The following is a 90273-nucleotide window of genomic DNA, read 5'->3' as shown; positions in this document are numbered from 1 at the left end:
CCGGTGCATCAGGCCGTCGCCGTTGGGTGAGGTGTGGGCGTCGGTGGCGACGGCCATCGATGTACCGGCACGGCCCCGACGGCGCGTACCCGGCTGCGGGTGAGAGATCCAGCCCCTCCGGCGTTTGAGGAGCGGGGGGCCGGGGGCGGAGCCCCTGGTGACGGGTCGGGTAGGGGCGGAGGGGGCGAGGAAAGGCTGGGGCCTCGGGCCGGCGGGGCGGACCGGGTCAGCCGGTTGCCGTCAGGGCGTGGGTCGCCGCGTCCGTGCGGGCCTGGCTCCTGGCGCGGCGGGCCGGGCCCCGCCAGCCGCAGGTGCAACGGGCCAGGCAGAAGGGACCTTGTTCGACCGTGGTCGTCCGGTGTCCGGGGAGAGGGTCCGCCTCGTCCAGGTGCTCCACACCCACAACGTTACCCAAGCCCGGTGAACGGACCCCTCCCGCGTGACCGGGCGTCCCCACCGGTCGTTAACGCGAACGACGGGATGGCCCGGGACGGACCGGCTGGGGGTCGGCGGACGATGGTGGCGCAGCAGCAGGAACGGGCGGCGGTCCTGGTCGCGTTCGTCGCGGCGGGGCTGATGGTCTGCGGCACCGGATGCTCGGGCGGCGGGGCGGCCGCGCAGGACGTGCGCAGCGGTCCGGGGGCCACGGAGACCCTGCGCCGGGCGGTGGCCGCCCTGGAGCGGGCCGGCAGCGCCAAGGCGAGCACGTCCATGGAGATGGCCACCGGCGGGACCCGGGTCACCATCCGCGGGCAGGGCGTGTACGACTTCAGGAAGCAGACCGGGCGTCTGAAGGTGCTGCTGCCGCAGGACCCCGCGGGAGCGGCCGAGCACCGCCCGATCACCGAACTCCTCGTCCCCGGCGCCCTGTTCATGAAGAACCGGGGAGCCGGGGTGCCCGCCGACAAATGGGTGCGCGTGGCGACGGCCGGTCTCACGGACGGCAACCTGGTCACGGGCGGGGCCACCGACCCGTACGCGGCGGCCGAACTGCTGCGCGGCGCGCGGTCGGTGACGTACGTGGGCAGGACCGAGGTCGCCGGGATCCCCGTACGCCACTACCGCGGGACCGCCGACCTCGGCACCGCGGCGCGGGACGCCTCCGCGGGGCAGCGGCCGGCGCTGACGGCGGCGGCCAAGGGGTTCGCCACCGCCGAGGTGCCCTTCGACGCCTATCTCGACGACCAGGGGCGGCTGCGCAAGGTCCGGCACCGGTTCAGCTTCGTCAACGGGCAGAGCCGGGGCACCGTCGCGGTCGCCTCGACACTCCTGCTGTACGACTTCGGCAGCCCCGCCGTCGTACGGCTGCCGGACGCCTCGGACATCTACGCCGGGAAGATCGCGGAGTAGTGGGTTCCGGCGCGCGGGGCAAGAGCATCCGGAGCCGTAGCTTCAGAGGAGGGCCGGAAATGGCCCTTCCGTGCCATGCGCGGTCCGTAGGCCGCTCCCTACTCTAGGAAGTCGGTGACGGCAGGAAGAGGTGATGCGCGTGGCTCCGCTCGGCGGTACGGCAGTTCAGGACCACGTGGCCCTCGCCGAGATCGACCTGTGCGGCGAGCTGATCATCGCGGCCTCGGCGGCGCACGAGGACCGGCTCAGTCTGGAGAGCATCGACGCGGTGCTGAAAGTGGCCGAAGAACGCGCTCCCGGGCGGCTGCGGGCGGAGGACTAGTCCATTTCGGCCCCGTCCCGGTGTCCGGGGAGCGCGCGTCGCGGATGTCACATGCGTCGTATCTCTCACGGTTTCGCGCGGATCGCACGGTTCGCGTGACGTTCGCGGCCGTCGCGTGGTTCAGGTGCGCAGGAGGCGGCCGATCGCCTTGGTGGCCTCCTCGACCTTCGCGTCGATCTCGGCGCCGCCCTTGAGGGCCGCGTCCGCCACGCAGTGGCGCAGGTGCTCCTCCAGGAGCTGGAGGGCGAAGGACTGGAGCGCCTTGGTCGAGGCGGACACCTGCGTGAGTATGTCGATGCAGTAGACGTCCTCGTCAACCATGCGCTGGAGCCCGCGGATCTGGCCCTCGATCCGGCGCAGCCGCTTGAGGTGCTCGTCCTTCTGCTGGTGGTAGCCGTGGATGCCGCGGTCGTGGTCGGTCACGATCTCCTGCGCGTCGCCGGAGGGCGCCGTCGCGCCGGCCTCGGTGGTCGTCATCGCGTCCTCCTGCTGGATCGGATCGGCGATCCTGTCTGAAACGCCACTTACATATACCCCTGGTGGGTATATCGTACCGAACTTTGCTGGGTAAGGACCCCTTGCCCGGCGCCGGTGACGGACCCCGTGCCGATCACTGTGCCTGATGGGCGACACTGGGTGGCGGCCCCTTAGCCGTGGCCGGATGATGCACCTAGCATCAGCCTGACCGAATCGAAGCACCCCGAGGACCCCAACGTGCGTTTTCGTCTGACCCCCAGGGAGACGAGCTTCTACGACATGTTCTCCGCATCCGCGGACAACATCGTCACGGGCTCGAAGCTCCTGATGGAACTGCTCGGGGCGGACGCTTCCGCTCGGGCCGAGATCGCAGAGCGTATGCGGGCCGCGGAACACGCCGGTGACGACGCGACACACGCGATCTTCCATCAGCTGAACTCCTCCTTCATCACGCCCTTCGACCGCGAGGACATCTACAACCTCGCCTCGTCCCTCGACGACATCATGGACTTCATGGAGGAGGCCGTCGATCTGGTCGTCCTCTACAACGTCGAGGAACTCCCCAAGGGCGTCGAGCAGCAGATCGAGGTGCTGGCGCGGGCGGCGGAGCTGACCGCGGAGGCCATGCCCAACCTGCGGACCATGGACAACCTCACGGAGTACTGGATCGAGGTCAACCGGCTGGAGAACCAGGCCGACCAGATCCACCGCAAGCTGCTGGCCCACCTGTTCAACGGCAAGTACGACGCCATCGAGGTGCTGAAGCTCAAGCAGATCGTGGACGTTCTGGAGGAAGCGGCCGACGCGTTCGAGCACGTGGCGAACACGGTGGAGACCATCGCCGTCAAGGAGTCCTGACCCGTTCATGGACACCTTCGCTTTGATCGTGACCATCGGGGTCGCGCTCGGATTCACGTACACGAACGGCTTTCACGACTCGGCGAACGCCATCGCCACCTCGGTGTCCACGCGTGCCCTGACGCCGCGGGCCGCGCTCGCCATGGCCGCGGTGATGAACCTCGCCGGCGCGTTCCTCGGCAGCGGGGTCGCCAAGACCGTCAGTGAGGGGCTGATCCAGACGCCCGAGGGCTCGAAGGGGATGGGCATCCTCTTCGCGGCCCTCATCGGCGCGATCACCTGGAACCTGGTCACCTGGTACTTCGGTCTGCCGTCCTCGTCCTCGCACGCCCTGTTCGGCGGCATGGTCGGGGCGGCCCTGGCCGGCGGCACGACGGTCTACTGGAGCGGGCTGGTCGACAAGGTCATCATCCCGATGTTCCTGTCGCCGGTCGTCGGTCTGCTCGTCGGCTATCTCGTGATGGCCCTGATCATGTGGCTGTTCCGGCGGTCCAACCCGCACAAGACCAAGCGCGGTTTCCGGATCGCGCAGACGGTGTCCGCGGCCGGCATGGCGCTCGGGCACGGTCTCCAGGACGCCCAGAAGACGATGGGTGTCGTGGTGATGGCGCTGGTCATCGCCGGCGAGCAGGGGGCGAACGACCCGATCCCGGTCTGGGTGAAGATCGTCTGCGCGTCGATGCTGTCGCTGGGTACGTACGCGGGCGGCTGGCGCATCATGCGGACGCTCGGCCGGAAGATCATTGAGCTCGACCCGCCGCAGGGGTTCGCGGCGGAGACGACCGGTGCGTCGATCATGTTCACCACGGCGTACCTGTTCAAGGCGCCGATCTCCACGACCCATGTCATCACCTCGGCGATCATGGGTGTCGGGGCCACGAAGCGGTTGAACGCCGTGCGGTGGGGCGTCGCCAAGAACATCGTCCTCGGCTGGTTCATCACCATGCCGGCGGCCGCGATCGTGGCCGCCGCCAGCTTCTGGGTCGTGAACCTCGCGTTCCTCTAGGAGCGGGCGCTCTCACTGAGCCTGATCGTCAAGGGCCGGTCCTTCGGGGCCGGCCCTCGGTGTTTCCCACCCCCCCCGGGGAACACGAACGGGCCCGGCCCCCGGGGAACGGGAACGGGCCCACCCCCGAGGATCGCGAACGGGCCCGCCCCCCGGGGAACGCGAACGGGCCCGCCCCCGGGAGCCAGGGGCGGGCCCTTCTCGTCCTCGCGGTGGCACCGCCATGCAGCACCGCGAGGGGTTTCGGGAGGCGGTCCGGTCAGCCGAAGCGACCGGAGATGTAGTCCTCCGTGGCCTGGACGGACGGGTTGGAGAAGATCCGCTCCGTGTCGTCGATCTCGATGAGGCGGCCGGGCTGGCCCACCGCGGACAGGTTGAAGAACGCCGTGCGGTCGGAGACGCGGGCGGCCTGCTGCATGTTGTGCGTCACGATGACGATCGTGAAGCGCTCCTTCAGCTCACCGATCAGGTCCTCGATGGCGAGGGTGGAGATCGGGTCGAGGGCCGAGCAGGGCTCGTCCATGAGGAGGACCTGCGGCTCGACCGCGATCGCCCGCGCGATGCACAGACGCTGCTGCTGACCGCCGGACAGGCCGGACCCGGGCTTGTTCAGCCGGTCCTTGACCTCGTTCCAGAGGTTCGCGCCCTTGAGGGACCGCTCCACGATGTCGCTGAGCTCGGACTTCTTGTAGCTGCCGTTGAGCTTCAGGCCCGCCGCCACGTTGTCGAAGATCGACATGGTGGGGAAGGGGTTGGGGCGCTGGAAGACCATGCCGATGGTGCGGCGCACGGCCACGGGGTCTATGCCGTTGCCGTACAGGTCCTCGTCGTCGAGGAGCACCTTGCCCTCGACGCGGCCACCGGGGGTGACCTCGTGCATGCGGTTCAGGGTGCGCAGGAAGGTCGACTTGCCGCAGCCGGAGGGGCCGATGAAGGCCGTCACCGAGCGGGGCTCGACCGTCATGGAGATGTCTTCGATCGCCTTGTGGGCGCCGTAGTAGGCGGTCAGACCGCTTACGTCGATTCGCTTGGCCATGTCAGTCACTGCTTCTTTCGGAAGGATCGGGTCGCTGATCGGCCGCGTCAGCGGCCCGTCTTGGGTGCCTTCCAGCGCGCGATGGCGCGGGCTCCCATGTTGAGGATCATGACGAACAGGATGAGCGCGAGTGCCGCCGCCCAGGCCCTGTCGGTGGATGCCGGGGTTCCCGCGGCGTACTGCCGGTAGATGTACAGCGGCAGCGAGGCCTGCGGGCCGTCGAACGGGTTGTTGTTGATGAAGTTCGTACCCCACACCAACAGCAGCACGGGAGCGGTCTCACCGGTGATACGGGCGACCGCGAGCATCACACCCGTGGTGATACCGCCGATGGACGTCGGCAGGACCACCTTGAGGATGGTGCGCCACTTCGGGATGCCGAGGGCGAGGGAGGCCTCGCGCAGCTCGTTCGGGACGAGCTTGAGCATCTCCTCGGTGGAGCGGACCACCACGGGCATCATCAGGATCGACAGGGCCATCGCGCCGGCGAAGCCGGAGTAGCCCATGCCCAGGATCAGGATCCAGAAGCTGAGGACGAACAGACCGGCGACGATCGACGGGACACCCGTCATGACGTCGACGAAGAAGGTGACCGCCTTGGCGAGCTTGCCGCGGCCGTACTCGACGAGGTAGATCGCGGTGAGCACGCCGATCGGCACGGCGATGAGCGAGGCGATGCCGACCTGTTCCAGGGTGCCGATGATCGCGTGGTAGATGCCGCCACCGGTCTCGGTGTCGGCGACCACACCCATGGAGTGGCTCAGGAAGTAGACGTCGAAGACCTTGATGCCGCGCTTGAGGGTCTCCCAGATCAGGGAGACCAGCGGCACCACGGCGACGATGAAGCAGACCCAGACCAGGCTGGTGGCGACGCGGTCCTTGGCCTGGCGGCGGCCCTCGACGCGCGTGGCGATCACGTACGTACCGAGGACGAAGACGACCGCGGCGATCAGACCCCACTGGATCTTGCTGTCCAGGCCGGCGGCGAAGGAGATCCCCAGCCCGACCGCGATGGATCCCGCGGCGATGGCCCAGGAGGACCACTTCGGGAGGCTGCCGCCGCGCAGGCTGCTGGCGTGCTTGCGGGTGACGGGTGCGTTGCTCATGCGTTGGCCCCCGAGTACTCCTTGCGGCGGTTGATGATCATGCGCGCCGCGCCGTTGACCAGCAGGGTGATCACGAAGAGGACGAGACCCGAGGCGATCAGGGCGTCCTGGCCGAACACGGTGGCCTCGTTGAACTTGGCCGCGATGTTCTGGGCGAAGGTGCCGCCGCCGGGATCGAGCAGGCTGGCCTGGATGTCGAAGGTCGGGGAGAGCACGGTGGCGACGGCCATCGTCTCGCCGAGCGCGCGGCCGAGGCCGAGCATCGAGGCGGAGATCACGCCGGAGCGGCCGAAGGGCAGCACCGACATGCGGATGACCTCCCAGCGTGTGGCGCCGAGGGCCAGTGCGGCTTCCTGGTGCATCTGGGGTGCCTGGCGGAAGACCTCACGGCTCACGTTGGTGATGATCGGAAGGACCATGATCGCGAGCAGGATGCCGACCGTGAGCATGGAGCGCGGCGCGCCCTGCTGCCAGCTGAAGATGCCCGTCCAGCCGAGGTAGGTGTTGAGCCAGCCGAACAGCCCGTTCATGTGCGGGACCAGGACGATGGCGCCCCAGAGGCCGTACACGATGGAGGGGACGGCGGCGAGCAGGTCGATCACGTACGCGATGGGCCCGCCGAGCTTGCGCGGGGCGTAGTGCGTGATGAACAGGGCGATGCCGACCGCGACCGGGACCGCGAGGGCCATGGCGATGATCGCGGAGACCACCGTGCCGAAGGCCAGCACCGCGATGCCGAAGACCGGCGGGGTGAGGCCGGTGTTCCACTCGAACGTGGTGAGGAAGTTGCCGTGGTTCTTGCTGAGCGCGAGCGAGGCGCGGTAGGTGAGGAAGACCGCGATGGCGGCCATGATCACCAGGAGGAGGATGCCGGAACCGCGGGAGAGCGCGAGGAAGATGCGGTCTCCGGGGCGGGTGGCACCGCGGGCGGCGCGCTTGCCGGCGGCCGACGATCGTGGGCTGGGGGGAGGTGCTTCAGCGTTCTGTGTCGATATGTCCATCATGAGTCTCCGGTCTGCGGAGCCGGATCGAGTCGCGGCTCCAGGCGGCGGTGCACCGGACGGTGCGGCCCGCCTCGGCGAGGCGGGCCGCACACTCGGGTCAGCTCAGGTTCGAGACGACGGAGCGGACCTTGGTGATGATCTCGTCGGGGATCGGCGCGTACTGGGCGGCGGTCAGCTGCTTCTGGCCGTCCTCGCTCGCGGTGTAGGTGAGGAAGGCCTTCGTCGCGGCCAGCGTGTCGGCCTTGTTGCCCTTCTCGCAGAGGATCTCGTAGGTGACCAGCGTCAGCGGGTAGGCGCCGTCGGCGGTCGGCTTGTAGTTCAGCTGGAGGGCCAGGTCGTTGCCGGTGCCGACGACCTTGGCGGTGGAGATGGCCTTGGTGGCGTTCTCGACGGTGGCGGCGGCCGGGGTGGCGGCGGCGGTCTTGAGGGACGCGGCCTTGATGCTGCCCGTGGCATAGGAGAGCTCGAAGTACGAGATCGCGCCGGGGGTCTGGTTCACCTGCTGGGCGAGACCGGCGGAACCCTGGGCGGACTGGCCGCCCTTCGCCTGCCAGGCCTTGCCGCCGGAGTACTTCCAGTCCGACGGGGCGGTGGCGATGAGGTACTTGGTGAAGTTGTCCGTGGTGCCGGACTCGTCCGAGCGGTGGAACGCCTGGATCTTGGTGGAGGGAAGCTTCGCGGTGGGGTTCAGCGCCTTGATGGCCGCGTCGTTCCACGTCGTGATCTTGCCGTCGAAGATCTTGGCGAGCGTGGCGGAGTCCAGGACCAGGTTGTCGACGCCCGGGACGTTGTAGCCGATCGCGATGGGACCGCCGACCATGGGCAGGTCGACCGCGTTGTTGTTGTTGCAGACCTTCTTCGCGGCCGTGGCCTCTTCGGGCTTGAGCGGCGAGTCCGAACCGGCGAACGCGGTCTGGCCCTGGGTGAACGCGGTGACGCCCGCGCCCGAACCGGTCGGGTTGTAGTTGATCTGGACGTCCTTGCAGGCGGCCGTGAAGGACTTCGTCCAGGCGTCGATCGCGTTCTTCTGCGCGGAGGAGCCCGAGGCCTGCAGCTGGCCCTTGGCGTTGTCACACTTGATGGAGCTGGTGTTGCTGGCCGAGGCCGAGCTGCCGCCACCGCTGGACTTGCCGGTGTCGTCAGAACCGCACGCCGTGAGGGCCAGGGCGCCGGAGACGGCGAGAGCACCGAGGGTGAGGGCCCGCCGGTTCATGCGCTGAAGCTTCACTTCGGGAGTTCCTTCCAGGAGCCGCCGTCAGGTGGCGGCGTGCGATGTCTGTGTACTGCGGTCCGTAGCGAGGTGGAGGGTTCGCCCCGAGGCGTCCTTCGCACCGCGTAAGGCCGAAATTAAGCAGATCAGGTGAAGGCGCCGAAGGCCGTAAGTGAACGGGGGGTGAACCCCTGACGGCGGTGCGGTGAGGTCACGGAACGCTCACGTCGAGGACACGGGTATGTCCCGGCAGAGGGGTCCGGAAGGGAAACTCCAGGTAATCGAACGGGTGAGTACCAGGTGGACGATGCCCGCGTTCCCGTCATAGCTCATTCGCCCCGATTTCCTCATGAGCAACAGCGAAGGGTGCGGTCACTACGGTGCGTGTCCGTCCGCGGCGCACCGGGGACCGCTTTTCGCGCATGACGGGGCGCCGCGCCGGATGCCCGGGGGCGGCGCCCTTCCCTCCAGGGGAACACGTCAGGCCGGTCGCAGCGCGTCCAGCAGCGCGTCGACCAGGTCGCGGTCGCGGGGCTGGGTCAGCCGGTGGCGTGCGGCGGTGGGGGAGAGCCAGAGCACGCGGTCGACCTCGTCGTTCGGGGCGAACCGGCCGGCGGCCGCCTCGGCTGCCCAGTAGCGGACCTCCTTGGGGCGTCCGGCGACGTCGTAGTGGAGCGTGGGAAGGACGGCGCCGGGGACGGCGTCGTAACCCGTCTCCTCCCCGACCTCGCGCAGCGCGCCGGTCAGGAACCCCTCGCCGCGTTTCAGCTTGCCCTTCGGGTGCGACCAGTCGTCGTACTTGGGCCGGTGGACGAGACAGATCTCCAGCTCGGCGTCGACCGGGGAGCGGCGCCACAGGACGCAGCCCGCCGCGTGGATGGTGTCGTCGGCCATGGGGCCTCCCTCAGGGGGTGCGTACGGCTTCCTTCTGCCAGGCCTGCTGGAAGGCGAACCGGGCCGCCTCCACCTCGTGCCGCTGGTCGGCGTGCAGCACACCGAGCGCGTACGCCGTCGCCGGCGCGATGCGCGGGGTGCGTGCCGCGGACGCCGCGGCGGAGGCCGCCTCCGCCGCGTCCCGGTGCCGGTTGAGGGCCGTGCCCGCGCCGAGCAGCCGTACGTCGACGGGGCACTCCCCGCGGTGCAGCACCTCGTGGGCGTAGCGGTGCAGCCGCAGCAGCAGCCGGACCTGGTGCCAGGGCGCGTCCTGCGGCTGGGGAGCGGTGTCGGCGGAGAGGCCGTGCACCAGGGCCTCGGCGTTGTAGGGGCGGCCGGCGATCACCAGCGGCAGCGCGGTGACGGCGTCGGCGAGCCGGTCCTTCGCGGCGGCGGCCAGCGGACGCAGATCGGCGCCGTCCGCGGCCGGGGCCAGCGGGACCTCGCTGGCGAGGACGGCGACGCTGTCGGCGACGGCGTGGAAGCGGGAGGAGCCGAGCGCCTGGAGGGCCGCAGAGTGGGCGCGGGTGCGGGCGAGCGTCAGCTGGCGGTCGAGGAGCGCGCCCGCCTTCGCGGCGCCGACGGTCAGACTGCCCGCCTTGGGGGCGGGGCCCGGGGACCGTCCGCTCTGGCCGGGCAGGGCGGCCGTGCCGGACAGCCGGTTCAGGGCGCCGATCAGCCGTTCCAGGCGTGCCGCGTAGGCGTGTTCGCGCGCCAGCGTGCCCGAGAGCCAGGCCAGTTCGGGCCGCATCCCCTCCGACCAGTCCGCGTCGAGGAGCGGCCGGAAGGTGTGCAGGCTGCCGCTGATGCGGCGGGCGGAGTGGCGCAGGGAGCGCGCCGCGTCGCCGGACTCCCCTCCTCCGTTCGCCGCGCCGCCGGTCTCCCGGTGCTGGCGCAGCGAGCGGAGAAACTCCGTGGCCTGGGCCCGCAGATAGCCCGCGAGGGCGTCACCGATCGGGATGTCCTCCTCGTCGAGGGGGGCCGTCCCGGCCACGGAGCCGGTGGGGGGATCAAGGTGCTGCTGTGCCACGCCGGCGCCTCCGGGCGTCTATGAGCATCTCCTGGACGTTCCGCAGGGGCTGTCCCTCCGCGTCGGTCGCGTGGCGGATCCACTCGCCGTCGGGGCCGAGGTGCCAGGAGGCCGTGGTGTCGGACATGCCGGTCTCCAGCAGCCGGTTGAGGGCTGCGCGGTGAGCCGGGTCGGTGACCCTGACCAGGGCCTCGATCCGCCGGTCGAGGTTGCGGTGCATCATGTCGGCGCTGCCGATCCACACCTCGGGCTCGCCTCCGTTGCCGAAGGTGAAGACCCGGGAGTGCTCCAGGAAGCGGCCGAGGACGGAGCGGACCCGTATGTTGTCGGACAGGCCCGTGACGCCGGGACGGACGGCGCATATGCCGCGCACCCACACGTCGACGGGCACGCCGGCCTGCGAAGCGCGGTACAGGGAGTCGATGAGCGCCTCGTCCACCATCGAGTTGACCTTGATGCGGACGAAGGCGGGACGCCCGGCCTTGTGGTGCTGGACTTCCTTGTTGATCCGCGCGATCAGTCCGTCGCGCAGCGACTTGGGCGCGACGAGCAGACGGCGGTAGGTCTCGCGGCGCGAGTAGCCCGAGAGCCGGTTGAAGAGGTCGGAGAGGTCCGCGCCGACCTGGGGGTCGGCGGTGAGCAGTCCGAGGTCCTCGTACAGCCGGGCGGTCTTCGGGTGGTAGTTGCCGGTGCCGACGTGGGAGTAGCGGCGCAGGGTCTCGCCCTCCTGCCGGACCACGAGCGACAGCTTGCAGTGGGTCTTGAGGCCGACGAGGCCGTACACGACGTGGCAGCCGGCCTCTTCGAGCTTGCGGGCCCACTTGATGTTCGCCTGCTCGTCGAAGCGGGCCTTGATCTCGACCAGGACGAGGACCTGCTTGCCGGACTCGGCCGCGTCTATCAGCGCGTCCACGATCGGGGAGTCGCCGGAGGTGCGGTAGAGCGTCTGCTTGATGGCGAGCACGTCGGGGTCGGCCGCGGCCTGCTCCAGGAAGGCCTGCACCGAGGTGGAGAAGGAGTCGTACGGGTGGTGCAGCAGGACGTCGCGCTCGCGCAGGGCGGCGAAGATGTCGGGCGGGGACGCCGACTCGACCTCCGCCAGGTCGCGGTGGGTGCCCGCGATGAACTTGGGGTACTTCAGCTCGGGCCGGTCCAGGGCGCCGATGCCGAAGAGGCCGGTGAGGTCCAGGGGACCCGGCAGCGGGTACACCTCGGCCTCAGAGATCTTCAGTTCGCGCACGAGGAGGTCCAGGACGTAGCGGTCGATGGACTCCTCGACCTCCAGGCGCACCGGCGGGCCGAAGCGGCGCCGCATGAGCTCCTTCTCCAGGGCCTGGAGCAGGTTCTCGGCGTCGTCCTCCTCGACCTCCAGGTCCTCGTTGCGGGTGAGGCGGAAGGTGTGGTGCTCCAGGACCTCCATCCCGGGGAAGAGCTCCTCCAGGTGGGCCGCTATCACGTCCTCGATGGGGACGTAGCGGTTCGGGGAGGCCTCCAGGAAGCGGGAGAGCAGCGGCGGGACCTTGACGCGCGCGAAGTGGCGGTGGCCGCTGACCGGGTTCCGCACGACGACGGCGAGGTTCAGGGACAGGCCCGAGATGTACGGGAAGGGGTGCGCGGGGTCGACCGCCAGCGGGGTCAGGACCGGGAAGATCTGGTGCCGGAAGAGAGTGAACAGGCGGGCCTGCTCCTTCTCGGTCAGCTCGCTCCAGCGGACGAGGTGGATGCCCTCCTCCGCGAGCGCGGGGGCGACGTCCTCCTGGTAGCAGGCCGCGTGCCGGGCCATGAGTTCCCGGGAGCGGGCCCAGATCATCTCCAGGACCTCGCGGGGCTGGAGGCCGGAGGCGGACTTGGTGGCCACGCCGGTGGCGATGCGGCGCTTGAGTCCGGCCACCCGGACCATGAAGAACTCGTCCAGGTTGCTGGCGAAGATCGCCAGGAAGTTGGCGCGCTCCAGGAGGGGCGTGTTCGGGTCCTCCGCGAGCTCCAGGACGCGCTCGTTGAACGCCAGCCAGCTGCGCTCGCGGTCCAGGAAGCGGCCTTGCGGCAGCATGATCCCGTCCTGCCCGGCGTCCTCGTACTCGTCGAGGTCGGCGTCGAGATCGGGCTCCAGATCGGACACGTTCGCCGCGACGGTGTGCGGACGGTGGGCGGCGATGGAGCCGACCGAGGGCTGCGGGTGCTGCACGGGTGCCTGGGCGCTTCGCTGGTTCATGGACCTATTCTTCCGTGCCGAGGGCGAGACCGGCGCGTCGGAGAGGGCGGGCACCAGCGCGCTGATGCGGAACTTTCCGTTCCGTTCGGCGGGCGTACGCTGACTCCGCGTGGACGGTGCGGACTCGTTCTCCGGCGGGGGAGAAGGCTCGGGCACGGCGGGCTGCATTGCTCGAGCGTCGCAAGGTCACCTGAATCGATGGTTACGGCGACATGACGTGCGGGATATCGGGGGGAGGCTCCCGGACGTCCTTGCGTCCGGGAACCGTGGACACACCCGCCCGCGCCGCACCGCGCGCCCTGCCGGTGCTACCGAGGGTCACCCGTGGCGGCGACGCAGCAGCGCGAAGGCGGCCGCGGTCGCGATGCCCGCGACGGCCAGCAGCAGACCGCTCTCCACGAGCTGGAGGGGCCAGAAATGGGACTCCGGCTGGTAGACGGCCCAGATGCCGGACCGGCCGTCGGCGCTCGGCCGTGCCCCGCGTTCGAGCACCAGGGCACCGTGCGGGACGTCGAGGGCGGCCTGCCCGGTGACTTTCACGGCGGGCCACAGGTTCATCCGGAAGGCGTCCAGCACGGCGTGCAGGACGTACGCGGCGGCGAGGGCCGCGGCCGCGGCGGGCAGGGCCCTGCGCAGGACCAGGCCCGCGAGCGCGCCCAGGGCCAGCCCGGCCAGGGCGTACGCGACGGCTGCCGGGCCGGTGGAGACGAAGACGTTCGTGTTGAACCAGCCGTCGGCCGGCTCGCCGTTCCCGGCGCGGCGGGTCCAGCCGGCGAGCAGGACCATCAGCGCGGTGCCCGCGGCGAGCGGGACCGCGGGGACGGCGAGCCGGGTGGCGAGCCAGCGTGCCGGGGTGACGGACTGCGTCCACTCCAGCCGCGCCGTGCCGCTCTCCAGCTCGCGGCCGGTCAGCGCGGCTCCCGCCCAGAGCGCGACCGCGTACATCAGATAGGTGACGCCCCCGGAGACCAGGTCGAGACCGTAGGTGTGGACCCGGTCCGCGGCGGTCTCCTTCGTGAACCCGCAGTCCGCGGAGAGGACGCCCGAGGGGCCGCAGTCGCCGGCGGCCGCGCGGGCCTCGGGGCCGATGGCGTGCATCCAGATCAGGCCCGCCGCGGCGAGGAGCACGGCGGCGCCCCACGCGTACAGGGCCGTACGGTGCAGCCGCAGCACGCTCCAGGTCAGGCCGGACGGACGGTACGGGCGCCGCGGGGCCGCGCCGGACGTGGGGTGCGGGGTGGTCAGGGTGCTCATGACGTCGCCCTTCGCCTCAGGACGCCGAAGGCGGCGGCGACCAGGATCGCGGTGGCGGCGAGCATCACTCCGGTCTCCAGGAGCTGGCGGGGCCAGTAGTCGGGGGAGGGGAGGTACTCGCGGGTGAAGCCGACGATCTGGTGCCGGGCCAGACAGGGGCGGCTGAGTTCGCAGCCCGGGTCGGGGATCCTCGTACCGGCCGCGGTGATCGCGCGGCTGTGGGCGGACAGGTCGGGCTGCTGATGACTGCCCTGGAAGGGCCAGGAGTTCGCGCGGAACGTGATGACGGCGCCCTGCACGAGTCCGGCGACGGCGAGAGCGGGCAGGGTGCGCCGCAGTGCGAGACCCGCGAACGCGCCGACGGCCAGACCGAGGAGCGGCGCGGCGACCGTGGCCGGGCCGATGGAGAAGTACACGGCCCGCGGTCCGATGCCGGCCAGCAGGAGGTTGCCGTGGGCGGTCCACAGCATCCGGTACAGCACGACCAGCAGGCCCGTGCCGGCGGTGACGAGCAGCGCGGGCACCGCGAGTCGGGCGGCGAGCCAGCGGGCCGGGGTGACGGACTGGGTCCAGGCGAGCCGGGCGGTGCCGTTCTCCAGTTCGCGGGCGGTCAGCGAGCCGGCCGCGAAGACGGCGACGCCGAACGAGGCGAGGTCCAGGAGGGAAGAGGGGTCGTAGAAGAGGTCGTTGTAGACGCCCGAGAACGTGGAGCCGGTGATGCCGGAGGTCCAGGCGTCGCGTTGCACACCCGCGTAGCCGTAGGCGTCGAGCAGGTGCTGCGTGTGGGCGGCGCCGGGGCCGTACAGCCACAGCAGCAGTGCGGCGGTGAGCACGACGAAGCCGGTCCAGATCCACAGCGCGGTGCGGTGCAGCCGCAGGACCGTCCAGACCAGGCCGCGCGGTACGGGCAGGCCGCGGCTCGCGGTGGCCTTCGTGGCGGTGGCGCTCATCGGGTCACCGCCGCGGGGGCCGTGGTCGTGCCGGGGGTGAGCAGGGCGGGGGCTTCGGGGGAGCGCAGATGGGCGAGGACGAGTTCCTCCACGGAGGGGGGTGCGGCGTCCCAGCGGTCGTCCACCGGGCCGTCGTTGCGTATGAGCGCCGTGAGCCCGCGGCCCGCGGTGCGGGACTCGACGACGAGGTGCGGGGCGAGGTCGGCGGGGGTGCCCCGGCCGGTCACGAGGGTGTGCGCGAGGAGCAGGTCGTCCAGGCCGCCGCCGAGCCGGACGCGGCCGTTCCCCAGGAGCAGCAGGTGGTCGCAGGCGTCGGCCAGTTCGGTGACGATGTGCGAGGACACCAGGACCGTGGTCCCGCGCTCGGCGGCGTCGGCCATCAGGGTGCCGAGGAGTTCGTGGCGGGCCAGCGGGTCCAGGTCGGCCATCGGTTCGTCCAGCAGCATCAGCTCGGGCCTCTTGCCGAGCGCGAGGGCGAGGGCCACGCGGGTGCGCTGGCCGCCGGACAGCTTGCGGACCTTGGTGCCGGGGTCGAGCGAGCCCTGTTCCACGATCGCGGCGGCGTGCGCGGCGTCCCAGCGGGCCGGGTTGAGCTCGGCGCCCAGCCGCAGGGTCTCGGCGATCGTGAGCTGGGGGTGCAGCGGCTTGTCCTGTGCCAGGTAGGCGATGCGTTCGCGGGCCTCGGCGGGGTCGGTGCCGAGCACGGTGAGGGTGCCGGCGGTGGGGCGCAGCAGTCCGGCGGCGGTCGCCAGCAGCGTCGACTTGCCCGCGCCGTTGGGGCCGACGAGGGCGCTGACGCGCCCGGCCGGGAGGCGGAAGGAGCAGTCGTCCAGGGCCGCGGCGGAGCGCCGGCCGTGGCGCACGGTCAGACCGCGCGCCTCGACGGCGACGGTGGATCGGGTGGTGCCGGTGGAACTCACTGGTCCCCCTTCGGGAAATGTGCGTCCAGTACGGAGGCGAACAGCGCGGCCACGTCCTCGTGGTCGAGGCCGGCGGCGCGGGCGCTGCGGGCCCAGGCGTCGAGCTCCTCGCGCAGGGGCGAGTCGGCCGGGGCGGCGCCGAGGGTCTTGCGGACGAAGGTGCCGAGTCCCCGCCTGGCCTCGACGAGTCCCTCGCGCTCCAGTTCGCGGTAGGCCTTCAGGACGGTGTTGGGATTGATCGCGGTGGCTTCGACGACCTCGCGGGCCGTGGGGAGCCGGTCGCCCGGTTCGAGGAGGCCGAGCCGGAGCGCCTGCTTGGTCTGCTGGACGATCTGCATGTAGGTGGCGACGCCACTGCGCCGGTCGATGCGGTACACGACCACTCGGACAACCACCCTTTCACTAATTGAGTAGTGAAAGGGTGGTGCAAGATCGTGGCCGCCGTCAAGCCGGTTGCCCGCGCCGGGGGTTGCCCGGGCGGCGGAACAGGCCGCCCACCAGGCACGGGACGGCGTCAGGAAATTTCTCGCGGATCCGTGAACCGATCGGCGGGGCTCGTCCGATGAGGGGATGTGAGGGAAACGAGAAGCGACGGAGAGCTGCTGCGGGCCATCGCGGCGGACGGGGACCGTCGCGCCTTCGAAGAGCTGTACCGGCGGTACGCGCCATGGCTGACCGCGCGGCTGCGCGGCCGGTGCGCCGACGCCGGGGTCGTCGACGACGTCGTCCAGGAGACCTTCCTCTCGGTCTGGCGCGGCACCGCCCGCTACCGCGAGGAGGGCGACCCGGCCGGCTGGCTGTGGCGCATCGGCTCACGCCGCCTCGTCGACACGCTGCGCGGCGACGGAGCGCGCGGCCGGCTGCGCAGCGCGCTGGCCAGGCTCCGGCACCGCGACGAGGCCTCGGCCGAGGAACGCGTGCTGGCGGGCGTCGAACACGGCGACCTGGCGGGCGCGCTGACCAGGCTCTCGCCCGAACTCCGGGCGGTGCTCCAGGCCACGGTGATCGACGGACTCACCACCAGGGAAGCGGCCGTCCTGCTCGGCATTCCGCCGGGCACGGTCAAGACGCGGGCACTGCGTGCGCGCAGGCAGTTGCGGGAGGCGTTGGCATGAGCGACGACCGTCACGGAAGCGATGGCGACGAGATGAGCGGTGACAGCCGTACGGCCTGGCACGTCCCGGAAGAGGACATCCTGGCCTACACACGGGGCGAGTTGGCGGCACCCCGCCTGTGGTCGGCCGACACCCACCTCGCCGCCTGCGCGCGGTGCCGCGGGACGCTGGCCGAAGTCGGCGACCCGGTCGCCCTGGACGCGGCCTGGGAGCGGCTCGACGCCGAACTCGACGCCCCGCGGCCGGGTCCGGTCGAGTGGCTGCTCGTCCGCCTCGGCGTCGCCGACCACACCGCACGGCTGCTGGCCGCCGTACCCGCCCTGCGCCGCTCCTGGCTGGGCGCGATCGTCGCCCTCCTGGTCATGTCCGTGGTCGCGGGCGACGCGGTGCGTGCCGGGGCCACCCCCACCCTCTTCCTCGCCCTCGCACCGCTGCTGCCGCTCGCCGGGGTCGCCGTGTCCTACGGCCCCGGGATCGACCCCACCTACGAGCTGGCGGTGGTATCGCCCCTGCACGGCTTCCGGCTCCTGATGATCCGTACGGTCGCGGTCCTGACCGTGTGCCTCGGCTTCAGCGGCCTCGCCACCCTCGCCCTCCCCGCCTACGGACTGCACGCCCTGGCCTGGCTGCTGCCCGCGCTCGCCCTCACCGCGACCGGCCTCGCGCTCTCCTCCCGGCTCGGGCCCGTCCTCGCCCCCTCGCTCGTCGGCGGCGGCTGGGTCGCCCTGCTGGCCGTGGCCCGGGCGACCACGGAGCCCGACGGCACCCTGGCCCCCTTCACCGCGGCCGGACAGGGCGTCGCCGGGGCCGTCGCGGCCCTGGCCGCCGTACTCCTTTATCTCGCACGGGACCGGTTCGACGCCTCGAACCTCCCCTTCACCGACCTCACCGACAGGAACGCAGCATGATCCCCACCGTCTCCGCCTCCGGCCTGACGCTCCGCTACGGCGGCACGCGCGCCCTCGACGACGTCTCCCTGCGCCTGGGCCGAGGAGTCACCGGACTCCTCGGCCCCAACGGCGCCGGAAAGACGACCCTGTTGCGGGTCCTCGCCACCGCCGTGCCCGCCGACCAGGGTGCCTTCACCGTCCTCGGCAACGACCCCGGCAGTGCCGCCGGACGTCTGGCGGTACGGCGCGACCTGGGCTACCTCCCGCAGACCCCGGGATTCCACCAGGACTTCTCGGCCTTCGAGTTCGTCGACTACGTGGCGATCCTCAAGGAACTCACCGACCGCACCGCCCGGCACCGCGAGGTCCGCCGCGTGCTGGAGTCCGTCGGCCTGTCCGACGTCCGGGGCAAGCGCATCAAGCGGCTCTCCGGCGGTATGCGCCAGCGGGTCGCGCTGGCCGCCGCGCTCGTCGGCGACCCCGGCTTCCTCGTCCTCGACGAACCCACCGTCGGCCTCGACCCCGAACAGCGCATGCGCTTCCGGGAACTGATCGCCCAGGCGGGAGAAGGCCGCACCGTCCTGCTCTCCACCCACCAGACCGAGGACGTGGCGATGCTCTGCCACCGCGTGATCGTCATGGACGGCGGCCGCATCCGCTTCGAGGGCACCCCCGCGGAGCTGACCGAGCGCGCGGCCGGCCGGGTGTGGAGCAGCACGGAACGCGACCCGTCCGCCCGGGCCGGCTGGCGCACGGGCAGCGGCTCCTTCCGCAACGTCGGCGACCCGCCCGAGGGCGCCGACCTTCTCGAACCGACCCTGGAGGACGGCTACTTGCTCACCCTCGACACCCAGGCCGCGGAGGTGGCGGCATGAGCGCCCCCACCGGCACCATCACGCAGGCGGCCCCCACGGGGGTGGAGCCGCCCGCACCCCGCCCCGAGTCCCGCACGGCGGCGGTCCTCGCCCTCGCCCGGTTCGAGGCACGCGACCTGCTGCTCCAGATCCCGGTCCTCGCCTTCCTCGCCCTGTACGTCGGCTACGTCGCCTGGCAGCTGTTCACCACGGGTGACGGGACGGGCGACTTCCCGGTCCTCCAGGACGTCGACCGGGCCACCCAGGCGACCTCCATGCTCCCCGCCGTCGCCGTGTTCATCTGCGTCAACCGCGCCGTGCTGCGGTCCCGACGGCACTCCACCGAAGAGCACTTCGACATCCTGCCCATGGAGCACTGGCGGCGTACGGTGGCGCACGCGCTGTCCGTCCTGCCCTGCGCCGCACTCGTCGCGCTCGTCGTCGGCGGCCAGTACATCTGGGCCGCGCTTCGGCCCGGCGCCGTCGGTCACGGCTCCCCCGCCGAACTCGTCGTGGGCCCGCTGGTCGTCCTGCTGGCCGGCGTCCTGGGCGTGCTGCTCGCCCGGGTGATACCGGTCGGCTTCCTCGCGCCGCCCTTCGTGGTCGGCGTGTTCGTCGTCACCAGCCTGGTCTCCGCGCTCACCCAGGGAACGCACTGGGTCCGCTGGCTCGGACCGGTCGTCGAGGACATGGGTGCGGACCCCTTCCCCTCCGAGCTGCTGGGCCGCCCGGCCGCCTGGCACGCGCTGTACCTGACGGGTCTCGCGGTCGCGCTGCTGTGTGCCGCCGTGCTGGTGAGCGGCGGCCGGTCGCGACTGGTCACGTCGGCGACCGTGCTCGCCGTCGCCGCGACGGCCGTCGGCGTGGCCGGGCAGTCCCCCGGCGAGCCTGCCTCCCTGATCGCGGCCCGTGACAAGGCGTCCGTGAGCCCGCAGCAGGTGCAGACCTGCGTACGGCACGGACGGTCCACGTACTGCGCCTTCCCGGAGTGGGAAGGCCGCACCGCCGACTGGGCCGCATCCGTCGACCGCATCCAGTCCCGCGCGGGCGGTTCCGCCGGAGGCGAGCGGCTGACCGTGCGCCAGCGGATCGACGCCCGCTACGGCCTCCAGAGCGATGCCGCGATCCCCCCGTCCGCCACCCCGGGAACGGTGACCGTGGGCACGCGCTGGGGCGGCAACCGTCTCCCCGAGTTCGCGGTCGGCGTCGCCTCGGTCCTGGTCGCGGGCGACGAGAAGACCGCGGGCCAGATGTGCGACGCCCGCGTGGTGACCGTCATGTGGCTCGCCCTGAGCACCCAGTCCGACCCGCTCGCCTCCCTGCGCAACGTCCGCCTCGACGACAGCATCAAGGGCCCGGCCGTGGCGCTGGCCCCCACGAGCCCCGTCTCCATGTCCGCCCAGCAGACCACCGTGGTGCGCGAACTGCTCGGACAGCCGCACTACAGCGTCGCCGCGAAGGTCAAGGCGCACTGGACGGAGCTGACGTCCCCGAAGACGTCCACGGCACGGGTGGCCGAGCTGTTCGGCGTCCCGGCCGGCGGCAAGGGAACCGCGGCCGACTCCGGGAGCGGCTCGTGCGGGGACTGACGAAGACGGGCGGAGGAACCTCCGCGGACCGCTCCGCCGAAACCGCCGGGCAGCCACCGGTTCACGCCGGGCCCCCGCCCGTCCACGCCGTGGCCCGCGCCCTGGTCCGTCCCGTCTGGCGCGCTCTGCCGCGATGGGCCCTGATCACGGGAGCCGTCGTCGGGCTGGTGCCGGCCGCCCTCTCCCGGACGGCCGACGGGACACCGGAGACCTGGCTGTGTCTGAACCTCCTGCGGGCCTCCGCCCTCGCCTTCGCGGTGGGGCTGGCGTTCGTGCTCGACGACCCGGCCCGGCACACCACGGCCACGGTGCCGGTCAGGCGCCCGGTGCGGACCGGACTGAGGCTGGCTCTGGTCGTGCCGCTCGCCGCGGCGTGCTGGACGGCGGCCCTGTTCCTCATACCCGCCAAGAGCCGGCCCCCGGAGGGCGCGGTCACCCTGGAGGCGGCCGCCGTCATGGTGCTCGCGCTGGCCTCCGCGCTCGCCGCCGTGCGGTACTCGGAGTCCGGCGAACCGGGGATCGCGATATCCGCCGGACTCGTGGGCGCGTTCCTCGCCGCCGCCCTGCTGCTGCCCACACGCTGGGAGATGTTCGTCGGACCGTCCGACCCGGACTGGAACGACTCGCACCGGCGCTGGGCGGGCGTGCTGGTCACGGCCGTGCTGGCGGGAGCCCTCCTGCTGGCCGAACCCCTGCGGCGGCGCCGGACGGCCTTCCTCGCCCAGCGCTGACTCCGGCTCGCCGGGCGGTGCCCGAGCCCCGGGTGCTCAGGACCGGGACCGTGTCCCGACCACCCGGGACCTTGAGCCGAACGCCCGGGACCACGTCCCGGTGGCTCAGGACTCCGTCCGGTACATCAGGTCCGTCTCGTGGGTGACGAAGCCCAGCCGCTCGTAGACCGTGACCGCCGCCTTGTTGTCGGCGTCGACGTAGAGCATCGCCGTGGGCAGGGCCTGCGCGGCGAGATGGCGCAGTCCGATCGTGGTCAGCGCCTTGCCGAGGCCGCCGCCCTGGGCGCCGGGGCGCACACCGAGGACGTACACCTCGCCCAGGCCCTCCTCGGCGTGCACCTTGGTCCAGTGGAAGCCGACGAGTTCGTCGCCGCGGAAGGCGAGGAAGAAGCCGGCCGGGTCGAACCACGGCTCGGCGGTCCGGTCGTCCAGGTCGCGCTGGGTCAGCGAGCCCTGCTCGGGGTGGTGGGCGAAGGCGGCGGCGTTCACGGCGAGCCAGGCGGCGTCGTCCTCGCCCGGTACGAAGGTGCGGACGGTCACGCCCTCCGGCAGCTTCGGCTCGGGCAGGTCCAGTGTCTCCAACGGGCGCCGCATCTGGCGCAGTTCGCGGAAGAGGGTGAGGCCCAGGACCTGGGCGAGGTGCCGGGCGGCGGAGTGGCCGCCGTGTGCCCAGACCCGCAGCCGCTTCCCGGACTCGTTGAGCATCGCCGAGCCGAGCGCCCGCCCGTGACCGTGCCCCCGGTGCGAGGGATGGACGACCAGTTCGGCGGCCGGGGCCTCGACCGGGTCGGTGTCCTCCAGCTGTGCGTAGCCGACCAGTTCGTCGCCGACGGTCAGCAGGAGGTGCCGGACGCCCTCACGGCCTCCGCCCTTCAGCTGGAGCCGTCCCTGCTCGGACACGGCCTGCTGACCATCGGCCCGAGCGGCTTCCGCGAGCAGCCGGAGCACGTCCTCGGCCTGGTCCGGGGAGAGCACGGAGAAGGCCTCGATGGAGCGGGAGAGGGCGAAGGGTGCCACGTCGTCGCTGGTCATGCATACGAGGGTACGGCTCGGCGGTGGAGGGACAAGGAGTTGGGCGCCGCGGACACGGGTCGTGGCGGGGCCGGGGGCGCAGGCCGGTGGTACGCCGGCGGGGTCCAGGGACCTGGCCGCCGGCTCCCGGTGACCTGCCCGTCGGTTCCCGGTGCGCTGATGGCAATCACTCCGTAACGCCGAACCCCCTTTCGCGCTACGCGCGTTGAATCTAAAGTGCGTGCAAAGCCGCGGCTGATCGTCCGCTCGCGCGCACGGTTCGCGGCACACAGGGCACGCACCACCCGCCCGGCTCACGCACGGCACACCGTTTCGGCCTCTCACCGTTCTCCAGGGGGAACCATGCCGCCCACGATCCGGTCCAGACGCAGTCATCGCCTCCTCGCGGCCGCCGCCGGGCTCGCCACCGTCGGGGCGCTGGCCGCCGCGATCCCGGCGAGCGCGCACCAGGACAGGGGGACGCCGTCGCACCACCACGGCAGCGGCCGTTACCAGGACGTCCAGTTGCTGTCCTTCAACGACCTGCACGGCAATCTGGAGCCGCCGACCGGTTCCTCGGGCCGGGTCACGGAGCTCCAGGCGGACGGCACGACGAAGAACGTCGACGCGGGCGGTGTCGAGTACCTGGCCACGCATCTGCGCGACGCCCGCAAGGGGCACAAGTACTCGATCACGGCGGCCGCCGGTGACATGGTCGGCGCCTCCCCGCTGATCTCCGGCCTCTTCCACGACGAACCGACGATCGAGGCGCTCAACGGCCTCGACCTGGACGTCACTTCGGTCGGCAACCACGAGTTCGACGAGGGTGCCAAGGAGCTGGCCCGGCTCCAGAAGGGCGGCTGCCACCCCACGGACGGCTGCTACGGCGGCAAGAAGTTCACCGGCGCCGACTTCCCCTACCTCGCCGCGAACGCGACCGACGAGAAGACCGGCAAGCCGATCCTCAAGCCCTACTGGGTCTGGAAGAAGAACGGCGTCAAGATCGGCTTCATCGGCGTCACGCTGGAGGGCACGCCGAACATCGTGTCCGCCGAGGGCGTCAAGGGCCTGAAGTTCGGCGACGAGGTCGAGACGATCAACAAGTACGCCAAGGAGCTCCAGCGCCAGGGCGTGAAGTCGATCGTGGCGCTGATCCACGAGGGCGGCGCGCCCGCGTCGACGGCGTACAACTACGACTGCGACAGCCCCGGCGCCGGTGACGGCATCTCCGGACCGATCGTCGACATCGCCAAGAACGTCACCCCGGCCGTGGACGCGCTGATCACCGGTCACACCCACCAGGCGTACGCGTGCACCATCCCCGACCCGGCGGGCCGGCCCCGCATGGTCACCTCGGCCTCCTCCTTCGGCCGGCTGTACACGGACACCACGCTGACGTACGACCGCTGGACCGGTGACATCGCCCGTACGACGGTGAAGTCCGCGAACCACGTGGTCACCCGCGATGTCGCCAAGGCCGCCGACATGACGTCGCTGATCACCAAGTGGAAGGCGCTCTCCGCGCCGGTCGCCTCGCGTCCCCTCGGCTACATCGCGGGCGACATCAACAACACCGGCACCGAGTCCCAGGCCGGTGACCTGATCGCCGACGCCCAGCTCGCCTACGCCAAGTCGGTCGACCCGGAGGCCGACCTCGCGGTGATGAACCCGGGCGGGATCCGCGCCGGGCTCACCTACGCGTCGAGCGGCGGTGAGGGCGACGGCGTCGTGACCTACGGGGAGGCGTACACGGTCCAGCCGTTCGCCAACACCGTCAACCTGGTCGACCTCACCGGCGCACAGGTGATCACCGCGCTCCAGCAGCAGGTCAGCGGGGCCAACGAGGCCTCCCCGAAGATCCTCCAGATCTCCAGGGGGCTGACCTACACCCTCGACCTGACCAAGTCCGGCGCGGCGCGTGTCGTCGCCGGCTCGGTGAAGCTGAACGGCACGGCGGTCGACCCGGCCGCCACCTACCGCGTCGCGATGAACTCCTTCCTCGCGGGCGGCGGCGACGGCTTCGCCGAGCTCGGCAAGGGCACCAACGTCCGGGTCGGCGAGGACGACCTCGCCGCTCTGGGCGCCTATCTGACGGCCAACTCCTCGGCCACGACGCCGTACCCGGTCCCGGCGGCGGACCGGATCACGATCGTCCAGTAACCGGCCCGCACAGCGGACGGCAGCGAGCCCCCACCCGTGCCGGGTGGGGGCTCGCTCATGACCGGGGGTCGGTCAGAGGGTGTCGGGCGGGGGTGTCGGAGCGCCCGGGAGCCGTACGGCCGCGATCGTGCCGCCGCCCTCCGCGGGACTCAGCGTCACCTCGCCGCCGCACTGCTGGACCGTGCGGGCCACGATGGACAGGCCGAGGCCCGAGCCGGGCAGGGCCCGCGCGTCCGGGGAACGCCAGAAGCGGTCGAAGACGTGGGGGAGTTCGTCGACGGGGATGCCGGGGCCGTGGTCGCGCACGGTCAGCTCGCCGTCCTTGAGCCGGACGTCGACCGCACCGCCCGGGGGGCTGAACTTCACCGCGTTGTCGAGGATGTTCACGATGGCCCGCTCCAGCGCGGAGGGCTCCGCCCGGACGAACCAGGGTTCCAGACCGGAGGTGATCGTCAGCTCCGGGCCGCGCAGCCGGGCCCTGCGCAGGGCCGCTTCCACGGTGTCCTGGAGCGCCACGACCTCCACCCGGTCGGCGGTGTGCCCGGCGTCCGACCGCGACAGCGTCTGGAGGTCGCCGATCAGTGCCGCCAGCTCGGTCATCTGGGCCTTCACCGAGGCGAGCAGCGCCTTGCGGTCCGCCGGGGGGATCGGACGGCCGATCTCCTCGCTCCGGGTGAGGAGTTCGATGTTCGTGCGCAGGGAGGTGAGCGGCGTGCGGAGCTCGTGGCCGGCGTCGGCGATCAGCTGCTGCTGCAGCTCGCGCGAGCTCGCCAGGGAGGCGGTCATCGAGTTGAAGGAGCGGGAGAGGCGGGCGATCTCGTCGTCGCTGTCCTCGTCCACGGGGATGCGGATGGTCAGGTCCTCGGTGCGGGCGACGTGTTCCACGGCGTCGGTGAGCTTGTCCACAGGACGAAGCCCGGCCCGCGCGACCCAGAGCCCGGCCGCACCGGCGCCAACGACTCCGATGCCGCCGACGAGCAGGAGGACGAGGGCGAGGTCGTTGAGGGTCTTCTGGGTGTCCTGAAGCGACACGCCGACTGTGAGCGCCACGTCCGGGTAGAGCTGGGCGCCGGGGCCGAACCCCATCACAAGGGGTGAGGTCAGGACCCGTACGTCGTTGCCATGGGAATCAGTGGTGTTGTGGAACGTCGGCGTGCTCTGATCGGGGTTCGCGGCGATACTCGCGTCCCGCGGCGTGGTCTTCACGACACCGGCGGAGTCGCTGAACACGCATGAAGCGCCGTTCGGCTTGACCACCTGCACGTAGTAGTCCCTGGGGCGCATGGCATCGGAGGATCCGGCCACGTTCTTCGGGCAGGACGCGAGCAACGCCGTGATCTGAGGCTCGGTCAACCTGAAATGTGCGTCACCAAGCTGAGCGTCGACCTGGTCGTACAACTTCCCCTGGACGATGAACCAGCACGTCACCGAGACCGCCGCCACCGCGAACGCCACCGCCGCCGCGACCAGCAGGGCCAGGCGGGAGCGCAGGGGCAGGGACCTGAAGCCGCGCATCACTCCGCGCCGCCGGACCGCAGCACGTACCCCACGCCCCGCACCGTGTGGACCAGGCGCGGTTCGCCGCCCGCCTCCGTCTTGCGGCGCAGGTACATGACGTAGACGTCGAGGGAGTTCGACGACGGCTCGAAGTCGAAGCCCCAGACGGCCTTCAGGATCTGTTCGCGGGTGAGGACCTGGCGCGGGTGGGCCAGGAACATCTCCAGCAGGGTGAACTCGGTGCGGGTGAGCTCCACCGGCCGCCCCGCACGGGTGACCTCGCGCGTCGACAGGTCCATGCGCAGGTCGCCGAAGGTCAGCGCGTCGTCCTCGACCACCGCGCCCGCGGAGGCCGCGTACGAGCTGCGCCGCAGCAACGCGCGGATACGGGCGAAGAGTTCGTCGAGCTCGAACGGCTTGACGAGGTAGTCGTCCGCCCCCGCGTCCAGCCCGGTGACCCGGTCGCCGACCGTGTCCCGGGCCGTCAGCATCAGGATCGGCGTGGTGGTGCCCGCGCCGCGCATCCGGCGGGCCGCGGTGAGGCCGTCCATCCGGGGCATCTGGATGTCGAGGACGACCAGGTCGGGCTGGTAGGCCGTCGCCTTCTCCAGGGCGTCCGCGCCGTCGACCGCGACCTCGGTGTCGTACCCCTCGAAGGCGAGGCTGCGCTTGAGTGCGTCGCGCACGGCCGGCTCGTCGTCGACGATCAGGATGCGCTGGGTGTCACGGTCGCCTTCGGCGGAGCTCATGGGTGTCGGGTTCCTCGGGTGGGATGGGCGTGATCGGGTGCTTTCAGCCTCGCACGTTCGCGGCTGCGCCGGTGGGGATCAGCCGCGTGCGGTACGGCGTCGGCCGGAGGTCCGGTGCTGCTTGGGCCGGGAGACGGCGGGCGCCAGTTCGGGGGCGCGCCCGGCGGGTGCGTGCAGCTCGCGGGCGACGGCCAGGGCGAGGCCGAGTCCGGCCGCGCCCGCGGCGGTCGTGGTGTGCGGTACGCGCTTGATCATCATGGCGACCTCCGGGGTCAGCTGTCGGAACCGCCGGCCCGCAGCGTTGCCAGGTCGGACTTGACGGTGTTGATCGGGATGGCGAAGCCGAGGCCCACGCTGCCCGCGCTCGACGAGGAGGACGAGGAGTCCGAAGCGGCGGAGTACATCGCGGAGTTGATGCCGACGATGTTGCCGTTCATGTCGATGAGGGCGCCGCCGGAGTTGCCCGGGTTGAGCGAGGCGTCGGTCTGGAGGGCCTTGTACGTCGTGGTGGAGGAGCCGGTGTCGCCGTTGAACTGCCGGCCGCCGAACTCGAACGGCCACTGGCCGTTGCCGCCGCCCTGTTGCTGCTGGCCCTGGCTCTCGTCGGTGGAGACGGTCACGTCACGGTCGAGGGCGGAGACGATGCCGCTGGTGACGGTGCCGGTCAGGCCCTCGGGGGAGCCGATCGCGACGACCTGGTCGCCGACCTGGACGCCGTCGGAGTTGCCGAGCGTCGCCGGCTTCAGACCGGACGGGGCGTTGTCCAGCTTGATCAGCGCCAGGTCCTTCTTGCTGTCGGTGCCGACGACCTTCGCGGTGTACGACTTGCCGTCGCTCAGCTGGACCTTGATCTCGGAGGCGCCCGAGACGACGTGGTTGTTGGTGATGATCTCCCCGCCGGTCGTGATGATCACGCCCGAGCCGGTGGACGAGCCCGCGTTCGAGGTCGCGCCGATCTCCACGATGCTCGGGCTGACCGCCTTGGCGACGCCCGCGACCGTGCCGCGCTGGCTGGTGGGCACCACGTTCGCGCTGGTGCTGCTGCTCGCGGCGACGGTGTCGTTGCCGGTCAGCTCCTGGAAGGCGTACGCCGTGCCGCCGCCGATCGCCGCGGCGACGATCGCCACCGCGGCGAGCAGCGCGAACGGGCCCTTGGCGCGCCGCCTGCCGGCCGGGGCCTGGGCGGGGGCGGAGGGCGGTCCGGCCTGGCCGGGGGCCACCGTCGCGAAGGCCGCGGTGGAGCCGGCCCGGTCGTCGGGGCCGGGCTCGGGGTAACCGGCGTAGGGACCGGCGGTGTGTCCGCCGCCCCCGCCGCTGCCGCCCTGGCCGGCACCCGGCCACACGGTCGTGCCGGGCTCGACGTGGACCGGCCCCGACGGGTCGTACGCCGGCGGCGGGGGCCACTCGGGGTTCACGGGGGAAGAGGGCTGCGACTGCTGCTCCGGGTACGCGGACCCGTGGTGGTCGCCCTGGGGGTACTCGCCGTTGCGGCGGAAGCTGTCGGTCATGAAAAAAGACTGTCCCCCGATCATGAGAGCTCCCTGAGTGGCCCCTGAGAAGCCCGACAGAACCTCGTATGCCCGATATAAAGACGCTTTCTGTGAACCGGCCCGGAGAACCCTGCGGACCTCATGAGAACGGCCTGTGAGCCGCGCCGCGGCGGCGACGCGGGTCCCGCCGCCGCGTATCCGGCAAGGGCGCCGCGCGGGCTTCCGTCCCGCTCCGGCGAACGGCGGGTTGCGCTCGGGTGATGTCCCGGAACGGCGGGGACGAACACTCTCCCGACCCCGGTGCGGGCCGTGTCCGGAGCGATCCGTGGGGCCTACGATTCCCGGGCCGGAGGGGGGCTCCGCGGTTACGCCCGATGTCGACGCGCGCTCGCCGTCGACCGTCGGGCCGGTGCGTCGTACGCCCTTCTCGGGCCTCTGACGAGCAGCAGCACGCACCCACACCAGGAGTCCTGAGTGATACCTGCCCTGCGCGACCGCTGGAGACGCCACGCCACGGCGTTGCCGACGGCCGCTCTCGCGCTGGCGCTGACCTGCGCCCTCGCGGCACAGCCCGCCTCCGCGGCCGGTGACCCGGCCGGACTGCCCGACGCGAGCGTCGCCCTGTCCACGGCGGCGCCCGCGCCGACCGCCTCCGACAAGGAGCTGCGCCACCGCGTCGTCGAGGCCGCCAGGACCCGGGCGACCGCGGACACGGCACCCAAGAAGACGCCGTTCATCATCGGCGGCACCGAGACGACGATCTCCTCCGCGCCGTGGATGGTCCAGCTCTCCTACTTCGACAGCGCGGCGGGGACCGGCTACTTCTGCGGCGGTACCCTCGTCGCCCCGAACAAGGTCCTGACGGCGGCCCACTGCGTCGCCGGTCTGGACTGGGCGGACAACGGCGCGGTCGTCGCCGGCGCCACCGGTCTGCTGGACAGCACCAACGGCACCGTCGCGGGCGTCTACCGCCAGTGGAACCACCCGCACTTCAACAGCTCGACCCTCCAGAACGACATCGCGGTCCTCACCCTGGACCGTCCGCTGGAGCAGCAGTGGGCCAAGCTGGTGTCCGCGGGCGACAGCGCCTCGTACAAGGCCGGCAACTCCGCGACCGTCTACGGCTGGGGTCTGACCTCGGGCGCCGCGGGCGCCGACCTGTCGGCGAACCTGCGCAAGGTCACCCTGCCGCTGGTCTCGGACGCGACCTGCAACAGCGCGATGAACTCGGTCCTCCACGAGGACGATTTCGTCGAGGGCTCGATGTTCTGCGCGGGCACGCCCGCGACCGGCACGGACCAGGGCACCAAGAGCCCCTGCAACGGTGACTCCGGCGGCCCGGTGATGTTCGGCGGAAAGATCATCGGCCTCGTCTCCTGGGGCGTCTCCGGCTGCACCGCCCAGGGCGCCTACCCGGTGTTCACCAAGGTGTCCTCGTACACCTGGGCGGCCCAGCCCCGTATCGACGACGCGGACCTGACCTTCGACGGCCGTGCCGACCTGCTGGAGCGCACGCCGTCCGGCGGGCTGTTCGAGCAGGACAGCAAGGGCACCTCGCTGTCCGCCCGCGCCTACCAGGGCAACAACTGGCAGAACGCGAGCTGGGTCCTCCAGGCCGATCTGGACCGGGACTTCTACCAGGACCTGATCATGCGGGACAAGGGTGACGGCAAGCTCTACCGCAGCTACATGAACCACGCCTCGGGCCAGTTCGAGTGGATGCAGATCAGCTCGGTGTGGGGCGGCTACAAGTCGTACGCCGTCCCCGGCGACCTGACCGGTGACGCCCGCCCCGACCTGGTCGCGGTGGACGCGGACGGTTCGGTCTACCTCTACCCGGGCAAGGGCACCGGCCAGTTCTACGGCCGCGTCAAGATCGTCGACAGGGCGTGGAAGAACGTCAGGATCTTCGGTCACGGCGACCTGTCAGGCGACGGCCGCGCCGACCTGCTGGTCCGCAACAGCTCCGGCGTCCTGTACCTCTACCGGGGCACGCAGGTCGAGAAGACCCCGTTCTCCGCGCGGGTCCAGGCGCGTACGGGCTGGAACTTCACCTCGTACGTGGCCAACGGCGACGTGACCGGTGACGGCATCGCCGACGTGATCACCCGTGACTCGGGCGGCACGCTCTGGCTCTACCCGGGCACCGGCAAGGCCTCCAGCAGCCTCTTCGGCACCCGCAAGAGCCTGGGCACCGGCTTCAACCAGTACAACCTGCTGTTCTAGGTCTCGCGGGACCTGGTGCGGCACGCGGTGCGGCGCACGGCACAGAGAGATCCCCGCGTCCCCTCAGGGGCGCGGGGATCTCCCTTGTCCGCAAGGTGAGGAGGGCGCGTGGGGCGGCGGTGCCGGGCGGGGGCTACGCGCAGCCGCAGGACTGGCGCACGACCAGGCGCGAGGGGAACAGCTTCAGCCGCTCGCGGCGGGAGCCGGGGACCCGCAGACCGTCGTCCAGGACGAGGTCGACGGCCGCGCGGGCCATCGCCGAGCGGTCCGATGCGATCGTTGTCAGAGGAGGGTCGGTCAGGGCCGCTTCCTTGACGTCGTCGAACCCCGCGACGGCCAGCTGCTGCGGCACGTCGATGCGCAGCTCGCGCGCCGCGCGCAGGACGCCGATCGCCTGGTCGTCGGTGGAGCAGAAGATGGCCGGCGGCCGGTGCGGTCCGGCGAGCAGTTCGAGGCCGACCTTGTAGGCGTCGTAGCGGTTGTACGGGGCCTCGAAGAGGCGTCCCTCGGTCGGCTTGCCCGCCTCCTGCATGGCGCGGCGCCAGCCCTCGACGTGGTCGGAGACGGGGTCGCCGACGGCGGGCGTCTCGGCCGTGCCGCCGAGACAGGCCACGTACTCGTAGCCGTGCTCCAGAAGGTGCCGGGTGGCGAGCTGGGCGCCCCCTATGTCGTCGGTGACCACGGCGACGTCGTCGATCGCCTCGGGGCGCTCGTGCAGCAGCACCACGCGGGCGTCCCAGGCGTCGATCTCGGCGGCCGCGTGGTCGTTCAGCGCGTGGCTGACCAGGATCAGCCCGGAGACCCGCATGCCGAGGAAGGCCCGCAGATAGTGGACCTCGCGCTCCGCGATGTAGTCGGAGTTGCCGACCAGGACCATCTTCCCGCGCTCGGCGGCGGCCTGTTCGACGGCGTGCGCCATCTCCCCGAAGAAGGGCTGGCGCGCGTCCGGCACGATCAGGCCTATGAGCTCCGTCCGCCGCGAGGCCATGGCCTGGGCGACCCGGTCGGGCCGGTACCCCAGCTCCTTGATCGCGGCGAGGACGCGCTCGCGCGTGGCCGGGGCGACCGGCCGGGGTCCGTTGTTGATGACATAACTGACGACGGCGGTGGAAGTACCCGCCAGCCGCGCCACATCATCCCTAGTCACCTTGGCCACGCGCGGAGTCTACGCGGATGGACCTACCTCTGGGCAGGGCGTACGGCAGCTTCCTGGGGCTGCGCGGCGGCCTGCGTGGGAGCGATCCCGTCCGTGTGCGCCGTCTCGTCCGCATCATCCGGCTTTGGCTGGGCCGCCTTGGCCTTGGCGGTGTCCGCGGCGCGCTCCACCTTCTCCGGGGTAACGAATCGGTAACCCACGTTCCGCACGGTTCCGATCAGCGACTCGTGCTCGGGGCCGAGCTTCGCGCGCAGCCGCCGTACGTGGACGTCGACCGTCCGGGTGCCGCCGAAGTAGTCGTAGCCCCAGACCTCCTGGAGCAGCTGGGCGCGCGTGAAGACGCGGCCCGGGTGCTGCGCGAGGTACTTCAGGAGCTCGAACTCCTTGAAGGTGAGGTCGAGGACCCGGCCCTTGAGCTTGGCGCTGTAGGTCGCCTCGTCGACCGAGAGGTCGCCGTTGCGGATCTCCATGGGGGAGTCGTCGTTGACGATCTGCTGGCGGCCCATCGCGAGTCTGAGGCGCGCCTCGACCTCGGCGGGACCCGCCGTGTCGAGCAGGACGTCGTCGATGCCCCAGTCGGCCGTGACGGCCGCGAGGCCGCCCTCGGTCACGACGAGGACGAGCGGACAGCCGGGTCCCGTGGAGCGCAGCAGCTGACACAGGCTGCGGACCTGCGGGAGGTCACGCCGTCCGTCGATGAGGATGACGTCGGCACCGGGGGTGTCGACGAGTGCCGGCCCTTCCGCCGGAGCCACGCGCACGTTGTGCAGCAGCAGGCCGAGAGCGGGAAGCACCTCCGTCGACGGCTGAAGGGCGTTGGTCAGGAGCAGAAGAGAACTCATCGTGACTCACCCGCTCGGGTCGTCCTGCCTTCGTGCACGGTTCGCTCGCCCATAACGTCTGGTTCCTCCTCGGTCCCTGCGAGGACGTTTGCGGCACTGCTCTGTACGTGCGGTTCCCGTGCGCCGGGGGAGCCGCCGCGCCCTCCCAAGAGCTGTACACCTGCGGTTTCCCGTTTCGTATACAACGCTTTTGAAAGCACAAAAGGACCCGGGGGCTACTCTGCCCGAGTCCTCATGCCCAGCAGAATAGCCCACATGAGCCCTGGTACGGCAGGTCACGTGACGCGATCCTCCAAGAGTCCACGCCTTGAGACGGCGCCGGACGCCCCTGTGCGGACGTTTCTGCGTACCGCCGACGGGGTGACGATCGAGGCGGCCCACGACCCCGGAACGGAGTCGTCCGGTGACCTTGCGTTCATCGTCGCACACGGATTCACCGGCGATCTGGACCGTCCGGCCGTCCGCCGCACGGCCGCCGTCCTCGCCCGCCGCGGGGCGGTGGTCACCTTCTCCTTCCGCGGCCACGGCCGCTCGGGCGGCCGCTCCACGGTCGGTGACCGCGAGGTCCTCGATCTGGCGGCCGCGGTCGCCTGGGCGCGGGAACTCGGGCACACCCGGATCGTGACCGTCGGTTTCTCGATGGGCGGCTCCGTGGTGCTGCGGCACGCGGCGCTGTACGGGAAGAAGGAGCGGGGACCCCTCCCGGGTGAACCGGTGTCCGGCGGGGAGCGCGAGGAGCGCGCGCGGGCGCGTACGGACGCGGTGGTCTCGGTGAGCGCGCCGGCCCGCTGGTACTACCGGGGTACGGCCCCGATGCGGCGGGTGCACTGGCTGGTGACCCGTCCTGGCGGCCGGATCGTGAGCCGGGTCGGGCTGCGGACCCGTATCCACCCCCGTGACTGGGACCCGGTGCCGGCGTCCCCGGTCGAGTGCGTCCCGGACATCACGCCGACACCGCTCCTCGTCGTCCACGGCGACCGCGACGGCTATTTCCCGCTCGACCACCCGCGCATGCTGGCCGAGGCCTCCGGCGGCCACGCCGAGCTGTGGCTGGAGCACGGCATGGGCCACGCCGAGAACGCCGCCACCGACGCCCTCCTCACCCGCATCGGGGACTGGGCCGCCACCCACCCGGGCTAGCCTGGCCCGGTTCACGCAAACAGGTGCGCGGACACCACACACCAGCACACACAGATCTCCGATTGAGGAACGAGATGGCAAAGGGCACGGTGCGTTACTGGGCCGCCGCCAAGGCCGCTGCAGGCGTCGGCGACGAGCCGTACGACGCCGGCACGCTCGCCGAGGCACTCGACGCGGCACGTGAACGACACCCCGGCGAATTCGTCCGCGTCCTGCGGCGATGCTCGTTCCTGATCGACGGTGATCCCGTGGGGACCCGCGGGCATGAGACGGTACGGCTGGCCGAGGGCGGCACGGTCGAGGTGCTCCCGCCGTTCGCAGGAGGGTGAGCGAGACGATGAGCAACCAGCCGTACGAGGGTCGCCGCGAGGCGTACGACCCGTATCAGCAGCCGCAGGCGCACCAGGAGCCCCCGCAGGGGGCCGACTGGCCGCCGCAGCAGCACACCCAGCAGTGGGAGGGCCGGACCTGGGAGACGCAGGCGCAGGCGCCGGTCCAGGAGGCCGACCCCTCGTATCTGCCTCCCCAGGGCTACCAGACCTACAGCGAGCCCCAGGGCTACGGCGGCGCCGTCGGAGCGGCCCTGCCGCCCGAGGCCCCGGCGGGAGCCTGGAACCCGGCTCCGGGCGCCGGGAGCCCGGCGCGTGACGGCGGCACCCTGCCCGAGGGCGCGGACGGGGCCGACGTCGCCTACGGGCCCGCCACGGTCACCGGCCAGAGCCGCCTCACCGACGCGCAGCGCGCCCGGGCCGAGGGGCGCTCGCCGATCATCGAGCCCGGCATCCAGCCGGCCGCGCTGACGGCGCTGCTCGCGCTGCTCCTCTCCGGGACGGCGGCGATCGGCCAGTACGCCCTCGTCGTCCCGCTCGTCCTGCTCCAGGCCGTCACCGCGGCGGGCTGGTTCCGGCTCAACGGGATGTGGCCCGCCCGGCAGGGCATCGCGCTGGCGTTCCTGGGCGCGGTGACCTCCGACGTGGCGCTGCTCGTGGCCGGCCGGGAGAACGCGCCCGCCGCGATCCTCGGCACCCTCGGCGTGTGGGTCCTGCTGACCCTCGTGCTCCAGCTGCGCAGCCACGCCGACCCGGACACCCGGATGTACGGCCTGATGGCGACCGTCGTCTCCGCGGCACTGGCGATCATCGCGACCGGGCATCTGGCGGCCGAGCCGGACGCCGTCACGGTGGGCACGGCCGCGGTCGCCGCGGCGATCCTGGTCCGCGCGCTGCCGCTGCCCACGGCGGCCTCGGTGGCCGTGGCGCTGCTCGCCGCCGCCGGTGCCGGCCTCGCGGTCGGCGGGATGACGGACCTGGGCACGCAGGGCGCCCTCCTCGGGCTCGGCGCGGGTGTCTGCGCGCTGATCGGGCACCGGGTGGCGAGCTACGACTACCCGTCCCGCTTCGTCCACTTCACCGCGGGCGTGGCGCTGCCGCTGGCCGCCGCCGCTCCCGCGGTCTACCTGCTGGGCCGCGCGCTGGGCTGACCTGCGGGTCCCGGCGCCCTGACCGGTCCTTCCGGCCGCAACGAATCGTCACAGCTGATCGACAACTCCCTTGAAGGGCCCCCGAATCGGGGGCCCTTCGGGGTTAGGCTCGCCTTCGGTGGCCACTCGGCCGTCCAGACGGGGCCGTCCCACGTGAGGGAACAACGAGCATGCGCGCACTGCGAATATCCCTGATCCTGCTGGTGGTTCTCGGCGGACTGTTCGTGCTCGCCGACCGGGTGGCGGTCGGGTTCGCGGAGGACGAGGCGGCGGGCCGGATCAAGAGCACCGAGGGCCTCGCCTCCACCCCCGACGTGTCGATCGGGGGCTTCCCGTTCCTCACCCAGGTCGTCGCCGGGGAGTTCGACGACGTGAAGATCGGCATCAAGGACTACGAGGCACCGACGGGCGGCACCGGCTCCTCGGCCGCCACCATCCGCATCGACGACCTCACCGCCGAGATGCACGGCGTCGCCTTCAGCGGCGACTACAGCTCGGCCACCGCGGGCAGTGCCACCGGCACCGCGTCGATCTCGTACGCCGAGCTGCTCAAGGCCGCCAGGTCCGGTCCCACGGAGGTGGCGCCCGGGGTCAAGGCCCAGGTCATCGGCCTTTCCGACGGCGGCAACTGCAAGATCAAGGTCACCGTCTCCGGGACCGTCCTCGGCGCGAAGCTGCCCGAGCCGGTGTCGGTGCTCAGTTCCGTGACCGTCTCCGGCGACACCGTGCGGGTGCACGCGGATTCCCTGCCCAAGCTGGGCGTCCAGCTCGCCGAGGGCCGGATCCGCTCGATCACCGACTTCCAGCAGAAGATCGAGAAGCTGCCGGGCGGTGTCCGGCTGGACAAGGTCCAGGCGGCTCCCGGCGGCGTCGAGATCTCGGTGAAGGGTTCGGACGTCCGGCTGGTCGGGTAGGCGGGTGAGCGGGCCGGTACGCAGGCCTCGGTTCGCGGGCCTGGGGTTCGCGGGCCTCGGTTCGCGGGCGCCTCGGCCTCGGGTGTCCGGGCGGACGCACCCGGCCGGAGAGCGGCTCCGGGGCGATGGTCCGGGGCGGCGGGCAGGCCCTGCCAGGGGCGACTGTCCGAAAGGCGAGACGGCCCTGTCCGTACCGCAGATGGGCCGCGGGGATCGGTGCCCGGCTCCGGGCCCGGAATCCGTGCGGGGACAGCTTTCGCACCCCTCTGATATCACCATGCGGACGATCGCGTCTCATCATGCGACACGCCGGTGACATGCCCGCCTGTCCGTCCCTACGATCGGACCCATGAAGCGACAGGCGGATCTCACGAAGCGGCGGGCAGTAGACCTGTGCCGCGTCGCCGCCATGCTCTGTCGCACCTTCTGAGCGGAAGCGTTCCCGCCTTCCGCGAGCCGGGCCCCTGGACCTCTCTTGTCCGGGCCACGATTGCGCCGCGCAAGGCCTCACCGGCCCGCACCGCACCGCGCACCTCTCCACACCGCACCACCCCGCCGCAACTGCCCCGGAGGAGAACGAGCATGAGCCGCAGCGACGTCCTGGTAGACGCCGATTGGGTCCAGGACCACCTGGACGACCCGAACGTGGCGGTCGTCGAGGTCGACGAGGACACGTCGGCGTACGAGAAGAACCACATCAAGAACGCCATCCGGATCGACTGGACCAAGGACCTCCAGGACCCGGTCCGCCGTGACTTCATCGACCAGGAGGGCTTCGAGAAGCTCCTCTCGTCGAAGGGCATCGCCAACGACACGCTGGTCGTCCTCTACGGCGGCAACAACAACTGGTTCGCGTCCTACGCCTACTGGTACTTCAAGCTCTACGGCCACGAGAACGTGAAGCTGCTCGACGGCGGCCGCAAGAAGTGGGAGCTCGACTCCCGCGACCTGGTCGACGGCTCGCAGATCCCCGAGCGCGCGGCCACCGCGTACAAGGCCAAGGCCCAGGACACCTCCATCCGCGCCTTCCGCGACGACGTCGTCGCCGCGATCGGTTCGCAGAACCTGGTCGACGTCCGGTCGCCCGACGAGTTCAGCGGCAAGCTGCTCGCCCCGGCGCACCTGCCGCAGGAGCAGTCGCAGCGTCCGGGCCACGTCCCGAGCGCCCGCAACATCCCGTGGTCCAAGAACGCCAACGACGACGGCACGTTCAAGTCGGACGACGAGCTCAAGGAGCTCTACGCCGCCGAGCAGGTCGACCTCGCCAAGGACACGATCGCGTACTGCCGCATCGGTGAGCGTTCCGCGCTCACCTGGTTCGTGCTGCACGAGCTCCTCGGTGTGCAGAACGTCAAGAACTACGACGGCTCCTGGACCGAGTACGGCTCCCTGGTCGGCGTGCCGATCGAGCTCGGCGCCAACAAGTAACCCCCAAGGCCTGAAGGACGGAATCGAAATATGTGTGGAGCGAAGGCCGGCGGCCCCGACGCCTCGACGATCAAGCCCGGTGAGACCACGATCCAGGGTCAGGTGACCCGCGACGGCGAGCCGGTGACGGGCTACGTCCGTCTGCTGGACTCGACCGGCGAGTTCACGGCGGAGGTCCCCACCTCCGCGACGGGCCAGTTCCGCTTCTACGCGGCCGAGGGCACCTGGACCGTCCGCGCGCTGGTCCCCGGTGGCACCGCCGACCGCACGGTCGTCGCCCAGACCGGTGGCCTCGCCGAGGTCGCGATCGCCGTCTGAACGGCGGACCGCCGTCCCTGACGGCGGTCGACGGAACGGCCGAAGGGCCGCACCCCCGGGGGTTGGACGCTTACCGGATCGGGGTGCGGCCCTTCGGCTCGCCCGCACCGCCGTCGGCACTGCGCCGGACGGGTTGTCCGGGCCTACGCTGGTGGTATGTACGCGCGCAGGCGGCATCTGTATTTCGCCATGATGGGGACGTGCATCGTGCTGTTCGTCCTCGCGTGGGCGGTCGTACGGCTCTGGTCGGTTCCCGCGGCCGTCGCCATGTGCGTGGTCGCCATGCTGATCCCGCCGGTCGCCGCGATGGTGGCCAACCGCCGGGGGCCCGAGGACCGCTGGTGGGACGACCCTTCCGGGGACCCGAAGTCCGACGAGTGGTGGGACGAGCTGGACGGCAAGAAACGGCGGCAGCCGTGAACCGGCGGCAGCGGTAGGAGCGGAAAAGGCGTCTATGTCGCGTACGAGGTTGTCCACCGTGGTGCTCGACGCGCCCGACGCCCACGAACTCGCCGGCTTCTACCAGAGGCTGCTCGGGTACGAGGTGCGCGCCGAGGAACCCGACTGGGTGCTCATCGGCCCACCGTTCGGCGGGATCGCGCTCGCCTTCGAGACGGAGCCGCTCTACACACCGCCCGTGTGGCCGGCCGGTCCGGGCGACCAGCGGATGATGCTCCATCTGGACATCGAGGTCGACAATCTGGCCGAGGAGACGGCCTACGCCGTCGAGCAGGGCGCCCGGCTCGCCGAGAACCAGCCCCAGGACGACGTACGGGTGCTGTTCGACCCTGCGGGCCACCCCTTCTGCCTCTGGGTGGACACCCGCACCCGGCGCAGACGAGGTCAGTAGACCAGCGCCTGCGTCCCGTCCGTCATCGCCTCCTGCACGAACACCTGCGCCCCCGCGATCCGTACGCCCTTGAGGACGTCCTTCTCGGTGATGTCCCGCCGGGCCGCGCACTGGGTGCACAGGGTGACGCTCCCGGCCGCCAGGACCGAGTCGATCAGATCGGGCAGCGGTGCCGCGTGCGGCAGCTCGAACTCGGCGGCGCGGCCCGGCAGGGCGAACCAGGAGGACTCACCGGTCAGCCAGAGGGAGACCTCCACCCCGCTGGCCACGGCCACCGCGGCGACGGTGAACGCCTGTGAGCAGCGCTCCGGGGCGTCGGCCCCCGCCGTCACCTTGATCACGAGCTTGTTCGCCATGGCCGTCATGGTAGTCCGAATCGTGATCAACGTCCGGACAACCCCGTGTGTAGGCCATGGGTCTCCTGTGCGCGGATACGGAATCCGTGCTTCACCATCTGTGGGGGGACGTCTTGGTAGGACCCGAAGGATCCGAAAAACCGGAAAGACCGAGCGTGTCCGACGACACGGCGATTGTCGGCCCCGGTACGACGGCGGACGCGCCGTCAGAAACCGTGCCCCGTAGGCGCGGTCGTACGACCCTGCTCATCGCCACGGCCGCCGTGCTCGGCCTCGTCGCCGGCACCTGCACCGGATTCCTGGTCCAGGCCCGTCGCGCGCCCACGAAGCTGCCCTCGCTGTCGCAGCCGGTGGTGGCCCTGGCCAAGGGCCCCGGTCCCGAACCGCTGTCCGCCGCCCAGGACCACCGGGTGAAGACGGACGGCGACCTGCGCAAACTCCTGATCGCCCGCCCGAAGGGCACGAAGGCGCCGGACTGGGCGCCGGAGAACGACGGCTGGCTGACGCTGGCGGCCTACGCGGACTCGCTGCGGAACGCGGACCATGAGTTTCCGAGCCTGATCAAGTCGGAGTTCCGCCGGGCGGCCGGGGTGAGCTGGACCGAGAGCAGCACCTCCAGTGTCCAGGTCCGGCTGGTGCAGTACCGCCAGGAGGAGTACCTCGGCGCCGCGGGCCGTGCGGGCAGGTGGGACGTGCGGGGAACGCGGAGCTGGCCCGTCCCCGGTGCGGGCGACGGCATGGTCTACCTCTTCGGACCGGAGCGGAAGGCCGGCTATCTGCCGTTCTACAAGGCGCAGGCGGCGGCCTCGCGCGGCGACATCGCCATGGAGATCTGGATCTACGACTCCAAGCCGATCCCGAAGTCGAAGATCATGGACCTGGCCAAGCGGCAGTTGGAGCGGCTGTGAACGAGCGAACCGCGAACCCCGAGGGCGTGGAGCCGACGGAGCCCGTCGAGCCCGCTCCCGTGCCGGCCGGGTCCGACCCGGCCGCCGTGCCCGTACCCGGCAGGAAGCGCGTGCGCCGGGGCCGTGTCGCCGCGGTGGCCGGTGCCGTGGTGCTCGTCGGCGCCGTCGTCGCGGGCACCTCGTACACCGTCGTGACCGTGCGGAACGCCGACCGTGACGCGGGCGCGCCGTCGTGGAAGTTCCCGAAGGCCGCCGGCGAGCACGTCGAGAAGCCGAAACCGGCATCGCCGCTCGCCGCCCTGCTCGTTCCGTACGACGACGCACACCTGCACCGCGGCCCGGACATCGCCGGGTTCGGCGCCGATGCCGCGTTGAACGGCGGAGCGGCCACGGCCCTGACCAAGCAGTCGCTCCGCGGTCTGCCGCGTTCCCAGCGGCGGGAGATGGAGAAGCGCATCGACAAGCAGCACATCAAGGGCATCGCCATGCGCAGCTACCTCAACGCGGGTTCCACGATCGGCGACGCCGCCACCTACACCGCCGAGATCGAGCTGTCCCGGATCGAGGACAGGCAGGCCGTACGGAACATGTCCACGCTCCAGAACGAGTTCTTCGACGCCCTCGAGGTCTTCCGTTCCGGCCCGAGGATCGAGGGCCACAAGAACGCCAGGTGCTTCCTGCCGCCCACCGACAAGAAGGAGAAGCTCGACATGATGTTCTGCTCGGGCTACCAGGGTGATGTGCTGGTCAGCGCCACCGCCTTCGCGGCCAAGCCGCTGGACACCAAGAGCGTCGCGCGGCTCTTCCGCGAGCAGCTCGACCGCATCCAGGAACCGGGAGAAGCGGTATGACCGAGCAGACGACATCGGTCGAGGAAGCCGGGCCGGAATCCGGTCCGCACACGGACGTACCCCGGTCGGCCGAACCGGCGCTCGTGGTGCCTCCGTTGCCCGAGGGCCCGCCCGCCGCGGTCCCGGCGGAGGTCCAGGCGCCCGTGGTCAAGGTCAGGAAGGACCGCCGGGTGCTGCGGGCCGTCCTGCGCTGGACCGCCGCCGCCGTGGTCTTCGCGGCCGTCGGCTCGGCGGCCGCGTACGGCATCACCGGCATGGAGCGCACCGACGTACCCGGTCTGGCGACGCGGACCGACGGACGCTGGGACTACCCGACGATCGTCAGGCCGCCGCTGCCGTCCGGCAGCCCGGGGCCGTTCGCCGAGTCCAACAAGGCCGGCGCCCACTACGCCGACCTGCGCGAACTGCTGCTCCCGGCCCCCAAGGGCGCCGAGGCCGACGCGTCCCTGCGCGGCGAGGACGGCTGGCTGGACCGGAAGACCTTCCTGACGCAGTACGGGAAGACGGACCGGGAGACCGTGGACCAGGCACTGACCGACTACGGTCTGCGGCACGTCGCCGCGCGCGGCTGGACCGCCCCCGACGGCACCCGGACCCGGATCTACCTGCTCCAGTTCGGTACCGCCACCGCCGCCTACGAGCTCGTCACCGGCGAACTGGCGAACTACGACTCACCGGCCTACGCGCTGCGGGGTGCCGCCCTGACCGAACGGGACGAGCAGTTTCCCGACAAGGTGTCGGTCGACGAAGTAGTCCGCTACGCGTACACGGAGAGCAAGCCGTACGGCGCCGAGCAGGCCCGGGAGGCCTTCCTGCTGGCCGGGGACACGGTCGCCCTCGTCGTGCAGTCCCGCAAGGGCGCCGCGCCGGAGATCCCCTTCCAGCAGACGGTCGTCCTCCAGAGCCAGTTGCTCGGCTGACGCGGCCGGGCCCGCGAGGCCCACCTGGAAGAGAGGGCCGGGCCCCGGCCGCGTAAGCTGGGGCCCGGCCTTTGTGTACCTCCCCAGTCCCGGCCGCGCCGGGCGGGGACCCGTTCCGCTCACCGAGGAGCACCCCGTGGAGATCTTCTTCGAAACCCTGCTGGTCCTGGTCTGCGTCGGCGTGCTCGCCTTCGCGGGGCTGACCGTGAAGAAGCTGTACCAGGGCCAGCGCTGACCCCCACCAAGGAACTGTTCAGCTCATGATCGAGATCCCGTCGGACCTCCACAAGGACCTGGTCCCCCTTGTCTTCCTGCTCGGCGACTGGGCGGGAGTCGGCGTCCACGACTTCCCCGGCTCCGAGAAGTGCAACTTCGGGCAGGAGGTCAGCTTCACGCACGACGGGCGGGACTTCCTGGAGTACCGCTCGCACAGCTGGGTGCTCGACGAGAACGGCGAGAAGGTCCGGCCGCTGGAGACGGAGTCCGGCTTCTGGCGCGTCGACGCCGACCGCAAGGTCGAGGTCGTCATGACCCGCGACGACGGTGTCGTCGAGATCTGGTACGGCGAGATCGCCGACAAGAAGCCGCAGATCGACCTGGTCACCGACGCGGTCGCCCGCACGGCCGCCTCCGGCCCCTACAGCGGCGGAAAGCGCCTGTACGGCTATGTGAACAGCGACCTCATGTGGGTCGGCGAGAAGCAGACACCCGAGGTCGAGCTGCGCCCCTACATGTCCGGGCACCTGAAGAAGGTCGTCACCCCGGAGGACGTCGAGCGCTGGGCCAAGGCCCTGCCCGACGACATGCCGGACGACGGCATCGCCTTCTTCAAGTAGGAGACCGCCGGACGGCCCCCGGGCCGTCCGCCGTTCCCCGGCCGTCCGCCGTTCTCTGCCGTCCCGCTATTCCCCGGGGCGGCTCCCACGGGAATGGTCCTAGACTTCCAGTGTGGTGAGCACCGACTGGAAGAGCGACCTCAGGCAGCGCGGCTACCGGCTGACGCCCCAGCGCCAGCTTGTCCTCGAAGCAGTGGACACCCTGGAACACGCGACCCCCGACGACATCCTCGGTGAAGTGAGGAAGACGGCGTCGGGGGTCAACATTTCCACGGTCTACCGGACCCTGGAGCTCCTGGAGGAGCTCGGGCTGGTCAGCCACGCCCATCTGGGCCACGGGGCGCCGACCTACCACCTGGCCGACCGGCACCACCACATCCACCTCGTCTGCCGCGACTGCTCGAACGTCATCGAAGCCGACGTCTCCGTAGCCGCCGAGTTCACCGCGAAACTCCAGGAGTCCTTCGGCTTCGAGACGGAGATGAAGCACTTCGCCATCTTCGGCCGCTGCAAGGACTGCCAGGCCCTTCAGAAGTGACAGAAATAAAATCCGCCACCGCGCGGTCGTAGTGTGTATGTCCATGAAGAGCCCCCTCCTGTCCCTGCCCGGCGCCGTTCCAGCCGAAGGCGTGGACGAAGGCGTAGCCGGCCACTACGGCGACCTGTTCCGTGAGCAGCGCGCCCTCGCCGACGGCGTCGGCTTCGTGGACCTCTCGCACCGCGGTGTCCTCACCGTCACCGGCGACGACCGGCTGGCCTGGCTGCACCTGCTGCTCACCCAGCACGTCACCGACCTCCCGGCCGGACAGGCCACCGAGGCGCTGATCCTCTCCGCGAACGGCCACATCGAGCACGCGCTCTACCTCGTCGACGACGGCACGACGGTGTGGATGCACACCGAGCCCGACACCCAGGAGGCGCTGGTCGCCTACCTGGAGTCGATGAAGTTCTTCTACCGGGTCGAAGTCGCGGACCGCACCGCCGACTTCGCCGTCGTCGAGCTCCCGGCCGGTTCGATCGCCGAGCCCCCGGCGGGAGTCGTCGTCCGCGAGACGCCGTACGGCCGTGATCTCTTCCTGCCGCGCGCGGACCTGGAGTCCTTCGCCGAGAAGGCCGGACCGCCGGCCGGGCTCCTCGCCCACGAGGCCCTGCGCGTCGAGCAGCACCGGCCCCGCGTCGGCTTCGAGACCGACCACCGCACCATCCCGCACGAGCTCGGCTGGATCGGCACCGCCGTGCACCTCCAGAAGGGCTGCTACCGCGGCCAGGAGACCGTCGCCCGCGTCCAGAACCTGGGCAAGCCCCCGCGCCGCCTGGTCTTCCTCCACCTCGACGGCAGCGAGGTCGTCCTGCCCCCGCACGGCACCAAGCTGCGCGTCGCGGACGGGACACCGGACGGCCGCACGATCGGCTTCATCACCACCTCCGTGCGCCACCACGAACTCGGCCCGATCGCCCTGGCCCTGGTGAAGCGCAACGTGCCGGTCGACGCCCCGCTGATGGCGGACTCGACGGCGGCGGCCCAGGAGGTCGTGGTCGAGCCGTAGGGCTCACATCTCCAGGAGGACGGTGAACGGGCCGTCGTTCGTCAGCGAGACGCGCATCTGGGCGCCGAACCGGCCCGTGGCCACCGTGGCGCCCAGCGCGCGGAGCTGGGCGACGACCTCCTCGACGAGGGGTTCGGCCACGTCGCCGGGAGCGGCCGCGTTCCAGGTGGGACGGCGGCCCTTGCGGGCGTCCCCGTACAGCGTGAACTGGCTGATGACGAGCAGCGGCGCGTCGATGTCGGAGCAGGACCGCTCCTCGGCCAGCATCCGGACCGACCAGAGTTTGCGGGCGAGCTGGGCCGCCTTCTCCTTGGTGTCCTCGTGGGTGACCCCGACCAGGACGCACAGGCCCTCGCCGCTGATCTCGCCGACCGTCTCACCGTCCACGACGACGCTCGCGCCGTCCACTCTCTGCACCACCGCACGCATGCGGACCATGATGCCGTGTCATGGCTGCGTCGCGCCGTGCGGGCCCTTCGCGTGATTTTCCGGGGTAACCAACCCGCCATCCGGGGCCGATCGGGTCACTCGGTCACATAGCGGCCATCTGGGGTGGCACCATGCGGGGTGTTGCGGACCGGCCGTTGGGCGGACCGCGCCGGTCGAGGGGACGGTAGAGGTACATGAGCACATCGAGGACCGGGCAGCAGACCGCGGCCGTGTCACTGACCCGCACGGACGCACGGGCGGAAGCGATGACGGCCCGGCCGCCGGTGCAGCGCACCGACAGCAGCCCGCTGGCGGCCGATCCGGCCCTGACCGGCGTCGCCGTGCTCCGGCTGCCCGAGCTGCGGACGCTGCGCCGGGACGCCCAGCGGGACGAGGCCGACCTCAGTTATGTGCGGCGGCTGCTCCAGGGGCGGATCGACATCCTGCGCGCGGAGCTCGCGCGCCGTGGGGAGCGCCGGCTCTCCGGCCCGGCCGCCGGACACCTCTCGCCCCTGGAACCGGGGAAGCGCTCCGTCGTCGAGCGGCTCTCGGAGATCCTGACGGACGCGCCGGCCCGGTACCGCTCCTCGGCCCGCCACGTGACCGTGGGCACCCCGCACGGCGAGGAGTACCGCGCGCTGGCCGCCGACATGCTCGCCGAGGTGGAGCTGTCGGACCTGAACGCCCGTACGGACGACGAGCTGGGCGCGGGGCTCGGCCGTCTCGTCCGCTACGAGCAGCAGGTCTCCCGGCGACGCCAGCGGCTCCAGCGCACGGCCGACGATTGCAGCGCCGAGATCGCCCGCAGGTACCGTGAAGGGGAAGCACAAGTAGACGACCTGCTCATGTGACGTGGCGGCCCCGGCGATCCCGGGGCCGAGGGGCGCGCCGGGTTCCAGGAGGCGCGTTTCCGCTCCGCGCAGGCGGGGGTGCGGTCCGGGCCACGACCCGGCCGCCGCCTTCCGAGCGGGTCCCCGTTCCGGAAGGCCACCGCCGATGTCCGCAGCTCCCCGCACCCCCGAAGGCCCGTCCATATCCTCCGGCGCACCGGGTACACCCGGCGCCGCTCCCGCTCCCGCCGCGCTCCCCGTGCTCGCCGAGGTCGTACGCTCCGGCTTCGTCGAGGGGCATCACCGCGGCAGCCTGGTGGTGCTGGCCGCCGACGGCTCGGTCGAGCTGGCGCTCGGTTCGGTGACGTCACCTGTCTTCCCCCGCTCCTCGAACAAGCCCATGCAGGCGGCGGGCATCCTGCGCGCGGGCCTGGACCTGGCCGGGGAACGCCTCGCCCTCGCGGCCGCGAGCCACTCCGGCGAGATCTTCCACCGTGACCTGGTCCAGAAGATGCTGGTCGAGCACGGGCTGGACGCCGGACAGCTCCAGTGCCCGCCCGACCTGCCGCTGGACCCCGTCGAGGCCGAGACCTACCTCGCCTCCGGCGCCGTACGCGACCGGCTCACCATGAACTGCTCGGGCAAGCACACGGCGATGCTCGCGGTGTGCGTCCAGCGCGGCTGGCCCACCGAGTCCTACCTCGACCCCGGGCACCCCCTCCAGCAGCTGATCCACACCGTGGTCGAGGAGGCCGCGGGCGAGCCCGTCGCGGCGGTCGGCACGGACGGCTGCGGGGCGCCGCTGATGGCCATCAGCCTCACGGGTCTCGCCCGTGCGTTCCGCTCCTTCGTCCTCGCGGCGCCCGGCTCGGCCGAGCGCCGGGTGGCCGACGCCATGCGCGCCCACCCCGAGTACGTCGCCGGGACCCGCCGCCCCGACACCTGGCTGATGCGGGAGGTGCCGGGCGTCCTGTCCAAGATGGGCGCCGAGGCCGTCCAGGCCCTCGCCCTGCCCGACGGCCGCGCCCTCGCCTTCAAGATCGACGACGGCGGGGGCCGCGCCCTGGGCCCGGTCCTGGCGCGCGGTCTGTCCCTGCTGGGCGTGGACGCGCCGGTGGTGACCCGGATCGGCAGCGCACCCCTGCTGGGCGGCGCCCGCGAGGTGGGGGAGATCCGCGCGGCTTTCTGACCCGCCGCCGGGGCCGGGAAAATCCCGCGACACCCGGGCGGGGTGCGGCCTAGCGTGGCTGCATGACCCCGCACGATGCCAGCGACGCCATCGACCCGTACGCCGGTGACACGATCGGCGTACGGCCGATCACCGCCGCCGAACTCCCCGACTGGCTGCGTGCCGTCAAGACGGGGTTCCTCCAGCAGCCGGTCGTCCCGGACCAGGAGGTGGAGAACAGGGCCCCGGGCGTGATCCTGTCCAGGACCCTGGGCGCGTTCGACGGCTCGCGCTGTGTGGCGACGTTCAGGTCGTTCCCGCAGAAGCTCACCGCGGTCGGCGGGGCGGCCGTGCCCGCGGACGCGATCTCCGCCGTGACCGTCTCGCCCACGCACCGCCGCCGGGGCCTGCTCACCCGCATGATGAGGGCCGATCTGGCGGCGGCCAGGGAGCGCGGCGACGTCGTGGCGACGCTCATCGCCGCCGAGTACCCGATCTACGGCCGCTACGGCTTCGGCCCCGCCACCACGGCCACCGAGTGGACCGTCGAGGTGCCGCGCACCGGTCTCGACCCCCGCTGGGCGGGTCCGGCAGACGGCGCCCGGATCGACCTCGTGGACGCCGAGGACGTACGCAAGGCGGGCCCCGAACTGCACGAGCGGTTCCGGCGCGGCCGGCCCGGCGCCATCGACCGCGACGAGCGGTGGTGGCAGATCGCCACGGGCGCGCTGCGGTTCGGCAGTTCCTGGAAGGAACCCTTCTACGCCTCGTACCGTTCGGCGTCGGGCGAGATCGAGGGACTGGTCTCCTACACGGCGGACGACGACTGGGGCGACTCCAACCAGCCCCGGAACACGGCCGAGGTCAACTGGCTGCTCGCGGTGACCCCGGCGGCCGAGCGCGCCCTGTGGAGCTACCTCTGCTCGATCGACTGGATCACCCGGGTCACGTCAGGCCGCCGCGCTCCCGACGACCTGCTGCCCCAGTTCCTTCCGGACCCGCGCGCGGCCCGCGTCACCCGCCACACGGACTGGCTCTGGGTGCGGATCCTGGATGTCGTACGGGCCCTGGAGGCGCGGACGTACGGGGCCGAGGGGACGCTCGTGCTGGACGTGGCGGACGAGAGCGGACCGGACGGCGGCCGCTTCCGGCTCCGGGCCGCCGCGGACGGCACCGCGACCTGCGTGCCGACCTCTGAGGAAGCGGACCTGTCGCTGTCCATCGCCGATCTGGCGACCCTGTGGCTCGGGGACGAGTCCGCGGTCCGGCTGGCCGCGCTCGGCCGGGTCCGGGAACGGCAAGAGGGCGCCGCCGTTCTGGCCGACGCCCTGCTGCGGACGTCCAGGCGACCGTGGTGCCCGGACATCTTCTGAACCGCGGTCACCTGTAAGGGCGTTCTCCTTCCGTGCGGGTGGCGCTCGACTGCTGCGACTGCCGATCCGTAGCGATGCGGCTGTGTGGTGCGGGTGACACGGTGGTGCTGACTGACCGGGCTCCCGGCTCCCCTCCGGAGGGGAGCACGGTCAGCCGGACCGGCGGACGACTTGCGTCCGCTCAGCCGGACTGGGCGAGCAGCATCACGAGGATCACGGCCCCGATGCCGCTGACGGTGGTGTTCCGGGCCTTGAGCCCGACGGACAGCGCGACGAACGCGATGATGCCCATCGGCCCGTACTCCCACTGGATGAGTTGCTCGAATCCGATGGCCAGGGCGGCGACGGCGAGGGCGACGAGAGGCATGACGGTCCCTCCTTGGGACGGGGAGGCGGACCCCCGCGACGATGCGCGGCGCCAACCCTGCTAAATAACTGCCATGTTGCCTAAGTTGGTTACCAACTTACCCTTCTTGTGGTGCTGTTGGAACGACCGATAACCATCTATCGAGCAACTGCCGCAAGATGGCCTGAAGTTGTAGGGTCTAGGTCATGGACCCGGAGCATGCCGTCGTCAACGGGCGGAACAGGTCACCACGGCCGCCGAGGTCACACCGAGAGGTGGCCGACGAGCTGCGCAGCCGGATCAGGTCCGGTCAGCTGCGGGCCGGCCAGCGCATGCCGACCCAGGCCAGACTGGCCAGCGAGTTCGGCGTCGAACGCGGCGCGGTGCGCCAGGCGCTGCGCATCCTCCAGTCGGAGCACCTGCTCGTCAACGTGTCCAAGGGGAGCCCGGCGACGGTCGCGGACCATCCCGAGCTGGCGCTGACCGGGCCGCAGGCCCAGCCGCAGTCCACCATGGTGGCGCTCGCCCCGCGGATCACGGCGGCCTTCGGCGTCCCGCACGTGGAGATCGACGCGCTGTGTCTGACCGCGGTGTCGCTCACCCTCGCGATGGGCGAGGCGTTGCGCGAGATTCACGCGGGACGCATAGAACCGGCCAAGGTCGACGTCCGGGTGCTGCTTCCCAGCCGGGACATCGACCTCGCCTTTCCCGCGCCGGTCGACGGTCAGGCGGACGACCGGCTGCGGCGCCGCTGGCTGGCCCAGCGCAACGCCCAGGTGCGGGTGCTGCGGCACAACCTGCTGTCGCTGCGCACCTCGCACGGCATCGACGTGCGGGTCTCCTTCCGCGCGCTGCCGTTCACCCCGCCGGTGAAGTTGTACCTGCTCAACGGGTCGGAGGCGCTCTTCGCGTACTACACGCTCGCACGGCGGGGCGAGGAGATCGACCACGAATACCTGGAGATGTACGACGCCGAGGGGACGCGGTCGATGCTGTTCCCCTTCGGCCAGGGGGCGGGACCGAGGGACACCACGTTCGTGGAGCAGTCCCGCCTCTGGTTCGACGCGCTGTGGGGGACGATCAGTTCGGAACCGCTGATCACGAACTGAGCGCCGGACCCGCCACGAGCAGGGCCAGGACGCAGGCCCCGATGGAGCTGCACGTGGGGTTCTTCGCCTTGATCCCGATGGCGAGCAGCAGCAGGCCGACGATGCCCGTCGGCCCGTACTGCCATCGGACGAGTTGCTCGCAGCCGACGACGAAGACGGCGGAGAGGAGGGTGACGGCGGGCATGGTGGTTCCTCCTGCATCTCTTCGGTGACCTGTTCGGGCTGATCGGTGCCATGGACGGGAGAAGGGAGGCAAAACTTCCGCCATCTTGGCCAAGTTGGCAACCAACTCTGCTTAGGTTGTCCCCACTTGGTAAGTATCGATAAACAACTTTCGAGTAACTCCCCAAAGATGGGGGAGAGTTATACCGTTTGGTCGTGACTCAGGAGAACGTTGTGGCGAGTGACAGCAGCAGAAGGCTTTCGCCCCAGGAGATCGCCGACGTCCTGCGGGAGCGCATCCGCACCGGCGAACTGAAGGCGGGCGACCGTCTGCCCACCCAGGCGGAACTGGCCGACGAGTTCGGCGTCGAACGCGGCACGGTCCGCCTCGCCCTGCGCGAACTCCAGGCCGACGGCCTCCTCAGCAACGTCAGCAAGGGCAGCCCGCCGCGGATCGCGGAGGTCGCCCCCACCAGGAACGGGCCGCAGCCGACCATGGTGGGCCTCGCCCCCCGTCTCGCCGAGGCGTTCTCCGTGCCCCACGTGCGGATCGACGCGGTGTGCCTCACCTCGGAGACGCTGACGCTGGCCCTGGGCGAGCCGCTCCGCCAGATCCACGACGGCAGGGTCCGCCCGGAGCGCGTCGACGTCCGGATCCTCCTGCCCAGCCGGAAGATCAACCTGGCGTTCCCCACCTCCGTCGACGGCCACGGCGACGGCGACGACGACCCGGTCCACAAGCGCTGGCTCGACCAGCGCAACGCCCAGGGCCACGTCCTGCGCCACAACCTCCAGGCCCTGCGCGCCTCCCACGGCGTCGAGGTCCACGTCGACTTCAAGGCGCTGCCCTTCACCCCGCCGGTGAAGGTGTACCTGCTCAACGGGTCGGAGACGCTGATGGCCTACTACACGATCTTGCGGCGGGAGGAACCGACCCAGGACGACGGAGTGCTGGACATGTACGACGCCCTCGGCTCCACGTCCCTCCTGTTCTCCTTCGAGAAGCGGGCCGGCGGCCGGGACACCGCGTTCGTGGAAGAGTCCCAGAAGTGGTTCGACGCCCTCTGGGAAACCATCAGCACGGACCTGAGACTTTCCCTGTGACTTCTGATACGACGCAGAGCGACGCGGTGGCGGCACGGACGCAGAACCTGCGGGACACGATCACCCGGGCGCGCTTCGTGCTCTTCGACTTCGACGGGCCGGTGTGCCGCCTCTACGCGGGGCACGCCGCCGAGAAGGTGGCCAGGGACCTGGTCGAATGGCTCGAATGGCAGGGGATGCAAGGCCTGTTGACCCCGGAGGAACGGGAACACCCCGATCCCCTCGTGGTGCTGCACGCAGTCGACCGGCGGCGCCCGCGCAGCGACCTCGTGGCCGAACTGGAGGCGCGGTTCACCCAGCAGGAGCTCAAGGCCGTGGACAAGGCCTGGCCCACCGAGTACGCGGACGCGGTGATACGGACCTGGACGGCGGTCGGCGCCCGGCTGGCGATCACCACCAACAACTCCCCTCACACGGCCGCCCGTTACCTGGAGGGCCGTGACCTGGCCGTGTGCTTCGCCCCCCACATCTACGGCCGCACCCAGGAACTGCGCCATCTCAAGCCCGACCCGAACTGCCTCAACCGGGCCCTGAACGCCCTCGGCGCGGCCCCGGCGCAGGCGCTGATGATCGGCGACACCCCCTCGGACCTGCACGCGGCCGAGCGGGCCGGGGTCCCGTTCCTCGGCTACGCGCGTAACCCGGACAAGGAGAAGCTGCTGCGGGACGCCGGGGCCGAGCACGTGGTGACGTCCCTGGAGACCGTGCTCCGGATGCTGCGCGAGATGCCAGTCCCGATGACGCGCGCTGCCCCGGGGGACTGAACCAGGGCTCAGTCGACGCGGCGGCCGACGCTCTTTTGGGATTATGTCCGTGCATAGGTGGCGACGGAGTACCGTTCTCCCCTCTTCGGTTCTCCCCTCATCGATCATGGTTGCGAGAGAACGGTCTATGTCACCCGAATCGGCTTCCCTGGCTCTTGAGCGAGCCATTGAGTTGAGTGGCGACGTGAGCGCGGTCGAGGGACCGATTCGCGGCTACCACCACGAGACGTATGTCTGTCCTCTGCCGGGTGGGACCGGAAAGGGCGAGCGGGGCCGCTGGAAGTGCCGGGAGCCGCTACCCGGACTGCTGTGGTTCGACCGGCGCTGCTTCGCCTCCGAGGAAGAGCTGCTCGGTGCCCTGGACGGGCGGATCACCGGCATTCCCGAGCTCATCCGGGTGGGCTCCACCGGTCTTCAGCGCTTCATCGAGGGGAAGACGCTGGGCGCGCTGTACACGTCCGGGAGCGAGATCCCCTCGTCCTTCACCGACCAGATCGTCTCCCTCTTCGGGCAGTTGGCCCGGATCGGACCCGACTCCCTCGACGCGGCGCGGACGTGCACCCCGGCCGACCGCCCCCGGGAAGGCGACTCCGCCGGGTTCCTGGAACGGCTCATCCTTTTCACGGAGGAACGGGTGTACCGGCACAACATGCCGGGCTTCGAGGTCCTGTTCCGCGGCCTGGGACTGGACGCCGTCTCCTTCGCGCCGCTCAGAGAGCGGGCGTCGAGACTGACCGACCGCCCTTTCTGCCTCCTGCACGCCGATCTCCACCGCGAGAACCTCGTGGTCGACGGCGAGGAACGGCTCTGGACGATCGACTGGGAACTCGCGATGTTCGGCGACCCGCTCTACGACCTGGCCACCCACCTCTATCTGATGCGGTATCCGGCGGACCAGGAGAGCCGGCTGATCGAGCAGTGGTGCGAGGCCGTCGAGAGCGTCACCCCCGGCAGTTCGGCCGGCTGGGAGGCGGACCTGCCCAGGCTGCTCGCGTACAAGCGGGCCCAGTCCGTCTTCACCGACGTCATCCGCACGGCGCTCTCGCTCACGGAGGAGCGGACGGTCGACGAGGGCCTTCTCGTGCAGGCGGGCGACAGGCTCCAGAAGGTGCTGAGCGCCGCGACGGAACCGCTCGGGATCGAGGCGCCGACCCCGGAAAGCGTCACGGCCGCGCTCGGAAGATGGTGGTCGTATCGCCAGGCCCATGTTTACGAAAGCGGTACATGCGGCACTTCTTCCTGGGCGGCAAGGCGGCTGTCTCTCCGATGAGTCCGGATGGGTAGACCGGAACCGAGTGTCGATTGGTTGCTGTGATTCAGGACGACCGGACCGGATACGGAAAGCTGAATGACCGTGGCGCCATGCGAAGGCTTGCGCGGGACCTGACGCCCGACCTGTGCGTGATCTTCGACTTCGACGGGCCCCTCTGCCAGCTCTTCCCGGACGAGTCCTCGGCTCCGTTGGCGGAAGACCTGCGTCGGATCGTCGTCGCACGTGGCGCCGAAGAACTGCTCGTGGGGGACGCTCGTGCGTCGATCGACCCGCAGGTGGTGCTGAAGACCGTCTACCGGCAGCGCCCTCGCAGTCTCCTGGCGGCCGAGATCGAGGCGCGACTTACGGAAGGTGAGACGGCCGCGGCCGCGATCGCACCGCCCACACCCGGTGCGGATTTGCTGGTCCGCGAGTTGTCGCACCTCGGCGTGCGTGTTGCGGTGGCGACGAACAATGCGCCCGCCGCTGTCACCGCCTACTTGCGAAGAGTCGAGATCGAAGGATGCTTCGAGGGCAACATCCACGGTCGTACCGACGATCCCACCCTTCTCAAGCCCGACCCTGATTCCGTCGAGCGCGCGCTGCGGGGTCTCGGGGCCGCGGCTTACGACGCCTTGATGATCGGCGACATGCCTACGGACAGGGAAGCCGCACGCGAAGCCAAGGTGGCATTTGTCGGCTACGCCCGCGATGAGACGATGGCCGGTCCGCTCTGGGCTGCGGGTACCGAACTCGTGCTGTCTCGCATCGAGTTGTTGTCGACCATGCTTCGACCGCCTCTTTCCTGACCGCATGCGTGGCGGGCACCATGGGCATGCTCATTCCAACAAAGTTGCCAGCAGGGGGATTTGGTGACCGGAGGAAGTTCGCCGTCGCTGAGCGGCAGGATCGCAGCAGGCTGGGCGCGTGCGGAGGGGACGGTGACCAAGGCGCTGCTGCTGGTCATTTTCCTCATCGGGCTGATCGCGCAGTTCGTGAAGCCGGTGGGCGACGCCCTAGAAGGAAAGGCATACCTCGGGGGGGCCTTGCTCAGTCTCGTGGGCTATGTGCTCTACGCCGAGGTTCAGCGGCTGAATACAGCTCATGAAGTTCAGCGCGAGGAAACGGGGGCTCTGCTCGCGGTAGCCCGAAGCCTCGAAGGGGAGTTGCAGCGCCTGAGTGAAGGCGTTCGGCACCTCGACGAGGGACGTCTCTCGGGGGCACGGGAACTCGTCACTCCGGACGACTTGAAGGCCGAGTTCGAGAAGGCGCTCGAGGCTGGTGGTGACGTCCGGCTTTCGGCCATGGGGTTTACGGGGGAGACGTTCGCGCGGCCGCTCGAACGGATACTGGAGAGCATCCCTGAGAATCCGCAGCGAACACTGCTGATACGTGTTCTTGTGCCCGACTTCACGCAGTCCATCGAGGTGCCAGGGCTGGTCGGGGCGGACGGAAAGGTCACGGACGCCCCCGCATTCCGGTTGGCTCTTGTGCGGCAGGTCGAGAGTTACCAGGCGCTTCTCCAGCGGCAGGTGGTCCGGATGCGGCACAAGCGTCAGGGTGACCTTGTCGTCCAATTCCGCGCCATGCATATGTCGCCCTCGCTCAAGCTCTACCTGATCAACGACGACCAGGTCTTCGAGGGCATCTACGACAAGATCGAGCTGCGACACGGCGAGTACGACTCGGGAAGTTCGGCAGGCGAAGGGGATGAGGTGTCCGGCGGGCAGATTCTGGACCCGCAGGGATACGACTCGCTGCTGACGCGATGGCGTTGGGACGAGGGCCAGCGGTCACGGGATGTGATCGCCCGTCGTCAGAGGCTGTTCGACACGTTCTGGGATGTCGCACATGAACTGTCGGAGATCTCCGCGAGGAGCGGGGCGCGGGCTTCGTAGCACGCACCGGCGCCATGGAAGGCGACTGAGAGGGGGATTCCGGGCAGGGAACGGAGCCCCCGCGTGGTGCGTAGGCTCGTGACCATGAGTGGCACCGGTCTGCGTGAACGCAAGAAGCGACGGATGTACCAGTCCGTCTCCGACATCGCCATCGGCCTCTTCCTGGAGAAGGGGTTCGACGCCGTGTCCGTCGCCGAGGTCGCGGCCGCCGCCGAGATCTCCAAGCCGACGCTGTTCCGGTACTTCCCGTCCAAGGAGGACCTGGTCCTGCACCGCTTCGCGGACCACGAGACCGAGGCCGCGCGGGTCGTCGAGGAGGGCCGGGCCGCCGGACGGTCCCCGGTCGACGCGCTCCGCGAGCACTTCCTGGACGGTCTGCGCCGCGAGGACCCCGTCACCGGGCTCAACGAACATCCCGGCATCCTCGCCTTCCACCGGCTGCTCTACGGGACGCCGTCGCTGGTGGCGCGGATGTACGGCTACCTGGAGCGGTCCGAGGCCGCGCTCGCCGAAGCCCTCGCGGAGCCGCTCGGGGCAGGGCTCGACGCGCGGCTCGCCGCCGGACAGATCACGGCCGTACGCCGCATCCTGGCCGAGGAGAACCTGCGGCGGATCGCGGAGGGGGAGCCGGTGACGGCCGTACGCCCGGAAGCGGAGGCGGCGGCCGAGCGGGCCTTCTCGCAGCTGGCGGCCGCGTTCCCGGCACTGGCGTGAGTCACGCACGCGTTACCAAGTAAAAAACGTGACTCGGTAACGTATTCCGGTACGCTGGATGGAATGACGCCGACCGACCGCGCCCCGCACCCCGTACCGCAGACCGCCCCCCGGCCCGGCCCGGACCCGTCGCTCAGCCGCTCCCTCGCCCGCGAACGCGCCTTTCACGACGTCTGCCGCGCCGCCCTCGCCGCGATGGTCGACGGCGCCGAGGAGCACGTCGTCACCGGCGAGGACGTCTCCGCCTCCGGGGCCGACGCCGAGGTGCTCGGGTACCAGCTGCGCAGCCGGGCCAATGAGATGCGGGAACTGCCCCAGGGCCCCCTGTTCTTCGGCCGGCTGGACTTCCAGGACTCGGCCGCGGCGGCCGGCGACCACGCGGGGCAGAGCTACCACATCGGGCGGCTGCGGATCAGGGAGCACCCCGCCGCCCCGCCCCTGGTCGTCGACTGGCGCGCCCCCGTCTCGCGCGCCTTCTACCAGGCCGGCGCCCGCGACCCCCAGGGCGTCGCCGTCCGCCGCCGCTTCGGCTGGGCCCCCGGCAGCCGCGGCGACTCCGCCGACCTCACCGGACTGGAGGACGAACCCCTCGCGGCGACACCGCCCGAACCGGCCGCGCACGAAGCCCCCGGGAGCACGTCCGCCGCCCCGGCGGGCTCGATCCTCGCCGAGGAGATCGAGCGCCCCCGCGTCGGCCCCATGCGGGACATCGCCGCCACCATCCAGCCCGAACAGGACGATCTCGTACGGGCCGGCCTCGGGGCCTCGGTCTGTGTGCAGGGCGCCCCGGGCACCGGCAAGACCGCCGTCGGCCTGCACCGCGCCGCCTACCTCCTCTACACGCATCCGCAGCGCGTCCGGCGCGGCGGCCTGCTGATCCTCGGCCCGAACCGCGTCTTCCTCTCGTACATCGCGGAGGTGCTCCCCGCCCTGGGCGAGACCGGTGTGCGCCAGTCGACGATCGGGGAGGAGATCGCGTCCCGCCCGGTGACCGGCGAGGACGGTGAACGGGCCGCGGTCGTCAAGCACGACGCCCGGATGGCACGGGTGCTGCGTCGGGCGCTGTACGGGAACATCGGCCTTCCGGCCGACGGCCTCGCCGTACCGGACGGCACCTACCGCTGGCGCGTCCCCGTCGCCGTACTGCGCCGCATCGTGGACGACGTACGCGCCGAGGAACCGCCGTACGCCGTCGGGCGGGAGCGGGTGCGGACACGGGTCGTGCAGTACGTACGGGCACGGGCCGAGCTGCGGGCCGGACCGCAGACGAACGCCTGGGCGCAGCGGATCTCGCGGGCCCGGCCGGTCGGGGAGTACGTCGACGCGGTGTGGCCCCGGGTGCGCCCCGAGGAACTGCTCGCCCGGCTCCTCGGTGACGCCGGGGCGCTGGAGCGGGCGGCCGACGGGATCCTCGACGCCGACGAGCAGAGGGCGGTCCTGTGGGCGAAGCCGCCGCGTTCGTGGAAGTCGGCGCGCTGGTCGGCCGCCGATCTCGTCCTCCTCGACGAGATCGCCGGGCTGATCGAACACCCCGAGGGATACGGCCACCTGGTGATCGACGAGGCCCAGGACCTGTCGCCGATGGAGTGCCGGGCCATCGCGCGGCGGGCCTCCTTCGGGTCGCTGACCGTGCTCGGGGACCTCGCGCAGGGCACGACTCCCTGGGCGGCGCGGGAGTGGGGCGAACTCCTGGCCCATCTGGGCAGGCCGGACGCCGCCGTCGTCCCGCTGACGGCCGGGTTCCGGGTGCCGGGGGTCATCGTCGAGCTCGCCAACCGGGTGCTGGAGCGCCTGGGCGTGGACGTCCCGCCGGCCCGGTCCCTGCGCAGGGACGGCGAACTGAGGATCCGGCCGGCCGCGGACCTGCCGGCCGGGACCGTCGCCGCGGTCCGGGACGCGCTCGCGCACCAGGGGTCCATCGGCGTCATCGCCGCCGACACGGACGTCGAGGCGGTACGGGAGGCGCTCGGAGCCGCGGGGATCCCCTTCGCCGGTGCCGACGAGCCGGGCGCCCGGATCGCGGTGCTGCCCGCGAGTCTGGCCAAGGGCCTGGAGTACGACCATGTCGTGGCCGTGGAACCGGCGGCGATCGCGGAGGCCGAGGCCCGCGGCCCGCACCGCCTCTACGTCGTACTGACCCGCGCGGTGTCCCGCCTGGACGTGATCCACACCCGCCCGCTGCCCTGGTGATCCGGTGGTCGAGTGATCCGGTGGTCGAGTGATCTGGTGATCCAGTGGTCCGGTGATCCGGGAGACTCGCCGGGACGGCGGGCCGAGGCCTGCGGGAACACTTTTGCAAGCGGGTGCTTGCAAAAGTTAGCGAGGATGGGGCAAGGTGGAGACATGGCATCGCTCAACGTCGGCAACCTCGGCGAGTATCTGCGGGAACAGCGGCGCACCGCGCAACTGTCCCTGCGGCAGCTCGCCGACGCCGCCGGGGTGTCCAATCCGTATCTGAGCCAGATCGAGCGCGGGCTGCGCAAGCCGAGCGCGGAGGTGCTCCAGCAGGTCGCCAAGGCCCTGCGGATCTCCGCCGAGACGCTGTACGTGCGAGCCGGCATCCTCGACGCCGAACGGGACCGCGACGAGGTGGAGACGCGTGCCGTCATCCTCGCCGATCCCACGCTGAACGAGCGGCAGAAGCAGGTGCTGCTCCAGATCTACGAGTCCTTCCGCAAGGAGAACGGATTCGAGATCGCGCCGGCGGAGGGGACCGGCCACGGCGTCGAGGGGCCCGGCAGCGGCGAAGGCCGCGGCACCGGCGCATCAGGGACTCAGGACGGGGAAGACGCCCAGCCTTCACCGGACACCGCCGTCCGCGGCCCCCGCACGGCCGACGGCAGCGATGCCGGTCCGCAGCAGACTGCGAGTTGACCGCTGTGTCGACCGCTGTGCGGGCCAGAAAACCCTCAGCTGAAAGCGATTACGGGAGGACCATCGTCATGGCCATCACCGACGACATCCGCAAGGCCGCCACGGACCCGACCCCCCTCTACTTCCTCGCCGGCACCGCCGACCTGGCCGTCCAGCAGGCGAAGAAGGTCCCGGGCATCGTGGAGCAGATCCGCGCCGAGGCCCCGGGCCGGATCGACACCGTGAAGAACATCGACCCCAACGCCGTCCAGGAGAAGGCCACCGCCCGCGCCAAGGTGGCGCAGGAGACCCTTCAGACCAAGGTGACGGAGCTCATCAACAGCCTCGACACCGACCTGAAGAAGCTCGGTGAGTCCGCCCAGGACTTCGCCCTGCGCGGTGTCGGCGTCGCCGCCGAGTACGCGGTCAAGGCCCGCGAGACGTACGAGAAGGTCGCCGAGCACGGCGAGCAGACCGTGCGGACCTGGCGCGGCGAGGCGGCCGACGAGATCGAGGAACTCGCCATCGCCGTCGAGCCGAAGGCCGAGCCGGTCGAGGTCAAGGAAGAGGTGAAGCCGGCGGCCGCCGCCGAGGACCCCGCCTCCAAGAAGGGCCCGGCGAAGAAGGCCTCGGTGCGCAAGCCCGTCGCCAAGAAGACGACTCCGCCCGCGAAGTAGTCGCCGGGCGGACGACTCCGCGCGCCGTGCAGGCGGGTGCGGAGGCAGGATTCCGCCGTGCGCGGACGGGCCGGGCACTCTCTGAGTTCCCGGCCCGTTCTCCGGGTACGGTGGCCGTAGAGACGACTTGAACCGGGCGGTGGACATTGTGCTGATGACGGCATTCGGCGGTCTGATGTGGCTGATCTTCACGGCCATGCTCGTGCTCGCCGTGGTGGCGCTGGTGCTGGCCGCGGTCGCCCGCGAGGACGCCTACCGCGCCGCCGACAAGCAGAACAAGGTGTTCTGGCTGATCATCCTCGGCGTCACCGTGGCGGTGAACCTGCTGGTCCCGATGCTCTTCCTGCAGCTCGCGGGCCTGGTCGCCACGATCGTCTTCTTCGTCGACGTCCGCCCCGCGCTGCGCCAGGTGTCCGGCGGCGGCGGCCGGGGCCGCAGGGGCGGCAGCAGCAGCGACGGCCCGTACGGCCCGTACAACGGCGGCCGGTAGCCGTTCCGGCGGGGTGGCGGCCGGCCGTTCCGACGGGAGCGGCGGCACCCCACGGCAGGCACCCGACAGCAGGCGCCCCACGGCAGGCGCCGCACAGCAGGCGCCGCACAGCAGGCGCCGCACAGCAGGCACCGCACCCGCTCCGCGTCCGGTGACGCGGGTGACGCGTGTGACGCCTGTGTGACGGGAGCCGTCAGCGCATCCGGTCCAGCAGCAGGACCGCCACGTCGTCCGCCAGCTCGCCGCCGTTGAGTTCGCGGGCCTCGTTCACCGCCGCACGCAGCAGGTCCTCGCCCTGGAGCCCCTGCGCGAGCTGACGGCGGACCATCTCCACCATGCCGTCCAGCCCCAGGCGTTCCTTGCCCACGCCGGTGTGGCCCTCGATCAGACCGTCGGTGTAGAGCATCAGGCTCCACGCGGCGCCCAGCTCCACCTGCATGCGCGGCCAGCGCGCGTTGGGGAGCAGCCCGAGCGCCGGGCCGTTGTTGTCGTACGGCAGCAGCTCGGCGGGCCGGCCCGGACGGGCGATCAGCGGTGCCGGGTGACCGGCCAGGCAGAGCCCGGCGCGGCGGCCGTCCGGCGCGATGTCCACGGTGCACAGCGTCGCGAAGATCTCGTCGTTCTCGCGCTCGTGCTCCAGGACCTGCTGGAGCGTGGAGAGCAGCTCGTCGCCGCACAGCCCCGCGAACGTCAGCGCGCGCCAGGCGATCCGCAGTTCCACGCCGAGCGCGGCCTCGTCGGGTCCGTGCCCGCAGACGTCGCCGATCATCGCGTGCACCGTGCCGTCGGCCGTGCGCACGGTGTCGTAGAAGTCGCCGCCGAGCAGTGCGCGGGAACGGCCCGGGCGGTAGCGCGCGGCGAAGCGCAGCGAGGAGCCGTCCAGCAGCGGGGTCGGCAGCAGTCCGCGTTCCAGGCGGGCGTTCTCCTGGGCGCGGAGCTTGGACTCGGTGAGCCGCCGTTCGGCCTTGTCGGAACGTTTCCGCTCGACCGCGTACCGGATCGCCCGGCTCAGCAGCCGGCTGTCCAGCTCGTCGCGGAAGAGATAGTCCTGGGCGCCGACGCGCACCGCCTCCGTGCCGCGCTCGGCGTCGCCGGACGCGGTGAGCGCGAGGACGGCGTGGCCGGGCGCGAGCCGCAGGACGTGCTTGAGCGTCGCCAGCTCGTCCTCGCTGTCCGCCGCGCGGCCCGGCGCGGGCAGCGCGAGGTCGAGCAGGATGCAGTGGACGTCGTCGGTGAGCAGCCGCTCGGCCTCGGTGAGGTTGCGGGCGGTGCGGACCCGGACCGGCTTGCCGGCCGCGTCGAGCATCTCGGGCACGCCGAGCGAGCCCGCCGGGTCGTCCTCGATGACCAGGAGGGTCAGATGGGTGGTGCCGGTGATCGTGGTCGTGGTGCGGTCTTCCAGTGTGGTGAGGGCTTCCGGTGCGGTCCCGGCGGGGCCGCCGGTGATGTCTCCGGGTGTGCCGCCGGGTGAGAACACGGCTTGAGCCTGACCACTCTCCACGGCCGGGATCGCTCTCTGCCGCGGTACGGGTACGGGCATCGTCTGGGTTCCTTCCCTCCCCCCGAGGGCGTGGTGGGCGAAGGACCTCGACCCACCGACGGGGACCATAGCGCCCGCCGGTGCCGCAACGGAATGGCGAACGGCGCGGCGCGGGGCGAAGGGCCACCGTCATATGCCGCATCCCGTAACGCACTTGGACAGGACGCGTTTCCCCCGGGGATGACGAAGGTCACTTCCCCGGGGGCGGGGAGCCGGGGCGGCCGTGCGGTAGCTCACGTGCGGTGCGTCACGCGCGCCCGAACCCGCCCGCCACCGGCCCGGCGCGCGGGTGCCCGGGGTCCGGCCGGCGCTCTACGCGTCCGGCCGCACGACGCCCAGGATCCGCATCGAACCCGCCCCCGTGATCGTCACCGTCCGCCCCGGACGCGGGGCGTGCACGATGGCGCCGTCCCCTATGTACATCCCGACATGGCTGGCGTCGTCGAAGTAGATGATCAGGTCGCCGGGGCGCATGTCCTTGATGTCGATGTGCTTGAGCTGCTTCCACTGCTCCTGCGAGGTGCGGGGGATCGGATGCCCGGCGGCCGCCCAGGCCTGGGAGGTGAGTCCCGAGCAGTCGTACGTCTTGGGGCCCTCGGCGCCCCATTCGTACGGCTTGCCGATCTGGTCGGTCGCGTACTTCACGGCCTTCTTGCCCTGCTCGGAGGCGTCGCTCTTGATGTCGGCGAGGACGCCGGAGCTCAGCCAGGCCGACTGCGCCTGGTAGGCGGCCTCCTCCTCCAGCTTGGCAAGCCGCTCCTTCTCTTTCTTCTCCAGCCGGGACTCCAGCTTCTCGGCGTCGGAGACCCGCTGCTCGATCTTCTTCTTCGCCTCGGCCGTGGCCTCGCGGTCGGCCTCCAGCCTGCGCCACTGGGCGGAGGCGTCCTTCGCGTACTGCCGCAAGTCCTGCTGGGTGCGCGCCATCTCGTCCAGCAGGCCCTTGGTGGCGTGCTCGCCCTGGCGGACCACTCCCGCGCCGTCCAGGAACTGCTGGGGGTCGTCGCTCAGCCACAGCCGTGCCTCGGGCGGCAGCCCGCCGCCCCGGTACTGGGCGCGGGCCGCGGCGCCCGCGCGGTCCTTCAGCGTGTCCAGCCTGGCCTGGCCCTTGACGATCTGCCGGGCCAGTCCGACGATCTCGGCGGACTGCTTCCGGGCCTTCTCCTCGGCGGCGTTGTACGCGTCCGTGGCGACCGCCGCGTCGTGGTAGAGCTTGTCGAGCTTCTTGCGGACCGCTTCGAGGTCCTTGGTGCTGACGGGCGTCGAAGCCGCGACAGGGGATCTGGTCGGCGCCGGCTTCGGTTCCGGGGTCGCGTAGGCCGTCCCCGATGACGCCAGCACCACGCAGGCACATGCGCAGGCCAGGGCCATGGCCGCCGTGGTCAGGCACCGCTTGCCGGATCCCATTGCTCCGCCCCCAAACCCAAACTGATTTACCGTCAGTAACTTACGGACGACTGGGGGATCGTGCCATGTCGGCGCGCAATGCGACAGAGTTGGGCAAGAACTCCCTTCCCCTCGCATGCGAGGCAGGCAGGAACTCCCTTCCCCGCGGCCCGCTTCGGCATGACGATCTCATCCCCCGGCGTGTGTGACGTGCGACTCACCGAGATCGTTCCCCGCAGGTCACGCACCGGCCGTCTCCCGTACGCCGCCGCGACCCACCGGAGCCGTGCGCTCCGTCAGGCGCGGGGTGCCAACGCCTCCCAGCGCACCGTCACTTCGCCCTGGCGCCACCGGGAGACCCCGTCCACGACCGGCCAGTCGGCCGTCAGGTCGCGGACCGTGCGTATCCAGCGCTGTCTCGCGCCGTATGCGGCGTACGGCGCGGCGGCCGCCCAGGCGCGGTCGAAGTCGCGCAGGAAGGAGTGCACGGGCTCACCCGGCACATTGCGGTGGATGAGGGCCTTCGGCAGCCGCTCGGCCAGGTCGGACGGGCGGTCCAGGGAGCCGAGCCGGGTCGCGAACGTGACCGTGCGCGGGCCCTCGGGGCCGAGGGCGACCCAGACGTGCCGCCGGCCGATCTCGTCGCAGGTGCCCTCGACGAGCAGACCGCCCCGGGTGCCGGGGCCCGCCGGCGCGAGCCGTGCGCGAAGTCGCCGCCAGACCTCGGCGACCTGCTCCTCGTCGTACTGGCGGAGCACGTTCGCCGCCCGGATCAGCTGCGGTTGGCCCGGCACCGGCACCTCGAAGCCCCCGTGCCGGAAGGCGAGGCCCTCCCTTTCGTACGGGCGGGCCGCGGCGACCCGGGCGGGTTCGATCTCGATGCCGAAGACGTGGGTGCGGGGTGCGGCCGTGCGCAGCCGGGTCAGCAGCTCGACCGCGGTCCAGGGCGCGGCGCCGTAGCCGAGGTCGACCGCGACGGGTTCCGGTGCCCTGCGGAGTTCGGCGCCGTGCACGGCCGCGATCCAGCGGTCCATGCGGCGCAGGCGGTTGGGGTTCGTCGTCCCGCGCGTCACCGTGCCCACGGGGCGGCGGGACGCTGCGCGGGTTGTCATGCGTACGAGAGTAGGCGGCCCCGGCGTGGGCGGGTGGCCCTGTGGATATCCGGCGCCCGCCCGTGCGGCGGCCTGTGGACAACCGGGCGGGGCGGGCGGAGGAGTGGGGGAACGGGGGCGGGGAAGAGGGTGGGACGGAGTCGGCGCGGGCGGGAAGGCGGACGGGCGCACGCGCCCCACTGTCGAACGGTTGAGCGACTTCGGGTAATGATTCGGCAAAAGGGAAATGGGGCGGAGTCCTCCGGCGTTCCACCTTCCGGAGGGCGTGACACGTCCTCCGAAAGGCATGCCCGCAGCAAGGAGGATCGCCACGTGAGCCAGTACGTGAGCAGGCTCGGGCGCCGCTCCCCGGCGGCACCGTCACGGCTGAGGCTGCACCGCAGACCCCGCCGCGTGGCCATGCTCTCCGTGCACACCTCGCCCCTGCACCAGCCCGGCACGGGCGACGCGGGCGGCATGAACGTGTACATCGTCGAGCTCGCCCAGCGGCTCGCCGCGATCAACATCGAGGTCGAGATCTTCACGCGGGCCACGACCGGGGCGCTCCCGCCCGTCGTCGAACTGGCGCCCGGCGTCCTCGTCCGGCACGTCGACGCGGGCCCGTACGAGGGCCTCGCCAAGGAAGACCTCCCCGCCCAGCTGTGCGCCTTCACCCACGGGGTCATGCAGGCATGGGCCGGTCACCGCCCCGGCTACTACGACCTCGTGCACTCGCACTACTGGCTCTCCGGCCACGTCGGCTGGCTGGCCGCCGAACGCTGGGGCGCTCCCCTGGTGCACGCGATGCACACCATGGCCAAGGTCAAGAACGCGGCGCTCGCCGAGGGCGACACCCCCGAGCCCGCCGCCCGCGTCATCGGCGAGACCCAGATCGTGCGCGCCGCCGACCGCCTCATCGCGAACACCGCGGAGGAGGCCGACGAACTCGTACGCCACTACGGGGCCGACTCCGGAAGCGTCGCCGTCGTCCACCCCGGGGTCAACCTCGACCGTTTCCGGCCCGCCGACGGCCGCGCCGCCGCCCGCGCCCGCCTCGGCCTCCCCCAGGACGCCCTGATCCCCTTGTTCGCGGGCCGCATACAGCCCCTCAAGGCCCCCGACGTGCTGCTGCGCGCGGTCGCCGTCCTGCTCGACGAGCGGCCGGAGCTGCGCGGCCGGATCGTCGTCCCCGTGGTGGGCGGTCCCAGCGGCAGCGGGCTCGCCAAGCCCGAGGGGCTCCAGAAGCTGGCCGCGCGGCTGGGCATCGCCGACGTCGTACGGTTCCGGCCGCCCGTCGGGCAGGACCAGCTCGCGGACTGGTTCCGGGCCGCGTCGGTGCTGGTCATGCCCTCGTACAGCGAGTCCTTCGGACTGGTCGCCATCGAGGCCCAGGCGGCCGGCACGCCGGTGCTCGCGGCCGAGGTCGGCGGTCTGCCGGTGGCCGTACGCCACCAGGAGACCGGTTTCCTCGTCCAGGGACACCGCCCCGCCGACTACGCGCGCGTGCTGCGCGAGTTCGCCGACGACGAGACGCTCGTGCCCCGCATGGGCGCCGCGGCGGCGCGGCACGCCGAGCGCTTCGGCTGGGACACCGCCGCGGCGGCGACGGCGGACGTGTACACGGCGGCGACCCAGGACCACCGGCGCCGGCTGCGCGCCCACCACGCCTGACCCCGCGGTCCGTCCCCCGGGGCGGGCCGGGCGGTTGTCCACAGGGCGCGTCACCTGCGGCGCGGTTCACGTACGCTCGGGCCATGGCTGACGCAGCGTCGATCGTCGAGCGGGTCCTCACCGAGGCCGAGCTGGAGTGGGAGAGTCCCGGGGCGGGCTCGTACGTCGTGAAACTGCCCGGCACCCGCAAGCTCTCGACGACGGTCTCGCTGATCGTCGGCAGACACTCGCTGTCGCTGAACGCGTTCGTGATCCGCCACCCGGACGAGAACCACGAGGCGGTCCACCGCTGGCTGCTGGAGCGCAACCTCAAGCTCTACGGCGTCGCCTACGCCGTCGACTCCCTCGGGGACGTCTATCTGGCGGGCAAGCTGCCGCTCGCCGCCGTCACCCCCGAGGAGCTGGACCGGCTCCTCGGGTCCGTCCTCGAAGCCGCCGACGGCGCTTTCAACACCCTCCTGGAGCTCGGTTTCGCCTCCGCGATCCGCAAGGAGTACGCCTGGCGGGTGTCCCGCGGCGAGTCGACGCGCAACCTGGACGCGTTCGCCAACCTGACGCAGCGGCCCTCCGCCTGACCCCGGTTCCGGCGCCCGCCGCCTCCCCGAGGGCCCGGTCCCACGGGGCTCACGACCGTCCGAGCCGCCCGTACCGTCCGTCCCGCCCGTACCGTCCCGGGGTCACCCCCACCAGCCGGCGGAAGTGCCGGGTGAGATGGGACTGGTCGTAGAAGCCGGTCAGGGCCGCCACCTCGCCCGGCGGCCGTCCGTCGAGCAGCAGCCGGCGGGCCCGGTCCACGCGGCGGGACATCAGATACTGGTGCGGGGCGATCCCGAACGCGCCGCTGAACGCCCGGACCAGATGCGCGGGGTGGGCGTGCACGAGCCGCGCGGCCTCGTCGAGCGCGATCCCCTCCACGACCCGTTCGTCGAGGAGTTCGCGCAGCCGGCGGGCGAGCGGCCGGTCGGCGGGCGTCGCCTCCACGGCCGACACGGGGCGCAGCAGCCCGCGCAGCCGGTCCGCGATCAGCGTCAGCCTGCTGTCGGCCTCCAGCTCGTCCCCGGGGAGGGCGAGCGCCGTGTGCAGACGGGCCACCCGGTCCCGCAGCACGGGATCCGCCAGGTCGGGTCCGTCCACCGCGGGGCCGATGAGGTCGTCGGCCAGACGCGAACCGTCCAGATAGAGCACCCGCTTGCGGAAACCGTGCTCGGTGGCGGGCTCGCCGTTGTGCGGGATGTGCGGCGGCAGCAGGGTCACCGTGTCGCGCGGGGTGCCGTGTTCGTGCCGGTCGAGGTCGTAGCGGACGGCGCCGTCGTCGACGATCAGCAGCGTCCAGGCCTCGTGCACATGCATGGGGTACGCGTACTCGGTGTAGTGCGCGTGGAAGACCTCGACGATGCCGGGGACGCTGGGGCGCCACGCGGACGTCTCACGCTGAGGGGGCACGCAAAGAACGTACAAGACGACGGCGTACCCCGGTCGGCAGTCTCATGGCATGAGCAGCGAGTACGAGACGAGCAGCGGGTACGAACCGAGCAGCGGGTACGGGACCAGCAGCGGCGGCGGGAGCCTTCCGGACGCGGCGCCCGTCCGCTTCGACACCAAGATCACCGTCGTCCTGCGTGACGACCTGGAGCCCTGGCAGCGGCTCAATGTGACCGCCTTCCTGGTCAGCGGCCTGGGGACGGTCGTCCCCGAGGTGATCGGCGAGCCGTACGAGGACGCCGACGGGGTCGCCTACCTGCCGATGTTCCGGCAGCCGGTCCTGGTCCTGGAGGCGTCGAAGGAGACGCTGACCGCCGCCCACGCCCGGGCGCTGTCCCGGGCGCTGCCACGGTCGGTCTTCACCTCGGACCTCTTCGCCACGGGCAACGACCGGGACAACCGCGCGGCCGTACGAGCCGTGCCCACCGGGGGCCTGGACCTGGTCGGCCTCGCGGTGTACGGGCCGCGGAACGCGGTGGACAAGGTGGTGAAGGGGGCGCGGATGCATCCCTAGGGCGGGCGTCCGAGGGCGCCCGGGCCGGGGTGCCGATCCCTCAGGGCTCCGGAAGGGATCGGGGTGGCCGGGGTGTCCTGGCCCCCGGGGTCAGTAAGGGGCTGGGCGCCCGGGGTAGGTCAGGCCGGGGTCGGTCAGGCCGGGGTGGGCTCGGCGTGGGGTGTCGTGGCGGGCGCGTTCGTCGTGCCGGGTCCGGCGGTGACCCCGGCCCCGACGCCGGAGGGAACAGCGCCGCCGACGGCACCCGCCCCCTGCGACATCTCCGGTACGGACCCTCGTACCGCCTCCCGCACCGGCTCCTCCACCGGGAGCCGGCGCATCAGCAGCCCGTACCCGAGACCCGCCGCCGTGCCGACGACCGCGCACAGCCCCCAGAGCCAGGCCGCGCCGAAGCGGTCGATCACGACACCGGACATCACCGGGGCGACGAGCGAGGCGAGGGCCCAGGAGAGGGTGTACATGCCCTGGTAGCGGCCCCGGCCGTGGACCGGGGAGAGGCGCACGACGAGGCCGGTCTGCGTCGGGGCGTTGACGATCTCGGCGAGGGTCCACACGCAGACCGTGAGCGTGAAGACGCCGACCGACCCGGCGAAGGCGGTGAGCCCGAACCCGTACCCCGCGAGCAGCGACGAGACCACGAGCAGCGACTTGGGGTCCCGGTGCTCGATGAAACGGCCGACCGGGATCTGGAGCGCGACGATCATGACGCCGTTGACGGCGATCGCCGTGCCGTAGTCGGCCGGGGTGAAACCGGCCCTGCCCATGGCGACCGGCAGTCCGACGGAGCCCTGCTGGAAGACGAGCGCGACCAGGAACGACAGCCCGACCACGCTCATGAACCGTCCGTCGCGCAGCACGGTCCCGAGCCCGACAGGGGCCTCCGCCTCCTTGGCGGCCTGCACCGGCTTCGACTCCGGCAGCTTCGCGAAGACGACGAGCGCGCAGGCCAGGGTCATGCCGGCCTCGATGAGGAAGCCCGCGAGGTAACTGAACTGGGCGATGAAACCGGCGCCCATCGAGGAGACGGCGAAACCGAGGTTGATGGCCCAGTAGTTGAGCGAGAAGGCGCGGACGCGGTCCTCGGGCCGGACGATGTCGGCCATCATCGCCTGCACGGCGGGCCGGGAGGCGTTGCTGGCCATGCCGACCAGGAAGGCGACCGCGGCGATGGCCACCGGGTCGTGCATGAAGCCGAGCAGCGCGACCGAGGCGGCCGTCGACACCTGCGCCACGAGCAGCGTGGGCCGGCGGCCGAACCGGTCGGTCATCACACCGGCGGCGAGCGAGGAGATCACACCGCCGAGGCCGTGGAGTGAGGCGACCAGACCCGCGTACGAGGCGGAGTAGCCGCGGTCGAGGGTCAGGTACAGCGCCATGAAGGTGGCGACGAAGGCCCCGAGCCGGTTGATGAGGGTGCTGGTCCACAGCCACCAGAACTCGCGGGGGAGCCCTGAGACGGTCTCTCGGACGGCACGTCTCATGACGGCGGCTGGCATGGATCCCCCACGGATGTAAGCGGCTCGGGCGGTGAGCACAACTTACGAGCCGCCCCTGTGTGAGAGCCACTCAATTAACAGATGCCGTCAACTGAAGGTCTCCGAGGCGGGCGGGGGACGGCCGGACGGGGGCTCTCGTGTCCGACTGATGGCCGGAGGAGCGAGCGGTCCCGGGGTTCGATTACGCTCGGAGCCATGGCCGACGCACCGTACAAGCTGATCCTCCTCCGCCACGGCGAGAGCGAATGGAACGCGAAGAACCTGTTCACCGGATGGGTGGACGTCAACCTCAACGAGAAGGGCGAGAAGGAGGCAGTCCGCGGCGGTGAGCTCCTCAAGGACGCCGGTCTGCTGCCCGACGTCGTCCACACCTCGCTCCAGAAGCGCGCGATCCGCACGGCGCAGCTCGCGCTGGAGGCCGCCGACCGCCACTGGATCCCGGTCCACCGCAGCTGGCGCCTGAACGAGCGTCACTACGGCGCCCTCCAGGGCAAGGACAAGGCCCAGACGCTCGCCGAGTTCGGCGAGGAGCAGTTCATGCTCTGGCGCCGGTCGTACGACACCCCGCCGCCGGCGCTCGACCGCGACGCCGAGTACTCCCAGTTCGACGACGCGCGCTACGCGGCCCTGCCGCCCGAGCTGCGCCCGCAGACGGAGTGCCTCAAGGACGTCGTCGTCCGCATGCTCCCGTACTGGTTCGACGGCATCGTCCCGGACCTGCTGACCGGCCGTACGGTCCTGGTCGCGGCCCACGGCAACTCGCTGCGCGCGCTGGTCAAGCACCTCGACGGCATCTCCGACGCCGACATCGCGGGCCTGAACATCCCCACCGGCATCCCCCTCTCCTACGAGCTGGACGCCGACTTCAAGCCCCTGAACCCGGGCGGCACCTACCTCGACCCTGACGCGGCGGCGGCGGCGATCGAGGCGGTCAAGAACCAGGGCAAGAAGAAGTAGGAATAGCGATCATGCCCCTGGGCTGCGCAAATGACGCGACTCAGGGGCATTTTCATGGCCTGGGCCCTGGGTGGGCCCTCAGTGCTCCGGCTCTCGCAGCGGTCGGAGTGCCTGACCGAGAGCCTTCCGGGCCCGGTCCCGGCTGCTCGGCATGAGGTGCGCGTACACCTTCAGCGTGAGTCCCGGGTCGGAGTGGCCTAGGTACTCGCTCACGGCCTTGATGCTCTCTCCCGCGTCCAACAGCACGGACGCGTAGAAGTGCCGCAGGGCGTGCATGCCGTGCTCGCGAGCGGCGGCGTGCTCGCGGCTCTTGGCTTTCGGAATGACGCCGACCTTTGCGAGGGCAGGCTTCCAGTGGTCCTCATTCAGGGACGTTCGCCAGACGTGGCCACCGTTGGGCCCGCTGAAGATCAGCCGCTTGGTCACGGGCTGACCGTTCGCTCGCATCCAGGGCAACGTGATCTCGACGGGCGGGAAGCGCTCGATATGGGCTTTGAGGGCTTCTGCCACGGGGCCCGGCAGGGGTACGTCACGGAGCTTGCCGCCCTTGGGGGGCGCGAACACGGCCTTGCTAAGGCTCAGCTTGAGTTGCTGCACTACGTGCAGGGTGCCGCTGTCGAAATCCACCTCGTCAACGCACAGCCCGAGGATCTCGCCTTGCCTTAAGCCGCAGCCGGCGCCCACATCGACCATCGGGCGGAAGCGTTCGACCATCGCGCCCCGCATCGCGAAGACCCGGTCCGGCTGCCAGGGAACGACGCGGCGCATGCCCATTTCGGGGAGCGTCACCGTTCGTGAGTTGCACGGGTTCCGGCGGAGATAGCCGTCCTCTACAGCAGCGGAGAGGATGGCGCGCACGTTGGAGAAGATCACGCGGGCATACGCGCCGGACATGCCGGACGCTTCGAGCTGAGTCACGAACTCGCGGATGTGGCTGGGCTGGAACGATCCCAGGGGCCGCGAGCCGATGCGAGGGAAGGCGTGCAGCTTGAGTTGAGACTGCATCGACGCGCGGGTGTTGGGGTCCCCGCTCTGGCTCGCGAGCCAGCCCTCGGCAAACTCCTGAAACGACGTCCGGGAGGCGTTCGGGTCGATGTAGTCGCCACGGGCCACGTCCGCCGTGACTTTGCTCAGCCACTGTTCGGCTAGGCGCTTCTGCCCGTCGGGGAACGATTTGCCCTTGCGCTTGCCGTCGGGCGCGAAATAGCGGGCTCGATAGCGCATACCGGTCCCGTAGCGCTCGGTCTTGACTCGGATGGTCTTGCCGTCGGCGTTGGTGTCGCTCTTGTACCAGCGGTCTTGAATGCTGCCTGCCATGTGCGGCGGTGTCCTCTCGCGGCATGAAGCGGGGCCGACCGTGCGGCCGGCCCCGCTTGGGGTTGAGGTATGTCAGACCGCCACGCGGTCGGCGTTCTTGAGCTTTGCGACGTAGGCGTCGACTTCGCCCGGGTCGTAGCGGACGTGTTTGCCGATGCGGAAGCCGGGCGGTCCGGTGCGCTTCCTGCGCCACTGGTAGACGGTTTCGCGGGGTACTCCGAAGATCTCGGCGATGTCGTCGGGGGTGAGGTATCGATCTGGGAGGCCGGCGCGCAGGGTGGCGCGGGGGTCGGACTGAGCGGAACTGGTTCGGCTCATGTGGGTCCTCGGAGGCTGAGAGACGATGGCTTCGGACTTCTTGGACTCCTCGTTTGTCCGAGGCTCGGATTTCTGCGTCACTGCGTCACCAGCGTCACTTGAGGCTGTGACCTGCGGTTTTGTGTGACGCTGCGGATTGGGTCTGCGTCACCGGTGCGTCATGGGCTGCGTCACGCGGTGACGCAGGTGACGCAGGATGACGCAGAGCCGGCCGTCTGCGTCACCGCTGTTGCCGCAGGTCATCGGCCGTTTTTCGGGCCGGGTGACGCAGGTGACGCAGCGTTTTCCTACTTAGGACAAAGAGGGGCTGTCTGTAGTAGGTGGGTGCGCCTTACAGAGCGAATGCGGAGCCGCTTCGCGGCGCGACCTTGGGCGGCGTTCCGCCGAACAGCAAGAGGAGCACCCGCCACCGCGACTGGTGCTCCTCTTGCTGTTTGCGTGAGCGTCCCGGGCGCGGGTCAGAACGCTGACGTCTGCTCGTGTGGAGGCGAGGTCAGTGCGACGGTGCGGGTCATTTCGAGGTAGCGACCCGCGTTGGTGCGGCCCGAGTCGATGAGCACGCCCCGGGCCGCCAGGGTGGGCTGTAGGCGCTTGAGCCGATCCGAGAGGACTTTGCCGGTGGTCGGCCACCCCTTGGGCAGGGGACGGCAATCCTCGCCGCTGTAGAGGGTGCTGAGGCAGGAGAGCCATTGCGTGGACGTCATCTGCTGTGCCGCTCCGGGTTCGATGGTCTCGGCGTGCAGGAGGACGGTCTGTGCGAGGAGGTCACCCTCGATCACGTCGTCGTTCAGGTCGTCCAGACTCGCCCGGTACGCGGTCAGCGCCCCGAGCCCGGTTGCCGCGTCGAGCTGTGCGCAGAGGTGGGCGAAGTCCGCCATCCGCAGGTCGGTGGGGGTCTCCGCCTCCATGGCGCGGACCTTGACGGTGAGGTCCAGGAGCGAGCCGAGGACGACGGGCAGCGCTTCCGCGTAGTCGGCCCACAGTTCGGCTTCGGTGCGCCGCACCTTGGGGCGCTCCAAGCGCAGGGGCAGGAGTCGTTCGGCGAGGTCGGGGCGGATGACTCCGACGTCGATTCCGGTCAGGAGCAGGGGCCGGCGGTAGCCGACGCGGAACACGTCCCCGTCGGTGAACAGGGCCCGCTTGACGCTCTCGGCCCCGGTGACGATGCAGCACATCGCGTCGGACAGGTCCGGCGTCATGTGGGACAGGTTGTCGAGAGCGGTGATCCATCCCGCTGCAACTGCCGCGATCAGATTCTCCTCGTCCTTCGGTGCCCGGCGCAGGTCCCCGCTCATGCCCTCGATGATCCGGGTGAGCATCCGGCCCCCGGTGGACTTCCCCGCGCCCTGCGGCCCGGTGAGGAACGGCGCAGGCACGGGAACGGACGGACCGAGGCAGCCGATGAGCCACGCGATGGCCAGGCACTCGGTCTCGGCGTTGGCGAAGTTGCACAGCCGCATCAGCAGGTCGATGCCCTTGCCGTCGGTGTCCTTGGCCGGCAGGGGCAGTTCCCCGGTGAGCTGGGTCCGGCGCCAGCAGACCTCGCGCGGGTCGGGGGTGAGGATGTCCCACCCGGTGGGGTGGATGCGGACGGACTGTCCGTCGTCCCGTCCCAGGTCCAGCCACGTAGCCCCGTCGAACCCGGGGGCGACGCGGATGTGCACGGCGTGCGTGTCCTCGTACAACGCGAGTGCTTCGATCAAGTCCAACGCCTCCTTGAGTGCGGTCCCGTTGAACACGCCGACCCCGTCCCGGTACATGCCGACGATGAGTTCTTGGCGGTGGCTGCCCGTGGTGCCCTGGGAGCGCATCGGCCGGGCCACGGGGTGGCCGTTGCGCTGCGCGTAGACGGTCCCGTCGGTGGTGCGGAAGTACCGGAAGTGGCTCTGTGCGTAGTCCGCGATGATCTGACGGGCGGGGTTCTTCTCGTCCTCAGACATGGCTCAGTCCCAACGTGGTCAGGGCGTTGGTCCACGCGTCCGTGCAGTGCCGGGCCGATTCGCCCTTGGCCTGCGCCGCCGTGAACAGCCGCGCGGTGTGCACCTCGGTGAGACAGCCGCACCGCCCGTGCGTCGACAGCACCGCGAGGAAGGTCCGGTAGACGGTGGCGTGCACCGCCTCCCGGGCCCCGGTGATGCGCTGCTCCGCCATGGCGATCCCACGGTCGAGATAGGTGGGAGTGCGGTGCGGGCACGTCTCCCGTTGGCCACCCAGAGGCACTGAGGGCCCCTGTGGCGGCCTGTGGACGGTGGACGGCTCCTTTACTGCCAGGGCGCGCACAGCGCCGGGGAGAACGACCGTGGCGCCCGTGCCGGGTCCAAGCCAACGGGCGTACGCCATAAGGGACTTGATGTCGACGCCGGGCCGGACCGCGTTGACGGACGGCATGGCGCCCCGGTAGATCCAGTGCTCGCCCCGGGTCGTCGGCACGGTCCGGGTGGCGGGCAGGCTCTCGCGGGCCCACTGGATGGCAGCCTCGTCGTCCAGGTCGACCACGGTCACCCCGGCGCCGCCGGGGTGGTAGGCGAGCGTCGCAGCGCTCCGCCACGCCGGCGCCCACGCCGGGGAGCCGATGACGCCGGGGTCCGTGGCGGCGGCGGCCCAGCCGTGGCACGGCGCGAAGCAGGCGCAGGGGCCCGGGGTCCTCATGTTGGGCCGGCCGCCGCAGACGTTCTTGGCGCAGGCCGGGCAGTTCCCGAACGGCACCTTCCCCACCCTCAACGGCAGCACGGGGACGCCCTGAGTCGCGAGGCGGAGAGCGGTGCGCAGGTGCTCGCTCATGCCGCCACCCCCAACGCGGCCTGAGCGAGGAACGCGCGGCCGATGAACTCGGTGTAGGCGGGCGGGATGGCCTCGGTCAGCTCCTCCCGCACGTCCGTCCACGTGATGCCCATGGCCGCTTGCAGCTCGGGGACGGTGGGCTTGCCTCCGCCGTTGCCGTACGCGGCGACGTACGGACCGTCGTAGAACCGACCGTGCCGGTAGCCACGAACACGGCCCCGGTGCGGAACGTGCGCCGGCTGCTCGATGCTCCAGCCGCCCAACTCGAAGTTGCGGTGCCGGATCACACCTAGCCCGAACATCTCCCCACACAGGGTCAAGTCCTTGCGGATCTCCGCCCGGCCGTTGGGCTGCTCGATCACGTACGGCAACCCGGTCCGTTCGAGCAGGGCCCGGGTCGGCGCGACCAGGTCGACGTGCGTACCGCCCCAACCCTGGGACCGATTGGTGCCCACGCTCAGCGTGCACTTTGCCTGGCACGGCGGGGACGCGTGCACGAACGCGTACCGGCGGATCTCACCCGTGTCGATCAGATGGGCGAGGTACTTCAGAGCGTCGCCCCGGTGGTACGGGAAGGGGTAGTTGGGGCGATCGGCCGTGTCACAGCCGTCCACCTCGAACCCTGCCCCTTCGAGACCCTTCCCGGCGCCGCCGGCGCACGAGTACAGGTCCAGAGCGCGCGGCCGTAAGGCGAGGGCTCGCCGGATGTCGGTCAGTTGCGTCATGCTGGGTTGTCTCCAGTTCCGTCGTTGGATGCTGGCGAGCAAGGGCGACCCACTTCTTTGGCGAGACGCGGGGTCGCCCTTGGCGTTACTGCTGGTTGTCGGTCTTGGCCCACAGGCCGGTGGTGCGGCTGTGGACGGTGCGCCGGTCCTGGTGGACGGGGCCGGTGTAGTGGTGGTGGACGTCGGGCGCGGGCTTGGCGCGCTTGGCGAGCCGGGCCAGTGCGAGCACGAGGGCGGTGGGGGCACCGAACACGAGGCCGCAAACGACCGGGTCGGCGAACTGGGACACGTACATGAGCACGGCGGCGGTCAGCCCGGTGGCGGAGACGGCTGCTGCGCCGGAGAGCATGAGCACGCTGGCATCGGTGGCGCCCTGGCTCATCGGGGGCCGTCCCGGCTGAGCGACGGGCGGGGTGTCGCCGTGGGCGGGTACCGGGGTGTCGTCGCGGTAGGCGGTGGGCCGGTAGGCGTCGGCGATGATCCGGCGGGCTTCGGCGGCGGCCTGGGCCTCGCTCATCTGGGTGGCGGGGTGGACCGTGGCGGGGGTGGTGTCGGAGGACATGAGGGTTCCGTTCCGGTGGTCGGCGAACAGGCAGGGGACACCCCGAAAAGGGGCTGTGGAGGGGGTTGGGTCGGGGGTCTCACGGCCCCCTTTACCGCCCTTACCGTGCAGGTCAGGGGCCTCTACCTCCCCCGCTACCGGGGTAAAGAGCCCCCTCTACTCGGCGGCTGTCGCCGAGGGCCGCGATCCGTGATGCGCGGGGCGGCCCGGGGCGGGGTCGGGTAGAGGGGGAGGGCTTTACCTGCCGGTGCTGAGGAGGATCTCGGCGGGCACGGCGGCCTCGATGTCGCGGCGCTGGTATCCGGCTCCGTTGGCGCCGTTGATCTTGACCTGCTTGCTGGTGCGCTTGACTCCTGCCGACTCCAGTTCGGAGGCCAGGCGTTCGGCGTTGAAGTCGCCGTAGACGTCCTCGTCGAGGTTGACGAGAGCGGCGAGCAGGTCGGTGGTGAACATGCGGGGCGAGTGCCGCATGACCTCCAGGACGTCGGAGACGATGGCGGGCACGCTCACTCCTGCCGCGTCGGCGGCGGCGGTGACGTCGCCGGCCGCGTCCCCGGTGAGCTGTCCTGCTGCTTCGCGCAGGATGCGGCCCTTGCGGCACAGTGCGGCGAAGCCGGGACCGTCGAGGTAGTCGGCGCGCACGGTCACGAACGAGGCAGGGCCGGTGACCAGGACACCCACACCCTTGTGGTCCTCGGAGAGCACGGAGGCATCCGCGCCCTGAGCGGCCTTGCCCTTGCCCAGCACCATGTCGGACGACGTGCGGTCGACGACCTGCGTCGAGTAGCGGATGGTGATGATCTCCCGCAGCTTCGGCGGCACCGACTCGGCGTCGGGGCGCTGGGAGGCGAAGTTGGAGATGAACCCGGCAGCCGGACCACGGCGGGCGACGCGGCACAGGTCGTCGATGACCTGGTCACGGTCCTCGCGGGCCATCGCGGTGAAGTACTCCTGCAACTCGTCGATGGTCACGAAGATGACCGGCAGGTTGTACTTGACCATGATCTCCGGGGTCAGCTTGCCTTCCGGGCACACCGAGGCGGGCAGGTCCCGCAGCAGCGCGAACCGGCGCTCCATCTCCGCCAGCAGTTCCTTGAGCATGGCCTTGAGGGCTTCGATCGCGTCGTCCTCGGCGCCCATGATCAGTCGGTGGGCGACTGCCTTGGCGGGCATCCAGTCGGCACCGCCCTTGCCGTCGGCGATGTAGTGCCGCACGTAGGCGTCGAGCAGACCGGCGGCGGTGAGCAGGCGTTGGGAGAACGTCTTGCCCCGACGGGGCAGGCCACCGAAGAACATCGACTGCCACAGCACCGGCACGGTGACCCGGTTGCCGCGCGCGTCCTGTCCGAACGGCACCGGCTCCCAGATGGAGAACGTCTCCGCCTTCACCAGCGGCGACGGGTTCGGGGTGCCCAAGTAGGGGTCATCGTCGGCAACCCACATCGTGACGCGGCCGGCGTTGCCGCCCTTGGCCGCACGGACCCGGGACATGATGACCTGGATCTCGTCGACCCCGAGTTCCTGTGCGATCACCTCGCGCTTGGCGAGCACGTCGGAGGCGGTCTTGCCGCCGCCCCGGGGCATGTCGAAGATCACTGCCCAGCCACGGCCGTCCCGGACCGGGCCCATCGTGCAAGAAACCTTCGGCAGATCCTTCTCGTCCTTGCCGCCACCGCTTTTGAGGAGGCCGGCGGCCCGCAACGCCTCGTTGAGCTGCTGCGCGGACATGTCCACCCGCAGCGGCGGCGCCGCCTGGTCCAGCAGACGCGTCTCCTTCCCACGCCCGAGGTAGGCGAGCGGGGTCACCACAGCCGCCGCAACGCCCACTTGGAGGATCGGGGGCGCCAGGGCGATACCGATGGTGGCGGCGGTGACGGCAGCGGCGGCGGCACCGAAACGCCAGCGTCGTGTCTGCGTACGGGCGTAGTGCGCCACCTGCAACCGCGCGGCCAGGTCGACGTCCTCGGGCTTGACCTTCACCTGAGCGCGCAGGGCCTTGACGGTCGCCGTGTGGTCCTGCGCGGACAGCGTCGGCCACAGACCGGCGGCGGCCCGGTAGAAACCGCGGGTGGCCAGCAGCAGGGTTTTGATCAGGTACTTCGGGGTGCGAAAGCCGTGGTAGCGGGTGTGCCACCAGGTGAGCCGGCCGAAGGCGTGCACGTTGGCGATCACGGAGGCGCGGGACCGTGCCCACGCGGGCAGCACCGGCGCGTCCGGGGTGGCCAGCCAGTCGGCCAGCGGGTTGTCGATCCGGTCGACGGCCTCGCCCTGTATGGGCGGGTCCGGCTCGATGGGGACGGCTACGAGGATGGGCTTGTCCACGTCGACGACCCACGTCGACTGGCCGGTGCGGTGGTCGTCGAGGCGGTGAACGGTCCCCGCGACGGGGGTTTCCTCTGCTGCTTCGGACATGACGGGCGTGCTCCTGACTGCCCCAAGACGGGGCGGGAAGTTGAGGGGACCCGGGGCGGCCGTTGCCGGGCCGGCCGCCCCGGGCGGTGGCGCCGTGGTCAGCGGGGCTTGGGCACGATGTGGGGGTGGCCGTTGCGCATGTGGTCGACGCACTGCGGGCAGTCCTCGCGGGGGCCGAGGTGGCGGTGTGCGTTGCGGTCGTGGGCGTGCTGCCAGCACTGCGGGCACTGGCCGGGAGGCGTCTGCCTGCCGGGCATGCTCACCACCAGCCCGAGGACTTCTTGGCGGCGTGGGCGGCGGCGGCCTCGGTCACGGCCCGCTGTCGCTCGCTCTGCAACGCGGAGATCTCTGCGGTCAGCCGGGTCTCAGCCGACTGCCAGGCGGTTTCGATCTTCCGTTCCGCCCGGGACGGGCTGTTGCCCCGGGCGACGCGGTACGAGCCGGTGGCCAGCGCACCGAGCACGGCGCGGCGTTCGCGGCCGTCCAGCGGCCACATCTCACGCCTGCGGACCGCCTCCAGCTTGCGGCTCGTCTCCTGGATCGCCCGGTCAAGGCGACGCGTGTCGGGCTTACCCATGGTCAGACCGCCTTTCCGGCGCGCGGGGCGAGGATGAGATGGATGTCGGCGAGCTGGACCGTCGAACCCTGCGAGCGCAGCCACGTGGCGACCTCGCGGGTGACCCGCTCCCAGCAGAAAGCGGCGGGGACGGTGACGGTCCCGTGGGCGAAACCGGGGCCCTGGCCCGGCACGTTCACGTGCGCGTGCCAGGCGTATTCGATGCTGCTCGGAGCAGCGTTGGTGCTGGTCACAGCAGAACTCCAAGGAACGGTGGAGGGTCAGGCGGCGCGCTGGTCTTCGGGGTAGGCGCAGGCAACGCAGGTCCCGAGTGAGGCGGGGATGACGTATCCGGCGTCGGTGCGGCACTGCGGGCAGGTGCGGCGCGCGAGCATCGCCTTGGCGAGCGCGGCCCGCCGTCCCGGGGTCATGGGTCGGACGGGCTTGGCGCGGTCGACGCGGTAGAGGTAGGCGACCAACGGGCCGCGCCGGTAGCGCGGGCGCAGCACCTGCGCCGCGATCGGCTGTCCGCCCGGTCGCAGGCCCCGGGCCCGTAACTGCCGACGGGTGGCGAACCCGTCCGGCGCGAGCCGCCACGGGTAGGTGGGCAGGCCGTAGCGGGCGCCGTTCGGGTCGAAGCACTTGCCGAGCGAGCCGCCCATCAGACGGTGTTGGCGGCGCGCTCAGCGATCAGGGTGTCCCGCAGCATCCGGGCGTTGGCCGGCGAGGTGCGGAGCGCCTTGCGGATGCCCTCCGCCGTGATCTGCCCGTCCGACCAATCGGCCGTCGCGGTCCGTGTCTCATCGAGCAGTTGAGCAGGTGTCCGGCGAGGCTTGGGCGATCGGGCCGCATCCGGGACGCGGCCCGTGGCACCGCGCGGTCGGGTCGATTCAGCGGCCACCGGGCGCCGCTCGATCGCAGCGACCGGCGCGGGCGCCGGGGTCGGGAGCGGCTTGGCGAGCGGGGTCGACTTCAGGAAGTCGACCGTCACCGGATCGGGCATCCGCGTCAGGAAAACTGCGCCGGGCGCCGGGGTCGATACCGCGAGGTCAGCCATAGACTGATTCCTCATGGTCTCGGTGGATTCCTCCGCATTCATGCTCGGTGCGGGAATCGGGGTGAGGGTGCCGAACATCGAGGCGAGCGCGGCATCCGCACCGTCGGTGATCCGGGTGCGCTGAACGTCCAGCAGCCTCGATCCGAGCGCCACATCCCCGACCCCGACCCTGCGGGCCAGCCGCCACGACTTGCGCTCCGACCACCACTTCACGCGGCTGCTCGGATGCTGGGCGGCGCGGGCGCGATGGTAGGCGAGCGACTGCACCAGATCGGCGGTGCGGCGTTCGTTCTCCGCGTCGCGTCCGTCGGTGTGGACGACGATCCGGCGGGCGAGAAACGCCATGCCCTCCGCCGACACCGACATGCCCATCGGAGTCAGGGCGTAGATGACTGTCCGGCCGGGGTCGGGTGCGGCCATGGCGCCCATGGACGCGGCTGCCGCCGGCAGGGCCCACAGGCCGGCCCGCACGATGCGCGGCGAGGACTGGCCCAGCATGGTCAGTCCCAGCAAGACCAGGGCGAGAACGGCGGTCGCGCCCTCACCGGCACCGAGCGCACCGAGCGCGGTGCCCTTGCCGTAGGCGTGGCCGATGTTGCTGTAGGTGCCGATCCCGCCGACGACGCCCGTGGCCAGCATGGGCACGAACGCGGCGGTCAGTACGACGATCTGCGGTTTGGTCAGCGTGGCCCTCATGCGACACCGCCCGTCGTGCTCGCGCCGGCGCGGTTGGCCTGGTCGCGTTCGGCGGCCAGCAACCGGCGGTAGGCCCGGCGGAGGCGCCGGATGTCCAGCTCGGTTGGCGTGCGGTCAAGGGTGACGATCTGCGCGTCGATCAGGTCGACATCCGCCAGGATCGCGGGCATCTCCAGCTCGATCGCGTCCAGCTCCGCGCCCGTCGGCTCCATGAAGTCGGCGAACGCGGTAACAACGTCCTGAACAGTGACGATGTCGTTCATTGGGTCGTGTTCCTCTCAGACAGGAACGGCCCGAACAGCGGCCCCGGAGTTGCACCTCCGGGGCCGCGCGCCGTTGAAGTCGGTAGATCCGGCTCCCCTCGACGCTGCTCGTACGAGACGAGCAGCGGAGGCAACCGGCCGCAGCGGACGAGCTGCGGAGGTGTGGTTGTGCAGATGTCTCCTTCGGGGCCGCTCCCGTGTCAGGTAGAGCGGAGTCCCGGCGAAGGCGTATGGAGACGTGACCTTTCGGTCTAAGCCCTCCGGACTGCCAAGGGGTCCGGGTCCCTCGCCCTCGCCGAAGCGAGGCCTCATGACCCCTCGCGGGGCCCTTTGATGAACGTTCTTGCAGGTCAAGCAAGCTCCACAGGCTCCCCCGAGTCTTGCTTAGGGGGGGTTGCCGTTTCGCTTGTTAGGTACCGTAGGCAAAGTCGAGGCTGCGCGCAACCCCCTCTTGCGGTACGGTTCGTTAGCCCCCCTAGGCGAGCATTGGAGAGCCGTGCACGACGACATGCAGCGCGTTACGGGAATCGCAGAACCGGTTGATAGGGCCAAGGCGGCAATCGACCTGATGGCGACCTATCAAGGCTGGGTCTTGGAGCTGTCTCGGGTTCGGCGCGAAGCCATTGAGGAAGCTCAGGCATCGGGCATGACGCAGGCTGAAATTGCCACCAAGCTGGGGGTCAGTCGCGGGCGTGTCGGTCAGCTAGCGTCCGCCGGCCCGCCCCCGGAGCGAGCGTTCTTCGGCACTGGCCAGGTGACGGTCTCGCTGGGTGGCAAGCACGAGGCGGGCAAAGGACCCGACCAGAACCCCAGTGAAGTTGTGACCAGGGAAGACCTCGACAACTTCGAACACCTGCGCAAGCTGCTGGGTGGCTTGAAGCTTGAAGCTGAGTACGAGGTGATCCCTACGACGGGAATCGTCAACCTCAACCGTGACAATCACATCGTGGTCTGTGGACCGCGACTGTCACCGATCATCTCCCAGGTGCTTGAAGGGGACGACAACCTGCGGTTTGAGAAGGACCACGCTTGGCACCTGCTGGACCGGAAAGCGGGTAAGGAGTACCGGTCGCCTTTGGACGAAGACGGTACGCCGGGCGACTTCGGCTATCTGGGACGGCTTCCCCGACTGGATGGACGGGGCACGTTCTTGTACATCGCGGGAGTGCACGCAATCGGCGCGAACGGTGTCGTGCACTACCTGGAGAACAACCTCGCTGAGCTGTACCGGGAGGTTCGAACCAAGCGGTTCTCGACGCTCATCTCATGCCGATACGACCCCAACACGCTGGCTGTGGTGGAAAGCCGCCGAGTCTCGCCGTTGTACCGACACGAGGGATGAACATGCGCGTCAGTCTGGACACTCGCCCTGGAGGGGCGAACCCGAACGAGGACTGGGTAGCCGCATCACCGACGCTTGCCGTCGTGCTAGACGGGCTCAGCACGGCCGGGCTTTCCACCGGATGTCAGCACGGCGTTCCGTGGTACGTGGCCCAGCTTGGTGGGCACTTGATCGCGGCTCTCGCAGACTCAGAGCGCGCGCTCTCGGACGGATTGGCTGACGCGATCGACTGCGTCGCACGGATGCACCCTCAGTGCGACCTCAAGAATCCGGGCACACCATCAGCGACCGTCGCGGTCCTACGCCAACGGGTGGACTCCTTCGATCACCTCGTTCTTGCCGACTCGCCTATCGTCTTCGAGGATGGCGCAGGGTATTCAGTGATCACTGATCTCCGAGTAGACGAGATCCTCCCGGAGCTTCGAGCCGAGACGGAGCGTTACGAGACTCATACGCCCGAGCACAAGGTAGCCCTGCAAGCGTTGGTGACCGCGCAGCGCCAAGTGCGCAACACGCCGGACGGGTACTGGGTTGCGGCAGCCAGCTCGGACGCGGCGGAGCACGCTGTGACTGGCACAACGGCGCTCGAAGGTGGGGGCGCCGTTGCTGTGATGTCCGATGGCGTGTCAAGACTCGTCACCGAGTATCAGATGGCGACTTGGGCCGACGCCTTTGCAGCACTGCGGCGTGGAGGCCCCCGAGAGCTGATTGACAACGTGCGTGAGGTGGAAGCGACTGACCCGACGGGGCGACGATGGCCCCGCTACAAGTCGGGGGACGACGCCACCGTGGCGTTCTGCCAGTGGTGACCCCACGAGGCTGCGCGGGCCGGATGGCTGCTCTTCTTCGGAATGGCCCACAGCGGGACCGCTGGGCCCTCTCTGGGCCCTCCGAGGGTGACAAGCGACGACCAACAACGACCAGTCACGACAGTGATGTCGCAGGTCAGTTGAGGCGTACACCCTCCCGACCAGGGCTGGAAGACGGGCCCGCCAGACCCAGGGCAAGAAGAAGTAACCCAACACCAGCAAGCCCCCTGCCTGCGGGTTCTCCGTTGGTAGGGGGCTTGTTGCTGTGCTGGGGACTCGGCTGTGGGCCGTGCGAGGCGAACCGGCGTCGGCCGTTGAGGTATCCGCCGCTTAACAGGCCCGTGGCATGCTCCGTCCATGCAAGGCGTCCACGACGAGGATGAGTGGCCGGACAACCGCTGGGTCTTTGGCCTCGAAGAGATCCCGGCCTCGGACAAGGATGAGGCGGGGCTCATGCATCGCGTCGCCCCCGCCTACGGCATGACTGTGATACGGGCACCCGAGGGCACGCAAGAGGCTGTCCGATGGGCGGCGGAGGAGATCGTCTCGTTGAGCGGGCCCGAGTTCATGCCCGCCGCGCTACTCCTTGCGTGGCTGCAGATCGAGGCTGGGGACGAGCATTCCATGGGGGTGGAGAGCTGTCGCATTGAACGCGTCGACAGCAGCAACGTTCGCCTCTGTGCAAATTTTGGACAGTGGGATGACCTGATAGTGCCGAATGCGGAGGTTCGGCGCATGTTGATCGACATGATGCAGTTCGTCACCAGGGAGTCCAGGCATCCGCTTCCCGCCTGGCGAATCCTCCGCCTTGGTGTCGAAGAGCAGCGACGAGGGAGATCCGAAACCGATGGGTCATAGCTCTGGGCTATTGCGGAACAGCAGCGAAGCACGGCAACCGCAACGGCCGGAGCCGACCACCGGCGGCTACACCCGACCGACCCACGAGCACACCGGCCACCAGTAACCGTTCCGCCGGTAGTTCGAGTTGAGGGGGCCCGGGGCCGTGCCACTCCCGTGATCACCTCGGCTTCCCAAGGTGAGGGCGTGACGGGTGCGCGTCGAGTGGCCGCATCGGCCTTGTTTCCAAGGCGTGTTGCCTTCGGCGTGTCAGCAGCGGCCGGCTGTACGGGTGCAGTCTGTCGTCACCGTTCTGTCACAAGCAGTCGCCGCACAGAACCCTGCCGCTCACTCGCCCTATCTGCACTCACGTACCACGACCACGCGTACCGCGGGGCAACGACCGACGACCGAAACCCGCGGACGAGACGACTCAGGGGGACGACAACATGCGTCACAGCAACGGCATTCGCAGGGCGGCTCTGGCGACGACGGCGGTCGCGGCCGCCGCGGCGGCGGTGACCGGCATCCTGCCCGGCACCGCCATGGCGGCGAGCACCACAGCCTCCACCCCGCCGCCCGCCTGCTCGGCCTCCGCCCTCCAGGTCAGCGCCCGGCAGGCCGTCCACCGGCCCGTCGGGACCGGGACCGGGGCGGCGGTCGTGCAGTTCACCAACGTCTCCCGGAAGACGTGTGTCCTGAAGGGCCATCCGACGGTCGCGGGCGCCGGCAACAGCTCCCCCGCCCACAACGCCCCGCTCAAGGTCACCCCCACCGGCAGGGCGGCCACCGTGACGGTCCGGCCGCACGGCAAGGCGTGGGTGAAGCTGACCTTCGTCCAGGTCCAGGGGGAGGGCGACGGCTACTGCGTGTCGGGCAAGACCCCGGCGGTGTATCCGACGATGGTCATCGGGCTGCCGCACTCCGGGAAGCACCAGGTCGCCCTGAACGACGGGTGGTGGGCCGAGTGCGACAACAAGGTGACCGTCACCCCGGTCTCGGCGGTCAAGCCTTCCTGACCCCCGTCCCCACAGATCGAGCAGGTCAGCGGCACAATGCGCCTCGGTGCGCTGCGTCGCTGACCTGCGGTGATCAAACTCCGATGACACGAACTCGCGTCCGTCGAAGTCCGATGGCGTGAGCGCGTCGCCACTCGTAGGTGCCTGGTGATGTCTCGACCTGTGCCGGGTGGTGTAGACAGATGTCATGTCACGTACAGCACGAGGTCGGATTGGCCTCGCCATGAGTGCCTTGGTGCTTGGCCTCGCATGCGTGGCGGGTCACTGGTGGGTGGGTGAATCCTGGGCCACCGTGATCACCATGGGCTGTCTCATCGCGCTGTTCGATCTGGCCGCGGTGGGAGTTCGGCGACGGTTGCGGAAGCGATAGCGCCTGCCGAAGAAGTCCGCCTTCTCGGCGGCCTCTACGTCGGTCTTGGCGCGCGGTGCCGAGGGGCGAGCAGCAGGGCGAACGAGACGGGGTCGGCCCGCGCCTTCCACCCGTCCTGACCGGCCGGGCCGCACAGGCTTTCCGTCCTCGGTCACGCCGGCAGCCCAACTGGATTGCTCACGGCGGGCGTTGTCAGTGGTGGCAGGCAGGATGGCGGGTATGACAGACGGAACGACCTGGCTCGCTGAGCGGCAGTCCATCGCTTTCGGCGGCTATCACGTGGTCCTCGCCCGCGGGCTCTCCCCGCAGGAACTTGCCGAGCGCCTTGCCGCGGCCCTGCGGTACGACACCGAGCACGTGGTCGTGCCGGTCGGGGACCACACGGGAGCCTCGCTCCTGGAGCTCATGGAGGACGACTACGACGACATCGGGTTGCGCCTCGGCTCGGTGGGGGACTGGACGTACGCGGTCGCGTACGGCGGCTGGCAGGCCGAGTTCGGACCGTTGGCACCGGTCTCGCGCGACGGCGCGCACGTCTGCCTCCTGGAGTACGAGGAGGAGAACGGCAAGCCGGTGCCGCCCCAGTTCGCCTACTTCCAGGACGGCCGGCTGCTGGCCGCCTTCAATCTGCACCTGGACCGGTCATGGGGCTACGAGAAGGTCGACGGCGACCCCGCCACAGCCGCCCGGCTGCAGGAGCGGCTCACGGCCGCCGGCCTCCCGGATCCCGAGCGGAGGGGAAGGGAGGTTCACCGCGCCGCGCTGGGTGTCGTCGAGGAGTTCTTCGGGCTCACGCTGCCGAAGGGCCCGATCGTGAGCGGGACGCTGCCGGCCGTTCTGCTGGAACCGGCGTGACCTGACACCCGGCAGGGCTTGGGGCCAGGGGAAGTGGCTTTCGGGGCACCGCCCCCGACCTGCGTCGCGATGCGGGTCGGGGGTGTTCGCGTGGCGTGGGGCCTCTTGAGCCGGGGTGGGTCACTGCTCGGTGGCGGTCTCCAGTTCGACGGGGTCGGGGGCCAGGTCCGTCGTCTGCGGTGTGGCCAGCAGTTTGTTCAGGCCGAGGGTCAACTGCACGCAGAACGCGCTCAGCAGGAGGGCCAGGACCATGCGGAGCAGGCTGTAGCCGGCGTCGATGTTCGCCGCGGTCTCGTAGTCGTCCGGCGTCCCGTTGGATCCGGTCACCAGCGGGATGAGGAGCGCGGCGAAGACCGACAGGAACCACGCGCCGTAGGCCCAGACGACTCCGTTGCCGCCCGGCAGCGCCCTGATCCACCCCAGCCCGATGTCGGTGCGCGTCATGGCGTTCGCATGGCCGGCGCGCGCCCACCGCTGGTAGGCGAACAGAACCGCCATGACCGCCACGAAGCGCAGCACGCCCGTGGTGCTGATCGTCTGGAGCGCGCTGCTCAGCGCCTTCCGGTCGTAGCCGTCGTCGGCGGCGGCCAGGGCCCATTGGTGAGCCCGCGTCCGCTCGGCGGAGAACCGTACGGCCTCGTTGGCGATGGCTACCGCGGCCGCGCCCAACACTGTGAGCAGCGGGCCCGACAGCGGGACCCGGCCGGGACTCACCTTGGACTGGACCAGCAACGCCGCCTTGTCGTTGCGCCCGCGACGCTGAGGCGGCTTCGACAGGTCGCTCTCCTGCTGACAGACCGGACACAGGCCCTTGATCCCATCGAAAGCGACTTCGCGCTCTCGGCACTTCCGGCACGTCAGTAGCATTCCGCGCCCCCCTCTTACATGATCATGATTGGATCGAGCGCCGCATCTTATGGGCTTAGAGGGAGAGGCGTCGATGCCTTCTCGATCCGAATCGGCCGGGAGCCGAGGGCCCACTCCACGCGCAAGCCGGCACCGGCCACCGACAACGGCCCGGCCGCGGAGGGCGCGACGCGGTGTTGGGTGCCGGCTCGGGCCGGACACGGGCTCGTCGGGACGCACGGTCCGCGGGTCCCCGGGGAAAAGGGTTTGGCCGGGGGCGGGAGCGCTGCTACTTTCCTTGTGGCCGTGCGAGCGAAAGAGGAGGTGGTACCCGTGAACGCAGTATCGACGTGGGTGCTCTCCTCCGTGGTCACGGTCGGGCGATAGGTCGTCCGGGAGCGCCGTTCCAGCGCATTCCCGAAAGGCACGACCATGCATTTCACTTCCGAACGACGCCTCGACGACGACGTCCTCGAGCGCGAATTCATCCTCGGCGACATCCCCGGCATCCTGTGGACGCCCGCCTCCGCCGACCCCGACACCCCGACTCCGCTGATCCTGATCGGCCACCCCCCGCTCGGGCTGAAGAGGATCTACCCCCGGATCTCCGGACGCGCCCGGCACTACGTGGGGGAGTACGGCTTCGCCGCGGCCACCATCGAACTCCCCGGGAGCGGTGACCGGCCCCGCTGGGACGCCGTCGAGCAGGCCCGCGCCGACCTGCGCCGGGCGATGCAGGCCGGGGGACCGGTCGGCGACGAGATCGTCGACGCCCTGGTCCGCCCGCTGGTCGACAAGGCGGTCCCGGAGTGGCAGGAGGCCCTGGACGCCCTCCTGGCGCTGCCCGGGATCGGCGGCCCGGTCGGGTACGAGGGAGGGGTCATCTCCATCGGGATCCGGCTGGCGCTGGCCGAGCCGCGCGTACGGGCCGCCTGTCTCTTCGCCGGGACGCTCGTGCCCGCCGCCATGGTGGAGGAGGCCCGGCAGGTCACCGTTCCCCTTCAGGTCCTGTTGCAGTGGGACGACGAGGGCAACGACCGGCAGGCGACCCTGGACCTGTTCGACGCCTTCGGCTCCAAGGAGAAGACCCTGCACGCCAACCTCGGCGGGCACACCGGTGTCCCCCAGTTCGAGCTGGAGGCGGGGGCCCGGTTCTTCGCCCGTCATCTGAGGTGAGGCCCGACCGCCCTGTGGTCCGGGGCGAGGTCCGGCCGCGTCCTCGTCCGAGGTGAGCCGGGCCGCTCCCGCTCCCTCGGTTGCCGCTGGCACTGATCGCGCGTGGCACCGCGCCCCCTGCCCGAGGGTTCTCCACGGGCAGGGGGCGCGGGTACGACGGTAGGGGGCCTTCGCGGGCGGCCGGCCGGGCGGGCGTCCGTCAATCGGTCAGGCGCAGCGCCGTCCGTGCCGCCGGGCCGTGCCAGCCCGTCTCCGTCCGCCATACAACGTGGACGCCGAAGGACTCCCGGATCGCCTCGGGCGCCCAGTCGTCCGTGGGCGGTTCGGACAGGACCAGGTACCGGATGTCCGCGGAACGTCCTTCCACCCGGTCGAGTTCGATGAGGCGGGCCGCTCCCGCCCGCAGCTGCGGGTAGCCGGAGTGGTCGGCGCCCAGGACCTCGTAGCGGGAGAGCCCGTCGGGTCCCTCCAGGGTGGCGTCGGAGACCCGGGAGTCCGACGGCCGCAGTCCCGCTCGCAGGAGGGCGGCCTTCAACTCGTAGCGCACGGCCTCGTGCGTGTTGCAGTCCCGGTCGGTCCGCGCCTCGGCGTCGAGTCGCCGCGTGAGTGCCTCGCTCCACGCCGTCCGTGCCTCTGACGGGGCCTCTGACGGGGCCTCTGACGGGGCGGGGTCGGTCTTCAGGAGAGCGACAGTGTTCATGGGGTCGGTGTCCTTCTGTTCGGGTGTCGTGCGCGGCTCGGCCGGTGGGGCCGTGGTCGTTCCGGTGCCGGGCGGCCTCTCGGTCTCCGCCCCCGTCTCCGGTCCGGTGTCGATCCGGTGGCGGAGCTCGCCCCGGGCCCGGTCGAGGGTGTCGCTCCAGTCGCGGAACGCCGGGTCGTCCGCGAGGGCGGCCCGCAGGCCGGCGTCGCCCGCCGCGACCGCCTGGCGGGTGCGCTGGGCGAGGTCCGCCAGATCGCTCAGCCGGTCGCGGCCGGCGGAACCCAGCAGCCGCCACACGCTCAGCCAGTCGACCCGGTCGCGTCTCAGACAGCGGGCCGCCATGCCCTTGAGCTCGGAGAGGAGGGCCATGGTCTCCGGCGGGGGCGCGCCGTCGCCGTACGCGATGTCCCGCAGGACGCCGAGCGCGGCCTCGTAACGCGGGGCCATCCGGGAGGAGACGGGCCGGCGGCCGAACTCGCCCGCCGAGACCAGGCTCAACTGGCCCTCGTTACGCGTCACCCAGCCGTCCAGCCGCGAGCCCGTGGCCGGGGTGGGTTCGCCGTGCCGGGGGACGAGCAGGACGGTCCGCTCCGTGGCCGGGGAGAGGACCTTCACCTTCAGATGGGAGCCCGGGCCGGGGCCGATTACCCGTAGCTCCACGGGTGTGCCGACCGGCAGGTCCTCGGCGGCGGAGCCCTCGCCGGGCGCACCGCCGTCCGCGCGGGTACCGGCTCCCGCTCCCGTCGCCGACGGTCCCGGCGCGGGCGTCAAGTAGGCGTAGACGGAGGCGACTTCACCGTCCCCGCCGTCGGCCGCCGGGCCGAGTTCGGCCGGCAGCGGTGTCGTGTGCAGGACCGTCAGCGTCTGGGTGGCGCGGGACAGGGCGACGTACAGCCGGCGCAGCCCCGCGGGGCTCCGGTCGGCGACGGCCGAAGGCTCCAGGACCAGAACGTGGTCGAACTCCATGCCCTTGGCCTGCGCGGCGGGCAGCACGGACACGGTCCGCAGGATCTCCTCGGTCATCCCGTCCATCAGGCCGACGCGCCGGCGGACCTCCTCCAGCCAGTCGGAGTCGTCGGGGACGATGACCGCGATCGACCGCGGGGACCGGCCGTCGTCGGTGCCCGCGAGCAGGACCGTACGGGTCGCCGCGTCGTCCAGCAGCTCCCAGGGGGTCGTGGGGACGAGCCGTACGGCCTCGTCGCCGGCCCGGCGCACGGCGGCCGGGTAGGGCAGGGAGGGCGCGACGGCCCGGGCCAGCGGCGCCACGAACTCCATGATCTCCGCGGGGACGCGGTAGCTGGTGTTCAGCTCGGCCACGCGCCAGTCGCCCCCGCCGGACAGGATGCCGCCCAGCTGCTTCCAACTGGTGTAGGAATGCGGCCCGGTGGCCTGGGCCAGATCGCCGAGCACGGTCATCGAGCCGGTCGGACAGCGCCGGCGCAGGGATCTCGCCTGCATCGGGGTGAGGTCCTGGGCCTCGTCGACCACGATGTGCCGGTACCGGTGCGGACTCTCGCCCGCGATGAGGAAACGCAGCTCCTCCAGACACACCAAGTCGTCCGCCGTCCAGGGTTCTTCGGCGGCGCTCTCGGCCTTCTCCCGCTGCAACGCGGCCTGTTCGTTCTCGTCCAGGATCCCGTCGGCGCATTCACGCAGTCTGGTGGGCGAGTTGAGCAGGCCGCGCAGCGCCTCCTCGGGGCTCAGCGCGGGCCAGATCCGGTCCACGAGGGTGGTGACCTGCCGGTTGCGCTCCAGGTCGCGGCGTACGTTCGCGTCCCTGCCGCGGCTCGGTGCGACCAGGACGAGTTCGGCCAGCAGCCGGTCCACCAGCAGGGTGCGGAACCGGTCCCTGCGCGTCCGGTACGGCTCGGGCCCCTCGCGGGTGCCGTCGAGGAGGCCGAGCACCTCGGAGCGCGGCAGACGCAGGGACGTACCGCCCACGACCACGACGAACGCCGGTTCGTCCTGGGCGTGCGAGGGGGCGGAGACGACGGTGTCGAGGGCCTCGGGCCGGCACTCGCGCTCCACCCGGCCGCGCAGCACGGCGGCCATCCGTTCGCCGGACTTCACCAGCCGCGCGGCGAGGGAGTCCGTGCCGCGGACGTCCCCTTCCCAGAGGCGGGACAGCTGTACGGCGGTGACGTTCCGGGTGCCGAGGGTCGGCAGGACGCGGCCCACGTACTCCAGGAAGTTCTGGTGCGGTCCGACGACCAGGACGTCCTGCGCGCGGAAGTGGTCGTTGCCGACGAGCCAGGTGACCCGGTGCAGGCCGACCGCGGACTTTCCGGTGCCGGGGCCGCCCTGGACGACGAGGACGTCCGCGGGCGAACGGGTGACCAGGGCCATCTGGTCGCGTCTGATCGTCTCGACGATGTCGCGCATGCGGCCGTTGCGGGACCGGCGCAGCTCCCTCAGGAGGAACTCGTCCACCGGCTGGGGCTTCTGGCGCCGGCGGCCGGCCGGGTGCCGCTGTGACGGGATGACCGCACGGGGCCGGGCGTGGCGGCCTCCGACGGGAGGGGCGGCGGCGTCTTCCGGCTTCTCCGCGGGGTCCTCGCCCGCCGCGGTTGTCCCGGGCACGTCCGGATCGAGTTCCGCCGAACCTGCGTACGGCTCCGGCGAACCTGGGTGCGGCTCCGTTGAACCGGCATACGACTCCGGTGAACCGGGGTACGGCTCCGTAGAACCCGGGTGCGGCTGCGCCTCCGGGGATATCTCGTCCAGGAAGTCCTCGACCTGGCGTCCGGCGCACCGTAACCGTCGCCGCAGGAGCACTTCGCCCGGTGTCTCCGGCAGGGCG

Annotated in this window: 94 protein-coding genes (1 of these 94 running past the window's edge); 50 read left to right on the top strand and 44 right to left on the bottom strand. The window is 71.0% G+C overall.

The annotated features are described in order from the left end of the window. Positions 1–226: 226 nt before the first annotated feature. Entirely contained in the window at positions 227–397 is a 171-nt protein-coding gene (locus ACFWI4_RS13270; RefSeq protein ID WP_387194676.1) for a hypothetical protein, read from the bottom strand. A gap of 119 nt (positions 398–516) precedes the next feature. Between ACFWI4_RS13270 and ACFWI4_RS13265 the strand changes: the two genes are divergently transcribed. Beyond that, positions 517–1350 carry a hypothetical protein gene (locus ACFWI4_RS13265; protein WP_387194673.1) on the top strand — a complete coding sequence of 278 codons (834 nt, stop codon included), beginning with the start codon at positions 517–519 and terminating at the stop codon, positions 1348–1350. Positions 1351–1483: 133 nt separating this feature from the next. After that, entirely contained in the window at positions 1484–1672 is a 189-nt protein-coding gene (locus ACFWI4_RS13260) for a hypothetical protein (RefSeq protein WP_387194670.1), read from the top strand. A gap of 120 nt (positions 1673–1792) precedes the next feature. Here ACFWI4_RS13260 and ACFWI4_RS13255 read toward each other — a convergent pair whose 3' ends face one another. Continuing rightward, entirely contained in the window at positions 1793–2149 is a 357-nt protein-coding gene (locus tag ACFWI4_RS13255) for a metal-sensitive transcriptional regulator (protein WP_385399698.1), read from the bottom strand. Between the two features lie 237 nt (positions 2150–2386). Here ACFWI4_RS13255 and ACFWI4_RS13250 point away from each other — a divergent pair, with 237 nt between their 5' ends. Beyond that, complete coding sequence (locus ACFWI4_RS13250) at positions 2387–3007, top strand: DUF47 domain-containing protein (protein ID WP_037622416.1); 621 nt, start codon at positions 2387–2389, stop codon at positions 3005–3007. Positions 3008–3014: 7 nt separating this feature from the next. Next, a complete protein-coding gene (locus tag ACFWI4_RS13245) occupies positions 3015–4013 on the top strand; it encodes an anion permease (RefSeq protein WP_387194666.1) in 999 nt (332 codons plus the stop codon). A 259-nt stretch (positions 4014–4272) separates the two neighbouring features. On the opposite strand, the gene pstB is transcribed toward ACFWI4_RS13245, so the two are convergent. The 11 genes from pstB to ACFWI4_RS13190 all read right to left on the bottom strand — a co-directional run bounded on the left by pstB (position 4273) and on the right by ACFWI4_RS13190 (position 16051). Next, a complete protein-coding gene (gene pstB, locus ACFWI4_RS13240; RefSeq protein WP_385399692.1) occupies positions 4273–5049 on the bottom strand; it encodes a phosphate ABC transporter ATP-binding protein PstB in 777 nt (258 codons plus the stop codon). A 47-nt stretch (positions 5050–5096) separates the two neighbouring features. After that, positions 5097–6155 carry a phosphate ABC transporter permease PstA gene (gene pstA / locus ACFWI4_RS13235; protein WP_387194663.1) on the bottom strand — a complete coding sequence of 353 codons (1059 nt, stop codon included), beginning with the start codon at positions 6153–6155 and terminating at the stop codon, positions 5097–5099. Next, positions 6152–7156: a phosphate ABC transporter permease subunit PstC gene (pstC, locus tag ACFWI4_RS13230; protein ID WP_387194688.1), complete on the bottom strand. Its 1005-nt coding sequence runs from the start codon at positions 7154–7156 to the stop codon at positions 6152–6154. Before pstC ends, pstA begins: the two co-directional genes overlap by 4 nt. Before the next feature lie 100 nt (positions 7157–7256). Next, positions 7257–8387: a phosphate ABC transporter substrate-binding protein PstS gene (pstS, locus tag ACFWI4_RS13225; protein WP_387194659.1), complete on the bottom strand. Its 1131-nt coding sequence runs from the start codon at positions 8385–8387 to the stop codon at positions 7257–7259. A 462-nt stretch (positions 8388–8849) separates the two neighbouring features. Beyond that, positions 8850–9263: an NUDIX hydrolase gene (locus ACFWI4_RS13220; protein WP_387194656.1), complete on the bottom strand. Its 414-nt coding sequence runs from the start codon at positions 9261–9263 to the stop codon at positions 8850–8852. A 10-nt stretch (positions 9264–9273) separates the two neighbouring features. Then, on the bottom strand, positions 9274–10332 hold the full coding sequence (locus tag ACFWI4_RS13215; protein ID WP_387194653.1) for a CHAD domain-containing protein: 1059 nt from the start codon (positions 10330–10332) through the stop codon (positions 9274–9276). Beyond that, on the bottom strand, positions 10313–12544 hold the full coding sequence (locus ACFWI4_RS13210; protein WP_385399677.1) for an RNA degradosome polyphosphate kinase: 2232 nt from the start codon (positions 12542–12544) through the stop codon (positions 10313–10315). The genes ACFWI4_RS13215 and ACFWI4_RS13210 overlap by 20 nt, the downstream gene beginning before the upstream one ends. Before the next feature lie 318 nt (positions 12545–12862). Beyond that, the gene (locus ACFWI4_RS13205; protein ID WP_387194650.1) at positions 12863–13798 is read right to left on the bottom strand and encodes a hypothetical protein; all 936 of its coding nucleotides are present in this window, start codon (positions 13796–13798) and stop codon (positions 12863–12865) included. Further along, entirely contained in the window at positions 13795–14748 is a 954-nt protein-coding gene (locus ACFWI4_RS13200) for a hypothetical protein (protein WP_387194647.1), read from the bottom strand. Before ACFWI4_RS13200 ends, ACFWI4_RS13205 begins: the two co-directional genes overlap by 4 nt. Beyond that, positions 14745–15668 carry an ABC transporter ATP-binding protein gene (locus tag ACFWI4_RS13195; protein ID WP_387194643.1) on the bottom strand — a complete coding sequence of 308 codons (924 nt, stop codon included), beginning with the start codon at positions 15666–15668 and terminating at the stop codon, positions 14745–14747. The genes ACFWI4_RS13200 and ACFWI4_RS13195 overlap by 4 nt, the downstream gene beginning before the upstream one ends. Then, a complete protein-coding gene (locus ACFWI4_RS13190; RefSeq protein ID WP_387194685.1) occupies positions 15665–16051 on the bottom strand; it encodes a GntR family transcriptional regulator in 387 nt (128 codons plus the stop codon). The genes ACFWI4_RS13195 and ACFWI4_RS13190 overlap by 4 nt, the downstream gene beginning before the upstream one ends. A 189-nt stretch (positions 16052–16240) precedes the next feature. Between ACFWI4_RS13190 and ACFWI4_RS13185 the strand changes: the two genes are divergently transcribed. From ACFWI4_RS13185 to ACFWI4_RS13165, 5 genes are read left to right on the top strand one after another with little or no spacing between them, the layout of a single operon-like run. Next, entirely contained in the window at positions 16241–16783 is a 543-nt protein-coding gene (locus ACFWI4_RS13185) for an RNA polymerase sigma factor (RefSeq protein WP_385399665.1), read from the top strand. After that, a complete protein-coding gene (locus ACFWI4_RS13180; RefSeq protein ID WP_387194640.1) occupies positions 16780–17691 on the top strand; it encodes a zf-HC2 domain-containing protein in 912 nt (303 codons plus the stop codon). The genes ACFWI4_RS13185 and ACFWI4_RS13180 overlap by 4 nt, the downstream gene beginning before the upstream one ends. Continuing rightward, entirely contained in the window at positions 17688–18548 is an 861-nt protein-coding gene (locus ACFWI4_RS13175) for an ABC transporter ATP-binding protein (RefSeq protein WP_387194637.1), read from the top strand. Before ACFWI4_RS13180 ends, ACFWI4_RS13175 begins: the two co-directional genes overlap by 4 nt. Further along, complete coding sequence (locus ACFWI4_RS13170; protein WP_387194634.1) at positions 18545–20116, top strand: ABC transporter permease; 1572 nt, start codon at positions 18545–18547, stop codon at positions 20114–20116. The genes ACFWI4_RS13175 and ACFWI4_RS13170 overlap by 4 nt, the downstream gene beginning before the upstream one ends. After that, positions 20104–20847, top strand: coding sequence for an ABC transporter (locus ACFWI4_RS13165; protein WP_387194631.1), 744 nt, complete (start codon positions 20104–20106; stop codon positions 20845–20847). Before ACFWI4_RS13170 ends, ACFWI4_RS13165 begins: the two co-directional genes overlap by 13 nt. Positions 20848–20952: 105 nt before the next feature. On the opposite strand, the gene mshD is transcribed toward ACFWI4_RS13165, so the two are convergent. Next, a complete protein-coding gene (mshD, locus tag ACFWI4_RS13160; RefSeq protein ID WP_387194628.1) occupies positions 20953–21879 on the bottom strand; it encodes a mycothiol synthase in 927 nt (308 codons plus the stop codon). 342 nt (positions 21880–22221) lie between these two features. On the opposite strand from mshD, the gene ACFWI4_RS13155 reads away from it, so the two are divergent. Beyond that, positions 22222–24018 carry a bifunctional metallophosphatase/5'-nucleotidase gene (locus ACFWI4_RS13155; protein WP_387194625.1) on the top strand — a complete coding sequence of 599 codons (1797 nt, stop codon included), beginning with the start codon at positions 22222–22224 and terminating at the stop codon, positions 24016–24018. Between the two features lie 72 nt (positions 24019–24090). Here ACFWI4_RS13155 and ACFWI4_RS13150 read toward each other — a convergent pair whose 3' ends face one another. From ACFWI4_RS13150 to ACFWI4_RS13135, 4 genes are all read right to left on the bottom strand, one after another. Further along, positions 24091–25533 (bottom strand): ATP-binding protein, encoded by a 1443-nt coding sequence (locus ACFWI4_RS13150; protein WP_387194622.1) that lies wholly within the window; start codon positions 25531–25533, stop codon positions 24091–24093. Continuing rightward, positions 25533–26264, bottom strand: coding sequence for a response regulator transcription factor (locus ACFWI4_RS13145; protein ID WP_037622391.1), 732 nt, complete (start codon positions 26262–26264; stop codon positions 25533–25535). Before ACFWI4_RS13145 ends, ACFWI4_RS13150 begins: the two co-directional genes overlap by 1 nt. Positions 26265–26342: 78 nt before the next feature. Then, entirely contained in the window at positions 26343–26522 is a 180-nt protein-coding gene (locus ACFWI4_RS13140) for a hypothetical protein (protein ID WP_387194619.1), read from the bottom strand. Positions 26523–26536: 14 nt separating this feature from the next. Further along, entirely contained in the window at positions 26537–27772 is a 1236-nt protein-coding gene (locus tag ACFWI4_RS13135; protein ID WP_387194616.1) for a S1C family serine protease, read from the bottom strand. A 456-nt stretch (positions 27773–28228) separates the two neighbouring features. On the opposite strand from ACFWI4_RS13135, the gene ACFWI4_RS13130 reads away from it, so the two are divergent. Beyond that, entirely contained in the window at positions 28229–29980 is a 1752-nt protein-coding gene (locus ACFWI4_RS13130) for a trypsin-like serine protease (protein WP_387194613.1), read from the top strand. Between the two features lie 133 nt (positions 29981–30113). Here ACFWI4_RS13130 and ACFWI4_RS13125 read toward each other — a convergent pair whose 3' ends face one another. Beyond that, on the bottom strand, positions 30114–31136 hold the full coding sequence (locus ACFWI4_RS13125; RefSeq protein WP_387194610.1) for a LacI family DNA-binding transcriptional regulator: 1023 nt from the start codon (positions 31134–31136) through the stop codon (positions 30114–30116). A gap of 23 nt (positions 31137–31159) precedes the next feature. Next, a complete protein-coding gene (locus tag ACFWI4_RS13120) occupies positions 31160–31978 on the bottom strand; it encodes a response regulator transcription factor (RefSeq protein ID WP_387194607.1) in 819 nt (272 codons plus the stop codon). A 255-nt stretch (positions 31979–32233) separates the two neighbouring features. Here ACFWI4_RS13120 and ACFWI4_RS13115 point away from each other — a divergent pair, with 255 nt between their 5' ends. The 9 genes from ACFWI4_RS13115 (at position 32234) to ACFWI4_RS13075 (ending at position 38108) form a co-directional block, all read left to right on the top strand. Then, positions 32234–33118, top strand: a complete 885-nt coding sequence (locus ACFWI4_RS13115) for an alpha/beta hydrolase (protein ID WP_387194604.1) — start codon at positions 32234–32236, stop codon at positions 33116–33118. Between the two features lie 74 nt (positions 33119–33192). Next, the gene (locus tag ACFWI4_RS13110; protein ID WP_037622382.1) at positions 33193–33447 is read left to right on the top strand and encodes a MoaD/ThiS family protein; all 255 of its coding nucleotides are present in this window, start codon (positions 33193–33195) and stop codon (positions 33445–33447) included. Positions 33448–33455: 8 nt separating this feature from the next. Further along, the gene (locus ACFWI4_RS13105; protein ID WP_387194600.1) at positions 33456–34598 is read left to right on the top strand and encodes a hypothetical protein; all 1143 of its coding nucleotides are present in this window, start codon (positions 33456–33458) and stop codon (positions 34596–34598) included. Positions 34599–34768: 170 nt separating this feature from the next. Further along, positions 34769–35512, top strand: coding sequence for a DUF2993 domain-containing protein (locus ACFWI4_RS13100; protein WP_387194597.1), 744 nt, complete (start codon positions 34769–34771; stop codon positions 35510–35512). 349 nt (positions 35513–35861) lie between these two features. Continuing rightward, positions 35862–35942, top strand: a complete 81-nt coding sequence (locus tag ACFWI4_RS13095) for a putative leader peptide (RefSeq protein ID WP_350310325.1) — start codon at positions 35862–35864, stop codon at positions 35940–35942. A gap of 152 nt (positions 35943–36094) precedes the next feature. Further along, positions 36095–36940 (top strand): sulfurtransferase, encoded by an 846-nt coding sequence (locus ACFWI4_RS13090; RefSeq protein ID WP_385399622.1) that lies wholly within the window; start codon positions 36095–36097, stop codon positions 36938–36940. Between the two features lie 30 nt (positions 36941–36970). Continuing rightward, positions 36971–37258 (top strand): DUF1416 domain-containing protein, encoded by a 288-nt coding sequence (locus tag ACFWI4_RS13085; protein ID WP_054232391.1) that lies wholly within the window; start codon positions 36971–36973, stop codon positions 37256–37258. 156 nt (positions 37259–37414) lie between these two features. Beyond that, positions 37415–37678 carry a DUF3099 domain-containing protein gene (locus ACFWI4_RS13080; RefSeq protein WP_385399620.1) on the top strand — a complete coding sequence of 88 codons (264 nt, stop codon included), beginning with the start codon at positions 37415–37417 and terminating at the stop codon, positions 37676–37678. Between the two features lie 34 nt (positions 37679–37712). After that, positions 37713–38108, top strand: a complete 396-nt coding sequence (locus ACFWI4_RS13075; RefSeq protein ID WP_385399618.1) for a VOC family protein — start codon at positions 37713–37715, stop codon at positions 38106–38108. Here the strand turns inward: ACFWI4_RS13075 and ACFWI4_RS13070 are convergent. Then, positions 38102–38464, bottom strand: a complete 363-nt coding sequence (locus ACFWI4_RS13070; protein WP_387194593.1) for a DsrE family protein — start codon at positions 38462–38464, stop codon at positions 38102–38104. The two genes, ACFWI4_RS13075 and ACFWI4_RS13070, sit on opposite strands and share 7 nt — an antisense overlap. A gap of 155 nt (positions 38465–38619) precedes the next feature. Between ACFWI4_RS13070 and ACFWI4_RS13065 the strand changes: the two genes are divergently transcribed. The 6 genes from ACFWI4_RS13065 (at position 38620) to ACFWI4_RS13040 (ending at position 43526) form a co-directional block, all read left to right on the top strand. Further along, positions 38620–39372, top strand: coding sequence for a hypothetical protein (locus tag ACFWI4_RS13065; RefSeq protein ID WP_387194590.1), 753 nt, complete (start codon positions 38620–38622; stop codon positions 39370–39372). Continuing rightward, positions 39369–40223, top strand: coding sequence for a hypothetical protein (locus ACFWI4_RS13060; RefSeq protein WP_387194587.1), 855 nt, complete (start codon positions 39369–39371; stop codon positions 40221–40223). The genes ACFWI4_RS13065 and ACFWI4_RS13060 overlap by 4 nt, the downstream gene beginning before the upstream one ends. Then, on the top strand, positions 40220–41143 hold the full coding sequence (locus ACFWI4_RS13055) for a hypothetical protein (RefSeq protein WP_387194584.1): 924 nt from the start codon (positions 40220–40222) through the stop codon (positions 41141–41143). The genes ACFWI4_RS13060 and ACFWI4_RS13055 overlap by 4 nt, the downstream gene beginning before the upstream one ends. Before the next feature lie 260 nt (positions 41144–41403). Continuing rightward, positions 41404–41979 carry an FABP family protein gene (locus ACFWI4_RS13050; protein WP_339130215.1) on the top strand — a complete coding sequence of 192 codons (576 nt, stop codon included), beginning with the start codon at positions 41404–41406 and terminating at the stop codon, positions 41977–41979. A 112-nt stretch (positions 41980–42091) separates the two neighbouring features. Next, a complete protein-coding gene (locus ACFWI4_RS13045) occupies positions 42092–42517 on the top strand; it encodes a Fur family transcriptional regulator (RefSeq protein WP_385399604.1) in 426 nt (141 codons plus the stop codon). Between the two features lie 43 nt (positions 42518–42560). Continuing rightward, positions 42561–43526, top strand: coding sequence for a YgfZ/GcvT domain-containing protein (locus ACFWI4_RS13040; protein ID WP_387194580.1), 966 nt, complete (start codon positions 42561–42563; stop codon positions 43524–43526). A 3-nt stretch (positions 43527–43529) separates the two neighbouring features. Here the strand turns inward: ACFWI4_RS13040 and dtd are convergent, their stop codons facing one another. Continuing rightward, entirely contained in the window at positions 43530–43955 is a 426-nt protein-coding gene (gene dtd, locus ACFWI4_RS13035; protein WP_387194577.1) for a D-aminoacyl-tRNA deacylase, read from the bottom strand. A gap of 194 nt (positions 43956–44149) precedes the next feature. Here dtd and ACFWI4_RS13030 point away from each other — a divergent pair, with 194 nt between their 5' ends. From ACFWI4_RS13030 to ACFWI4_RS13020, 3 genes are all read left to right on the top strand, one after another. Continuing rightward, positions 44150–44806 carry an AmfC protein gene (locus ACFWI4_RS13030; RefSeq protein ID WP_387194574.1) on the top strand — a complete coding sequence of 219 codons (657 nt, stop codon included), beginning with the start codon at positions 44150–44152 and terminating at the stop codon, positions 44804–44806. A 145-nt stretch (positions 44807–44951) separates the two neighbouring features. Beyond that, entirely contained in the window at positions 44952–45974 is a 1023-nt protein-coding gene (locus ACFWI4_RS13025; protein ID WP_387194571.1) for an asparaginase, read from the top strand. 62 nt (positions 45975–46036) lie between these two features. Further along, the gene (locus tag ACFWI4_RS13020; RefSeq protein ID WP_387194568.1) at positions 46037–47326 is read left to right on the top strand and encodes a GNAT family N-acetyltransferase; all 1290 of its coding nucleotides are present in this window, start codon (positions 46037–46039) and stop codon (positions 47324–47326) included. Positions 47327–47507: 181 nt separating this feature from the next. On the opposite strand, the gene ACFWI4_RS13015 is transcribed toward ACFWI4_RS13020, so the two are convergent. After that, positions 47508–47693, bottom strand: a complete 186-nt coding sequence (locus tag ACFWI4_RS13015) for a hypothetical protein (protein ID WP_037622368.1) — start codon at positions 47691–47693, stop codon at positions 47508–47510. A gap of 185 nt (positions 47694–47878) precedes the next feature. Here ACFWI4_RS13015 and ACFWI4_RS13010 point away from each other — a divergent pair, with 185 nt between their 5' ends. Continuing rightward, a complete protein-coding gene (locus ACFWI4_RS13010) occupies positions 47879–48781 on the top strand; it encodes a GntR family transcriptional regulator (RefSeq protein WP_387194565.1) in 903 nt (300 codons plus the stop codon). Here ACFWI4_RS13010 and ACFWI4_RS13005 read toward each other — a convergent pair. Beyond that, a complete protein-coding gene (locus ACFWI4_RS13005; protein ID WP_385399587.1) occupies positions 48771–48965 on the bottom strand; it encodes a hypothetical protein in 195 nt (64 codons plus the stop codon). The genes ACFWI4_RS13010 and ACFWI4_RS13005 overlap by 11 nt on opposite strands. 188 nt (positions 48966–49153) lie before the next feature. Here ACFWI4_RS13005 and ACFWI4_RS13000 point away from each other — a divergent pair, with 188 nt between their 5' ends. The 10 genes from ACFWI4_RS13000 to ACFWI4_RS12955 all read left to right on the top strand — a co-directional run bounded on the left by ACFWI4_RS13000 (position 49154) and on the right by ACFWI4_RS12955 (position 58695). Next, the gene (locus ACFWI4_RS13000) at positions 49154–50047 is read left to right on the top strand and encodes a GntR family transcriptional regulator (protein ID WP_387194562.1); all 894 of its coding nucleotides are present in this window, start codon (positions 49154–49156) and stop codon (positions 50045–50047) included. Then, positions 50044–50811 carry an HAD family hydrolase gene (locus tag ACFWI4_RS12995; protein ID WP_387194559.1) on the top strand — a complete coding sequence of 256 codons (768 nt, stop codon included), beginning with the start codon at positions 50044–50046 and terminating at the stop codon, positions 50809–50811. The genes ACFWI4_RS13000 and ACFWI4_RS12995 overlap by 4 nt, the downstream gene beginning before the upstream one ends. A gap of 184 nt (positions 50812–50995) precedes the next feature. Further along, entirely contained in the window at positions 50996–52081 is a 1086-nt protein-coding gene (locus tag ACFWI4_RS12990) for a phosphotransferase family protein (RefSeq protein WP_387194555.1), read from the top strand. 41 nt (positions 52082–52122) lie between these two features. Then, positions 52123–52872, top strand: coding sequence for an HAD family hydrolase (locus tag ACFWI4_RS12985; RefSeq protein WP_387194552.1), 750 nt, complete (start codon positions 52123–52125; stop codon positions 52870–52872). A gap of 132 nt (positions 52873–53004) precedes the next feature. Then, positions 53005–53961 (top strand): ATP/GTP-binding protein, encoded by a 957-nt coding sequence (locus ACFWI4_RS12980; protein ID WP_387194549.1) that lies wholly within the window; start codon positions 53005–53007, stop codon positions 53959–53961. A gap of 84 nt (positions 53962–54045) precedes the next feature. Next, complete coding sequence (locus ACFWI4_RS12975) at positions 54046–54675, top strand: TetR family transcriptional regulator (protein WP_387194546.1); 630 nt, start codon at positions 54046–54048, stop codon at positions 54673–54675. A 63-nt stretch (positions 54676–54738) separates the two neighbouring features. Next, positions 54739–56865 (top strand): HelD family protein, encoded by a 2127-nt coding sequence (locus ACFWI4_RS12970; protein WP_387194543.1) that lies wholly within the window; start codon positions 54739–54741, stop codon positions 56863–56865. 153 nt (positions 56866–57018) lie between these two features. Then, positions 57019–57549 (top strand): helix-turn-helix domain-containing protein, encoded by a 531-nt coding sequence (locus ACFWI4_RS12965; RefSeq protein ID WP_387194540.1) that lies wholly within the window; start codon positions 57019–57021, stop codon positions 57547–57549. 68 nt (positions 57550–57617) lie between these two features. Continuing rightward, entirely contained in the window at positions 57618–58205 is a 588-nt protein-coding gene (locus tag ACFWI4_RS12960; RefSeq protein ID WP_387194537.1) for a hypothetical protein, read from the top strand. Positions 58206–58353: 148 nt separating this feature from the next. Continuing rightward, a complete protein-coding gene (locus tag ACFWI4_RS12955) occupies positions 58354–58695 on the top strand; it encodes a DUF2516 family protein (protein WP_387194534.1) in 342 nt (113 codons plus the stop codon). 193 nt (positions 58696–58888) lie between these two features. Here ACFWI4_RS12955 and ACFWI4_RS12950 read toward each other — a convergent pair whose 3' ends face one another. The 3 genes from ACFWI4_RS12950 to ACFWI4_RS12940 all read right to left on the bottom strand — a co-directional run bounded on the left by ACFWI4_RS12950 (position 58889) and on the right by ACFWI4_RS12940 (position 62730). After that, positions 58889–60235: a PP2C family protein-serine/threonine phosphatase gene (locus tag ACFWI4_RS12950; protein WP_387194531.1), complete on the bottom strand. Its 1347-nt coding sequence runs from the start codon at positions 60233–60235 to the stop codon at positions 58889–58891. A 312-nt stretch (positions 60236–60547) separates the two neighbouring features. Continuing rightward, positions 60548–61639 carry an NlpC/P60 family protein gene (locus ACFWI4_RS12945; protein ID WP_387194528.1) on the bottom strand — a complete coding sequence of 364 codons (1092 nt, stop codon included), beginning with the start codon at positions 61637–61639 and terminating at the stop codon, positions 60548–60550. A gap of 275 nt (positions 61640–61914) precedes the next feature. Further along, positions 61915–62730: a class I SAM-dependent methyltransferase gene (locus ACFWI4_RS12940; RefSeq protein ID WP_387194525.1), complete on the bottom strand. Its 816-nt coding sequence runs from the start codon at positions 62728–62730 to the stop codon at positions 61915–61917. 312 nt (positions 62731–63042) lie between these two features. On the opposite strand from ACFWI4_RS12940, the gene mshA reads away from it, so the two are divergent. Both mshA and ACFWI4_RS12930 read left to right on the top strand, forming a co-directional pair. Then, a complete protein-coding gene (gene mshA, locus ACFWI4_RS12935) occupies positions 63043–64380 on the top strand; it encodes a D-inositol-3-phosphate glycosyltransferase (RefSeq protein ID WP_387194522.1) in 1338 nt (445 codons plus the stop codon). 83 nt (positions 64381–64463) lie between these two features. Then, positions 64464–64955 carry a YbjN domain-containing protein gene (locus ACFWI4_RS12930; RefSeq protein WP_385399557.1) on the top strand — a complete coding sequence of 164 codons (492 nt, stop codon included), beginning with the start codon at positions 64464–64466 and terminating at the stop codon, positions 64953–64955. Positions 64956–65004: 49 nt separating this feature from the next. Here ACFWI4_RS12930 and ACFWI4_RS12925 read toward each other — a convergent pair whose 3' ends face one another. Further along, a complete protein-coding gene (locus ACFWI4_RS12925) occupies positions 65005–65823 on the bottom strand; it encodes an AraC family transcriptional regulator (protein WP_387194519.1) in 819 nt (272 codons plus the stop codon). Between the two features lie 49 nt (positions 65824–65872). Between ACFWI4_RS12925 and ACFWI4_RS12920 the strand changes: the two genes are divergently transcribed. Further along, on the top strand, positions 65873–66376 hold the full coding sequence (locus tag ACFWI4_RS12920) for a DUF2000 family protein (RefSeq protein WP_387194516.1): 504 nt from the start codon (positions 65873–65875) through the stop codon (positions 66374–66376). 134 nt (positions 66377–66510) lie between these two features. Here ACFWI4_RS12920 and ACFWI4_RS12915 read toward each other — a convergent pair whose 3' ends face one another. Continuing rightward, entirely contained in the window at positions 66511–67872 is a 1362-nt protein-coding gene (locus ACFWI4_RS12915) for an MDR family MFS transporter (RefSeq protein ID WP_387194513.1), read from the bottom strand. A gap of 195 nt (positions 67873–68067) precedes the next feature. On the opposite strand from ACFWI4_RS12915, the gene ACFWI4_RS12910 reads away from it, so the two are divergent. After that, positions 68068–68829, top strand: coding sequence for a phosphoglyceromutase (locus ACFWI4_RS12910; RefSeq protein ID WP_339130172.1), 762 nt, complete (start codon positions 68068–68070; stop codon positions 68827–68829). Between the two features lie 78 nt (positions 68830–68907). Here the strand turns inward: ACFWI4_RS12910 and ACFWI4_RS12905 are convergent, their stop codons facing one another. From ACFWI4_RS12905 to ACFWI4_RS12845, 13 genes are all read right to left on the bottom strand, one after another. Beyond that, positions 68908–70146, bottom strand: a complete 1239-nt coding sequence (locus ACFWI4_RS12905) for a tyrosine-type recombinase/integrase (protein ID WP_387194510.1) — start codon at positions 70144–70146, stop codon at positions 68908–68910. A 72-nt stretch (positions 70147–70218) separates the two neighbouring features. Beyond that, positions 70219–70464, bottom strand: a complete 246-nt coding sequence (locus tag ACFWI4_RS12900; protein ID WP_387194507.1) for a helix-turn-helix transcriptional regulator — start codon at positions 70462–70464, stop codon at positions 70219–70221. 458 nt (positions 70465–70922) lie between these two features. After that, positions 70923–72404, bottom strand: a complete 1482-nt coding sequence (locus tag ACFWI4_RS12895) for an ATP-binding protein (protein WP_387194504.1) — start codon at positions 72402–72404, stop codon at positions 70923–70925. Further along, entirely contained in the window at positions 72397–73245 is an 849-nt protein-coding gene (locus ACFWI4_RS12890) for a DNA primase (protein ID WP_387194501.1), read from the bottom strand. The genes ACFWI4_RS12895 and ACFWI4_RS12890 overlap by 8 nt, the downstream gene beginning before the upstream one ends. After that, entirely contained in the window at positions 73242–73970 is a 729-nt protein-coding gene (locus ACFWI4_RS12885) for a DNA methylase (RefSeq protein WP_387194498.1), read from the bottom strand. The genes ACFWI4_RS12890 and ACFWI4_RS12885 overlap by 4 nt, the downstream gene beginning before the upstream one ends. 85 nt (positions 73971–74055) lie before the next feature. Then, the gene (locus tag ACFWI4_RS12880; RefSeq protein WP_387194495.1) at positions 74056–74532 is read right to left on the bottom strand and encodes a hypothetical protein; all 477 of its coding nucleotides are present in this window, start codon (positions 74530–74532) and stop codon (positions 74056–74058) included. A 237-nt stretch (positions 74533–74769) separates the two neighbouring features. Further along, positions 74770–76944, bottom strand: a complete 2175-nt coding sequence (locus tag ACFWI4_RS12875) for a cell division protein FtsK (RefSeq protein WP_387194492.1) — start codon at positions 76942–76944, stop codon at positions 74770–74772. A gap of 98 nt (positions 76945–77042) precedes the next feature. Further along, positions 77043–77201 carry a pRL2-8 gene (locus tag ACFWI4_RS12870; RefSeq protein ID WP_387194489.1) on the bottom strand — a complete coding sequence of 53 codons (159 nt, stop codon included), beginning with the start codon at positions 77199–77201 and terminating at the stop codon, positions 77043–77045. Between the two features lie 2 nt (positions 77202–77203). After that, positions 77204–77521 (bottom strand): hypothetical protein, encoded by a 318-nt coding sequence (locus ACFWI4_RS12865; protein ID WP_387194486.1) that lies wholly within the window; start codon positions 77519–77521, stop codon positions 77204–77206. A gap of 2 nt (positions 77522–77523) precedes the next feature. Beyond that, positions 77524–77754, bottom strand: coding sequence for a hypothetical protein (locus ACFWI4_RS12860; RefSeq protein WP_387194483.1), 231 nt, complete (start codon positions 77752–77754; stop codon positions 77524–77526). Positions 77755–77781: 27 nt separating this feature from the next. Next, positions 77782–78162, bottom strand: a complete 381-nt coding sequence (locus tag ACFWI4_RS12855; RefSeq protein WP_387194480.1) for an RRQRL motif-containing zinc-binding protein — start codon at positions 78160–78162, stop codon at positions 77782–77784. Further along, positions 78162–79253 carry a conjugal transfer protein gene (locus ACFWI4_RS12850; protein ID WP_387194477.1) on the bottom strand — a complete coding sequence of 364 codons (1092 nt, stop codon included), beginning with the start codon at positions 79251–79253 and terminating at the stop codon, positions 78162–78164. The genes ACFWI4_RS12855 and ACFWI4_RS12850 overlap by 1 nt, the downstream gene beginning before the upstream one ends. Then, positions 79250–79516: a DUF6284 family protein gene (locus ACFWI4_RS12845; protein ID WP_387194474.1), complete on the bottom strand. Its 267-nt coding sequence runs from the start codon at positions 79514–79516 to the stop codon at positions 79250–79252. The genes ACFWI4_RS12850 and ACFWI4_RS12845 overlap by 4 nt, the downstream gene beginning before the upstream one ends. 496 nt (positions 79517–80012) lie before the next feature. Here ACFWI4_RS12845 and ACFWI4_RS12840 point away from each other — a divergent pair, with 496 nt between their 5' ends. The 5 genes from ACFWI4_RS12840 (at position 80013) to ACFWI4_RS12820 (ending at position 84748) form a co-directional block, all read left to right on the top strand. Then, positions 80013–80858 carry a sigma factor-like helix-turn-helix DNA-binding protein gene (locus ACFWI4_RS12840; RefSeq protein WP_387194471.1) on the top strand — a complete coding sequence of 282 codons (846 nt, stop codon included), beginning with the start codon at positions 80013–80015 and terminating at the stop codon, positions 80856–80858. 2 nt (positions 80859–80860) lie between these two features. After that, positions 80861–81667, top strand: coding sequence for a protein phosphatase 2C domain-containing protein (locus ACFWI4_RS12835; RefSeq protein WP_387194468.1), 807 nt, complete (start codon positions 80861–80863; stop codon positions 81665–81667). A gap of 357 nt (positions 81668–82024) precedes the next feature. Continuing rightward, positions 82025–82525, top strand: a complete 501-nt coding sequence (locus ACFWI4_RS12830) for a hypothetical protein (protein WP_387194465.1) — start codon at positions 82025–82027, stop codon at positions 82523–82525. A 428-nt stretch (positions 82526–82953) separates the two neighbouring features. After that, entirely contained in the window at positions 82954–83523 is a 570-nt protein-coding gene (locus tag ACFWI4_RS12825; protein WP_387194462.1) for a DUF4232 domain-containing protein, read from the top strand. 589 nt (positions 83524–84112) lie between these two features. Continuing rightward, a complete protein-coding gene (locus ACFWI4_RS12820) occupies positions 84113–84748 on the top strand; it encodes a DUF6461 domain-containing protein (RefSeq protein WP_387194460.1) in 636 nt (211 codons plus the stop codon). A gap of 120 nt (positions 84749–84868) precedes the next feature. Here the strand turns inward: ACFWI4_RS12820 and ACFWI4_RS12815 are convergent, their stop codons facing one another. Further along, positions 84869–85480, bottom strand: a complete 612-nt coding sequence (locus tag ACFWI4_RS12815) for a hypothetical protein (RefSeq protein ID WP_387194458.1) — start codon at positions 85478–85480, stop codon at positions 84869–84871. 546 nt (positions 85481–86026) lie between these two features. On the opposite strand from ACFWI4_RS12815, the gene ACFWI4_RS12810 reads away from it, so the two are divergent. Beyond that, positions 86027–86770 carry an alpha/beta hydrolase gene (locus ACFWI4_RS12810; protein ID WP_387194455.1) on the top strand — a complete coding sequence of 248 codons (744 nt, stop codon included), beginning with the start codon at positions 86027–86029 and terminating at the stop codon, positions 86768–86770. A gap of 199 nt (positions 86771–86969) precedes the next feature. Here ACFWI4_RS12810 and ACFWI4_RS12805 read toward each other — a convergent pair whose 3' ends face one another. Further along, a protein-coding gene (locus ACFWI4_RS12805; RefSeq protein WP_387194452.1) for an ATP-binding domain-containing protein crosses the window boundary here: on the bottom strand, positions 86970–90273 show its 3' portion. It continues 347 nt past the right edge of the window; only the last 3304 of its 3651 coding nucleotides appear in the window; its start codon lies beyond the right edge, outside the window; its stop codon occupies positions 86970–86972.

It is taken from the genome of Streptomyces sp. NPDC127038, from assembly GCF_042725875.1.
Lineage (GTDB): Bacteria > Actinomycetota > Actinomycetes > Streptomycetales > Streptomycetaceae > Streptomyces.
Note: the sequence above shows the minus strand (reverse complement) of the source record. Positions and strands in the feature narration are given on the sequence as shown.

Coding starts and splice junctions, on each gene's coding strand:
- ACFWI4_RS13265 (WP_387194673.1), top strand. CDS start 517: ATGGTGGCGCAGCAGCAGGAACGGGCGGCGGTCCTGGTCGCGTTCGTC.
- ACFWI4_RS13260 (WP_387194670.1), top strand. CDS start 1,484: ATGCGCGTGGCTCCGCTCGGCGGTACGGCAGTTCAGGACCACGTGGCC.
- ACFWI4_RS13255 (WP_385399698.1), bottom strand. CDS start 2,149: ATGACGACCACCGAGGCCGGCGCGACGGCGCCCTCCGGCGACGCGCAG.
- ACFWI4_RS13245 (WP_387194666.1), top strand. CDS start 3,015: ATGGACACCTTCGCTTTGATCGTGACCATCGGGGTCGCGCTCGGATTC.
- pstB (WP_385399692.1), bottom strand. CDS start 5,049: ATGGCCAAGCGAATCGACGTAAGCGGTCTGACCGCCTACTACGGCGCC.
- pstA (WP_387194663.1), bottom strand. CDS start 6,155: ATGAGCAACGCACCCGTCACCCGCAAGCACGCCAGCAGCCTGCGCGGC.
- pstC (WP_387194688.1), bottom strand. CDS start 7,156: ATGGACATATCGACACAGAACGCTGAAGCACCTCCCCCCAGCCCACGA.
- ACFWI4_RS13220 (WP_387194656.1), bottom strand. CDS start 9,263: ATGGCCGACGACACCATCCACGCGGCGGGCTGCGTCCTGTGGCGCCGC.
- ACFWI4_RS13210 (WP_385399677.1), bottom strand. CDS start 12,544: ATGAACCAGCGAAGCGCCCAGGCACCCGTGCAGCACCCGCAGCCCTCG.
- ACFWI4_RS13205 (WP_387194650.1), bottom strand. CDS start 13,798: ATGAGCACCCTGACCACCCCGCACCCCACGTCCGGCGCGGCCCCGCGG.
- ACFWI4_RS13200 (WP_387194647.1), bottom strand. CDS start 14,748: ATGAGCGCCACCGCCACGAAGGCCACCGCGAGCCGCGGCCTGCCCGTA.
- ACFWI4_RS13180 (WP_387194640.1), top strand. CDS start 16,780: ATGAGCGACGACCGTCACGGAAGCGATGGCGACGAGATGAGCGGTGAC.
- ACFWI4_RS13175 (WP_387194637.1), top strand. CDS start 17,688: ATGATCCCCACCGTCTCCGCCTCCGGCCTGACGCTCCGCTACGGCGGC.
- ACFWI4_RS13170 (WP_387194634.1), top strand. CDS start 18,545: ATGAGCGCCCCCACCGGCACCATCACGCAGGCGGCCCCCACGGGGGTG.
- mshD (WP_387194628.1), bottom strand. CDS start 21,879: ATGACCAGCGACGACGTGGCACCCTTCGCCCTCTCCCGCTCCATCGAG.
- ACFWI4_RS13155 (WP_387194625.1), top strand. CDS start 22,222: ATGCCGCCCACGATCCGGTCCAGACGCAGTCATCGCCTCCTCGCGGCC.
- ACFWI4_RS13150 (WP_387194622.1), bottom strand. CDS start 25,533: ATGCGCGGCTTCAGGTCCCTGCCCCTGCGCTCCCGCCTGGCCCTGCTG.
- ACFWI4_RS13145 (WP_037622391.1), bottom strand. CDS start 26,264: ATGAGCTCCGCCGAAGGCGACCGTGACACCCAGCGCATCCTGATCGTC.
- ACFWI4_RS13140 (WP_387194619.1), bottom strand. CDS start 26,522: ATGATGATCAAGCGCGTACCGCACACCACGACCGCCGCGGGCGCGGCC.
- ACFWI4_RS13135 (WP_387194616.1), bottom strand. CDS start 27,772: ATGACCGACAGCTTCCGCCGCAACGGCGAGTACCCCCAGGGCGACCAC.
- ACFWI4_RS13120 (WP_387194607.1), bottom strand. CDS start 31,978: ATGAGTTCTCTTCTGCTCCTGACCAACGCCCTTCAGCCGTCGACGGAG.
- ACFWI4_RS13115 (WP_387194604.1), top strand. CDS start 32,234: ATGAGCCCTGGTACGGCAGGTCACGTGACGCGATCCTCCAAGAGTCCA.
- ACFWI4_RS13110 (WP_037622382.1), top strand. CDS start 33,193: ATGGCAAAGGGCACGGTGCGTTACTGGGCCGCCGCCAAGGCCGCTGCA.
- ACFWI4_RS13105 (WP_387194600.1), top strand. CDS start 33,456: ATGAGCAACCAGCCGTACGAGGGTCGCCGCGAGGCGTACGACCCGTAT.
- ACFWI4_RS13100 (WP_387194597.1), top strand. CDS start 34,769: ATGCGCGCACTGCGAATATCCCTGATCCTGCTGGTGGTTCTCGGCGGA.
- ACFWI4_RS13095 (WP_350310325.1), top strand. CDS start 35,862: ATGAAGCGACAGGCGGATCTCACGAAGCGGCGGGCAGTAGACCTGTGC.
- ACFWI4_RS13090 (WP_385399622.1), top strand. CDS start 36,095: ATGAGCCGCAGCGACGTCCTGGTAGACGCCGATTGGGTCCAGGACCAC.
- ACFWI4_RS13085 (WP_054232391.1), top strand. CDS start 36,971: ATGTGTGGAGCGAAGGCCGGCGGCCCCGACGCCTCGACGATCAAGCCC.
- ACFWI4_RS13080 (WP_385399620.1), top strand. CDS start 37,415: ATGTACGCGCGCAGGCGGCATCTGTATTTCGCCATGATGGGGACGTGC.
- ACFWI4_RS13075 (WP_385399618.1), top strand. CDS start 37,713: ATGTCGCGTACGAGGTTGTCCACCGTGGTGCTCGACGCGCCCGACGCC.
- ACFWI4_RS13070 (WP_387194593.1), bottom strand. CDS start 38,464: ATGGCGAACAAGCTCGTGATCAAGGTGACGGCGGGGGCCGACGCCCCG.
- ACFWI4_RS13055 (WP_387194584.1), top strand. CDS start 40,220: ATGACCGAGCAGACGACATCGGTCGAGGAAGCCGGGCCGGAATCCGGT.
- ACFWI4_RS13050 (WP_339130215.1), top strand. CDS start 41,404: ATGATCGAGATCCCGTCGGACCTCCACAAGGACCTGGTCCCCCTTGTC.
- ACFWI4_RS13040 (WP_387194580.1), top strand. CDS start 42,561: ATGAAGAGCCCCCTCCTGTCCCTGCCCGGCGCCGTTCCAGCCGAAGGC.
- dtd (WP_387194577.1), bottom strand. CDS start 43,955: ATGCGTGCGGTGGTGCAGAGAGTGGACGGCGCGAGCGTCGTCGTGGAC.
- ACFWI4_RS13030 (WP_387194574.1), top strand. CDS start 44,150: ATGAGCACATCGAGGACCGGGCAGCAGACCGCGGCCGTGTCACTGACC.
- ACFWI4_RS13025 (WP_387194571.1), top strand. CDS start 44,952: ATGTCCGCAGCTCCCCGCACCCCCGAAGGCCCGTCCATATCCTCCGGC.
- ACFWI4_RS13020 (WP_387194568.1), top strand. CDS start 46,037: ATGACCCCGCACGATGCCAGCGACGCCATCGACCCGTACGCCGGTGAC.
- ACFWI4_RS13015 (WP_037622368.1), bottom strand. CDS start 47,693: ATGCCTCTCGTCGCCCTCGCCGTCGCCGCCCTGGCCATCGGATTCGAG.
- ACFWI4_RS13010 (WP_387194565.1), top strand. CDS start 47,879: ATGGACCCGGAGCATGCCGTCGTCAACGGGCGGAACAGGTCACCACGG.
- ACFWI4_RS13005 (WP_385399587.1), bottom strand. CDS start 48,965: ATGCCCGCCGTCACCCTCCTCTCCGCCGTCTTCGTCGTCGGCTGCGAG.
- ACFWI4_RS12975 (WP_387194546.1), top strand. CDS start 54,046: ATGAGTGGCACCGGTCTGCGTGAACGCAAGAAGCGACGGATGTACCAG.
- ACFWI4_RS12970 (WP_387194543.1), top strand. CDS start 54,739: ATGACGCCGACCGACCGCGCCCCGCACCCCGTACCGCAGACCGCCCCC.
- ACFWI4_RS12965 (WP_387194540.1), top strand. CDS start 57,019: ATGGCATCGCTCAACGTCGGCAACCTCGGCGAGTATCTGCGGGAACAG.
- ACFWI4_RS12960 (WP_387194537.1), top strand. CDS start 57,618: ATGGCCATCACCGACGACATCCGCAAGGCCGCCACGGACCCGACCCCC.
- ACFWI4_RS12950 (WP_387194531.1), bottom strand. CDS start 60,235: ATGCCCGTACCCGTACCGCGGCAGAGAGCGATCCCGGCCGTGGAGAGT.
- ACFWI4_RS12945 (WP_387194528.1), bottom strand. CDS start 61,639: ATGGGATCCGGCAAGCGGTGCCTGACCACGGCGGCCATGGCCCTGGCC.
- ACFWI4_RS12940 (WP_387194525.1), bottom strand. CDS start 62,730: ATGACAACCCGCGCAGCGTCCCGCCGCCCCGTGGGCACGGTGACGCGC.
- ACFWI4_RS12930 (WP_385399557.1), top strand. CDS start 64,464: ATGGCTGACGCAGCGTCGATCGTCGAGCGGGTCCTCACCGAGGCCGAG.
- ACFWI4_RS12920 (WP_387194516.1), top strand. CDS start 65,873: ATGAGCAGCGAGTACGAGACGAGCAGCGGGTACGAACCGAGCAGCGGG.
- ACFWI4_RS12915 (WP_387194513.1), bottom strand. CDS start 67,872: ATGCCAGCCGCCGTCATGAGACGTGCCGTCCGAGAGACCGTCTCAGGG.
- ACFWI4_RS12910 (WP_339130172.1), top strand. CDS start 68,068: ATGGCCGACGCACCGTACAAGCTGATCCTCCTCCGCCACGGCGAGAGC.
- ACFWI4_RS12905 (WP_387194510.1), bottom strand. CDS start 70,146: ATGGCAGGCAGCATTCAAGACCGCTGGTACAAGAGCGACACCAACGCC.
- ACFWI4_RS12900 (WP_387194507.1), bottom strand. CDS start 70,464: ATGAGCCGAACCAGTTCCGCTCAGTCCGACCCCCGCGCCACCCTGCGC.
- ACFWI4_RS12895 (WP_387194504.1), bottom strand. CDS start 72,404: ATGTCTGAGGACGAGAAGAACCCCGCCCGTCAGATCATCGCGGACTAC.
- ACFWI4_RS12890 (WP_387194501.1), bottom strand. CDS start 73,245: ATGAGCGAGCACCTGCGCACCGCTCTCCGCCTCGCGACTCAGGGCGTC.
- ACFWI4_RS12885 (WP_387194498.1), bottom strand. CDS start 73,970: ATGACGCAACTGACCGACATCCGGCGAGCCCTCGCCTTACGGCCGCGC.
- ACFWI4_RS12880 (WP_387194495.1), bottom strand. CDS start 74,532: ATGTCCTCCGACACCACCCCCGCCACGGTCCACCCCGCCACCCAGATG.
- ACFWI4_RS12875 (WP_387194492.1), bottom strand. CDS start 76,944: ATGTCCGAAGCAGCAGAGGAAACCCCCGTCGCGGGGACCGTTCACCGC.
- ACFWI4_RS12870 (WP_387194489.1), bottom strand. CDS start 77,201: ATGCCCGGCAGGCAGACGCCTCCCGGCCAGTGCCCGCAGTGCTGGCAG.
- ACFWI4_RS12865 (WP_387194486.1), bottom strand. CDS start 77,521: ATGGGTAAGCCCGACACGCGTCGCCTTGACCGGGCGATCCAGGAGACG.
- ACFWI4_RS12855 (WP_387194480.1), bottom strand. CDS start 78,162: ATGGGCGGCTCGCTCGGCAAGTGCTTCGACCCGAACGGCGCCCGCTAC.
- ACFWI4_RS12850 (WP_387194477.1), bottom strand. CDS start 79,253: ATGAGGGCCACGCTGACCAAACCGCAGATCGTCGTACTGACCGCCGCG.
- ACFWI4_RS12845 (WP_387194474.1), bottom strand. CDS start 79,516: ATGAACGACATCGTCACTGTTCAGGACGTTGTTACCGCGTTCGCCGAC.
- ACFWI4_RS12835 (WP_387194468.1), top strand. CDS start 80,861: ATGCGCGTCAGTCTGGACACTCGCCCTGGAGGGGCGAACCCGAACGAG.
- ACFWI4_RS12830 (WP_387194465.1), top strand. CDS start 82,025: ATGCAAGGCGTCCACGACGAGGATGAGTGGCCGGACAACCGCTGGGTC.
- ACFWI4_RS12825 (WP_387194462.1), top strand. CDS start 82,954: ATGCGTCACAGCAACGGCATTCGCAGGGCGGCTCTGGCGACGACGGCG.
- ACFWI4_RS12820 (WP_387194460.1), top strand. CDS start 84,113: ATGACAGACGGAACGACCTGGCTCGCTGAGCGGCAGTCCATCGCTTTC.
- ACFWI4_RS12810 (WP_387194455.1), top strand. CDS start 86,027: ATGCATTTCACTTCCGAACGACGCCTCGACGACGACGTCCTCGAGCGC.